Here is a 108,805-nt window from a genome sequence, read left to right as displayed (position 1 = left end):
AAATCGCCGCAACCGCAAGCGGCGTCACGGCCAGCGCGCCGGCGACCCACCCGGCCAGCGGGAAGGCGGCGGGCGTCTCGCTGAACGCGGTCCACGCCGCTTCGCTCCGGCCGGTCGGCAGGCGGGTGAGAAAGCCGAGCGCGCCCCGAACGGCGGTCAGAACCACGAGACCACCTCCGGAGCGAGGGCGCTTGCGCCCCCCGAGAACGCCCCGGCGAAGACGAACGCGAGGACGCCCGCGAGACCGACGACCCGGATTCCGGCCCGCGAGGTTTCGACCGAGGGGAGCGCGGCCTCGGGGTTCAGCACGTAGACGCCCGGCTTTTCGAGGCGGGCGTCGAGGACCGCCGCGAGGGTCGCCATCGGCCACCCGGAGTTAGGCGAGGGCGCGGCGTCGGCCCACCGGCGAGCGGCGGCGAGTGAGGTGGGTCCCGACGCGGCGGCGCGGGCGGTCGGGAGGGCGGCGGCGAGCGCGAGCAACCCCGCGCTCGCGCGTGCGGGAATCCACATGACAAAATCGTCGAGGCGCGCGCTCGCCGTGCCGTGGGACTTCTCGGGGTAGCCCAGCATCGAATCCAGGGTGTTGACCGCCTTCACCCACGCCGCCGCTCCGGTCCCGGCGGCGAGCGAGACCGGGGCGAACAGCGCGAACGCGAGCAGGGCGGCCACCACGCCGTCGGCGAGGTTCTCGGCCGCGCTCTCGACGGCGGCGCTCCGGACCTCGCCCGCCGAGAGGTTCGCGGCGTCGCGGCCAGCCAGCCAGCGCAGTCGCTCGCGCGCGGTCGGCAGGTCGGTCTCGGTCGCGGCGACGACCTCGGCGGTTTTCCCGGTGAGCATCCGGAGACTGGTCGTGGCGAAGACGACGAGTCCGGCCGCGAGCGCGCCAGCGACGGGGGAGGCGCGAGCGGCAATTTCGACCCCAAGCGCGACCAGCGCGGCCGCAAGCAGGGGGAGCGCGACGGCGACACCGAGACCCGCGAGTCGCGGCCGGGACCACTCGCGGTCGAACGGAGCGACCAGCGACCCGAACCACGCGACGGGGTGGAGTCGCCGCGGGAGTTCCGCGACCAGCCCGTCGAGGACCAGCGCGAGCGCAATCGGGACCGCGGGGTTCAACGCCGACCCTCCACCCAGTCGGGGAACGCGGTGAGCGGAACGTCCGACAGGAAGACTGCTTCGCCGCCACAGTCCTCAATACCGCCGTCGGTCCGGGGGTCGTCGCCGACGTGCGCGAGGTCGGCGACGGAAACGCCGAGTTGGTCAGCGCAAGTCTCGAACGCACGGGCGTCGGGCTTTCGCCACCCGCAGGCGACGCTGGTGACGATGGCGTCGAACGACTCGCGGTCGAGGTTCGAGCGAATCAGCGCCTTCCGGGCGAGTTGCGGCACCGCGCAGTTCGAGAGGATAGCGACTGGGCCGCGTTCGCTGGCCGCGCGGACCGCTTCGACCGCGCCCTCGCGGGTCTCCACATCGGGGTCGAACGCCGAGATGACCGCCCGGCGTGCGGCGTTGCTCGGTGCCTCGACGCCTCTGCTCGCCAAGGCGGCGCTGACGTGGGCCATCAGCGGGACCTCCGCGCCCTCGGGCGCATCGACGTGGACCTCGCGGTAGGCCGCGGCCCAGTCGTCCGGGACCGTGACGCCGCGCGCGTCGAGTTCCGCGGCGACGGCGCTCGCGGGGTCGTCCGGTCGGTCCGCGTCCACGAGAGTTCCGAAGAGGTCGAACGATACTGCCACTACGTCGGTGTTAGTGCAAATGGACTTGAATCGCTCGGACTCGGCGAACGTGGCAGTGGTGAATCGGGCGGTTCGGGGAGTCGTCCACGGCGGTGTGAGAGGGGTGAACTCCATCCCGGCGCGTGGGGGCGCGAGGTCTGCGCGAACGGACGTGAGCGCAGGCTCGGAAGACGCCGGTTGTCTTCCGGTGGATGAGGACCGCAGGCCTGTGGCCGAGTAGCGCAGTCGGGTGGGGAGGACATGGCCGTCGCGGTGCGGGTGGCGGTCTGATTTGTTCAAGCCTGAAGCTAGCTCCTTCTCGACTTCAAGAAGTCCCCGAAACGAAATGCCACTAACAGAACTTCTCCAAAAAACCCCCGAAACGCTATTTCTCCAGTCCCGACCGCACTTTCGCGTTCAGCGTCTCAAGCTTCGCCGCGGACCCGCCCGCACGGTCGTCGCGGGGCGGTTTCAGACCGGGTTGGTCGGCCGGGTCGGGGTCACCGACGACGACGGTGCCGACCATGCCCAGCGGTTCGTGGGGCGTGCAGTAGTAGTCGTAGACGCCCGGCGTCTCGAAGGTGTGGGAGGCTGATTCGCCCTTGTCGAGAAGAACACCGGTGTCCCACGACGCGGCGTCCTCGGGAATCCGGCGCGGGAAGTCGTTCTCGGGCGCGTAAGCCGTCGCCGAGTGGTTCCGCGAGGCGTTGGTCCACGTCACGGTGCCGCCGACCTCGATATGGACGATTTCGGGGTCGTTACGGTTCGAGCCGTCCGGTCCCATCTTCACCTCGACGCTCTCGGCGGCCTCGGGGAGCGTGTACTCAATCGGCGTGGTCTGTCCCTCGTCCGAGAGGACGCCCGCACACCCCGCGAGACCGGCGAGGGCGGCAGTCGCGCTGGCGGCGGTCGCGCTCCGGAGGAATCGACGGCGCGTCGAATCGGTCATTAGCGTTGGTTTGGAGAGACGACTTACGTAGTTTGCGTTCGTGGAAGAATGGGGCGCGACGCACGGTGGCGTCGCGCCGTCGGACAACCCGCGTCCGACGAGCCATGCGCTCACGTCTGCTCGCGGTTCCACCGCTCGCTTGTCGCGGCGCGGAGCGCCGCGCACCGTTCGCGCAGACGCCCCCACGCGCCAGAACGTAAATTCGAAAAGCGTACGCAGAAGAGAACTCCGGAAAAGCACGTCGCCTCAGAAAATTCGTCACGAAACGCCGAACGACCTACTCGACGTGAATCGTGTTCGACTCCAAGTCCCGCGGGAAGTAGGTCAACCAGTCTACGCCATCCTCGGTGATGGCGATTGTGTCGGAGTGACGATAACCGTAGGTGTCGGTGTAGATGCCCGGTTCGATGGTGTAGATGTGGCCCGGTTCCATCTCGGCGTCGCCGTCCTCGCGGCCCTCTTGGTCGGCGCAGTGGGTCGTCCACCCGCGGTCGATGTACGGCGGTTCGTGCCCGCCGAGGCCGATATTGTGGCCGACGTGGTGACGTGCGAGGTCCGCGACGCCCTGCTCTTCGAAGTAGTCCCACACCTGCTCGTCAACGTAGGACAATTCGACGCCTGGCCCGAGCGCGTCGATGGCGACAGTCTGGGCCTCCAGCATGACCTCGAAGTAGTGGGCCTGCTCGTCAGTCGGGTCGCCGAGGAACATCGTGCGCTCCAACTCCGAGTGATAGCCGTCCACGTCCGCGCTCGCGCCCGTGACCAGCACGTCGCCCTCCTGCAAGCGCCGGTTGGCGGTGTGGCCGTGGGGCAGGGCGGTCTGCTCGCCGGTGATGAACCCCGCCATCGCCGGACCGTCGCCGCGCGTCCGGGGCACGTACTCGTCGCCGAGCGTGTCGAGCATCGCCCGCGAGGCCTCCAGCGAGGCGCGCTGGCTCACGGTCGCGGGGTGTTCGCCGACCTCGGTGTAGTCCGCGAGGTAGCGATGGGCGAGGTTGCCCCACCGCGCGGACTCGCGGACGAGTTCGACCTCTGCGTCGGATTTGGCCCACCGCATCCTATCGACCCAGCTCTGGCTCTCGACCTCGACGAACTCCGAGAGTGTGGGTCCCTCGTAGCCCATCACGCCCGGCGCGCCGTCGGCGTCGGTGCCGACCGACTCCGCGCCGAGGTCCGAGAGCATCTCGACCGCGGTCTCGATGGGGTTCCCGCCGGGGTAGTCGAAGTAGTGATACACCGCGTCGATGCGCGGGTTCGTCTCGACGCGCTCGACTTCGAGGCGGGGTACCGTCACCGCCACGCTGTCGTCGGTCACCGCGAGGACGACCGGGCGCTCGGTCTGGATGTGGTCGAAACCGGTCAGATACTCGATGCTCGTCGCGCCGAACCAGACGCCCGCGTCCGCGCCGGTCTCGGCGATTCGGTCGCGGACGGCGGCGAGTCGGTCCTGAAACTCGCTGTCGGGTACTCGCGTCGGCATGTACCCCGACTCACGCAACCCGGCAGGTTAAACGTTGACGTGGGGGCAACCTGTCGGCAGGATGTCGGAGCGACGTTCCCCGAACCTCACCTCCGCGGCAGGCGGAATCCAACTCGAAGCAGAATCGCGTAAACGGCGGTTCCCACCCGGAAGCAGACGCCGAACGCCGCGGCGAACAGCAGCGAGAGCGCGACTACGGTCGCAATCACCTCGGCCGCGGGCGACGCCGTTGAGGTCTCGACTGCGACCGTCGCCAGCGCCAGCAGTGTGGCGACGCCGCCCGCGACGTAGGTTCCGAGCGACAACCCGAGACCGAGACGCGGATCGAGGAACTCGGCGGTCGCACCGAGGTCCCGCGCGAGACCGCCGTAGAACCCGACCAGCGTCACGACAACCAGCGCATCGGCGACGAGTGGGGAAATCACGAACCATTGTTACTATTCCGGCCTAGTAAATGGGTTGAAACGCTAGAGCCGTTTATCTAACAAAATTTTAAATCCGTGCGGGATTATATTACGGACGATGGTCAACTGTGGCGGTCCGGCCGTCGGTTCGCAGGCCCCGGCGTTCAACGCGCCGCTAGCGACTCCCGAGGGGTCGGTGTCTGAGGTGTCGCTGTCGTCGCTGCTGTCCGACGGCGCGGTGTTGCTGGTGTTCCAACCGACGGATTTCGATTTGGGATCGCTCGCCGAGCGACACGCGCTCGGCGAGTACGACTGGTTCAGGGCCGACGAGCGACTGCGCGTCGTCGGTGTGAATCGTGCCCGACCGCGAACCAACCGCGAGTTCGCCGACTACCTCGACGTGAGCTATCCGTTCTGCTCGGACCGCGACCTCTCGATAGCCGACGACTACGGCGTGACCTATCGGGCGTTCGGGGTCGCTCGCCGGGCGCGCCCGGCCTGCTTCTTCGTGGACGCCGAGGGTACGATTCGATACCGCTGGGTCGGCGACCGCAACCGGAGCGAGCGCGCCCGCCCGCACGTCCGGGACCTCTACGAGACCGTGATGGACGTTCTGGGCCGCCCCGAGAGCGAGAGTTTCGGACTGGCGTGAGCGCGACATCAACGAGGTCGTTCCCCGCGAGGAGCGCCGGAACTCCGCCATAATATAGAACTATTATTGTATATTAAAATAATTACTGAATGCATGCAAAATACAAGTGGCAAACGAGACCTCGACGGAACGACTACCGGAACCAGCCGACGCGGATTTCTGAAAGCGACGACGACGGCCGCGGTCGGCGCGGCGGGACTGAGCGCGGTCGGCGGGACCGCCGTCGCCGACTCGCCGACGACGGCCGCGACAGCGCCGAGCGACTACCCCCGAATCTCGACGCGCGACCACTTCGACAACAGCGCGAATCTCGTCAGCGGCGAGACGACCGATAGCTACGACCGGAACGGCGACTGGTCGGCGCTCGGCGACGCGCCGCTGACGCTGTTCGTCCACGGGTGGGACGTCAGCGAACAGGGCGCGCTCGACGCGGCCTACGAGTGCCAACTGGCGCTCGAAGGGAACGGCTACGCGAACGACGTGGCGGCGTTCAGTTGGGACGCAGACAAGGGTAGCAGTTGGGACGGCGGCTGGTCCGACGCCAAGACCATCGCCGAGAAGAACGGCGAGAAGTTGGCGAACTTCGTCACCGACTGGAACGCCGACACCGGACGAGACATTCGTCTCATCGGCCACTCGCTCGGCGCGCGGGTCTCCGCCGAGACGCTGGTCTCGCTACTGGCGGACTTCGGCGCGTCGGACGCCGTGACCTCGGTCTCGCTCGTCGGCGGAGCCATCGACGACCAGTCGGTAGCGCAGAGCGGCGCGTACGCCGACGCCGTCCGCGACGGAACGATGGAGTTGCACAACTACTACAGCACCAACGACGGCGTCCTCGGCAACATCTACCAGACCCGCGAGTTCGACACCGCGGTCGGCGAGGAAGGACTCGACGGGACGCCGGTGGCGAACTACACCGACCACGACGTGTCGAGCGTCGTGAGCGCTCACAGCGACTACTACAAGCGCGATGTTGGCTGTGTGCCCCAGATAGTCGCGGAGTTCTGAGCAGTCGAAGCGGCGATTCGGAGGGGTCGCCGCTCACTCCGCCGATTAGTCGGTCGTCGTGTCGATACCTAACAGCACGTTGCCGCCGCAGTGTTGGGCTTGGGCGTTGCGAAGCAGTCCCGCGCCCGCGATGGCGGCCGTCGCCGCCGTCACGCGCTTGTCGTCGAGAAACGCGCTGATGGCGACGGCGACCAGCCAGATGCCGAGGACGCCCCGGACGACTCGGTTGATGCCGCCGGGTAGTGTTCAGATAAGGCTGAAGGATGAGGCGGTTGTGATTCGTGGTGCTCTATGCCCGAATTTAACCGCCTCAACGAATGTAGCGACTGGATCGAATTAGATTTTGTGGAGAGAAGCGACACCGGAGCCGCTGATGAAGCTCAGTATCCATCTTCACGCGGCCGGATTATCACTTTCGGAGACTGTTTCTGTTCTCGACCAGTTCGGTGTCGAACGCTGTCGCTCAACTATTCATAATTGGGTGCAGAAAGCCGATCTACAGCCGACCAGCGACACGGTTCCGAATCAGATCGCGGTGGACGAGACGGTGATTCGGGTCAATGGTGAATGGTGTTGGCTGTACGCCGCGGTCAATCCTGTGACGAACGAATTCCTTCATTCTCGGCTGTTTCAGACGCTAACAACCCAACTCACTCTGCTGTTTCTGAGAGACTTCCGCGAGAAACAGCAGGTTGAGCACGCCACGTTTCTAGTCGATGGGGCGCAACATCTCCAGACTGCACTGACCCGGCTCGGACTCCGATTTCAGTATGTTCGCCACGGAAATCGGAATCGTGTCGATCGTGTGTTCCACGAGGTAAAACGGCGAACGTCTGCATTTTCGAATGCATTCCGCAACGCCAAGCGAGAAACCGCGGAATCGTGGTTGCAAGCCTTCGCTGTCTGGCACAATTCATGCTAAACTTAACACGACCGATTTGTACGCAGAATACTGTTTCGCAGATAGATTTCATCTTTTTCCACAATTGTTAAAGCCGTAAGTAACTAACATCCAACAATGGTGGTTCGTAGAAGGGCTTTGCTATTGGCGATATTTATAGCACTTATAATAATTCCAACTCAATCTGTAGGTGCTATTGCTACAAAGACTGACTCAAAGTACCAGAATGGGGCGGTAGAAGGTTGTTCACAGTCGGTTGTACCCCAATTGTCACAAGCCCGACTATACGCAGCAGAAACACAAATTACAACCGAGGAGCAAGGACGAATTAGTGGAGAATTCCAAGCCCCTGCAAACATAGAATGTCCGATTCGAGTTGTTGTAACTCTCTCTGTACCATCCGGTACTGGAATTTCAGGCTGGGGAAGTGGAGGGTCCGGATTAATACAAACTTCGTTCAATGTAGAACCAGAAGAGGTTCAATCAATCTCGGCGGATGTTTCTCGGTCCCAACCAGGAAAGTTCACTATCACTGGGGATATTACTTATTGGCCTGCTGGCCTTAAAAATCAGTCACGACAAATTGATGGGATATCTCTTACATTCCAATCAACCTCTACGTCCCCTTCTCCAGAAACCCCGACACCTCCTCCAGTAACCCCGACACCTCCTCCAGCAGACCGGACAGATTTTGGAATTGGTTTGTTACTACTCTTTATCACTACCACGATTGTACTTAGAATGGTACTATATTCAGATTCAGATATAAAACTTAAAATAAAAGAAGAAGACATTGATTTAAAAGATTTGATTGCACTTATCGCGGCCATTTTTGGCATATTGGCAACCCTATATACTTTGTTAGTATCTTAGCACATTCTGATGACGTGTATATTCATCCTTTTGGGTTGGTTTATCTGAGTGCTTCCCGTTCTTGCCTCCCTTTCCGTTGTGAGAGCCTCCACAGAGATATTCCCAGATAGCGCACTTTGCAAAGTCTGACCTCGTCAGTCGGAGAAGGCTTGATCCACCAAGTCGTCGGTTTCCCAGTTTTCCTCTCGTGGAATGTGCTGTATCTCGAATTGCTTGAACTCGTCAGCCAACTCCTGCACGCGGTCACGCAATGGACGGAGTGCTGGTCCATTCACCCCATACTCACCACGGACTTGCTTCACGATTACCTCGGAGTCACCTCTCGCCTCAACCTCGGTACATCCCTTCTCAGAGGCGAGTTCCAACCCTTGGATGAGGGCGCGATACTCGGTTCGGTTGTTGGTTGATTTTCCGATGTGTTCGCTCACCCCCTCAGTCCAGCCGTGAATCTCTACGAGGCACCCGATTGCCGAGGGACCGGGGTTATCTGGTCAAGTCCCTCCGTCGGACTTCGCGATAGCAGGTGTGGTCATCTTCACCCACCACCTGTGTTATCTCGCCTGTTGTTCGCTCAATACGTGACTCTCTGCGTTTCTGATTGTATCATCATCGCCCCTCATATAATGGTCTGACAATCAGGTGACTTCCACAGGGTTTTGGCATATAGAGCAACTGGTCGATTCTGGATACTCGAACCACCCTACTCGCATATGGCTGGACGCATATCTGAGATATTTCCAGAGTCGGGGTGGCCTGCTTCTATAGACCTATTTTCACGCGTTCTTAAAAAGAAACACATCACTCAAGTCTTGTGCGACCGACTAACAGCAGTAAGGGACTTCGGGCCGAAAGTTTCTACATTCCCCGATACGTTCGGCTATACGCGAACGCACGACGGCGGTAACCCGAGTTTGATGACCTGTTCAACCCAAACACGTCGAGATGGAATCGCACGATGGCGCGGCTCTTCTCGGCTCTGGTTCGACAGGTAAGAGAATCCGCCCTCCCCGATTTGAACGGGGGGCAAGTCGATCTACAGTCGACTGCTCTACCAGTCTGAGCTAAGGGCGGGCACGCAATTTTACGTAGGTGCCCTGCAAGACTTAAGAGTTATTATTCGGAGACAGCGTGCCACCGGCCAGCGATTCCCACCCAACCACTCTCCTCACCGAACAGCGCCCGTCTCCCGTGTCCGAAGGTTAAAATATACTGACTCTGATAGTGGGAGACGAACCGGCCTATGAGCAAGATTACCTTTCGCGCGGACGAGGAACTGGTCGAACGCATCGAGACCCGCGACGCCTCCAAGAGCGAAATCATGCGCGAGGCGCTTCGGGAGTACCTCGACGCAAACGACCGGCGGCCCGACCGCGACGAGTCGCGTCGAGACGCCGGGAGCGCGGCCAGCCTCGACGCCGTCCTCGCCGAGCGCGTGGACGAACTCGTAGCGGAACGACTCGACGCGTGGGAGACCCGAAAGCGCGACCGTGCCGAGCGCGCACAGGACGTAAACGTCAACGTGGCGCTCGAACGCGACGCGCCCGCGCGAGACGACTCGGACGAAGGACGGCATGTGTCTGACACGTCGTCAGACACCGACGCCGACCGCCGTGAACAGTCCGAAGGTCGCATCGACCACCGTCCCGACGAGCGCGAAACCGCCTGCGGGCAGTGCGGCGAGACGCTGTCGAGCGACCACGTTTACTGTCCCAACTGCGGGGAGAAAGCGTCCCAGCGGGCGTTCTGCGAGTGCGGCGATGAACTGCGCTCCGACTGGGGGTTCTGCCCCGGTTGCGGCCGCCGAACGCCCGCGGCCGACGTTCTCGACAGGTCGTAAGACGACGTTTTACGACGGCCGTTAACTATTTAACTGCTCACTATGTGGGTATGCCCGCGTAAGACGGTCGTCTTACACAAAACCGGAAAACGGGTCTCAAGCCCGTGTTAACCGGTTACGAGGCGTAAGACAGGAGACGAAAGAAACCGCGTGCCGTCTTACTCTACAAAGGGGACTACCAATATGGAGCGTGTGACACTTCGGATTCCGAAACAACAGATCGAGGAGGTCGAACAGATGGTCGAGACCGGGGAGTTCCCGAATCGGAGCGAAGCGATTCGGGCTGCCGTTCGAGACATGTTGAACGAACACGAGGACGGAACGAGCGAGCAGACGACCAACAAGCGCTCGTGGGCCAAGGTGTAGACAATGCAGGATATCGTTCAGGACGCGTTGGAGAACGCCGAAGAGGAGAGTCGCGAGATGGACGCCTCGGTAGACGGCGACGAGTTCGGCGACCCCCGAATCGTCATCGTCGGCTGTGGCGGTGCCGGTAACAACACCGTCAACCGACTCTACAATATCGGCGTCGAAGGTGCCGACACCGTGGCTATCAACACCGACAAACAGCATCTCAAAATGATCGAGGCCGACACGAAGATTCTGGTCGGCAAGAGCCTGACCAACGGTCTCGGCGCTGGCGGCGACCCCTCGATGGGCGAGCGCGCCACCGAGATGGCTCAGGGGACCATCAAGGAGGTACTGGGTGACGCTGACCTCGTGTTCGTCACTGCGGGTATGGGCGGTGGAACCGGGACGGGCGCGGCACCCGTCGTCTCGAAAATTGCCAAAGAGCAGGGCGCAATCGTCGTCGGGATGGTCTCGACGCCGTTCAACGTCGAGCGCGCGCGCACGGTGAAAGCCGAGGAAGGTCTCGAAAAGCTCCGCAACGAAGCGGACTCCATCATCGTGCTGGACAACAACCGACTGCTCGACTACGTCCCGAACCTGCCCATCGGCAAGGCGTTCTCGGTGATGGACCAGATCATCGCCGAGACGGTCAAGGGCATCTCGGAGACGATTACCCAACCGAGCCTCATCAACCTCGACTACGCCGACATGACCTCCATCATGAATCAGGGCGGCGTCGCGGTGATGCTCGTCGGCGAGACTCAGGACAAAAACAAGACCGAGGAAGTCGTCCGCGACGCGATGAACCACCCGCTACTCGACGTGGATTACAGGGGCGCGTCGGGCGGACTGGTCCACATCACGGGTGGCCCGGACCTCACGCTCAAGGAGGCCGAATCCATCGCCTCCAACATCACCGAGCGACTCGAAGCCAGCGCGAACGTCATCTGGGGCGCGCGCATTCAGGACAACTACAAGGGCAAGGTCCGAGTCATGGCCATCATGACCGGCGTCCAGAGCGCGCAGGTCCTCGGTCCGAGTACCCAAAAGCAGGCCAACAAGTCCCGCCAGCAGATGCGCGACGTGGACGCACAGGACTTCGACGCCAGCCAGAACATCGAGGGAATCGACGGTCTGGGCGACTCCGGCGGTAGCAGACAAACGACCAGCCAGTCGTCGGACTCGTGGGGCACGAAGAGCGACGGGGGGCAGAACGAAGTCGAGAAGAGCAACGGTCTCGACGTAATTCGCTGACGGCGCTTCGGTTTTCGCGTTCCTCGTCGGTCGTGGTTTTCGGTCTCTTTCCGACAGATTGCTACGAGTAGTTGCGGGTTCCGTTCTACCCGCCAGTTGGTGACAAAATCCGCCCGAGCGTGGCCGCGGTCGGCGGTCGCCGACCGCGGCCGAAGCGAGAAGGGTCCCGGCGTCAGACTGCGTGAATAGACTCTAACAGCGAACACTTCCGGCAGATGTCCCGCGTCGTGGACGCGCCACACTGCTCGCACTCGCCGAGGTCGGTCGAACCGCCGTCGCGCGCGCCGAACTCGTCGGCGGCCAGCGCCGCGAGTTCCTCGTAGCCAGCCATTATCGAGTGGCGCGTGCCCGGATGGTTCTCTTCGAGTTGGTAGAGCAGTTCCTGAATCTCGCCGCGATAGGCCTCCTCGGCATGGGGACACTCCGTGATGTGCGCCGGGAGGTCTTTCAGGTGGGCGTAGAGCGCGACTTCCTTCTCGGGCACGTCCCGGAGCGGTTTCGCGCGCGGCACGAAGTCGTCCTGTTCGCCGCGCTCTTCGAAGTTGCCTAAACTCGCGTCGAAGTGCTTGGCGACTTGGGCCACGTCGCCCTCCAGAAAGTTCATCAGCGCGGTTTCGGCCTCGTCGTCCAGATTGTGGCCGGTCAGGAGTTTGTCGGCGTCGTACTTCTCGGCGTACTTCGAGAGCAGGTCCCGGCGGAACACCCCGCAGTAGGCGCAGGCGGCCATGCCCTCGGGGTCTTTCTCGACCACGTCGTCCATCCGCACGTCGAACTCCTCCTCGTAGGTGACGAGTTCGTGGCGGATTTCCAACTCTTCGGTCAACTCCTCGCAGGCGTCCACGCTCTCGTCGCGGTAGCCCTCGATGCCCTCGTGAATCGTCAGCGCGACGAGTTCGATTCGGGGGTCTTTCTCGAAGGTCCGGTGGAGGATGTCGGTCAGCACGACGCTGTCTTTCCCGCCCGACAGGCCGACGACCCACGTCTGTGGATTTTCGGGGGTAGCGTCGCTCGGCACGAGGTCGTCCTCGCGGATGCGACGCCGGACGCGCTTGTCCACGGAGGCGACGAAGTGGTCTTCGCAGAGGTGCAACCCCGAGTACGCGGCGTGCATGACCGACTCGCGGCCGCATTTGTCGCAGTCCATCGCGTGTGGCTTTCGGGTCCGGGCGTTTGTCGGTTTCGCCTCGCACTGATAAATCTCTCTTCGATATATCAAATCGCGCTCGGCACGAAAATCGGCGAGCCGATTTCCGGGGCGCGAGCAAGCGCCCGGCGTCGAGCGAAACCACGGCGAAACCCACGAAACGTCTATTTTCCACCCGTACAGCCGTCTCGGTGAACAGTTCTCTGCGCCCGAACAGCCAAGACAACTCGCGTCGTGCAAGAACGCATGCCTGTAGGCGGGTACGACCCCGACGACTTGGACGAGAAACTCTCGCAGTTGATGGACGCGACGGGCCGAGACCCCACGAACTGGCTGACCGCCGAGGAGATAGCCGCGTGGGAGAACGGCGAGAGTCTGGTGGATCTCTTGGACGAGGAGGACATCCGCGAGTTACTTCGAAAAGACGATGAGGCCGCCAGCGACGACGCTGCGAGCTAACCCGACTCGACCGACCAGACGCCCTCGCGCCGGTCCATCCACGTCACGACCGCGGTGTGTGGAAGGGTCAGCACTGCCAGTAGCACCAGATACAGCGCGAGGAGCGACAGGAAACCCTCCTCGGGCGGCGCGAGAACCGCGAGTCCGCCGAGGACGACGAGCGCGCCGACCGTATTTGGGAACGCGTCCCGAGCGAATCCGGCGAGTCCCACATCGAGTCGGCCCGGCGCGAGCGAACTCCCGCCGTCTTCGACTGCGAGAAGCCTGACGACGTGGCGGACCGAGTGCCAGAGACAGAAGTAGAGACCGACCGCGAGGACCGGCGGCACGACGAGGAAGTACGCCCAGAGAAGCGCGGTTTCGAGCGCGTCGATTCGCCAGCCGCGACTGTGCCAGCCGCCGCGGACGCCACCGAGCGCCAGCGCCGCCAGCGAGAGCGCGGCCAGTCCGCCCCCGACCGCGAGCCGCGTTTCGGGCCGAAACGCGGCGTCGAGCGCGGCGACGCCGACGAGACCGGGGTCGAACAGCCGAACCGTCGCGGCGGCGACCGACCGGTAGACCTCGGGGAACGCGACCAGCGGGACCACCATCGGGAGACCGCCCCGGACCGCGAGCGCGAGCAGGCGCTGGCCTCGCGTCCGGAGGTGGTCGCCGACCGCGAGCAGGACGTAGAGGTCGCCCTGCCCCCAGTGGTACCACGTCAGCAGGATGAAGGAGGCGAACCCGAGGAGGGGCGCGACCAGCCAGAGCGCGAGATAGAGTGCGCCGCCGACGAGGTAGGCCACGCCGACCGCGACTAGCGGGTGACGGCCGCCGAGTCGCCCGACTGCGAGGTGGTCGGCCGCGCCGTGAGGCAGGCCGAAGACGACGAGGCTGGCGAGAAACGGGAGGTAGCGAACCGCTATCGGGAGGTCGCCGCCCGCGCCGAGACCGAAGAGCGCGGCGACGAGCGCGAGCGCGACCGACGCGGGTGCGACCGCGAGTCGGACGAGCGCGCGAGCAAGGATGTCCGCTTCACGGTCGCCCCCAGCGGACTCGTCGCGCGAGGCGGATTCGGCCGCGGCCGAATCCGCCGACTCGCTCCCGGATGCGGAGTCCGGCGATGTCGGACCGGAACCGAGGACGCGCCGAGCGAGTCCGTCCGGGAGGAGTCCCGCCACCGCGTACGTCGGGTCGCGCTCGGCCGCGCGGGCGACCACCCAGTCGAACAGCACGAGACCCTGCACGACGAGGAGGTTCGTCAGCAGGAAGAAGACTGCCTCCTCCACCGGGAGACCGAAGGCGAGCAGTCCCGTGCTGTACTCCGGAGCGATGGCCCAAAGGCCGGTCCGGATGGCGTACCAGTCGGCGACCCAGAGGTAGAGGGTCGGAACCGCCACTGCGGCGGCGAGCAGTCGGCGGTCGCGCCGGAGGACCGGGCCGCCAACCGCCCAGAGGAACGCGAGGACGGGCGCGGCCCAGACCAGAATCATCCCGAGGTAGTACGTGCCTGACCCGGCGACTGCGAGAACACCGCCGAGCGCCGCGAGCGCGAGCCATCCGGCCGCCCCCGCGGTCCGCGCGCTCAAGGTCCGAGCGTCGTGCCTTCTGGGGCTATCTCTGCCGGGAAGCGCGGGGTCGATGGCGGGCGCGAGCAGGTGATACCAGAGACCGGTCGCCGTCGTCTGGAGGACGAAGAACAGCCACTCGCCGAGGGGAACGCGGGCGAAGCGGACCGCCACGACGCCCTCGCCGTAGGTCCAGACGCCCCGGCTGATGAGATAACTGTCCCACGGCGCAGTGTAGCTGACCGCGATGCAGACCAGCGCGGTCACGCCCGCGAGGACGCGACGGGGGTTGTCGGTCTCGCTGGCGACTGCGAGCGCCAGTGCCGCAATCGGCACCGCGAGGAAAATTGACAGGAACTCGACGTAGGTGAGCGCGGGCATTAGTGTTGTCTCCCGAGTCGCGGGCGTTCGCGGGGTTTCGAAACCGGCCCTGAAAATCGGTTCGGTGGCGGCAGCCGCGTCCGGGTCGCCTCGCCGTATGGTCGGCTACTCTTCACCGACTCGACCGACGCGAGGCGACTCGTCGGGGCGCTCAGTCGTCGGCCGTGACGCCAGCACCGGTCTCGGTCTCGCGGCGACGCGGTGCGAGACTGGCAACGCTACTCAGTAGGGCGTAGCCGAACACCACTTTCGCGGTGATGTCGAGGACGGCGTAGCCGACCGTCTCGATGCCGAGCGGGACCACGCTGGCACCCTCGGTACCGACCACCCACAGCAAGGGGTAGGCGAACCACAGCACAGCCAACAGGTTCCGGAGGTTGCCGAAACTGCTCGCGCGGTCGGTACCGTAGCTGTTGGCGAACGTCGGGAGTTTGGCGAAGATGACGTAGAGGATGACGACGAACGCGCCCGAACTCACGGCCCACCAGAGATAGCGGTTCGCGGGCTGGGCCGAACTTGCGGCGAAGAACCCGGTGACTATCATGAACACGTCGAGTCCGAGCAACGTCCCGATGGTCTCGCGGTCCGCGCCCGCGAACAGTGCGAGGTCAAGCAACAACAACGGCGTCGTCACGGCCCAGTCAGCGTATCGACCCCAGAATACGAGCTGTTCTTGGCCGCCAGCGAGCGTGATTCGGGAGACGCCGAACCCGAGCGCCATGGCGAGATACATCGTGGCCGCGATGGCCGGGATGAAGATGGATACGACCGCGTGTTCGCGGCCTTCCTCCGTGGATATGTCTCGGCCTTTGACGTAGAGGACGACGGCCCCCACGCCCATCGCGGCCGCGGTTATCCACAGGGTCCAGTACGTCAGTGCGTCGAATTGGTCAGGTGACACCATGCCGGTTCGAGAGTTAGGATTTTCCGGACTTAATACCCGCAGACCGTAAAATATATCCAGAGTATCGCCGGGAAGGGAAACGACCAATAACTCTGTTGGGGAGATGCTACCAGTCGCGTAAATCTGCTGTTAATTCGGGTCGAATCGCCCCCAGCGAGCGCGTCCGCGAGCGGCGAACGGGGTGGCGTTCTCGCGAGTTACAATCGGTGGTTACCGCTCGATGCCGTCCGAACGAGAGGTGGAATTGAGTGCATGCGACGCGTAGTCCCGTCGGATGCACCGCGTTGCTCAGGTCGAGGTCCTCCGAGAGTGGCTTCGAGTCGAGCGGTCTCACCCCGACGCCGAGTGGTTTCCCATCGACTCGCTGTCCGAGCGGGAAGCCCTCGACGAACTGCTCGACAGGAAACCCGGCGCGGCGGCGTTCGTCTGGCGGGACGCCCCGGTGACGTGGTACGAGACGACGCTGGACCGCGCTGACTTCGCGGACCTCCGAGTCGTCGCGGGTCCCGCGAACCTCCGGTGGCGCGACCTCTCGCCGGACGGGACGGTGCGGAGCGCGGCCGACCGAATCGCCAGCGAGGACCCCGAGAAACTGACCGCCGAGACCGGCGTGGACGTGGAGACTGTTCTCGACTTCGTAGACGAGATGCCCCAAGGCCCGCTAGTCGTCTCGACGCGCGAGGGGTGCGTGCCTCGCTACGTCGCCGACGGCAACCACCGCGCGGTGGCGCTGGCGCTCCGGATGCGTTCGGGGGAGTTTGCGCCACAGCGCGCGTACCTCGGCGTCGGCGCAAACCCGGTGGCAAAACCCCTGTTCGAGCGACTCTGCGGCGCGGTCGAAACGGTCCTCGGCGGCTCCGCTCGGTGAGACCGACGGTTTCGGGGGCCGAAGAATCATTAAGCCGCCCTCGCGTACCCCTGTCGGGCGGCCGAGCGCCGTCAGGGGGAATATGCCACGGTCACTCTACTTCACGGAACCGCGGGCGGTGGAGGTGCGCGAACGCGAGAGACGCGACCCCGACGAGGGCGAGGTCCGGGTTCGAACCGAGCGGTCGGCGGTCAGCCCCGGCACGGAACTGCTGGTCTACCGCGGCGAGGTGCCGACCGGGATGGCCGCCGACGCGACCATCGACGCGCTCGCGGGCACCTTCGAGTACCCGCTCCGGTACGGCTACGCCGCCGTCGGCCGGGTCGAGGCCGTCGGACCGGGCGTGGACTCGTCGTGGCTCGACCGGCGCGTGTTCGGGTTCAACCCCCACGAGAGCCACTTCTGTGCGCCCGTCGAAGACGTGCTGGCCGTGCCCGACGACTGCTCGGCGACCGGGACCGCGTTCCTGCCGAACGTCGAGACCGCGGTGAATCTCGTGCAGGACGGCGCGCCCCGACTCGGCGAGCGCGCGGTCGTCTTCGGGCAGGGCGTGGTCGGCCTGCTCACGACGGCGCTTCTCGGGGAGTTCCCGCTCGCGGAACTGGTCGCTCTCGATTGCTACCCCGAGCGGCGCGAGCGCTCGCTCGCCCTCGGTGCCGACGCGGCGTTCGACCCCGAGGGCGACGCCGGAAAGCGCGTTCGGCACCGGTTCGAGAATGGCGGCAGCGAGACCGAAACCCCCGATGACGAAATCGCGGGCGCGGACCTGACATACGAACTCTCGGGCTGTCCCGACGCGCTGGACTCGGCCATCGCGGCGACGGGGTACGACGGCCGGGTCGTCGTCGGGTCGTGGTACGGGACGAAACCCGCCCAGTTGGACCTCGGCGGGCGATTCCACCGGAGTCGCGTCAGCGTCGAGAGCAGTCAGGTCAGCACCATCGACCCGGAACTCCGGGGTCGGTGGTCAAAGGAGCGCCGGATGGACGTTGCGTGGGACCGCCTGCGCGAGAGTGACCCCGAGCGGTTCGTGACTCACGAGTTCGGAATCAGTGAGGCGAGGAAAGCGTACGAACTGCTGGACGAGCGCCCAGGCGAGGCGCTCGGTGTGGTCTTCGAATACTGACTGGGAGAGCGATAGCTACGGGTGGACGGGGAGGGGAAGTGCGCTACTGCCGACACCACTCAAAACTCCCACCGAGTTCGCCCCCGGCTTTCAAGAACGTCGCCGTCGTGGCCTACGTGGTATGTACGCCGTCACGGTCCAGCGCGAGTTCGTGGCACAGCACTTCCTGACGGTCCCCGACCCCGGTCCCGAGGGCGACCTCCACTCTCACCACTACACCGCGACGGTCGAGTTGGCTGGCGAGGAACTGAACGAACACGGCTATCTCGCGGACATCGACGCCGTCGAGGATCGAATCGACGCCACGGTCGCCCGCTACCGGGACGCCACGCTGAACGACCTGCCCGCGTTCGAGGGGTTGAACCCGAGTCTCGAACACTTCGCGCGCGTCTTCGGCGAGCGATTCCGGCGAGGTCTCGACGCGCCGGAAATCGATGCCCTGACCGTCAAACTGCAAGAGGACGACGTGGCGTGGGCCTCCCACCGCCGCGAGGTCTGACGATGCACGTCGGTCTCGTGGTGTACGGCAACCTCGAAACCACGACGGGCGGGTTCCTCTACGACCGGAAACTGGCGGGCGCGCTCCGCGAGGCGGGCCACCGCGTCACCGTCGTCTCCCTGCCGTGGCGCGACTACCCTCGCGCGCTCGCGGACCACCTCGACCCTCGCGTCCGCCGCTCGCTCCGCCGCCGACTCCGGGGGTTCGACCTGCTCGTCGAGGACGAACTCTGTCACCCCTCGCTGGTCGGGCACAATCGCGCCGTCTCGGTCCCAATCGTCGCAGTCGTCCACCACCTCCGCGCGAGCGAGCAGTGGCCCGCGTGGCAGAACGTCGTCTACCGGGCCGTAGAGCGCCTTTACCTCGGCTCGACCGACGCCGCGCTCTACGCCAGCGAGGCGACCCGGCGCGCCGCCGAGCGACTCGCCGGACCTCGCTCCCCGCGCCCCTCGGCCGTCGTCAGACCCGCGGGCGACCGATTCGACCCGGAAATCACTCCGGAGCGAATCGCCGCCCGCGCCGAGCGCGACCCCTTCGAAATCGTCTTCGTCGGGAGCCTTGTCCCGCGGAAGGGTCTCCACGTCCTGCTCGACGGACTGGCCCGCGTCGCAGGCGACTGGCGACTCTCGGTCGTCGGGAGCGCGACCGACGAGGAGTACGCCCGAACGGTCCGAAAGCGGACCGAATCTCTCGAAATCGCCGACGCGGTGCGTTTCGAGGGTCGCCTCTCGGACGCCGCGCTCGCCGACCGCCTCGCCGAAAGCCACCTGCTCGCGGTCCCCTCGCTGTTCGAGGGCTACGGCATCGTCTACTTGGAGGGGATGGGGTTCGGTCTGCCCGCGCTCGCAACGAGCGCGGGCGGTGCGACCGAACTCGTGACCCGCGGCGAGGACGGCTTTCTCGTCGCGCCCGGAGATTCCGCGGCCGTCACCGAGGCTGTCGAAACGCTCTGCGTGGACCGCGAGCGCCTGCGAGAGATGGGGTTGGCCGCCCGGCGACGCTTCGAGCGCCATCCGGGGTGGGACGAGTCGATGACGACGGCCCGGCGCTTCCTCGAAACCGTCGCCGAGGCGTCGAAGTCCGCGCCGAGGGAGACCGCGCCGTGAACTTCCAACGCTATCTCTCCGCCAAGCGAAGCGTGGACGACCGCGCGCTCGACCGCCGCGTCGAGACCCGACTCGCCGAGGAGATTCGCGGCCGGGAAGATGACCGACTTCGCGTGCTGGAGGTCGGGGCGGGAATCGGGTCGAGTGTCACCCGACTGCTCGCTCGACCGTGGCCTCCCGACCGCGTGGAGTACACTGCGCTCGACATCGACCCGGAGAACGTCGCGTTCGCGCGCGAGCGTCTGCCAGCGTGGGCCGCCCCGCGCGGATTCGCGGTCCGGCGCGCGGGGGAGAACGCGGACGACCGAGTCGTCCTCACTCGGGGACAGCGCCGGACCGAGGTCCGCTTTCGGACCGCCGACGCCTTCGAGTTCCTCGATGCGACCGACCGCGAGTTCGACCTCGTGGTGGCTCAGGCCTTCGTAGATCTGGCGGACCCCGCCGACGCGCTCGCGGCGTTCCGGGGCGCGCTCGCGTCCGACGGTCTCGCGTACTGCCCTATCACCTACGACGGCGCGACGAGTTTCGACCCGGTTCACGACCCCGACTTCGAGGAGCGATTCCTCGATTCGTTTCACCGGCATCTGGACGACGGGGGCGACAGTCGGGCCGGACGCCACCTCCTCGCGGAAGCTAGCGAGACCGGCGAGGTCCTCGCGGCGGCCGGGTCCGACTGGGTCGTCCACCCGCGTGAGGGGGGCTATCCCGCCGACGAGGCGTATTTTCTCGACTGCATCGTGGCGATGGTCGCCGGAGCGGTCCGCAAGGAAGGCGGAATCAAGGACGACCGCATCGCGGAGTGGGCAACACGACGCCGCGAGCAAATCGGCGACGCCGAGTTGGTCTACTGCGCGCACCAACTCGACCTGTTGGTTCGTTAGCTCGACTTAGACCCTATTTTCGGGAGGGTCAAGCGTTTCATCGCGTGTTCAGATTCTGTCCGAAGGCAGCGAAGAGTGGAATTCTATATAGCAGAAATTGGTTTATTATAAACTAGTACGAAGCCACGCCGAACCGACCGCGAGCAAGGGTGTTTCGAGCAGAACTCAGACGAGCAACTGGATGTCGGCGTCGGCCATGTGTTCGAGCGCGGTGGCCGCGCCGACGCCGGTCGTCACCTCGTCGTAAAACTCCGCTTCGTCGTAGTCCATCAGTTCCATCGTCATCTGGCAGGCCTGCAAGTCCACGCCGGTATCGAGCGACAGTTCGATGAGTTCGCCGATGGTCGCGGTGCCCTGTTCGTCCAACTTCGACTCCATCATCCTGGTCGCCATCGAGTCCATGAACGGGAGCGCGGCGACAGCGTCGGGCATCGGCATGCTCGGGTTGCCGACCGCACTCAGTTTCAGGTTCTCGGACTTCTCCTCGTGGAGGATATCCAGTCCCCAGAACGTGTGGAAAACCACGACATCCCACCCGAACGCGGCCGCAGTGCTGGCGAGGATGAGCGGCGGGTACGCCATGTCGAAGGTCCCCTTCGTGGCGACGATGGTCATCTTCTTCCGGTCGTCCCCGACCTCGGCTTTCACCTCGCCGAGTTCGGTCTCCAACTCCTCGACGCGAGCGCGGAGCGCCGCCACGTCTTCGGTGTCGCCGGAGGTCTCGGCCGCCGGTTGCGTGTCCGTGCTCATGGATTACTCGGTCTTGCGGACGTAGTGTTTGTACACGTCGTCGCCCTCTCGCTGGTCAACGAGTTCGACGCCGTCGGTCGTGTTCGCCCATCCCTCGATGTCGCTCACACTCCCGGCGTCGGTCGCAATCACTTCCAGCAGGTCGCCGTCGTCGAGTCCGTCGGTCGCCTGCTTGGACTTGACGACGGGCATCGGGCAGGACTGTCCTTTCACGTCGAGCGTCTCAGTAACGTCGTATGCGTCGTTCATTGTATCACCAGTGTTCTGTCTTGTGCGTACTAAGCAATACCGGTGTCGAGGATAAAAAGTTGTTGGTTCTTGGGCTTACTGTCCATTTCTCTTTTCAAGGATATTCCGGTGTGTTCAGTACAGGGCGGAACAAAAGGCGCTTAGAACAGCATTCTAGACGCTTTACGCTGATTCCGTATCAGACGCCACAGCGACACCACGGCAACCGCGAAGCGTGTATTGCAAGTATTGTGCAAAACTATAGAAATGCTTATCAGGGAGCAACCGATTGGATAAGACGTAATGAGCGAACCAGAGTTCCCAACTCCGGACGTGGAGGTCGAAAGCACCGACCCCCAAACCCTGAAAGACCGCATCGAGAGCGGCGAGGAGGTTTTTATCCTCGACACGCGCGTCCCCGACGACGTAGACGAGTGGGCCATCGACGGCGAGAACGTCGAGAGTTCGAACGTCCCCTACTTCGAGTTCCTCGCGGGCGACCCCGACGAGGAGGTCTTCGAGCAACTGCCCGACGACCGCGAGATTACCGTCCTCTGTGGAAAAGGAGAGTCCAGCGAGTACGTCGCTGGCGAACTCGTCGAGCGCGGCTACGACGCCCACACCCTCGCGGACGGCATGCAAGGCTGGGCGCGAATCTTCGAGTCCGTCGAAATCGACGCCGACACCGACGCGACCGTCGCGCAGTACCAGCGCCCGTCCAGCGGTTGCATGAGCTACCTCGTCGTCTCCGGCGACGACGCCGCGGTCATCGACCCCCTGCGAGCGTTCACCGAGAGGTACCGCGAGGACGCCCGCGCGCTCGGAGCGGACCTGACGTACGCAATCGACACGCACGTCCACGCCGACCACGTCTCGGGCGTCCGCGCGCTCGCCGCCGAGGGTATCGAGGGCGTTCTCCCGAGCGTGGCAATCGACCGCGGCGTCACTTACGACGGCGCGGTGACCGACGCCGAGGACGGCGACGTGTTTCAGGTCGGCGATGTGGAGATAGAGACCGTCTTCACGCCCGGCCACACCTCCGGAATGACCTCCTACCTCGTGGACGGCGCGGTCTTGCTGACGGGCGATGGCCTGTTCGCCGAGAGCGTCGCCCGACCCGACTTGGAGAGCGGCGACAAGGGCGCGCCCGACGCGGCCCGCCAGCTCTACGAGTCGCTACAGGAGCGCATCCTCACGCTCGACGACGACGTTATTGTGGGTGGCGCACACTTCAGCGACGCCGCCGACACCCGCGAGGACGGCACCTACACAGAGACTATCGGCAACTTGAAGGAGACGATGGACGCGCTGACGCTGGACGAAGACGAGTTCGTGGAGTTGGTCCTCTCGGACATGCCGCCCCGGCCCGCGAACTACGAGGAGGTCATTGCGACGAACCTCGGGCAGGAAGAACAGAGCGACGAAGAGGCCTTCGAGTTGGAACTCGGCCCGAACAACTGCGCGGCGAGTTCCGACGCGATGACCGACGGCGAAGCGACGCAGGACTGAGACCATGGAACCACTGGTAACGTTCGCGGACCTCTTCCCGAACGGAGTCTGGCGGTACGCCGCGGGCGGCGCGCTCATCGGGTTGGGCACCGCCGTCATCTACCTCGCCACCGCGATTCCCGCGGGCGCGAGCACGTTCCTCGAATCCACGCTGTCGTACATCTCCGAGGCGTCGCGGTTCAACCGCGCGAAGTACATCGCGTCGCGGGACTGGCGAGTCGCGTTCACGCTGAGTATCGTCGCTGGCGCGGCCGTCTACGCGCTGGCGTTCGGCGACTTCGGATGGACGACCGAGGTGTCGTGGTGGCGTCTCCTCGTCGGGGGCGTCCTCGTCGGCGTCGGCACCAGAATCGGAAAGGGGTGTACCTCCGGCCACGGCATCTGCGGCGTCGGGTCGGTGGCTCCCACCTCGCTGGTCAACGTGGCGACGTTCCTCGGCGTCGCCATCGTGACCGCGCAACTCGTGCAGGCCGCGGGGGTGTCGCCGTGAGCGCCCCGAAGAGAGAAGGCGACGGAGACAGCGGGGACGGCGGAGCAACGGGGACCGAGCGGGACCGCCACCCCCTGTTCCTGCCCGTCGTCGTGGTCGGCGGCTTGATATTCGGCTTCGGACTCGGCCTGAGTCGGATGGCCCGTCCCGAAGTCGTGCTGGACTTCCTCCAGTTCGAGGACTTCGGCCTGCTGTTCGTGCTGGGCGTCGGGTCGGTCGTCGCGGGAACCGCGTTCGCAATCGGGGTCAACGTCCTCGACCGCGCGCCGCTGACCGGGCGAGCATACGCTCGACGGTTGAAGTCGTTCGACCGGAACGTCCTCACGGGCGGGGTCATCTTCGGCGTCGGATGGGGCATCTCGGGCATCTGTCCGGGCGCGGCCTACGCCAGCGTCGGCATCGGGAACTACCCCGTCCTGATAGCTATCAGCGGGATGTTCCTCGGCGCGTACGCGCAGGGCATCTGGCGCTCGCGGACCGCCGACGGGAGCGCGGCGTCGGCCGCCAGCGACTGACCCGACGGCCGTACGGCGCAGTGTTGTGCAGACTATGCAAATCCTTTTACGTGTTTGGTCCGTACTGGCCGCTAAGAATGGCAGACTCGATGGCCGAATACCTGCAGAAGGACATGGAGTGTGAGGGCCTGTTGGAGTGCATCCACGGGCTGAAGGAACTCGACCGCGAGTGCTTTCAGGTCCTCGTCGAGAGCGCCGAACCACTGACCATCGACGAGGTGGCCGACCGAGTGGACCGCGAGCGCTCGACGGCCTACCGGGCCATCCAGCGTCTCCTCCAGTCCGGATTCGTCCAGAAGGAACAGGTCAACTACGAACAGGGCGGCTACTACCACGTCTACCGACCGACCGACCCCGACGAGGTGGCCGACGACATGCAACGGATGCTCAACGACTGGTACGCCAAGATGGGCCAGTTGGTTCAGGAGTTCCGCGACAAGTACGACGACCAGCAGGCGGTCGCGGCCGAGAACTGACCCACGACGAGGTCGAGTTTCGATTTCTACGCGGCGATTTCGAGGCGTCGCCGTCGGCCCGCGCTCTCTTCGACTTTCGACGGACGCGCGCCGACCTCGGTTTTTTACTCCGGCGCGTGCTGGTGCGACGGCGCACCTGCGCCGTCGCACCAACCGCGCGAGGTCTGCGCGAACGGACGTGAGCGCAGACTCGGAAGACGTGGTTTGTCTTCCGGTGGATGAGGACCGCAGGCCTGTGGCCGAGGACCGCAGGCGGTTGGGGAGGTGTGAGGTCCGCGGTCGCGGTGCTGTGCGGTGGTCTCCTGTGTTCAAGTCTAAAGCTAGCCCTTCGCCTTTTTCGTCGGAACCTCGAGTCTCGAACCACCGACGAATCCGGACACGCCACCGTTAACCCGACCGACGACCAACACGCTGGCAATGAATCGAGACGAGGCCATCGAGCGCGTCGAGGACATCCTCGACGCCGTCGAGAACGAGACGATGCCGGTGCCGGTCCGTGAACTGTGGGTCTACGGCGACGCGGCGCTCGGACTCGACCCGGTGGAGCGACTGGACGTGTACGTTACCAAGGACCTCCTCCTGCGCGGCGACGACGGTGACGCCGCCGAGCGGTTCCACAAGTCCCACGGCGTCGAGGGCGTCGGCAAGACGGTCCGCGCGGAGTGGGCCGAACAGTTCCCCGAGTTCATCCGGGCCAACGACAACGGACACGTCGCGCCCGAAAAGTGTCTGGCCGCCCACCTCCTGCCCGACGACGAACCGGTCCACCTCGAAGTGTGCAACTCTAGCTTCGAGGACAACGTGACCCAGCGACTGCGGGGAGCCATCCAGCGCGAGAGCTACGAGCAAATTCTGGACCCGCGAGGCGTCTGCCTCTGGGCGGAAGGCCAGCGCAGCGACGACGCCCTCCGCAAACTCCGGGAGAGCGAACTCGCCTTCCCGACGCTCCCCGACGCGCTGGAGATGCTGGGGATGGACGAGGCAAACACCGACGAGGCCGCCGAGGCCGTCGAATCCTACCGGAAGCGCCAACAGGGCGCGACGGTCCGCGGCGACGTGGTATAGCACGACCGTTTTCCTCCGACCTTTTTCCTCCTCGGGTGTCCTCGCTCGCTTCGCTCGCTGCGGGCACCACTCGTCGCAAAAACGTCGATGAAAAAGCCCCGCTCGCTTCGCTCGCGGCGAAACGGCGCTTCGCGCCGTATGCTTGCAGTAGAACTGGGGAGACCGTCTTTCGTCGCGTCGCCTTCGGCGACGCTCCTCGCACAAACGTCGGTGAAAAACTGCGCTACTCCTCGAAACCGTCCTCGAACCGGAACGTACCGTTTCGCTGGACCACGTCGCCGTCTACCTCGATGAACGAGTTCTCGCTCATATCGACTATCATGTCGGTGTGGACCGCGCTCTCGTTGAGCGGTTGGCCCTCAGGAACGGTCTCCTCGATGGCCTTTCCGACTGCCATGTGGACCGTATCGCCCATCTTCTCGTCGAAGAGCATGTTGTAGGTGAATCGGTCAATGTCGCGGTTCATCCCGATGCCGAGTTCGCCGAGTCGTCGCGCGCCCTCGTCCGTGTCGAGGATGCTGGCCAGCAGGTCGGCGTTCTTCAAGGCGTCGTGTTCGACGACCTCGCCGTCCTCGAACCGGAGGTAGGCGTCCTGTATCTCGCGGCCGTGGCGGAGCAGGGGTTTGTCGAACAGCACTTCGCCCGCCACCGAGTCGGGGACCGGCGCGGTGAACACCTCGCCGCCGGGGAGGTTCTTCCTGCCGTCGTCGTTGACCGTCTTCATCCCCGCGACGCTCATCCGGATGTCGGTCGTGTCGCCAGAGACGATACGGACCTCCTCGGCGGGGTCCAGAATCTCGACCATCTGTTGCTGGTGGTCCCGCTGGGCCTCCCAATCCTTGTTGACCGCCTCGTAGACGAACTCCTCGTACTCTTCGGTACTCATCTCGGCCTTCTGGGCGCTGCCGGACGCCGGGAACTGCGTCCCGACCCAGCGCTTGCCCATGCGGGCCTCCTGAATCGGTCGCCGGGCGCGTCGGAACGCCGCGAGTTTCTCCGTCGGAACGTCGCTCAGTTCGGCGGTGTTCAGGTCGCCCGTGACGAGGATGAAGGCGTCGGCGGACTCCATCATCGCCAGCAGATGCTCGGGCGTCTCGAAGTCCTCGGCGTCGCTCGCCTGAAGGTAGGCCCGCGTCGCGCGCTCGCTCTGGAGCGACACTGAGGGGTTTGCGCCTACTTCGCCGACTCGCTCGGCGACGGCGACAGCGAGGTCCTCCGCGACCGGTGGTGCCCGAATCAGCACGTCGTCGCTCGGGTCGAGGTCGGTGCAGTGGTCCACGAGAATATCGGCGTGCGTTCGGATTCGTGAGTCCATACGAGCACCGACGCGGAGGGGACCGATATGTCTTTTCGAGTCGCGCGGCCGTCACTTGTGGCCTACCGGCGCACCGTCAGGACGGGAATCGGCGACGTGCGGACGATGCGCTCGGCGACGCTCCCGAGGAGGATTCGGTCGGTTCCGCCCCGGCCGCGTGTTCCCATGACGAGGAGGTCCGCGTCGGTGTCCGCCGCGTAGTCGAGAATCGCCCGATGGACGCGCCCGCGAAGGACTTTCTCGCGGACGCGCTCGACGCCCGCGTCGGCGGCGGTGGCGGCCACGTCGGCTATCGCGTCCTCGGTGATGGCTTCGAGTTCGTCGCTGACGGACGCCGAGCGCACGTCGAACCCGAGCGATGCCTCTTCGACCACTGAAACGGCGTGAAGGGTGGCGTCCACGGCCGCCGCGAGGTCCGTCGCGCGGTCGGCGGCCGCACTCGCCGCCGCGCTCCCGTCGGTCGGGACGACGACGTTCTCGTAGGGGAACGAGGTGCGGGCCTCCTCGTGAGTTCGAATCGTGAGGACCGGCGTGCCAGCGAGGCGGACGACCTTCTCGGTGACGCTCCCGAGCAAGTAGCGCGAGAGACCCGTCCGGCCCTGCGTCGCCATCACCACGAGGTCCATCCCGCGCGAGTCGGCGTACTCCGCGATGGTCGCCGCGGGGTCGCCCTGCACGACTTCAGAGTCACAATCGACGCCCCGCGCCCGAACGTCGTCGGCCACGGGGTCCACGATGTCTGCGCCCTCGCGCTCCAAGGCGTCCACTACGTCGCCCCCGACCACGGTTACGCTATCGCGGTTCGTGCTGGCAACGAACAGGACGTGGACGCTCGCGTCGAATCGGTCGGCGATGTCTGCGGCGTGCCCGACTGCGGCGTCGGCCCCTAAACTCCCGTCAACCGGGAGGAGGATATCCTCGAACATGACGCTTGGAACGTTAGCGAGAAGAGATAAAGAGGTTGGCACGCGAGCGCGGCGACCCGCTCGAACTCACACCGACCCGGCGGTCACGTAGAAGGGGACGACCTCCGCGCGGCGGTACTCCCCCGCGCGCATCTGCTTGATGACGGCCCGGCCCATCTTGCGCCAGTCGGTCCGCAGGTCGTCGTACTCGGCCGCCGAGAGGTCGCCAGCGAGCAGGGTCGCCCGGTCGTCGGCCAGAGCCTCGCCGCTGGCCTTCCGGCGGGCCGCGCGCAGGTCTCGCTCGGCGTAGGGCGGTTCGACCGTCCGGGCGTGAACGTGGCGGCGGGTCGTCGCGTCGGCGAGTCCGGCCGCCGCGAACGCCTCGCGGGTGCCCTCCCCGCCGAGCGTCACGTCGGTCTCGACGCCCCGGAGGTAGGCCCGGCGCGCGCGCCCCGCAAGGTCGCTCTCGGCCGCGACCGTGGACTCGACGGACACCGCGGCATTGTCGGGTTCGACCGCGGCCACGAGGTCCGAGGAGACCCGCCGGAACTCGGCCACCGCGGCGGCGGGGTCGGGGAGATTGATGAGCAGGGCCTGACAGACCACGAGGTCGAAGGTGTCATCCGGGAAGGGCAGGCGGAGCGCGTCGGCCGCGGCGGTCTCGATTCCGGCCTGCTCGCGGGCGACCGCGAGCAGGTCCGGGTCGGCGTCCGCCCCGATTACCTCGCCGGGCGTCTCCTCGGCGAGGACGCGGGAGAGTTCGCCGGTGCCGCATCCCACGTCGAGGACGCGCTCTCGGGAGTCGAGTCGCAGGTCGGAAAGCGCCGCGCGGTCGTCCCACATCCCGCGGCGCGTGTCTCGGAGGTAGTCGGCGGAGAACTGTCGCACGGCTGATTCTGACTCGGAGTTGGCGGTCGGCGGTGAAAAGCGGGGCGGTCCGGGCGGGCGAGGCAGTCCAAGAGAGCGAGTCGGTCCGACCCCGCGAGTCAATTCGCCTCCGCCTGCGACGACTCCCCGAATACCTCGCCGAAAAACCAAGGCTGATACCCCCGGCAGGACCTACGAACCCACAGTGACATCTCCACGAGAAGATTTTCTCTCTGGCGTTCGGGTCGCCGCGCCGATCATCCTCGGAATCGTCCCCTTCGGCATGGTCGCTGGCGTCGCCGCGGCCGGAGTCGGCATGTCCGCGATACAGGCGCTCGCCATGTCGGTCGTCGTCTTCGCCGGGGCCTCCCAACTCGCTGCGATAGAGCTAATCGGGCGGAACGCACCGGTCGCGGTCGTCGTCCTGACAGTCCTCGTGGTGAATCTCCGCCACGTAATGTACAGCGCGTCCATCGCGCCCCACTTCCGGCGTCAGTCCGCGAAGTGGAAGGCCGCGCTCGCGTACCTGCTGACCGACCAAGCCTACGCCGTCTCGCTGTTGGAGTTCGAGAACGACGAGGAGACGAGTCGGCGCTGGTACTATCTCGGGGTCGCGGTGCCCCTCTGGGTCGCGTGGCAGATTGCCACGATTGTCGGCGTCCTGCTCGGCGCACAGATTCCCTCGGGGTGGCAACTCGAATTCGCGGTCCCGCTGGTCTTCCTCGCGGTCCTCGTGCCCGCGGTGACTGACAGAGCGACCGGCGCGGCCGCGGTCGTCGGCGGGGGCGTCGCCGTCGCGGCGAACGGCCTGCCGTACAACCTCGGACTGATAGTCGCGGCCCTCGTCGGTATCGCGGTCGGACTGGCCGTCGAGTCGGCGTTCTCGGTGAACTCCGACGACGCTGGCGGCGAGGGCGAGGACCGCAGAGAATCAGGCGGCGACCGGGCCGACGACGGGGAGGTGGCGTAGATGGCGACCCCGCTCGAAACTGACGGAGTGTGGCTCGTCATCATTGCGGGAGGAATCGGTACCTATGCGCTCAGACTCTCGTTCGTCGCGCTGTTCGGCCGACTCGACGACGTGCCTGAGGGCGTCGAGCGCGCGCTCCGGTTCGTCCCGGCGGCGGTCCTCTCGGCGCTGGTCGTCCCAAAGCTCGTCTACGCTGACGGCGCGCTCGCGCTCTCGCCCGGCAATCCGCGACTGCTGGCGGGCGCGCTCGCGGTGCTGGTGGCGTGGCGGACCGAGGACATTCTGGCGACGCTAGTCGCCGGGATGTCGGGGTTGTGGCTGTTGACCTTCGCGCTCGGGTAAAAAGGGACGCGTCGCTCAGTCCGCTCGCAGTTCTCTGACGCGCTCGATGTTCCACGCGAAGCCCTTGCCGTCCTCGTGGGGCGTTTCGAGGACGAGGGGCACGTCCGCGAGGTCGGGGTGATTGATAAAGGCGCGCATGCCTTCCTCGCCGATGAGTCCCTCGCCGATGTGGGCGTGTTCGTCTTTGTTCGTGCCACATTCGTGCTTGGAGTCGTTGAGGTGGACGCATTCGAGGTGTTCGAGACCCACCACCTCGTCGAACTCCGCGATGGTGTCGTGGACGGCCTCCTCGCTGGAGAGGTCGTAGCCCGCGGCGAACGCGTGGGCCGTGTCGATGCACACGTCGAGGTCCTGCTCGGAGCGTGAGAGGACTTCCGCGAGATGTTCGAAGTCCCCGCCCAACTTCGTGCCCGACCCGGCGTCGCTCTCGATGAGGACGGTCACGCCCTCAGGGATGTCCAACTCATCGAGCGCACTGGCGGCGTTGTCGAGACCGCCCTCGACGCCCGCGCCGGTGTGGGCACCGAGGTGGACGTTGACGTACGGGATGTCGAGTTTGTCGGCGGCATCGACTTCCTTCTGCATCGAGTCGATGGACTTCGCGCGGAGGTCGTCTTTCGGCGTGCAGAGGTTCACGAGATACGACGAGTGAATGACCCACGGTCCCACGTCGTTGTCGGCCGAGACCGTGCGGAACTGCTCGGCCTCGTCGTCGTCGATGTTCGGGTCCTGCCAGACCTGCGGGGAGTGAGTGAAAATCTGTCCGCAGTTCCCGCCGTCCTCTATCTGGGCGTCTACGGCGTTGTAGACGCCGCCAGCGATGGATTCGTGCGCGCCAACTCTCATGTATCCGGGCAGGTATGGGAGGGTGAAAGGCGCTTCGGAACTGGGGGCGAACTGCCGGAACATCGACGTGTGCGGTGTTCTATCGAACCGCAGTCTTATTGAACCGGAGGTTCTATCGGCGGTGTGCCAATCAGCCGCGAGAGGTTCGAGCAAGGCGGTAAACGCTACTCCATCGAGGAGCGTATCCTGACGTTCCTCCGAGAACACGACCAGCAGGCGTACAACGTCCGGGAGGTCACCGAGGTGGTGATGGAGGCGGGGTGGTCGGAGTCGAACGTCGAGCAACCGTTCGAGGACGAAGAACACGTCGGGTGGGTGCTGGACGTGGCGACCGTGAGTTCGATTCTGGACCGGCTCGTGGACAACGGTGCGCTGGAACGCCGCGTCGTGGACACCGGTACGGGCGAGCGGAGTTACTACCGCACGCGGGCAGTATAGCGGTGTCGCCGCTCGCGCCGCGAGAACGTTCGCCGCCGCCGCCCCGCGAAAACGTTGGCACTCGGTCGGTGGCGGCGTCCGGCTCGCCGACGAAGTGAAACTTAAGTCGCGGGCGCGACAGACACTGCTATGAGCGATTCTACCGGCTTGGCCGTCGGCGAGTCAGTCGAAGACGTGTCCGAGACGCTGGTCTACCCCGACGGAGAGACCACCGAGACAGCACTCTCGGAGTTGCTTACCGAGGCCCCCGTCCTCCTGACGTTCTACACGAACGACTTCAGTCCGGACTGCATCGAGGAGTGGTGTTCGTTCCGCGACTACGACTGGTTCACCAGCAACGACGCTGTGCAGGTCATCGGCGTCAGCAAGTCACGCCCGATCACCCACCGAAAGTTCATCGACCACCTCGGACTCCAGTTTCCCCTCTACGCCGACACCGACCTCGAACTCTCGTCGGCGTTCGACGTGGCGTACCGCGCGTTCAAGATCGCGCCCCGGTCACGTCGGTCGTGTTTTCTGCTGGACTCGGAGGGCGTCGTCCGGTACAAGTGGATCGCCGAGCATCCGCTCGACCCGTCGCGCGACCAGCCCCCGATTTCGGAGATTCACGAGGTCATCGAAAACGAGTTCGACGACGACGGACCGGAGACGTTCGGGTTTTAGTTTTCCGTCGGGTCCTCGCGGTCTCGAACCCACGCCTCGCTCTCGAATTTTGCTTCGGCGCGCTCCTCAGCGCGCCCCAGTTCCTCGTCGGTCCAACTCCCCTCGTCGGCGTCGGCCCACTCGCGGAGGGCCGCTTCGACCGCTTCGACGGCCTCGTTCCGAGTCGCGTCCGCTTCCCGATTTATCGTCGTCACGCGCTCGCGGAACTGCGCGGGCGAGGTGTCGGGGTCGGCGAACGTCGAGAGGTGGCGCTCGGCGTCGAGGTCGAACTTCAGCGACCCGTGCTGGATGACAGCGTCCTTCCGGCGGTACTGGGCGTTACCGGATATCTTTCGGCCGTTTGCCACGATATCGTGTGCAGGGTGGAGTTCCCGCAGGTAGCAGGCCGGTTGGTGGATTTCCGGGAGTTTCTCGTCGGTGAACTGAGCGTCAACGCCGAGTCGTTCGAAGGCGTCGAAGACGGGTTCACAGAGCAGTTCGTAGGTCTCCATCAGGTCGCCCGGCAGTTCGTCGGCGGGCGCGACGATGGAGTAGGAGATGTCGCCGAATCGGTCGTGGTAGATGCCGCCGCCGCCGGTAGGTCGGCGAGTGACGGTGATACCCTCGCGCTCGCAGTAGTCCCACGCCACGGTGTCGGGGTCCTGTCGGTAGCCCAGCGAGAGCGTGCTGGGGTCCCACTGGTAGACCCGGACGGTCCGGAGACCCTCTTGGGCCGCAGTTCGCGCGGCGATCTCGTCCAAGGCCATGTTCAGCGGGCCGCGTCGGGACTCCTCTCGAACCAGTCGCCACTCCCGGTCAGACAGCGCCATGCAGTAGCGTTATCGGGAAGGGACCAAGTGGATTGCGAACCCGCGGTGAGTCGGAACAGGAGGTCGTCAACGACGAGGACGAGCGGAACAGTTAAGTGTTTTAGGGCGGCCTAAACTTTGTATGGATCTGTCCCGACTCGGTACCAAGCGAGCGAAGCGGACCAAGACGTGGGCGGCGGTCTGTGCCGGGCTGTTCGCCACGAGCGAACCCGACGAGTCAGGAAGCGACGACGCTCGGAATCAATAGCCAGAGACCCGAGGGCGGTACGGACAACAACCGAAACAGACCCGACGACTGGTGCGAACCGGACGCCGACACGGACTCACACAGGTCTCCGGTCCCAAGAACTATATCTTCGGTCTGATAATTACCGGGCGAAACACGGTCTAAACAACCATGCAATTCGAAATCACCCACAGACCCTCCTACGCACACCTCGTCGCCGAACTCGGACCCAGCGAGACGATTCGCGCGGAACCGGGAGCGATGGTCAGCCATTCGCCGTCGATTTCCATCGAGACGACGACCAGTCGGGACGGCCTGCTGGACTCCGCGAAGTCGATGCTCGGCGGCGAATCGCTGATGGCGAACGAGTTCACCGCCGAGGGCGAGACCGGAACGGTGACGCTCTCGCCGACGACGCCCGGCGACATCTACCACCACGAACTCAACGGCGACACGCTCTACGCCGTGGACGGCGCGTACCTTGCGTCCGGAACCGAAGTAGACATCGACTCGGAGTTCGGCGGGTTGAAGTCGGTGCTAGCTGGCGCGAGTCTCGTTCCGCTCGCGTTGAACGGCACCGGCGACGTTTTCGTCGAAGCGTTCGGCGGCATCGAGACGGTAGAACTCGACCACGGCGAGTCATACATCGTGGACAACGAGAACGTCGTCGCGTGGGAGGGGTCGGTAGACTTCGACGCCCGACGCGTCGGCGGTCTGAAGAGCACCCTTCTCAGCGGCGAGGGCCTCGTGATGGAGTTCACCGGTCCCGGCACCGTCTGGTACCAGACCCGCGGCTTGGAGACGTTCACCGACGCCATCGCCGGGTCGCTCCCCGGTAGCGGCGACGACGCTGGCGGCATCGACGTGGACATCTGATTTCGCGTTCTCTTTTCGGTCCGGTTCGGTCACCGATGAAGGAGAGATTTCTACCTTCAGCGCGACGCCGCGGGCCGTCAGTGCTATGACGACGGGCGACGAGACGAGACAGTGATTCCCGTGTCGAACCTCTCGTTTCGCACCTCGGCGTTCACTCACGGCGAATCGATTCCCGAAAAATACACCTGCGAGGGCGAGGACCGCTCGCCCCAGTTAACCATCGACGACGCGCCCGACGACGCGGGGGCGCTCGCGGTGGTCGTGGACGACCCCGACGCGCCCGCCGGGACGTTCACCCACTGGTTGCTCTGGAACCTGCCGCCCGACACCGTAGAAATCGAGGAGGGCGTCGCGCCCCGAGAGGAACTGCCGGACCTCGGCGGTGCGCGCCAAGGCGAGAACGACTTCGGCGAGGTTGGGTATCGCGGTCCCTGTCCGCCGGAGGGCGACGACCCCCACGAGTACCGGTTCATGCTGTACGTGTTAGACGAGAAGTTGGACGCCGAACCCGGCGCGCTTCGACCGACAGTAGAGGACGAAATCGGCGCGAAGGCCCGCGATTCCGCCGATTTCACTGGGACGTTCGGGCGGTGAGGGAGCGAGGGAGTGGACGGCGAGAAGCGTCGGAGCTATCTCGCTCGGAAGGATTTTGTATCGCAATATGTGATTTACAACACCACGCAACGGCGACGTTTAAAAGTCGTTCGTCGCGTGGTCGGCGCGCGGGCGCTTCAGTCGCCGGTTTGGACCGCTCCCGGACCGTCCTCGTTTCCGTGACGCGCGGGGCTTTTACCGACCGACCGTTTAGGAAGCGGTAATGGTTCAGAACGTCGCGGGCATGCTGGCAGAGTTGGAACCCGAGGACTTCCACCTGCTGTCGGGCATCGAGCAGGGGATGCGCTTCTCGGAGTGGGTCGCCCGCGAGAAGATTCCCGAGTTCTCGCGGCTGACCGCCGAGGAGGTCGAGTACCGACTCGACCGCTGTCTCGACCGGGAACTGATACAGCGCCAGACGATTCAGTACGAGGGCTACAGTCTCAAGTTCGAGGGCTACGACGCGCTGGCGCTCCACACCTTCGCCGAGCGCGAGAGCGTCGAGGGGTTCGGGTCGCCCCTCGGCGTCGGCAAAGAGAGCGACGTGTACGAGGTCCAGTCGTACAAACCGCTCGCGCTGAAGTACCACCGCGAGGGGTACACCAACTTCCGGGAAGTGATGAAGGAGCGCGACTACACCTCCGACCGCGAACACGTCTCGTGGCTCTACACCGCGCGGAAGGCCGCCGAGCGCGAGTACGAGGCCCTCGAAGCGCTCTACCCCGACGTGAAGGTTCCCCGGCCGGTGGACCACAACCGCCACGCCATCGTGATGGAGAAAATCGACGGCGTGGAACTCTCCCGGACGCGACTCGAAGACGAGCAGGTGGTCCCGATTCTCGACCTCGTCCTCTCGGAGATGGCCGACGCCTACGCCGAGGGCTACGTCCACGCCGACATGAGCGAGTACAACGTCTTCGTCAACGAGGAGGGTATCACCATCTTCGACTGGCCCCAAGCGACCCCGACCGACCACGAGAACGCCGAGGAGTTCCTCGAACGCGACGTAAAAAACGTGGTCGGCTACTTCCGCCGGAAGTACCCCCAACTCGTGCCCGACGACGTGGACGCCGAAGCGCTCGCCGACGCCATCGCGGACGGCGAGTTCGAGTCGGTCCGCGAGTACGCGACCGAGGCGTAAGGCCTCGCGGGCGCGGTCAGATGACCAGCGAGACGACCGCCAGCACGAGGAAGGCGATGACGAGCCACTTGGCGATGTCCATCGACAGTCCCGCGACGCCGCCCGCCCCGAGCGCCCCCGCGATGACCGCGAGGACAAAGAAGGCGAGGGCGAGTTCGAGAATCGCCACGCTATCGTCCCCCGAGATACCGCGTCCGTTTCTCGACGGTTCTCACACGTCGGATAGTTCCGAACATGTCTCCATATCTCTAGCCCACGTGCTTAGTTATCAGGTAGCTAATCCTCGCTGGTTGGCCGAGGACACCGAGTCCCCCGTGAAACGGTCCGAAACGGCAAACGACAACTCGTGATTTATCCAGTCTCGGTGACAGCGTTCGTCGCCGTACCGATGCGAACGCCCGTACGCAAACGGACGCGGTGCGAGCGCAGGATGGTTCGACGCCGGACCCCAAATTAGACGTGTGTCGAGTGGGAGAACGGCTACTGATACAACGAATCACTCACCATCGTTCGCAACGACAGGATAAACGATTCCGAACGGCGGAAAAGCGTGGCGCGGGCGGTGGCGCGTGTCGAGTCCGACCGCGAGTTCACCGAACCTTCCGCATGGTCTAGCGGAGTGACCGAGATGTGGTGGTGAACGCACTGTCCGTCGAGGCGCTTCCGGGCGTTTATGCAGGAACCGCAGCCAATGAGTCGGCAGTTACTCGTGCGGTTAGACCGCCAAAATAAATCGCATTCCGAGACATTGAATATTGGTTCAACTACTGATTAAGACGACTGGTGTTCCGGAAATAGCCCATAGAACCAAGATAGCAGTAATACGTACGGAATCCCATATAATATAATAATTTTAACTAATCTAATCTGGTAAAAATATTTTTTAATTAAGAGATAAAATCGTAGCATGTAGCCATGGATAGAAGAAAACTACTGAAACAAAGTGGAGCAACTATTGCAACGATGTCGGGTGCGACAGCGGTGCTTGGCACAGCTAGCGCAGCATCGTGGGAACGAGTCGGTGAGTGGTCGAAAGATGACTATGGAGATGGACTCATAGGAGCACTGCTCGACGACGCTCAGGACCTCCGATACGGTTACGATATAAGCGGGGACGCCTACCTCAAAATCGACATGAGCGCAGACGACAACACGGACGATGAATTTCGAGTTGACGCGCCTGCTAGCGTTACCAGCTATCCGAGCGATTACGGAAGCGAGATGAGTATCAGCATCTACGATGACTACGATGGTGGTGTCGCTTGGATAGAAGTGAAGAAGTGAATAGGTGAACTCGGTTTTCGCGGGGTCGTCCGTTGTCCGCGAAAGAACACGAAGCACCCACAACGTCCGGAGAGACCACATCGACTGGCCAAAGCCTCGCCATCAAACCGCAATTCGGAACATGGCTCCAAGGCGAAGGCCTTAAACACTAACCCACGCAAAATACGCCTAACTCGCTGGGAGACGGGCACCAGCGGGCACCTGTGGGCCGCGGGCAGTGCGCGAGGCGTTCGCCGCGATTTCGGGCGGCGAACGCCGAGCGGTTCCGCACGCCGTCGGCCGCAGGACGGAATGTGGCCCGCGAGATGCGTCGCATCTCGCGGGCTGAACCACGCAACGCCCGTGGTGATAAACCATGGCAAAGAGCTTCTACTCACACATCAAAGACGCATGGAAGGACCCGGACGACGGCGACCTCGCCGAACTCCAGTGGCAGCGAAAACAGGACTGGCGCGACCAAGGCGCCATCGAGCGCATCGAGCGACCGACCCGCCTCGACAAGGCCCGCGAACTGGGCTACAAGGCCAAGCAGGGCGTCGTCGTCGCTCGCGTCAGCGTTCGCAAAGGCTCGGCCCGCAAGGAGCGGTTCAAGGCCGGTCGCCGAACGAAGCGACAGGGTGTCAACCGAATCTACCGACGCAAGAACCTCCAGCGCATCGGTGAGGAGCGTTCCAGTCGGAAGTTCAAGAACCTGCGCGTGCTCAACTCCTACTGGGTCGGCGAAGACGGCAGTCAGAAGTGGTTCGAAGTGATTCTGCTGGACCCCGAGCATCCCGCCATCGAGAACGACGACGACCTCAACTGGATCTGCGACGACTCCCACAAGGGTCGGGCCTTCCGCGGCCTGACCAGTGCGGGCCAGAGCAACCGCGGACTCCAGCAGCGTGGCAAGGGCACGGAACACACTCGCCCGAGCAACAACAGCGGTCAGGGTCGCGCGAAGTAACACTCGTAGACTGCACGCTTCGCACCCGCCGAACTCGCTTTTTATCGGTCGCCAATTGAACAGCCGACGGCCTGACCAGCGGCGGGTTTTTAGGCCGAGACGGCCAACGGTCGGCCATGAGCCTCTCGCTCGACCCGGAGCAACTCGACCGCTACTCGCGCCACATCATCATGGACGAGGTGGGACCCGACGGCCAGCAGGCCCTGCTCGACGCCGCCGTGCTAGTAATCGGGGCGGGCGGTCTCGGCGCACCGGCCATCCAGTACCTCGCGGCCGCGGGCGTTGGCACCCTCGGCGTCGCCGACGACGACGAGGTGGAGTTGAGCAACCTCCAGCGCCAGATTATCCACGGCAACGACGACGTTGGGCGACCGAAAGTCGAGTCGGCCGCGGACTTCGTGGCCGACCAGAACCCCGACGTGGACGTACAGACTCACGAGGTGCGAGTCGAACCCGAGAGCGTCGAAGAACTCATCGCGGAGTACGATTTCGTGGTGGACGCGACGGACAACTTCCGGACGCGCTACCTCGTCAACGACGCCTGCACGCTCTCGGGGACGCCCTTCTCCCACGGTGCCATCTACAAGTTCGAGGGGCAGGTCACGACGTTCACCACGGAGGGACCGTGCTACCGGTGTCTGTTCCCCGAAGCGCCGCCCGAGGGGATGGTCGCCGACTGCGCGAGTACCGGCGTGTTGGGCGTGCTTCCCGGAACGCTGGGGTGCATTCAGGCCACGGAGACCATCAAGTACCTCCTCTGCGAGAGCGGAGGTCTAGACACGGGCGAACTGCTCGACGGTCGGATGGTGTTCTACGACGCGATGGACATGACCTTCGAGGAGGTCGAGTTCCGCCAGAACCCCGAGTGTCCGGTCTGTGGCGACGACCCCATCGAAACGCTCTCGCAGGTCGAGTACGCCGACGAGTCGTGTCCGGTAAGCGCGGACTGACGCCGCCGGGGCGAGTGTACACGTCAACAAGTCTAACGTATTCGCTGTCGAACTCTTATTCTCGGAACGTGAGAACCGCGGTCCATTTATATACCCTCCCCGGTCGTCCGTTCAACTGTAAGGTGACTCACGATGGCCACTAACGACATCAAAACCCGAGTGAACGAGTTCGAGAGCACGATTGGCGGCATCACGGTCCACGGGAAGGCCCACAGCCTGAGCGCGTGGTTCGTCCTCGCACTGCGGCTAATGATGGGTTATGCCTTCCTCTACTCCGGGTGGGACAAGGTCACGGCGGCCGAACCGTTCAGCGCGACGGGCTACCTGATGAACGCGGTCCCGGCCGAGAGTCCGATGGTGGGCGTGTTCCACTGGATGGGAAGCACGCCGTGGTTCGCCGACTTCCTCAGCATCGCCGTGCCGTGGGGCGAGGTGCTCATCGGTCTCGGCCTGCTCGTGGGCGCGCTGACCCGCCTCGCGGCGTTCTTCGGCGCGTTCATGATGCTGATGTTCTACTTCGGCAACTGGGACGTTGCCCACGGCATCATCAACGGCGACTTCGCGTACATGCTGGTGTTCCTCGCCGTCGCGGCGTTCGGCGCGGGCCGCATCCTCGGCTTGGACGCCATCATCGAGCAGTACGAAATCGGCGGCGAGGTGCTGGTCGAGAAGTACCCGAAACTGGGGTACATTCTCGGCTGAACGCCGTTCTTTCGCGCGTGTGAACCGAACGCTACTTTTTGCAGTTCTCTCGACGCGTGCGACGAGTGCGCTCTACAACTCCACGCTTGACCCGTTTGCCGCGCTCTCGTAGATAGCGTGAAGCGCCTCGATGTCCACGAGACCGTGGCGGCCGTCGGCGTGGAGGTCGCCGCCGGTCCGGACCTGATGGGCGAAGTAGTCGAACTCTTCGAGCATCTGGTCGGCCTGCTCGTACTCCACGTTCGCGCGATTGCCGTCGATTTCGAGCGCGAAGTGGCGGTCCTGTCGGTCGAAGAAGGCGGGTTCGATGCTGATTTCGCCCTCAGTGCCGACGATTTTGAGGTGACTCGAACGGACGGCGTGCTGGCTGGCCGAACAAGCCGCGAGCGTGCCGTCGTCGAACCGAATCTGGAAGGTGGCGGCCTCGTCGGGCACGTCCGCGAACGCCTCGCCCTCCGAGCGCGCGAGCGCCGACACCTCGACGGGGTCGGCGTCGAGGACGAAGCGCGCGGTGTTCAGCGGGTAGATGCCGAGGTCCATCACCGACGCGCCGGGACCCGAGAGGTCGGGGTCGAGTCGCCACTGGTCGGGGTTCGAAAATATCTCCAGCAGGTCTTGGGACATGCTCCCGTGGACGAGCGTCGGGTCGCCGATGGCACCCTCGGCGACCAGTTCGCGCGCCCGCCGGACGACGGGTTCGGTCTGCATCCGGTAGGCGACCATCAGGGGCACCTCGCCCTCGCAGGTCTCGACCATCCGGCGGGCGCGCTCGGGGGTCGCCTCCATCGGTTTCTCGCAGAGGACGGCCTTGCCGAACTCGGCGGCCGACTCGACGAACGCGAGGTGCTTGGCGTTCGGCGTGGCGACGTAGACGGCGTCGTACTCGTCGGTCGCCGCGCCGTCGTGGAACTCGTCGTAGGTCAGCGCGACCTCGGCGTTCCCGGACGCCTCGGCAACGTCTTCGGCCTTGTCGCGGTCGCCGCTGACGACGACGGTGGTCTCGCACCGGTCGCTCTCCTCGGTCGCGGGGATGGCCTCCTCGCGGGTCCACCACCCGAGTCCAATCATCGCAAATCGGAGCGGTTCGATGTCAGTTTCCGTCTCCCAGTCGCGGCGGCCGAACTCCGAGAGGGCGGTTGCGTCCATAGCGGACGGTCGGGGTCCACTGTGACGTAGTTTTCGGCGGGGGAAAACTGGACGCGTCGCCGTCGTGACGCCACCAAAGAGAGACAGTTTCCACGCCGAGGAATCGACCGAGGAACGACGACGCTATTGGCCCGCCTTTCCGAGATAGCACCGAGACACATGGCGGACGACACCTACGACGTGGTCGTCGTCGGCGGCGGCGTCGCGGGCCGCTCGGCGGCCATCTACACCGCGCGGAACGACCTCGAAACACTGATTCTGGACGCTGGCGGCTCCATCCTCCGGCGAAACGCCAGACTGGAGAACTATCCGGGATTCCCGGCGGGCGTGGACGCCCGTCTCCTGCTCGACGCGATGGCCGACCACGCCGAGCGCGCCGGGTGCGAGTCCCGAGAGGCGGAAGTGACGCGAGTGAGCAGGGCCGACGACGGCGGCGACGACGAAGCGACGACCGGTCGTCGCTTCGTCGTCGAGACCGCCGACGGTGACAGCTATCGGTCCCGGTACGTCGTCGCCGCGACGAAGAACGCGACCGACTACCTCGAACCGCTCGGCGCGCTGGAACTGGTCGAGCGCGGCAAGACGTTCGTCTCGACCGACGAGCGGGGACGGAGCAGCGTCGAGGGGCTGTACGCCGCCGGGCGACTCGCGGGCAAGCCTCATCAGGCTATCGTCGCCGCGGGACACGGGGCCGAAGTCGCGGTGACGCTACTAGAAGACGACGACCGACCATTCTACCACGACTGGGTGGCTCCCGAGCGGTACTTCACCGGACGCGGCCGCGACGTGCCGCCGGGATGCGAGGAAATCGACGACGCCGAGCGCGAGCGCCGCGAGGCCGACTCGCTTGCCGTGATGGGTGATTACTTCGCCGACTCCCGCGACGACGACCCGGAGATGCACCCGAGCGTGGCCGACGAGGAGTAGCGTCCGAATCCCGACGAGACCGGGGCACAATCCCGCCTCCGTTCCGACGAGTCCGGCCACTTCGCCGGGATGCAACGACTACATAGCGCTACGAAACCGACGACGAACAATGCATACTCGCCCGATAGCGCGCAGTGGGGCGCTACTCGCCGCGCTCGGGACGGTCCCGGCCGCCTCGGCCCACGGTGTAGAAAGACGACTTCGTTCGTCTCCCCGCGTCTCCGCAACAATCATATACCGTGGAATAGAGAGTGCATTGTACGATGAGCCACGAGATTCAATCGCGTTACCGGGTGAAAGACATCGTCGAAGCCCAAGGTGACGTTTGGCTGGAGGACCTCGACCCCGAACGGTCCGGACTCCTCGTGGCGGTAGAGATGAACGGAGAGTATGACTCCGACACCGAGCGGAAAATCGAGCATCTCACCGAAGGAGACACCATCACGGCGACGCTGGAGAGCCAGAACGAGCGGCACACGGTGTGGCACTTCTCGCGCATTGGAGAGGACTCGAACGACCGGTCGGTGGGAGTTCGCGTCTAAGTCACGTCAAATCCTCGGACTGAGACGTAACGTAGTCGGTAAACAGGTACTCGATAAACTCCTCCTCGTACTTCTCTTTGAGTTCCCAGAAGGAGTAGGAGACGACTCCGGTCACCACCATCAGCGTCCAGACCGGACTCCAGATGTCGATAATAGCCGGAGTCCACGGTCGGAGACCGATAGCGGCCAGCGCATCGTAGAACAGCGAGGGCAAGAAATCAGAGAGCGAAACCCACAGATAGAGAATGGAGGCGTAGAAGCAGGCGATCCACATTCCGCGCTGGAAGTTGCGAATAGCCTGAAACCGAAGCGCACGCGATGTTCCGTGGTTCTCCAAGTCGCTCGACATGAGGTGGAGCAGATCGCCGTAGTTGTCGTAGTTCTTATCGAGCCGGTATTTTTTCTTACAGATCATCCAGACCTTGCTGGCGAGTCGGTTATCTGGCAAAGGTTCGTCTTTCTTAATCTTTACCAGCAACACGGCTTCGACTACCGAACGATAAAGCCGAGCGGGAAGCACCGCGAGTCGCCCCACGATGGAGCCGCGAAAGCGCTTCCGAATCGGGTCGCCGACGCGTTCGTTCCAGCAATAGTACGGAAGGTAGAGGGCCTTCCGTTTACGTCCGTAATCGTCCAGCGCGGTCGAAGGGGAGTAGCTGTACGACCGTGCCGAGAGGATAGTGTTTTTGAACGTTTCGCGCTTCCCCGCGGCCTCGGAGGCGTGCTGTTGGATGACGTGGCCGAGCGCGAACGCGATAATTGCGAGCAGAAATTGGGTTCCGAGCGGTGCGGACGCGATTTGGGTCGCGTTTTCCATCGGAAAGACGGAGACGACGGCCGCCAAAACGATGGTACCAGGGATGAGATTGCCGAAAATGTCGAATAGCGTGAACTGATTAAATATTCGACTGACAGCCATGTAACGAGGACTGTCTCGTACCTGTAAGTAGGCTTTGTATTTCTATTCGCCACCTTCGACCAGTCGCTCGAACTGCTCGGGCGGAATCGCACCGCGCGCCGCGTGGCCCGCGTAGACGAACGTCGGGATTCCCGACACGCCCGCCTGTTGGGCCTGCTCGAAGCGCTCGCGGAGTTCCGCTTCCAGCGTCTCGTCGGTCGTCGCGTCCCGGATTTCCCGGCCGTCGAGACCGACGCTCTCGGCGAGATCGGCCAGCACGTCGGTGTCGCCGATGTCCCGGCCGTCCTGCCAGAGCGCGTCGAAGACGGATTCGTGGAAATCGAGGAAGAGTTCCTTGCCCTCGGTCTGGCGGACGTAGAGGGCGGCCTGCTGGGCGTTCCACGAATCGACGTTCTTCGAGAGGTCGAGGTTCATCTCCACGTCGTAGCGCTCTTTGAGACGATTGATGTTCTCGCGGGCCTGCGCGAAATAGTCGTCGTCCTTGCCGTCGTCTACGTCGTGGTCGATGCTCCCGTCGGGGTTGCGCTTGTACCCTCGGAGGTCGTAGAAGCGCCACTCGACCTCCGGCGCGTCGTCAGTCTCCTCGCGGTACTCTTCCATCGCGGCTTTTCCGAGGTAACAGAACGGACAGACGTAGTCGGAGTAGACCGCCAACGCGTCGGTGGAGTGCTGGCTCATGGATACGGTTAGCGCCGAAGCCTGAAAAGCGGCCCATCGACGGCCGGGATTTCCGGTACTCGCGGGCGGCACCGAAGAGAGACCGGAACCGACGACTCACTCGGTTCGTCCGCGCGACTCCACGAACTCCACGACCGCTTCGGTCCCGCGGAACCCCTCGGCCATCCTGCCGACTAGCTCGCCGTCCTCGAACAGCAGGAGCGTCGGCACGCTCCGCACGTCGTAGGTATCGACCAGTTCGAGGTCGTCGCGGGGGTTGAGCATCCCTACCGCGGCGTCGGTGGCGCGCGCGACGTTGCCCACCACGGGTTCGATGGCCTGACAGAGCGAACAGCCCTTCGTGTAGAAATCGACCAGCGCGAGGTCGTTCTCGGCGACGAAGGCGTCCAGTTCGTCGGCGTCGGCGAGGTGGACGGGTTTGTCGGTGGTGAGAGCGTCAGTCACATCTCAGCGTAGTTGTCGGTGGCGGTTAGCCCTTCCGCCCGCGGCGCGTTTGCGGGGTTTCGGTGGGGACGGTTTCGGTGGGGTCGGCGTGGTTGAACAGTTGTCGAACTGTGTCGGAGTTAGCGACGGAGGATGAAGGCAAGTAGGAGCTGGTGATGGAGGATACAGACGGACAGAAGCTAGCTTCAGGCTTGAGCGATGGAGTCGCCCGCACAGCACCGCACCGCGACAGCCTCACACCTCCCCAACCGCCTGCAGTCCTCGGCCACAGGCCTGCGGTCCTCAGCCTTCGCGCGGTTGGCGCGTCGCCGTCGGCGACGCGCCAGCACGCGCCAAGTGGACGAGTCAGTAGTCGAGAGAGACCAACAAACGACGCCAGCGAGGCGGGGACAGCCAGCATCGAGTCGGTCGCGCGGGACCGTGCCGTCGCCCGGTTCCGAGGGGTATTTCGGGCCGTAGTCCCTGTACCCTACCCATGGACGCGGCGCTGGGGCCTCCCGAGAAGATGGCCGAAAACGAGGACGAGCTGACGCCGATGATGAGCCAGTATTTCGAACTCTGTCGGGAGTACGACGACTCGCTCGTGCTGTTTCAGGTGGGCGATTTCTACGAGACGTTCTGCGAGGCCGCCGAGCGGACCGCTCGACTGCTCGAAATCGCGCTGACCCAGCGCGAGGACTCGACCGGCACCTACCCGATGGCGGGTATCCCCATCGACAGCGCCGAGTCGTACATCGAGACCCTGCTCGACGCGGGCTACCGGGTCGCGGTCGCCGACCAAGTGCAGGACCCCGAGGAGACCACGAGCGTCGTGGACCGGGCGGTGACCCGCATCGTGACGCCGGGCACGCTAACCGAAGACGAACTGCTCGACACCGAGGACAACAACTTCGTGGCCTGTCTGACCGAGGACCCCGACCGCTACGGACTGGCCCTGCTGGACGTTTCGACCGGCGATTTCTACGCGACCAGCGCCGAGCGCGAGGAGACCATCGCCGACGAGGTGAGTCGCTTCGCGCCCGCGGAGGCCATCGTGGAACCCGCCGCGGAAGACGGCGCGGCGTTCTTCGACGCCGACTGCATGGTCACACCCTACGACTCGGCGGCCTTCGACTCGGAGACGGCCCGCGAGCGCGTCGAAGCCTACTTCGGGTCGCCCGACACCCTGCTCGTCGGCGATACCGAAGCGCGAAACGCGTCGAGCAGTACGACGGCCCACGACGCCGAGATTCGTGCCTGCGGTGCCCTGCTGGCGTACGCCGAGTACACCCGCGGCGGAAAACGTGCCAGCGGGCACGCAGGCGAGGACGGCCACCTCGACTATCTCAATCACCTCACGCGCTACGAACCCCGCGAGTACGTCCTGTTGGACCGAGTGGCGCTCTCCAGCCTCGAACTGTTCGAGCGCCGGACGGTCCACGGCGACGCCGACGTGACCCTGCTCGGGGTGCTGGACGAGACCGCCTGCGCGCTCGGGAGCCGGAAGCTCAAAGACTGGCTCCGGCGACCCCTGCTGGAACCCGACCGCATCGAGGCCCGACTCGACGCCGTGGAAGCGTGGACTCACGACGTGCAGACCCGCGAGGAGGCGAGAGACCTGCTCCGGGATGTGTACGACATCGAGCGCCTCGTCGCCCGCATCTCGCGGGGGCGGGCCAACGCCCGCGACCTGCGGTCGCTGAAGACCACCCTCGACGTGGTGCCCGACCTGAAGGCCGCGATGGCCGACTTCGACGCCGAGTTGCTGGTCGAACTCCGCGACGACCTCGACGAACTCGCGGACGTGCGAGAGCTGATAGGCCGCGCTATCCGGGAGGACCCGCCCCGCGAAATCACCGAGGGCGACGTGATTCAGCGGGGCTACGACGAGGAACTGGACGACCTCCGCGAGACCGAGCGCGAGGGGAAAGCGTGGATAGACGACCTCGAACAGCAAGAGCGCGAACGGACCGGTATCGGCTCGCTGAAGGTCGGGCACAACTCGGTCCACGGCTACTACATCGAGGTGACGAACCCGAACCTCGACGCGGTGCCAGACGACTACGAGCGCAGACAGACGCTCAAAAACTCCGAGCGGTTCTACACGCCGGAACTCAAGGAGCGCGAGGACGAGATTCTGCGCGCCGAGAGTCGGGCCGACGACCTCGAACACGAACTGTTCCGAGACGTGCGCTCGACGGTCGCCGCCGAGTCCGAGCGCGTGCAGGCGGTCGCGGACGCGCTCGCCCGACTCGACGTGCTGGCCGCGCTGGCGGAGGTAGCGGCCACGCGCGACTACGCCCGCCCGGAAATCGGCGGCGAGGGAATCCACATCGAGGGCGGCCGCCACCCGGTCGTCGAGCGCACCCAACAGTCGTTCGTGCCCAACGACGCGCACCTCGAACGGGCGGCTTCGCCGCCGAGCGGTGAGCGTGACACTGCGAACGCCGCCGACTCCTTCGCGGTCATCACCGGGCCGAACATGTCGGGGAAATCGACGTACATGCGGCAGGTCGCGCTCATCACCGTCCTCGCCCAGACCGGGAGTTTCGTCCCGGCCGCGAGCGCCCGCATCGCGCCGGTGGACCGAATCTTCACCCGCGTCGGCGCGAGCGACGACATCGCGGGCGGGCGCTCGACGTTCATGGTCGAGATGACCGAACTCGCCGCGATTCTCGAAAGCGCGACCGACGACTCGTTGGTCCTGTTAGACGAGGTTGGACGGGGCACCAGTACGACCGACGGACTGGCCATCGCCCGCGCTGTGACCGAACACGTCCACGACGAGGTGGGCGCGCTCACGCTCTTTGCGACGCACCACCACGAACTGACCGAGACCGCCGAGGAACTGCCGGGCGCGTTCAACCTCCACTTTGCCGCGGAGGGAACCGGCGAGGACGTGACGTTCGACCACGAGGTTCGCCGGGGCGCGGCCACCGCCTCCTACGGCGTGCAGGTCGCCCGCGAGGCAGGGGTTCCCGACGAGGTGGTCGGGCGAGCGCGCGAATTGCTGGCGGAGGCGGAGTCGGCCGACGTGGAACCGGCGGACGAGAGGAGCGCCGACGACTCGAAGGACGAACCTACCGCCGATTCCCCGCCGAAGGCCGTCGCCGACGGTCCCGAGGACGAACTCGCCGCGCGCCTCCGCGAGGTGGACGTGGCGACGATGACGCCGCTGGAGGCGATGAACGAACTGGCCGAGTTGACGCGCGAAGTGGAGTGAATCGATGGTGAATACACGTCCGAGCGAACGCGCCCCAACGTGCAACCACGAGCTTAGGTTCGAGTTCCGGCCCAATTACCGGTCGTCACGAAAAGTACGAGATGACGTCGTCTACCGCACCAGCCTCGCACTCGCTAATCTGTACCGAGTTGGACGACGGATCAGCGTTGGTGGTTCGACACGCCCCCTCTTTCCAGTCGTCGGCTCCGGGTGACGTGCCAATCGTCGTGACGGTCGCGTCGTAGTGCTCCGAAGGGACGACGTTTCCAACGTGGTGAGAGTACGTTGATTCGCCATCGTAGTTACCCGCCCAAATCGGGACAGGAGCACAGAGTTGGTGCCAGATTTCGTGACAGGCCGACCACGAGACGTGCCTCTGCTCGGAATAATCGAAGAGCGTCTTCGGATGCTTGCTCGCATAGGGGTAGGTCTCGGACGTGTCGTAGGCGTTGTTCCAGACGTTGTTGCTGTAGGTCACGCCGTCCATCGAACCGTCGTCGCCGATCCAAAGGTTCGCTCCACCTTCGTCCGTGTGGCCGAACTCATCGATGTACTGTTTGTTGAGGTCGGTCGGATCACCGGAATAGGAATCGAAGAACGCATCGACGTTGGTGTTGTACGCCTCGATCTTCCAGCCGTTGACCTTGTCGGTGGCTTCTTCGAGGTTCTGCATCATGAGTTTCACGCTGTCGAGAACGATGTCTAGGTCGGACGTTTCCCATTTGTTGGTCAGATACAGGCGAATGGGTCCGTTATTGGTGGATGGATGTCCGAAGCCCGGGATGTGAGAATCGTACTCAGTAGCGTAAGCATCCGACGGGTCGGTGTACGCCAAGGCCGACGACGAGAGCAACGATACCCCCGTAATCGCTGCCCCAGTTCCCGCAACCGTCTTGAGGTACGTACGCCGCAGGGAGTTGTTATCGCCTTCCGGCTGATTGTTTGGCTTGGAACACCTATTGGAATTATCTTCCATATTATTTCATTCCTCTGCAAAGTATTATATTTTACTCTCTGAATGTGAAATATAGGATGGGTCCTATGATCGTCGCCGCGAACGTGAATTCAGTGTGGTCGTTCCGTCTGCGACAGACAGAGGGAACGGACGCGTCGAACACGTCTTCGACACTACGTTCCGCGACTAGACCACGAAAGCCACCGAACACAGTCGCCCACCGACACCCCACGTTCTGCGGCCCACCCAGCGTTCGTCTCCACGACGTACCGGCCCGACTCCGACATGGTCTCGTACAGCAGGTGGTATGACAACGGAGAGTCGGCCGCATCCAGCGTCTTGATGCCCGTAACCTCGCCGTCCACGGACACGAACACCACGCCCAGCGGGAAGTCCATGTTCCGCATGGCGATGCCCTTCGACCCGTTCTCGTCGTACGCGAGGAGCAGGCCCTCGCCGGGAGCCAGCGACTCGGTTCGACTCAGGCCCACGTACCGCTCGGCGAACGAGTCCGCGACCGCGGCGTTGAGGTGAACCTTCTCGGTTCCGGCGCAGTCAGTGACCCGGAGGCTTCGGCGGTCGTCGGTCCCGGCGGGCACCGGGAGGAGACCGGCGTGAAACAGGACGTACCCGCCGACGAGGAGCGTGCCGACCCCGAACCAGAACGCGCGCCGATTATCCATACCGGGACCCCTCGGTAGCGCGGCTTATACGCGCCGCCCTCCTCATTCCGGCGGACCAACCGAGACGAACTCCAAGCCCTTCTCTGCTAACAGTCGCCGCCCTCGTTCGGTCACCGACGGCGAGACCAGAATTCCGCGAATCTCGGCGTTCGCGTGCAGGTTTCTCTCCAGCGCCTCGACGTAGCGGTCCAACTGGCCCACCGCGTCCGGGCCGACGCGCTTGCGCTTGAGTTCCACGACGACCGTCGCGCCGTCGCGGTCCTTGCCGTAGATGTCCACCGCTCCGGCGGCCGTTTCGCGCTCGGTTGCCAGCGGTTTGAACCCGGCCTCCACGAGGTCCGGGTCCTCCAGAATCCGCTGGCGGAGGTCCTCCTCGGTTCCCTGCACCGAGAGGTCTCCTCGGTCGGTCACGTCGAACGTCGAGACCTGCTCGACTCGCTCGAAGGCGACCGTTAGCTCTTCGTCCGGCGCGGTGCGGTGGCTCTCGACGCGGACCTCGCCGTCGGCGAGGCGGACCTCGTGGGCGCATCCCGGCGGTTGCCAGTTCACGGGCTGTTGGCCCTCGTCGGTGTGGACCAGCGCGGTCCCGTCAGGTTTGAGGACGACCAGTCGGTCGCCGGGACCGAGGTGGCTGGCGGCCCGGCCGTCGTACGCGACCGTACAGCGTCCGAAGACGGTTATCAACTCGGCGCGGTCGATGGCGGCCGCAATGCGCTCGCGGGCGGTCGCCGGGTCGGGCCGGTGGAGCGTGTCGGCGGTCGGCGCGTCGGCCGCCCGAGAGCCAGCGTCCGAGGCGTCGGTCTCGGCGGAGTCGCCGTCTTCGAGTGTCACTACCGCGGCGTAGGCGGCGAGCGCACTAAAACGGCGCGTGTCGAACGGACGGCACTACCGATGGCGTTCCGGGAGAATCACCTCCCGATTGTCGCCCCACGAGCGAACGCGCGCGGCGAGAAAGTCGCGGGCCATCTCGGGGTCGAGTACGCCGCGGTCCACCATCTCGCCGAGCGTGGCTTTCGTCCCACGGACCCATCCGCGAAGGTAGTTCGAGTTCTCGGGGACCGCCTCAACCAGCGCGCCGTGGCCAACCGTCTCGCTCCGCTCGACGGTCTCGCTGTCGGTTTCGAGACCGAACCAGACCGTGTGGAACGCGGTCGTTCGGTACGCCGCCGAGACGCGGTAGAACGCTTCGTGATGCAGAAAATCGAGGTGGTCGGCCGCGATGGCGGCCAGCGAGAGGTCCGTCGCTATCGGCTCGAGGTCCACGGCGAACTGGGTGTCCGTGGCGTAGGGCGCGTCGGCCGAAAGGTGGTCGAGGAGGGCGAACTCCGCGCCGCCCCAGTGCGAGCGGTGGAGGTCGTAGGTTGCGGTTTCGTCGTCCGAATCACGAGCGTCGGCAGTCGAGCGGTCGGCGTCGTCGCGTCGATACGCGAGGAGTGCGCGGTGTCCCATCGAGCGAGGTTCGTCACGTCTCCGGATTTAAAGGTACGGAGCGGTCGCTCCGTCGGGACACTTCTCGGCTTTTCGGAATCGCCCACAGATTTTTCCAGAAGAAATCGAACCACTCTAGTATGGAAGTCCCAGTGAACCGCCTCGGCGTCCTCGGTATTCTGGGGGTCATCGGCATTTGGACGAACGAACCCGCGCTCTACGCGCTCTTCGCACTCTTCGCACTCTTGGCCAGTGACCGGACGATAACGCTCCCGATTGGTGCAGGAGAGTCGCCACCGGATACCCGCTCCTGAGGTCGAGAGACGCTTTCTTCGCTCGCTGGCGCGCCAGCAGTGTGAGCAGAGTGAACTCCACACCGACCGCGATAAATGATATAGTGCGATAGGAAATCGCGTCGCGTCTACGAAATCGCGTCTTCTTTTTCGGCGGCGGCGGTGAGGTGTTCGGCACCCCAGTCACGCATCTCCTCGATGAGCGATTCGAGCGACGCGCCGCGCTCAGTCAGCGAATACTGCACACGAACCGGCTTCTCGCTCACGATTTCGCGGTTTAAAAGCCCTTTCTCTTCGAGGTCGTCGAGGCTATCCGAGAGAACCTTGCTGGAGATACCGTCCACGTCGTCTTTGAGTTCGTTGAAACCCATCGGGCCGCTGTGGAGGAGTCGATGGATGACCACGGGGTGCCACTTCTTACCGATTAGCGTCGCGGTCGAGGTAATCGGACACCAATCCTTTCCGGCACACCAGACCGAGAGTCTATCGTTGTCACTCATGAGCGCGAGTACGCTTCCCGCCGTGTAAAAGTTACCTCTCCTGAGTTAGTTACCGAGAGTAATTCCAATATCGGGCGATTTGTTCGCCTGTCGGCGAGCGAGGAGTGCGTGGCGGCTTTCAGTCTGGGTCCGACTCACTCCTTGGCTATCCACCCGCCGATTGCTCCGGCGAGCGCGCTCTCCAGTCCCATCACGAACGTGACGAAGAGAACGACGAGGAACGCCCCACCGCCGAGAAGCGACCCGAAGGGACCGAACTCGGCCACGCCGAGGACGCTGACCGCGACCCCGAGGAAGACGGCGACGAAAACGCCCCCGAGCGATCCCGCCAGCAGGCCGTGCCACGCGCCGCGACCGGTCCCGCCCGCCGCCATGTAGCCAGCGAGGAATCCGCCGACCAGTCCCGCGGTGAGTTGGCCGAGTCCCGGAATGGCGATTCCGACGACGCCGACCACCGTCATGACGACGAACCCGATGGCGACTGCGTACCAGTTGGTCATTCCGTATTCTGTACGCTCTACGAGCGGTTAAGCGTTCTCGGCAGGGAACACCACTACTCGGGGTCAGCGGTGGGCGACTCCTCGAAGGTCGAGAGGTCGAAGTGCCGACCGCCGCGGAACCAGTCGAGACCGATGTACGCCAGCGTTAGCCCGCCGACAACACCACCGAACGTGGCCAGGAGGGGTTCGGTCTCGCCGGTTCCGTCGGCCAGCGTCATCGCGGCGCGCGCGACCATCTGGAGACCCAGACAAACGTTTCCGAGACCGACGAGTTGGTACCAGTCGAAATCCCCGATTGAGGCGTCGAGACCACCGAGGACGTACAGTGTCGAGGCTCCAAGCCAGAGCGAGAACGTCGCCAGCGAGGTGGGGTCAGCCAGCGCGTCGGCCCGGAACGCCCCGAGAAACGCGACGCCGACAGCGCCGAACAGACCGCCGAAGAGCGCGAACCAAATTCGTCTCACGGCGGGGACTACGCCCTAATTATTAATAAACCAAGGGGTACCAACGGCCTCCGTCAGTCACTCCAAGCCGACTCGGTCGGCGTACTCCTCGAAGACTTCCCACGAGGGGTCTGCCTCCGGCTTTTCGGCGCGCTCGCCGTCCACGAAGACGCCCTCGCCCGCACTCACTTCGCCGATTTCGGCGGCCGGGATGTCTTCGTCGTCGAGGGCGTCCAGCACGCGCTCGACGCCGCCCGATTCGACGGTCAGCAGGAGCGTCCCCTCGCTGGTCGCGGCCCACGGGTCGATGCCGAAAAACTCGCAGGACTCCGCGACGCCCGGCAGGACGGGCACCGCGTCGGCGTCCACGTCGAGGCGGACGCCGCCCGCTCCCGCGAGTTCGACCAGCGCGCCCCGGAGACCGCCCTCGGTGGCGTCGTGCATCGCGGTGACCGGCCCGGCGGCCGCGGCGGTCAGCGCGTCCCGGACCGGACTCATGTCCCAGAATCGCTCCTTGGCGGTCTCGATAGTCGAGTCGGAGAGGTCCACCGCGTCCTCGAACAGCGTGACCAGAAAGCCAGCGACTTCGACCGCGGGACCCTTCGTCACGAGCAGTCGGTCGCCGGGAGTCGCGCCGTCGGGGCGGACCACCGCGTCGGGGTCGCCGACCGCCAGCGTCGTCGCGCCGCCGACCCACGGGTACTGACACCCGCCGTAGCGCGCGGTGTGGCCCGTGACGATGCTGACGCCCAGTTCGCTGGCTTCGCGGTCGAACGCCTCCCAGACCGCGCCGAACTGCTCGTCGGTCATCTCCGGCGGGAGCGTGAACGTGACCGAGAGGTGCGAGGGCGGGATTCCGGAGACCGCGGCGTCCGAGAGCGCGACGTGGACTGCGAACCATCCCGCCTTCTCGAACCCGAGCGCCGGAACGAGCGAGAGGGGGTCGCTGGCCATCACGACCGCGCGGTCGCCGACCTCCACGACGCCGAAATCAACGCCGTGTTGCGGTCCGAGCGTCACGTCGTCGCGGTCGGTCCCGAGGTTGGGGTAGATGTACCGGTCGAAGAACGAGCGGTCTACCTTGCCGAGGTCGGTCATTGGCGGCGGTTGTGGCGGCGCGGACTAATCGGTGGTGGTTCGGCCGTGGGGTCGCTTCCAGCGGAGCGACGACCGAACGACTTTCCCGGTTGAGTCCGAACGCACGAGCATGGCCGAAATCGACGCCGATACGCTGCTTCCGAACGAGCGAATGCGAAACGGAGCGAAAGACGGCGAAATCACCCAGATTCACCGCGGACGCCAGTACGCCGAGGAGGGCGACCGCTTCGAGGCGGACGGCGACGCCTTCGAGGTCGTCGCAATCCGCGAGCGAACGCTCGGCGACCTGACCGACGAGGACGCCCGGAAAGAGGGTATGCGGGACTTAGAGCAGTACCGCGAGATACTGAACCGGGCGCACGACGAGTTTGAGTGGGACGACGACAGCGAGGTCGTCCTGCACCGGTTCGAGAAAGTAGAGGGGTAGGTCTCCGGACGGTTCTCTTTACGGAGTTGTTTGTGGCATCGAAAGAAGAGGAAGAGAGCTAGCTTCAGGCGTGATCGATGGAGTCAACCGCACCGCCCCACACCGCACAGCACCTCGTCCTCCCCAACCGCCTGCGTTGCTCGCTACGCTGCGCTACTCGGCCCTCGCACGTATCGGCGCGGTCACAAGGACCGCGCCAGCGCGCGCCGACCGCCTGACGGAAATAGAGATTCGAGAGCCACCGACGGAAGAACGAGAAGAGCCAAAAATCGACCAGTTTTCACCGACGCTCGCGCAGTTCCGCGCGCAGGTCGGCGAGGTCCATCTCCTTCATCGACAGCAGGACGAGCAGGTGATAGACGATGTCGGCGCTCTCGTGGGCGATTTCCTCGTGGTCGTCGTCCTTCGCGGCCAGCAGGAGTTCGGTGGTCTCTTCGCCCAGTTTCTCCAGCACGGCGTTCTCGCCCTTCTCGTGGGTGAACAGCGACGCGGTGTAGGACTCGTCGGGCAGGGTCTCTTTGCGGTCCTCCACGACCGCGAATAGTTCGTCCAGAATCGCCGCGGTATCTTCGGGCGCGGCGGCGTCCTCGCGGTCGGCCACCTCACCGCTCTGGTCGCCGGTCATGGTCCCAACTCCGCGACCTCTTGGATGTCCTGTAGCTCGTCGAACTCCTCGCGGTCGCGCCGCCCGGACGCGAACACGTCGTCGGCCACCTCTATCGGCGCGTTGGTCCGGGCCGCGAGCGCCAGCGAGTCGCTGGGTCGGGCGTCCACTTCGGCCTCGCCCCGCGGCGTGTCGATGTGAAGGTCGGCGATATAGGTGCTGTCTTCCAGCGCCGAAACCACGACGCGGGTGACGCGCCCGCCGAGTTCCTCCACGAGGTCGAGCGTGAGGTCGTGAGTCAGCGGGCGGCCGATGTCCTCGGCCTCCATGCCGCGAGCGATGCTGACGGCTTCCTCGAAGCCAATGAATATCGGGAGCACCCCGTCGTCGTCGGGTGCGAGGACGACGACCGGCACCGGCCCCTCGTCGGTCATCGCAACTCGCACTGCGTCGATATCGACCTCCATGCCCGCATCGAGGAGGGCCAGCAAGAAAAGTCTGCCCTACTGGTCGGAAGCCGTAGCCTCGGGGAGGGTCACGCCGTCGTTCTCGAAGAACGCCAGTCCGTGAACCCGCGAGTCGGGCGTCAGTTCCGGATGGAACGAGGTGGCGACGACCGGGCCGTCCCGAATCGCCACCGGGCGGCCGTCCCACTCCGCCAGCACCTCGACGCTCTCGCCCACGTCCGCGATGACCGGCGCGCGGATAAAGACGGCCGGGAACGAGTCGTCGAGACCTGCGACTTCGAGGGGTGCCTCGAAACTGTCTTTCTGTCGCCCGAAGGCGTTGCGCTCGACGGTCGCGTCCACGAGGTCCAGCGATTGTACGCGGTCGTCGCCCGCGTCGGTCGAAGCCACGATGAGGCCCGCGCAGGTCGCCAGCACGGGCTTGCCAGCCTCGACGTGGGCGACGATTTCCTCGGCGATACCCTCGTCGTGAAGCAACCGCGAGATGGTGGTCGATTCCCCGCCGGGCAAGAGCAGCAGGTCGCAGTCGGGGACGACGCCGCTGTTCCGGATTTCGACGACCTCGGTCTCGCGTCCGTGGGCCTCGCCAGCGCGCCGGACGGCCTCGGCGTGTTCGCTCACGTCGCCCTGCACGGCGACGACGCCCGCTTTGAGAGTCATATCCGCGAGTAGGGAGTCGGTCGTCAAAAGTTGCGCGCCTCGGCGGTCGGGTCGTCCCGATTGAAGAGCGCGCCCGCCGCGCCGAAGATCTCGCCGACGGCACGCTCTCGGACTGGAAGAAACATCTCACGCCGAGCACGACAACGGGGGCGATAGAACTAGCCGCCGGAGAAACGGTGTCGCTACAGTCCGAGGATGTTCAGAACCTCGATGAAGACGCCGAAGAGAACGCCGAACGCGACGATGGTCTTGGGGTCGATGCGGATGGCGTTGCGGTCCTCGGCGTCGAAGTATCGGACGAGTCCGGCGCTGGACATCAGTCCGCCGGAGTTCTCACCACTGCTCATACACAGTGGTCCGGTCGCCCCTCGCCTAAACCTTTCGGAGCGCCGCCGAGTGTGGCGACAAATCGAACGCGGCAAAGCCGGGGTGGTGGGAAACCCTTATGCGGGCGGCGAAGATAATTCCGCCAGACCACCAATGACTGTCACGCTGAAGGACTTTTACGCGGACTGGTGTGGACCCTGCAAGACCCAAGACCCGATTCTCGAAGAGATGGAGGGTGACTGGGGCGAAGTCGAGTTCGAGAAGATCGACGTAGACGAGCATCAGGACGTTGCCAACGAGTATCAGGTCCGTTCCATCCCGACCATCGTGGTCGAGAACGACGACGGCGTCGTCGAGCGGTTCGTCGGCGTCACCCAGCGCGACGAACTCGAAGACGCGCTCGAACAGGCCGGAGCGTAATCGACGACGCCGCTCTTTCGGGAGCGTTCGCGGCGACCGAACGAATCGACCTTCTCGCCGGAAAACCAACGCGATTTTTCTCGAGACGGAGAACCCCGCCGAGACGACTCTACAGGCCGTATATCTCGCCGAACTTCTCCTCGGCGTAGTCGAGGAAGTAGTCGGCGGTCAGGTCCTCGCCGGTAGCCTCCCGAATCAGTTCGTCGGTCGTGTAGCGCTGGCCGTGGCGGTGGATATTCTCGGTCAGCCAGTCGCGGATGGGCTGGAAGTCGCCCGCCCGAATCAGGTCGCGCGGGTCGTCTAACTCGTCCTCGATGGTCGCCCAGAGCTGGGCCGCGAGGACGCTCCCGACCGTGTAGTTCTGGAAGCTGGCGAACCCGCCGGTCCAGTGGATGTCCTGTAGACAGCCCTCCGCGTCGGTGTCGGGTCGGACGCCCAGATATTCCTCCATCTTGTCGTCCCACGCGGTCGGAATCTCGCTCACCGCGAGGTCGCCGGAGACGAACTCGCGCTCTATCTCCGACCGGAGGATGATGTGCATGTGGTAGGTGAGTTCGTCGGCCTCGGTCCGAATCAGGTTGTCCGACTCGATGCGGTTGGCAGTCCGGTAAGCCTCTTCCGGCGTCACGTCCGAGACCTGCGGGAAGCGCTCTTTCACGGTCGGCAAGACGAGTTCCCAGAACTCCTTCGTGCGCCCGACGTGGTTCTCCCAGAAGCGCGACTGGGACTCGTGGACGCCACTGGAGCGCGCTTCTCCGAGGGGCGTGCCGTAGGCGTCGTCCCGAAGCCCGAGCGCGTAGGTCGCGTGGCCGAACTCGTGGACAGTCGAACTGACCGCGCCCAGCAAGTCCGTCTCGTCGAATCTGGTCGTGATGCGGGCGTCGAACTGCGTGCCCGACATGAACGGGTGGGCGGAGGTGTCGAGGCGGCCCCTGTCCCAGTCGTAGTCCAACAGGTCAAGCACGTCCCGCGAGAGGGCTTCCTGCGTCTCGGTGTCGAACTCACCCTCGAAGGCGTCGGGGACCGCCTCGCTGGCCCGGATGTCCTCGATGAGCGGGACGAGACCGTCTTTCAGTTCCTCGAAAATTCGCTCCACAGTGTCGAGTTCGAGATACGGTTCGCGGTCCTCGAACATCACCTCGTAGGGGTCTCGGTCGGGGGCGATGTGTTCGGCCTTCTCGACCCGAAGGTCGAGCAGGTCCGAGAGAATCGGCTCGAACGCCGAGAAGTCGTCGTTGGCTTTCGCCTCGCGCCAGTCGTCTTGGGCCTCCGACTGGAGGCGACTGTGCTGTTCGACCAACTCCTCGGGGACTTTCGCCTTCCGGTCGTACTCGCGGCGAATCTCGCGGACGACCGCCTCCTGTTCGTCGGACAGGTCCTCGCTCTCGGCGGCGTCGAGCAGTCGGCCGGTCTCGTCAGCGGTCAATTGCTCGTGAGCGACCGCCGAGAGCGCAGACAGTTGCTCGGCGCGGGCGGGCGTGCCGCCCTCGGGCATCATCACCTGCTGGTCCCAGTAGAGGACGCCGCCGCCGTCGTTCAGTGCGGTGATTCGCTTACATCGGTCGAGTAAGTCGTCGTAAGCTTCGGCCATGTGTTCTCCTCGCTTTCCCGACGTATCAAAATGAGGGTGGCGGCGAGGAGCGTGGGGTTCGCCAGCAGACGACGCACCGAACCGAACGCTCAGAATGGGGATTCGAAAGGAGCTAAACGGCGACGGAGAACGGCCGCGGTGCTACTGGTACTCGTCCAGTTCGTACAACTCGCCGTACTTGTCCTTCACGTAGTCGAGGAAGTAGTCGGCGGTGTACTCTTCGCCGGTAGCCTGCCGGACGAGTTCGTCGGTGGTGTAACGCGACCCGTGCTGGTGGACGTTCTCGGTCAGCCAGTCGTGGAGCGGTTCGAAGTCGCCCTCGGCGACGTTCTCGTCCAGATTCTCGATGTCGTCCTCGGCGCTATCGAACAGTTGGGCCGCGAGGACGCTCCCGAGCGAGTAGGTCGGGAAGTAGCCGAAGTCGCCGTGGCTCCAGTGGATGTCCTGTAGACAGCCCTCGGCGTCGGAGTCGGGCCGGACGCCCAGATACTCCTCGTACTTGTCGTTCCAGACCTCGGGTACGTCCTCCACGTCGAGGTCGCCCCGGATGAGGTCGCGCTCGATTTCGAACCGGACCACGATGTGCATGTGGTAGGTGAGTTCGTCGGCTTCGACCCGAATGAGGTTGTCCTCGTAGACCTCGTTGGCGGCCTCGTACACGTCGTCAACGCTGGCGTCGGCCAGCTTCTCGGGGAAGCGGTCTTTCACCTTCGGCAGGAAACGCTCCCAGAACGCCCGCGAGCGCCCGACGTGGTTCTCCCAGAGGCGCGACTGGGACTCGTGGACCGTCATGTCACGGGACTCGCCCAGCGGCGTGCCGTACTCCTCGCGGGGGAGTCCGAGCGTGTAGGTCGCGTGGCCGAATTCGTGGACCGTCGCCATCAGCGCGCCAACCGGCTCGTCGGGCGAAAAGCGGGTCGTGACGCGGGCGTCGAACTGGTTGCCCGACGAGAACGGGTGGGGCGCGGTGTCGAGGCGGCCGTGGTCCCAGTCGTAGCCCAACGTGTCCAGCACGTCGCGGGTGAGGTCTTCCTGCGTGTCGGTGTCGAACTCGCCGGAGAACGTATCGGTGGCGAGGTTGGCGTCCGACTCCCGAATCGCGTCCACGAGCGGGACGAGTTCGTCGCGCAGGCGCTGAAGGACCTCTTCGGCGGTCTCGACGCCGAGATACGGTTCGTACTCCTCGAACAGGACCTCGTAGGGGTCGCGGTCCGGGTCGATGTGTTCGGCGTACTCGCGCTTGAGTTCGACCAGTTTTTCGAGCGTCGGCGCGAACGTCGAGAAGTCGTCTTGTTCTTTGGCCTTCTGCCAGACCGGCATCGCCTCCGACGAGACCTCCGAAATCTCTTCCACGAGGTCTTGGGGGACGCTGGCGGCGCGGTCGTGCTGGCGTCGAATCTCGCGGACGACCGACGCGCGCTCGTCGTCGAGGTCCCGCGATTCGAGTTCGTCGAGCATCTCGGCCATCTCGTCGGACGTGAGCATCTCGTGGGCCACGGTCGAGAGCGCCGAGCGCTGTTTCGACCGGGCGGGCGTGCCGCCCTCGGGCATCATGACCTCTTGGTCCCAACTGAGTACCATTCCGGCCTGCTTGACGTTCGACAGTCGCTGTACCTGCTGTACGAACTTCGAATAGGTGTCGGACGCCTCGTCGGCGGCGGCTTCGCTTGCCATCGACTCTTCGTAGGGTGTCACCCATTATCAAAAGTCGGGTTTCGACTCGAAAGGGACGACCCATCACGGCGACCCGACCGCGGGCGACTCAGAACCGCTCGGCCACGCCGCGGTAAATCCCCTCACAACGTTCTAGCACCGCGATGCTTGCACTCTCAGCGTCGGTGTGGGCCTCGCCGGGTTCGGCCGCACCACAGACCACGCAGGTCGTTCCGGTCTCGGCCAACCATCCCGCGTCGGTCGCATGGGGTTTCGAGACGAGTTCGGGGTTGCCCGCTCGTCCCTCCTGTTCCTCGCTCGCGGCCGCCAGCACGGTCTGGGCGAACGCTTCGTCGTCACAGCGCATCGCCGGGAGGTCTTGGTCAACAGTCCACTCGACGCCCTCGCTCTCGACGCGCTCAAGCGGCGCGCGCTCGCCGGGAACCGTGCGCTCGTCCACCGTCACCTCACACGTTTCGGGAATCACGTTCCACGCGCTCCCGCCCTCGATTTCCGTGACGGCGACGCTTCCCCGGACCTCCTCGCCAAACACCTCGACCGCGGGGAAGTCGAGGTCCCGAATCACGTCCACCGCATCGCAGGCCCGGTAGACCGCGTTCTCGCCGGATTCGGGGTTGCTGGCGTGGGCCGCCGTGCCGCGGGCAGTGACGGTACTCCCCCGGCGGCCCTTGTGCGCGACTGCCACGTCGGTCACGCCCGGCGCGGAGTAGCCCGTCGAGCCTTCGCCGACGACGGCGTAGTCGGGCGCGAACCCTCGTTCGATGGCGGCGCGAGCGCCGACGCCGCCTTGCTCCTCGCCGACGAAACTGGCGAAGACGAGTTCCGGAGCGGTCTCGCCTGAGAGGTCGGCGTCGCGGAACGCCAGCATCGCGGCCGCCACCGCGCCCTTCATATCGGCGGTGCCCCTGCCGTAGAGGCGGCCGTCGCGCTCCTCGACGACGTATCCTCCGTCGGCGTCGGTCTGGGAGTCGGCCGGTGGCACCACGTCGTGGTGGCCGACGAGCGCGAGCGATTCGCCCTCGTCGGGACCGCGGCGGGCGATGACGTTCCCGGTCTCGTCGCGGGTCACGTCGCCGTCGGTCTCCTCGCGGAGCCAGTTCTCGATGTAGTCGCCCGCCTCGGTCTCGTCCTCGTGGGACGGGATGGAGACGAGTTCGCGGGTGAGTTCGAGTAGTTCGGTCATGGCTGACCCGTGGGCCGCGAGTCGCTTGAAGCCGGGGGTGGCGGAACGCCGGGTCGTGGGTTCGTCGCGGCGGTCCTCGACTCGGACGAGACGGGGCCTCCCCAGAGTCGCTCGCTCGTAAAGGGTATGAACGCGCCGCCCGAAAAGAGGGACATGAACGTTCTACCGGACACCAGCGTCGTCATCGACGGCCGGATTTCCGAGCGCGTCGAGGGCGAGTTCGCTGGCGCGACCGTCCTGATTCCGGAGGCAGTCGTCGCCGAACTCGAAGCGCAGGCCAACCGCGGCCAAGAGAGCGGTTGGAACGGTCTCTCGGAACTCCAGCGACTCGCTGACCTCGCCGACGAGGGCGACATCGACCTCGAATACGTCGGCGAGCGTCCGGACCCCGAGGCCGCGGGCCGTGCCCACGAAGGCGAAATCGACGCCTACATCCGGGAACTGGCCGCCGACCACGACGCCGCGTTCGTCACCAGCGACAGCGTGCAGGCCGAGGTAGCGAAGGCGAAAGGATTGGACGTGGAGTACATCGCGCCCAAGACCGACGACGGCGACATCGGTCGCCTCGCCATCGAGGAGTTCTTCGACGAGCAGACGATGAGCCTCCACCTCCGGGCGGGAGTCGCGCCGATGGCTAAGCGCGGCGACATCGGCGACATGCACTACGAGCAGATACGCGACGAGGTTTCGACCGAGGAACAACTCAAGGAGTACGCCAGCGAGATTATCGACTCCGCCAAGCGGAGCAACGAGGGGTTCATCGAACTCTCCGAGCAGGGGATGACCATCGTCCAGTTCCGCGACTACCGAATCGCCGTCGCGGAGCCGCCGTTCGCCGACGCGTGGGAGATTACCGCGGTTCGGCCCATCGTCAAGACCGACATGGAGGACTACGAGTTCGCCGGTGAACTCAAAGAGCGACTGCTCGAACAGCAACGCGGCGTTCTCATCTCCGGGTCGCCCGGTGCCGGGAAGTCCACCTTCGCGCAGGCCGTCGGCGAATTCCTCGCGGACAACGACTTCGCGGTCAAGACGATGGAAAAGCCCCGAGACCTGCAAGTCGGCCCGGAAATCACGCAGTACACCGAACTGAGCGGCGAGATGGAGAAGACCGCCGACTCGCTGTTGATGGTCCGGCCCGACTACACCATCTACGACGAGGTCCGGAAGACCGACGACTTCGAGGTGTTTGCCGACATGCGACTCGCGGGCGTCGGCATGATCGGCGTCGTTCACGCGACGCGGGCCATCGACGCGCTCCAGCGCCTCGTCGGCCGGGTCGAACTCGGCATGATTCCCCAAATCGTGGACACCGTTGTCTACATCGAGGCCGGGAAGGTCGAGAAGGTCTACGACGTGACGACGCAGGTGAAGGTGCCCGAGGGCCTGATGGAGGAGGACCTCGCTCGCCCGGTCATCATGATTCAGGACTTCGAGACCGGCCGCCCCGAGTACGAAATCTACACCTTCAACCGACAGGTCGTCACCGTCCCCCTCGACGAGAGCGAGCGCGAGGAGAGCGGCGTCTCGAAACTGGCGAAACAGGAAATCGAGCGAGAGATTCAATCGGTCGCCCGCGGTGCGGTGGACGTGGACGTGCAGGGCCAGAACCGCGCCACCGTCTACGTCACCGAGGACGACATCTCCTACGTCATCGGGAAGGGCGGCGGCCGAATCGACGAAATCGAGAACCGCCTCGGCATCGACATCGACGTGCGGACCCACGACGAGAAACCCCAATCGGCGTCCGGAGCGAGCGCAGGCGGTGCGGGCGGCGCAGGCGGAGCAGGAGCCACGCCCGGCCAAGTCGTGACGCCGGAAATCACCTCCCGGCACATCGTCCTGCCGACCGACGGCCACGCGGGCGAGACCGTCGAGGTGCAGGCCGACAGCGAGTACCTGTTCACGGCGACGGTTGGACGGGGCGGCGATATTCAGGTCTCGCGGGGCAGTGCGATTGCGGAGGAACTGGAGCGAGCAATCGACCGCGAGCAGGCGATTACGGTCGTCGGGGCGTAGGTCGGTCCGGGCCGTAAGTCGGAGTCTCGGTCCCTCTCGACGCGTCCCCGTTCAGAGTCGGTCCCGAACGCGCTCGACGTAGCTGTTTCCGTCCCAACTTCTGACGACTTGTTTGGAACTACGCCTCAACCCGTTGGAAGACCGCCTCCGAGACCGGCTCTGAGCGACGGTTCCCCTCTCCGCGACGAGGAGCGGCCAAGAGTCGTCGCTCAGGACTGTACGGACGCTGTGTTTTCAGTTCCTTGGAATGGAGGACCAGTTATATAGATCCGGTAGAACAAGGAAAAGATAGGACGATGTTCACCGACGACGTAGTTGAGACGAACGACGAAGGCGTGTCGGGCGGAGAACGCTCGGACGTGAAAATGAACTCCGACGCCGCGAGCGCCTTTCTCGAACGAAAAGGGTGGGGATGTCTGACGCTCGCGGAGGGTGGGAACGCCTACTCGCTCCCGATGTCGTTCGGGTACGACGGCGAGGGGACCGCCTACTTCCATCTCCAGACCGACGAGCGCGGCGAGAAGATGGCCTATCTCGACGCCACCGAGAGCGCCACGCTACTCGTTCCCGAGGTCAGACCGCCCGACTGGACCAGCGTCATGGTTCGGGGACCCATCGAGCGCGTTCCGGAAGCGGAGGTCGAAGACGCGTACGCGGCGTTCGCGGGAAACGCGTGGTTTCCGGCCAGTCCGTGGACCGACGACCGCGACCCGACCGAACTCGGCTTCTACAAGTTGGAGGCCGAGACGGTGACCGGGCGGACCTCGCTCGTGAGCGAATAGGACCGCAGCCGCGCCGTCCGAGTTAATCGCCGGTCGCGCCGACCGTCGTTCCGCCGACTGCGGCGTCGGTGCCGAGATAGCGCCACCAGAGGACGAGCAGACTCGGCAGAACGACCACGCTCGACACGAACGCGAACACGATTGTCGTTCCCGTCACCAGTCCGAACCGCTGGAGCGATGGCACCAGCGCGAACAGCAGGACGCCGAACCCGCCCGCGGTCGTGACCGCGCTGGCCAGTAGCGCGCCGCCGGTCCCCGCCAGCGTGGTCTCTAACGCCGCCGCGGCGTCGGCGCTGGCGGACACTTCCTCGACGAACCGCTCGCTGATGTGGATAGCGTAGTCAACGCCGATACCGATGGCGATGCTGGCGATGATGGCCGTCTCGGTGTTGAACGGAATCTCCAGCAGGTACATCGCGCCCAGAATCCAACTCAGTGCGAAGACAACCGGAACCATCGTGACCGCGCCCAGCGAGAGGGTGCCGTAGCGCCGGTAGAAGATCCCCGTCAGGAACGCCACGATGACCCCGAGCGTGATGAGGAACGTCTGGACCAGCGTGGTGAGCAGACCCTGCTGGACGATTTCGTTGATAATCGGCTGGCCGGTGGCGGTCGCGGTCAGATCGCCATCGGTTTCGATACCGTCGGCGACCGCTCGCATCTCGCTGGTGACCGCGCCGGTGTCCGACCCACCGCGGATTGCGACCGCGAGGCGGAGCGCGCGGTACTCGCCGTCGTCGGTGCGGGAGACGACCGCCGCCGCCTCGTCTGGGGCCGCCGCGTAGAGGGCGTCGTAGACTGCTCCGAGGTCGCGGTCGGGCACGCCGTCGCCGTCGGTGTCGCGCTCGGCGACGACCCGCGCGAACGTCTCGTTGCGGGCCGAAACGCGCTCGATGGTCGAGAGCGGCCCGTCAACGCTCGGTCGCCCGCTGGCGAGTGTGATGGCGGTCGAGGAACCATTTATTTCCTCGCGGGCGGTGGCGAGTCGGTCGAGAGTGTCGGACGACGTGATCGGTCCCTCAACGAGTATCTGGGCCTGCGAGCGGTCGCGCGACTGGACGAACTTGTCGTTGAGGAAGACGACGTTCTCCCGGAGGTCGTAGTCGCCGGGCCGGAGCGGTTCGGGGAGCGAGTCCATCCAGTCGGGCGAGTCCCGCGGCAGGAAATCGACCTGATTGATCGAGGTGTCGATGTCCGTCGCGGCGTACGCCCCGCCCGCGCTCGCAACCAGCGCGACGAGGACGACGGCGACGGGCAGTTTGCGGGCCGCAGTCGCCCCGACCCCGAGCAGGCGGTTGACCGCGCTCGCGCCGGTTCCGAACGCGCGCTTCCGGCGGTCGAAGCCGACCTGTTCGAGCAGGCCGTCGAGTTCGAGTTTGAGCGCAGGCAGGAGACCGGCGAAGACGACGAACGCCGAGACGATGCCGAACGCACTCACGAGACCGAACTGGCGGATGGTCTCGATAGGGCTGACGAGGTTCGAGGTGAACCCGACCGCGGTGGTGAAGGTGGTCGCCGCCAAGGCGACCGTCACGCCCGCGAGACCGGCGCGCATTGCTTCACGCGGGTCGCTGTCGGGATTCTCGGCGCGGGCCTCGCGGTAGCGCATGACGACGTGAAGCGCGTAGTCGATGGAGAGACCGATGAGCAGGAACGGCACCGCGATGAGTATCTGGGTGACGCCGATGCCCGCCCATCCCATGAACCCGCCCATCCAGACGAGGACCAGCAGGGTTCCGAGGAGTCCGAGCGCCACATCCAGCAGGTCGCGGTAGGCGACAAACAGGACGCCGACGACCAACAGGAACGCGAAGGGGGTGATGACCGCGAAGCTCTCTCCGGTCGCTTGCCCGGACTCCTCATCGACGATGCCCGCGCCGAAAGTGAACACATCGGTGGATTCGACCGTCCGGTCGGCGATGGCCTGCGCGGCCAGTTGGCCCGCCACCATGTCCTCGGGCAGGGAGTCGCCGGAGGTGTCGGCCTGCTGGAAGACGAATGTCACGCGGGCCGAGGCCGTCGTCGTCCCCGGTTCGTAGTCGGTCGCCAACAGGGTGAAGGGGTCAACCGGACCGGCCGCGGTCCGGTCGGGGTCGAGGACAGTCAGCAGAACGTCGTCGATTTCGGACTGGGACATCGACTCCAGTTGGGCTATCTGGTCGTCGAGGCTCGGTTGCCCGGCGGGCGGTGCGCCGGAGTCACTCGGCCCGCCTGCGCTGGCGTTTCTATCGCTCGCGTTCGCTCCGGTGCCCGTTGACCGCTCCTGTCGAATCGCGGCGGTCGCCACGAGGTTCGAGAGACCCGCAGTCGATTCGCCGTCGCGGAGCGTCGCGTTCACCGTCTCGTTCTCGCGGAGTCGCTGTTGGAGGCGGAGCGTTTCGAGCAGTGACTCTTTGGTCAGCACGTCGTCGCCGCGGACGACGACCTGCGTGACCGAGGTGTTCTCGTCGCCGGTCGTGAAGTTCGACTGGAGGGAGTCGAGTTTCTGGGCTTCGGTCGAGTCGCTACCGAAACTGGCGATAGTCAGTCCGGCGTCGATGTTCGCGGCACCGTACCCGACCGCCGCGGTCGAGACGAGCAGGAGCGCGAGAATCACCTTGCTGTACGTCGTCAGCGCGTCGGCGTATCGGTCGGCGAAGCCCATTGGTTGTCGAGTCGTTCGACCGCCTAGTATAAATGGTTGTAGATTTCTACAATAAATTGATGAGCGCACACGAGGCGGTCGAGGCCTTACGGGAACTGGGCCTGTCGAATTACGAGGCGCAGGTGTTCGTCGCGCTCCAGCGACTCGGCACCGGGAGCGCCCAAGCGGTCAGTCGGGTCTCGGACGTGCCGCGGTCGCAGGTGTACGGCGCGGCCGACGACTTGGCGAGTCGTGGACTCGTGGAGGTCGTCGAGTCCTCGCCCAAGGAGTACCGGCCGGTGAGTCTCGCGGCCGCCCGCGAGCAGTTGCGCGAGGCCGTCGAGCGCCAGCACGAACGGGCCTTCCGAAATCTCGAAGCGGTCCGGAACGAACACGCCGACCGCGGCGACGAGCGCGAGGTGGCGACGCTCCACGGTCTCCACGCGATTCACGAGCGCGTCACGAACCTCGTCGAAAACTCCATCGAGCGCGTGATTCTGGTCGCGGGGAGCGACGGCCTGCTCCCGGAGACCGTCGAGGAGTCGCTCCGAGAGCGCGCCATAGCGGGCGTTTCGGTCGTCGTCGTCACCGAGGACGAGGCGGTCGCCGAGCGGTTCGCCGACGCGCCGGTTCGGGTCGTGGTCGCCACCCGCGAGCAGACCGGCGGGTTCACCGGGCGGACGCTACTGGTAGACGACGCGACGGTGTTGCTGTCGGTCCGGACCGACGACGACCCGGAACCGTTCGAGGAGACCGCGCTCTGGACCGCCGACACCCGAATCGGCGACATCTTGGCGGCGTACGTCCACGCGGGGATGCAGTCGGGGTTCGAAGAGGAGTAATCGAGAAAACAGTCCGGTCGGCGAGGCGAGACGCGCCTCAATCGGCGCAGTTCTGAGCGTCGGTGCAGTCGGCCGACGTGTCACACGATACGTCGATTTCGTAGAGGTTCTGGCGGGCGTCGGCGAAGTACACGTCCTCTTGGACCACCTCTAGCTCTTCGAGTCGTTCGAGGGCGTATCGGACCGTGCGGGCCGACAACATCGATTCCTCGACTATCTCTTTCTGAGTGAGCGCACCCTTGTATTCGAGCACTTTGAAGACCAACTTCGCGCTCGGCGGCAGGTCGTCAATGTCCTCTAACTCGGACTGAGTTGCCATCGTTACGAATCGAAACACGCGACCAGCATAAAAGTATTGAGAACGTCTGGCACTCTCCGGCCGCGGCGTCGGTCCGCGCCGAGCGAGACGACCGACCCGCGCCGACGCCCGTGCGTAACAAAAAGGCCTTCAACTCGGGTCCCTGAAGGACACTCATGGCGACCGAACAGGTATCCGAGCGGCGGTCTTCCCACGTCCGGGGCGTGACGGTGACGGCAATCGCCACGCTTGCGGGCGTCGCGGCGGCGTTAGTCTCCGCGGCGTTTCTCGGGACCGCGGCGAAAGACCAATTAGGGCTGGCCATCGTGGCCGGATTCGTCTTCGTCCAGTTGCCGGTCCTACAAGTGATGGGCATCGACGTGGAGGACTTCTCCACGAAAGACCACCTCTACGTGCTGTTCATGACGTTCTCGATGTGGTTCGTGACGTGGACGATTCTGCTGACGAACGGAGTCACCTTCTAAATCATGGCGGACGACAGTATCGCGGTCGTGGACTTAGAGCGGTGTCAACCGGACCGGTGCGGGTACGAGTGTAAGAACTACTGCCCGCCCAACCGGACCGGCAAGGAGTGTATCACGCTCCGGGGCGACGACGCCGACGAGGGCGACCCAGACCAAGTACACATCAGCGAGGAGATTTGCCTCGGCGAGACCTGCGGCATCTGCGTCGAGAAGTGTCCGTTCGACGCCATCGAGATAATCAATCTCCCCCAAGAGCTGGAGGACGAACCAGTCCACCGCTACGGCGAGAACGCCTTCTCGCTGTACGGTCTGCCGGTTCCGCTTGAGGGGCAGGTCACAGGAATCCTCGGGCCGAACGGCATCGGGAAGACCACCGCGGTCAAGATTCTGGCGGGCGAACTCGCGCCGAACCTCGGCCAGCACGCCGACCCGCCGGGATGGGACGCGGTGCTGGACGCCTATCGCGGGACGGAGTTGCAGGACTACCTCGCGGACGTGCGCGACGGCGAGGTCAGCGTCGCGCGCAAGCCCCAGTATGTCGATAAGATTCCGGACCGATTCAGCGGTCCGACCTCGGAACTACTGGAGAAGACCGACGAGCGGGGCGTCTTGGACGACCTACTCGAACGACTCGACATCGAACACGTCCTCGACCAAGACATCGACAGCCTCTCGGGCGGCGAACTCCAGCGAGTCGCGCTGGTGGCGTGTCTCGCCCGCGACGTTGACTTCTACTTCATCGACGAGATTACGCCGTATCTCGACATCAGCCAGCGCGTGAAGGCCGCGCGCCTGATTCAGGAGATGGCCGAGGAACACGGCAAGTCGATGCTGGTGGTCGAACACGACCTCGCAATTCTGGACCTCGTGGCGGACAACCTCCACGTCGCGTACGGTGAACCCGGCGCGTACGGTGTCATCACCTCGCCCAAGTCGGTCCGGAACGGCATCAACGAGTACCTGAAAGGGTATCTCCAGAACGAGAACATGCGCATCCGGCCCAACGCCATCGAGTTCGAGGAACACGCGCCGCGGCAGGTGACGCGGGCCGACACGCTGGTCGAGTATCCCGATATCTCGAAGTCCTACGGCGAGGGCGAGTTCGCTCTCGACGTGGAGGGCGGCACGATTCGGGAGAACGAAGTGCTGGGCATCGTCGGCCCGAACGGCATCGGGAAATCGACGTTCGCCCAACTGCTGGCGGGCCGCCTCGAACCCGACGAGGGCGAGGCCGACTTCGATCTGGACATCGCCTACAAGCCCCAGTACATCGAAATCGACCAGCCGATGCGGACCGACACGTTCCTGCGGTCGATTACCGACCGCGTGGGGTCGTCGTACTGGAACACCGAAATCGGCCAACCGCTCCAACTCGACCGCATCATGGAGCAACAACTCACCGACCTCTCGGGCGGCGAGCGCCAGCGAGTCGCCATCGCGGCCTGCCTCTCGGAGTCGGCGGACCTCTACCTGCTGGACGAACCGTCGGCGTACCTCGACGTGGAACAGCGCGTCCGCGCGACCAACGCCATCCGCCGGTTCGCCGAACAGCAGGACGCGACGGTCATGGTCATCGACCACGACATCTACATGATCGACCTGCTGGCCGACCGCCTGATGGTGTTCGACGGCGAACCCGCGGTTCAGGGTCGCGCCAGCGAACCCAAGGGGATGCGCGACGGGATGAACGACTTCCTCGCCAACCTCGACATCACCTTCCGGCGCGACGAGAACGTCGGCCGACCCCGCATCAACAAGCCGGGGAGCCAACTCGACCGCGAGCAAAAGAAGGAAGGCGAATACTACTACGCGCCCTGACGGGATTCGGCCCGCTGCTCTCCGCTGAAGATTCTTTGTCCCGTCCCGAGCGCAGAACCGAACGGTTTTCGTCAACGCACACATAGCCCCCGTCAGTGACACGTCTTCCCGACTGGCTCGGAACTGGCTCCGAGCGCCGTGCGAAACTGTTCGCGTGTCTCGCGGTTCTCAGCCTCGCAGTCACGACGGTCGGCGTTCTCGCCGCCCCCGACCAACCGCGCGTGACCGTCAACGAGGAATCGCCCGAGAACAACACCCTCGTCGCGCTACAGGGGTACAAACACGAGGGCAAAGCGGTCGAACTCAACCCCCAAGGCGACATCGTCTGGGAGTACGACGACCCCCACGACGTGTTCGACGTGGAGGCGCTGGGTCCCGACCGCGTGCAGGTGTCCTCAGCGACCGAGATTTCGGACGCGAACTGCCCCGAGCAGTACCGAAACGACGGGTTCTCGAACTGCGTTCGGAACAGTCTCGCCATCCTCAACCAGACGAACAACGAGGTCGTCTGGGAGTACGCGTGGTTCGACGCCGAACTTCACGAACACGAACTCCACGACTCGGACCACTACACCGTCGCGGGCGAGGACCGCTGGGTGATGGTCGATATGGGCAACGACCGCGTGTTCGCGGTGAACCGCGACAAGGAGATTCAGTGGCAGTGGAACGCCACCGACACCTACGACCGGCCCGACCGAATGGGTCCCGAAAGCGACTGGACCCACATGAACGACGTGGACCGCCTCCGGCCGGGCGTCTTCCAAGTCAGCCTCCGGAACTTCGACACCGTGGTCGAACTCCACGTCGAGAACGGGTCCGGGCCGATCGACCGGGGCGTCAGCGTCGAACCGGTCGTCGGACCGAACCAGTTCGATGGGAACAGCGACATGCTGTACGAACAGCACAACCCCGACCGCATCGCCGACGACCACCTAATCGTCGCCGACAGCGAACACGACCGCGTCGTCGAACTGAACGCGTCGGGCGACGTGGTCTGGGAGTTCGGCGGCGGTGCCACGCTCAAGTGGCCCCGAGACGCCGACCGGCAACCGAACGGCCACACGCTCGTCGCCGACTCGTACAACGACCGCGTCGTTGAGGTGAGCGACGACGGCGAAATCGTCTGGGCAGTCGAGACCGGTGCGCTCCCCTACGAGGCTGACCGACTCCCGGCCGAGTGGAGCGACGGTGCTCACGCCGAGGGAAGTAGCGACCGCCCGACCGCGACCGAGGCGAACATCCCCGACGGCGGGCAGGACTCGCTCCTCCATCGATACTTCGGCTTCGCCGTCGCCATCTCGAAGTACGTCCTGCCCGCGTGGGTTGGCAATCAGGTCCCGTGGCTCGCGGTCGCAGTCGTCTCGTTGCTGGGGGCGCTAATCGAAGGCGTCAGGTGGCGAGGGCTTCCGATTCCGAGACGCGGGTAATTTTTCGCGGAGAACGCTCGATAGGTCTTTTTTCGGAGAAATCAGCAGTAGTCGCGGTCGCAGAACGGAGTGTCGTCAGCCTACAGCACTTCCCGCTGGCACGACCCACAGAGGTTCTCCTCTTTCACGTCCACCTCGCGGACGGTCGGCGAGAAGTTCATCACGCACCGCTTGTTGTCGCAGTGTTCGAGACCGAGCGTGTGGCCGATTTCGTGGACGACCTCTTTGCGCACCCGGTCGGAGAAGATTTCGCCCGCGCTCCGGTTGGAGAACCCGCCGTCGCTGGAAGTCTGAAGCCGATACGTCGAGATGACACTCCCGTTGCCGTCGAGGTAGGCGAGACCGAAGACGTAGTTTCGGCGGCGGTAAAAGAGGTCCTTGGGCGTGATGGCGATGTTCTTCTCCCCCGACCCGATTCGTCCAGCGAGTTCGATGAACTCCTCGGCGCGGTACTGGTCGCGCTTCTCGTCGTGTGACCCGGTCGGAATGGGCTGAGAGTCGTGGATAGTAACGTCGCAGTCGTAGACGGAACGCAGGGCGGTCGAAGCCTGCCGCTTGACTTTCGCGGAGAGGTTCCCGACCGGAACAACGTCAACGAGCATGGCAAACACTATGCGGGACCGACCCATAAACTTCCCGCCGTGCGCCCCCGAACCCGTCGTGCTATCGTCGCCCGATTGTCCGACTTCGAACGCCTCGTAGAGGTTGGTATCGGCGAGCGGACCGACGTGGCCGCCGCGCTCGCCGACGCCGGAAAAACCGTGACCGCGACCGACATCTATCCCCGCGAGGTTCCCGCGAACGTCGCGTTCGCGGAGGACGACGTTCTCGACCCCGACCCCGCGCTCTACCGCGACGCCGACGCCGTCTACGCGCTGAATCTCCCGCCCGAGTTGCACCGGCCGGTCCTCGACGCGGCCCGCCGCCACGACGCCGCGTTCCTGTTCACGACGTTGGGCGGCGACCCGCCCGCGGTCCCAGTCGAGCGCGAGACGGTGCCCGGCGAGACCATCTTCGTGGCGCGGGATTAAATGCAAAAGAATAAGTTTTGAAAATAATAATGCTTCGGACGCAATGTTCAACGATAGCGGAGCAGAGACTCGACGTACCGTCCTTCGAAGTATCGGCGGCGCGCTCGGCGTCGCTTCGCTCGCGGGGTCGGCGAGCGCCGTGACGACCGACGGCGTCTCCAGCGGCCAATGTGTCTACGCCGACGGGAGCAACGGCGCGGCACTCGTGTTCAGCGAGTGCGGCGGCACGGAGGAGGACCTCGTGGGGAAAGTCCAGAACTACGAGAAGGGCCGCGTCGATAAGGTCTGCCAGACCCTCGACGGGACGGTGTGGGCCTACGTCATCTGGAACGACGCCTCCCCGAGCGGATGGGTCGTCGAGGAGCAACTGACGGCGTGCGTCACGACATAGTGACGACGAGAGCGTCTGACCAGCGATACGGTGGGTCTCCCCTCGAGAGGTTCTACTGCCACGAGGTTTAACGTCGCACCGACCGACCATTTTCTGTGACCGTCGCGCCCGACCCCGAGGAAATCTTCGAGCGAGCGGTCGCAGAGGGCGAGCGCCGACTCGACCAATCGACGCTCGAACTCGTCTCGACCAGTTTTATCGCGGGGTCACCGTCGTCTTCGGCATCGTCGCGTTCGGCGTCTTCTTGGGCGCGAACATCGGTCTCGGGACGCTGGCTGCGACGACGCTCGTCGTCACGGCCGAAAATATCGCGGGCAGTCTCGGGTTGGTGACGCTCACGCACGTCGCCCAGTGGAAGGGCGCGCGCGAATCCGACTGAGCGCGGCCGAGGCGCGTTCCCGTCAATCTCCGTCGAAAGCCCCTTCAACGCCGGTTCACTACCCCAACGCATGCAAGCAGACGCGGTCGTGCTGGACATCGACGGCGTGGTCGTGGACGTGGCCGACTCCTACCGACGGGCCATCGTGGAGTCCATCGAGCGCGTTCACAGCGACACCATCGAGAAGGCCGAGATTCAGGCGTTCAAGGACGCTGGCGGGTTCAACAACGACTGGGAACTGACCGACGCCGCCGCGCTGTTCGTCCTCGCGCGCCGGGAAGGACTCGCCCTCAAGGTGGACGCCTTCACCGACCGAATCGCCGAGCGCCGGGCCGAGAGCGACGACGCCGAGTCCGCCGACGGTCTCGATGCCGCCGAAGCGGTCGTGGACGACGCGCTCGACGCGGCGGCCCGCGAGCGCGCACGGGGCGACTGGGACCCCGAGCGCCTGCGCGAGGTGTTCCAGCAACTCTACCTCGGCGCGGACCTCTACGCCGACATCGAGGGGAGCGACCCGGACCTCGACGAACCGGGGTTCATCCACGACGAACCGGTCATCCTCGACGCCGAGACGCTGGACGCGCTCGCGGACTACCCTCTCGGAATCGTCACCGGCCGCCCGGCCGACGAGGCCGACATCGCCCAGCGCCGGGCGGGTCTCGACGTGCCCGACGACCGGCGGTTCACGATGGACGACTGGGAGGAGGGCAAGCCTCATCCCCGCGCGCTGGTCACGCTGGCCGAGCGATTCAACGCCGAAGCGCACGGCGCTTCGAGCAATCAGACGCACTCTGATGATGTCGATTCAGTCGTCTTCGTCGGCGACACCCTAGACGACGTGAAGACCGCGCGAAACGCCGCCGAGGCCGACCCCGACCGCGAGTACGTCGGCGTCGGAGTCCTGACGGGCGGCCTGACCGGAGAGTCGGGCCGCCGGAAGTACGAGGAAGCGGGCGCGGACGCGGTCATCGACTCCGTGAACGACCTGCCGGACCTGCTGGCGTAGCGGGAACTTTATTTCCGCGTCGTCGGTTGTTCGGATATGGATTGGTCTCGACTCGGGGCGACGGCCGCGGACGCGCTCGTCGTCTCGTTCATCTCCGGCGCGCTTCTCTCTCCGCCCGACCCGTTCACGCAGGTGTTGTACGTCGTCCCGACGTTCCTCGTCGCGGTGTCGGCGCTCTGGCTGTACGGCGACCAGTCGGTCAGTCCGTGGTGGCGTCGCTACCTCCGGTTCGTCGGCAGTTTAGTTACCCTCAGTCTCGCGTGGCAAGCAGTCTCGTTCGCCGTCGGTCTCGAAACCACCTCCGGCGGTCGTACCGCGCTCACGCTGGCAGGCGTCGCGTTCGCCGTGTGGGTGGCGTACTTCGGCGGACTGGCGCGACTCCGCAGGACTGGGGACGCGAGCGACTCGTGACCCTCCAAACCGTCGAGCGATGGGTCTGGACGGTCGCCGTTGGCGGGTTCCTCGCGTATCTCCTCGGGGCACTCCTCGCGCCGAACCCGACCCGGATACACCCCTACGTCGTCGGCGCGTCGGTCGCTGGACTCCCGATAGCTCACTGGTACGTGGGCGGGGAAGTGGCCGGGTTCCCGAGCGACGGCGCGGGTCGCCTGACGCTGTTTTTCCTGACGATGTTCGTCGTCGCCTACCTCGGGATGGAGGCGGTCGGCGTCGTCGCCGGGCCGGACTCGGCCGCCGGGACGGTCGGGCGGGCCGGGTCGGTACTGGTCGGCATCCGTCTGGGTCGGCGGGCGGCCGACCGGGCCGGGTACGACCGGATTCGGGCCACGCTCGGAGGCGAGAGCGGGCGGAGTGGGAACGTTTAATCGGTCCCCGACCCGACAATACGGTATGCGAATCGCACTGCTCGGCGGGACCGGCGACATCGGACAGGCCCTCGCGCTCCGGTGGGCGCGAGACACCAATCACGAGATTCTACTCGGCTCGCGCGACCCCGAGAAGGCCCGCGGGAAGGCCGAAGAGTACGAGACCGAACTCGCCAGCGTCGGCGTCGAACGCGAGGTCAAGGGGTTCGCCAACGAGATGGCGGCCGACCGCGCGGACGTAGTGGTGCTGGCGGTGCCCGCGTTCCACGCCCGCGACCTCGTGGCGGAGGTCGCCGACCGCATCGAGGACGCCGACGTACTGGTCTCGCCCGCGGTCGGGATGGACCGCGACGACGAGGGCTTTCACTACAAGCCCCCGAAGGCCGGGAGCGTCACGCGACTGGTCGCCGACGCCGCGCCCGAGGGCGTCCCCGTGGTCGGGGCCTTCCACAATCTCTCGGCGGACCGCCTCGCTAACCTCGACGTAGAACTGGACCTCGACACGCTGGTCGTTGGCGACGACGATGACGCAATCGAGACGGTCGTCCAACTGGCCGACCAAATAGAGGGCCTGCGCGCGCTGAAGGCGGGCGGAATCGCCAACGCGACCGAGGTCGAGAGTCTGACGCCCTTGCTCATCAACCTCGCAATGGAGAACGAAGGGATGCACGACGTGGGCGTCAAATTCGAGTAGTCGTCGCCGTCACTCTCCCCAGTTCGCGCTGTTTCTCCCGGTTTTGGCGGTTAAGCTCGGCCTACTCGACGTGAGAGGGTTCGCTACGCGGGAAGTACGCCGTTTCGAAACGTTGGTACGCTAACTGTTACACCGACACGGTTTTATACTGGTGTGCATTATCATACCATGTATGGCGACCGCACCGACCGGCGACGACGACGTTTTCGACGAATTCCTGTCCGAGCGTGGCCACGAAACGGAGACAGTCGGGTGGCAGGAGAACTATAACAAGAAACAGTGTCCGGAGTGTAGCGGGCTTCACGATACGTCCGCGAGCGAGTGTTCGGTGTGCGGTTGGCGACCGTGAACCGCCTCGGGGTCAAGCCCCGAGGCACTTGGCCTGCCCCGCCTGTAGACTCGCCGTCTCCCTGATCGGTGCAGCGTGTCGTTCCCGACGACTAACTCTTTTTTCGGCGCGCGACCCGGCGAAGACCGTGACAATCGCTTTCCGACTCCGAGTCGTGGCGAGCGCATGGTCCGAATTTCGACGCTCGTCGTCCTCGCGGGAGTCGTCCTGCTGTTCGTGCCCGTCCCGCCGATTGCGACGGTTCTGGGCCTGCTTACCATCGGCGTCGGCGTCCTAATGAGACTGCTCGGGTAATGCCTATTGTGCGAGACGCCGAGCGATAGCGTCGTCGTGAGTGATAGCGCCGTTGTCGGTGCCAGAAAATCCGATGCACAAAGGGTCGCCAGCGTCCAACGAGTCGGAACAACCGAAGTATAAAATTACTGTACGACTAGCTGAGAACCGACGTTTGGCGGTAAGAGCCGCTTAGTCGGAGCAACGGGATGTCGCGTTCGGTGTCGATAGAAATATAGTGTAAGATTTCAGTAGTGGAAGAAGAGAAATGCCTGAGTGCCAGAACTGCGGTTCGTTCGTGACCGAAGCGTACGCGCGAGTGTTCACACCGCGCGAGGTAGACGACCCGCGAGTCTGCCCCGAGTGCGAGGACAAGATTCGGGACGGCAGCGAAGTGCGCGAGGCACGGTCGCCGCGCAACACCTCCTAACTCGTTTTCGTCGCTCTCCTCCGTCGAACGACGCCCAACAGTAGCGACGCTGGAGGCGGGTTCGGCGGCCGAACCGATTCACGTCCCTTTATGAGTACGGGGGACATGGGATTGTGGTAATGAGTCAAGAAACGGAGGAGCGAGTGACCCGTCTGTTCGGTGGGCCGGGTAGTGGGAAGACCACCGAACTGCTCGACAGGGTCGAAGCGCTCCTCGACCAAGACGGCGTCGGCGTCAACGATATTCTGCTGGTCTCGTACACGCGCGCGGCCGCCAACGAGGTTCGAGAGCGTCTCGCCGAGCGCCGCGACCTCAACCCCCGTTCGCTTCAGGGGTCGGTCTGCACGATGCACGCGAAAGCCTACGAACTGCTGGACCTCTCCCGAAACGACGTGGTCGGCGAGTCCGACAAAAAGGAGTTCTGTGAGGACTTCGGCATCGAGTTCGAAGACGAGTACAGCGGCGCGGGCCGTCGAACCGCGCGCTCGACCACGCTCGGCAACAAGATTATCGCCACGAGCCAGTGGCTTCAGCGGACCCGCCGCGACGTGTCCGACTGGTACGACGTGCCCTTCCAGTGGAACGACGAGGAGGTCCGCCTGCCGCCAGAGATAGACGAGAACGCCCAAGAGGGGAACAAGTACACGCCGACGTGGCCCAGCGACGACGACCGACTCGACGTTCCCGAGGCCATCCGCGGGTGGCGAAATCACAAGGGCGAGAACGACCTGGTCGGGTTCGCAGACATGCTTCAGCGCGTGCGCCAGCGGTCGCTCCTCCCGAACGTCGAGTATCTGGTCATCGACGAGTTTCAGGACATCACCAGCCTCCAGTACGACGTGTACGAGGAGTGGAAACCCCACATGGAGCAGGTCCTCATCGCGGGCGACGACGATCAGGTCGTCTACGCGTGGCAGGGTGCCGACCCCGGCCTGCTCCTCGAAGAGGGCGGTAACGACGTGATTTTGGACACCTCCCACCGACTCCCCTCCGAGATTCTACGCGTCGTCCAACAGGAGGTCCACCACATCGACAAGCGCCAAGAGAAGAACCTCTCGCCGCGCAAGCAGGGTGGCACCGTCGAGCAGGTCGATAGCCCCTCGATGCTCGAACTCGTCCGGAACGTCCGGTACACCATCGAGGAACACGACGGCACCCTCATGTTGCTGTTCCGGGCGCGCTACCAGATGTTCCGGTTCATCGACGAGTTCATCGACGAGGGCATCCCGTTCAAGTGCCTGACCGACCAGCGGATGTGGACCGACCGCCTCCAGCAGTACGTGGGCGCGGTCGAAAACATCGACGCCGAGAAGCCGATTACGGGCCTGCAGGCCCGACGACTGGCCGACATGCTTCAGGACTCGGCGTTCGGCACCAACGAGCGCGACGACCTCTTCGACGCCATCGACGAGCGCAAGGAGGAGGCCGACACCGACGACCTCGCGGAGATAGAGGTCGAACCCGAGTTCGTGACCGACTTCGCGCCGTTCATGCCCGGCCCGGCCTCCGCGGCCGACATGGTCCGGAAGGTCACGAGTTTCCAGAAGAACTCGATGCGGGCCTACTTCGGCGGCGACTACGAGGACATGCCTGCCGACCGCGTCCGCATCGGCACTATCCACTCCGCGAAGGGCCGCGAGGCCGACCACGTCTTCGTCGGCACGGACCTGACCGAGAAGGTGGTCGAGCAGATGGCCGCAACCGTGGACGGTCCCGTTGACGGCGAGGAGTTCACTTCCACGACCGACCCTGTGCCGACCCTGACCGACAACGAGCGCCGCGTCTTCTACGTCGGCATGTCCCGCGCCCGCGAGCGACTGGTCGTCATGGAGAATCTGGTCGGCGGCGCGCCGACGCTTCCCATCGACGTGTTGCTCTACAACGAGCGCAACGACAAGGGCATCCCGGACGTACTCGAAGAGGTCGAAGAGCCGCCCGCACAGTGAGAGAGGTCCGAACTAACGGGGGGATTCGGGCAACTTCGAGAAGGACTGCCAGTTTTATTCGGGGAGATACTCGCGCAGACACTCCGACGAACAGAAGATATGCTGTGGGATGGGGTCGGAACCGGACTGATGGTGGTGAACCTCGAAGTGTTCGGTCGTTCTATCGACTCGGCGTTGACAGTGAACACAGCGGATAATACGTGGTAGCAAGCCAACAGAATAACCGCCGTGAGCGAAATCGCGCTCCGAGTGCTCCCCGAAGCCGCGCGCCGCGGCGTCTCACTCCTCGTCGTCGGGCGTCTTTGCGACTTTGCCGAGGGTCTTCTGGGCGACGGTGCCCGGAACGTCGGTCGGTGTCGTCAGATACTCCTCCAGCACGACCATCATGACCGCCACGACGACGAACCCGCCGCCGAGGAGCGTATCGCCGTCGAGCAGGAACTGGACGCCGAGCAGGCCGACCGGAAGCGCGAACACGAGGGTCGCGGCGAGTTGGAGCGTGCCGATGATGCCCGGTTTGTTCATCACGTAGCGCTTTCGCGCGCGCCGTCAAAAAGCCCGCGGGGACGCTGCGACAAACGGCACCGCGAGAATATCGAGGCGCGATACTCTCGACTCCGGAATCCTTTTCATCCGACCGGACCCACAAATTCGATATGTTTACCGGAATCGTTGAGGAAGCTGGCGAAATCGAGGACGTGACAGTGACCGACGAGGGGCGTCGGCTTCGCATCGCGGGCGAGGAAGTGACGGGCGACCTCGACCGAGGCCAGAGCGTCAGCGTCAGCGGGGTCTGTCTCACCGTCGAGGAGTTCGGCGACGACTGGTTCGAGGTGTTCCTCGCCAGCGAAACCGTCAACAAGACCTACCTCGGCAAAGTCGAGGCGGGCGACCCCGTGAACCTCGAACGCGCGATGCCCGCCGACGGGCGCTTCGACGGCCACGTCGTGCAGGGCCACGTCGATACGACCGCGGAAGTCGTGGACGTGCGCGAAGTGGGCGAGGATTGGGAGTACGAGTTCGCCATTCCCGAAGGCTTCGGCAAGTACGTCGTGGACAAGGGGTCGGTCACGGTGGACGGCATCAGCCTCACTGTCGCCGAGCGCGGCGAAAACAGCTTCTCGGTCGCAATCATCCCCGAGACCCGGACGATTACGAACCTCTCGGCGAAGTCCGTGGGCGACTCGGTTCACCTCGAAGTGGACGTGATTGCGAAGTACGCCGAGCGCCTACTCGACGACGCCGGGTTCGAGACGCGAGAGACCGATATTCTCGGCGCGACGGAGCGCTAAAAATCGGAATCGAGAGGCGTTCAGCAGGAGTTTCGCGGATACGTTGGGCAGGATTTTCGCGGATACGTTGGGCAGGAGTTTCGCGGATGCGTTGGGCAGAACTCTCGCGGCGTCGGATTTCTGGCGCGCGAGGAACTACTTCGACTCGTCTTCTGCGGGCCACGACTCGGGGCTATTCCGGTCGGGTCGCTGGCTCTCGGCGAGTTCGCTTTCGGTGCGGTCGTCACTGTCCGGGCCGTCCCTGTCCGAGTCGGCTTCGGCAGGGGCGTCGCCGACTCGCTCGCGGTCGGCACGCCGACGCTCGGAGGCCGCTTGGGAGGTTTCGAAGTCGCCGACGCCGTCGGTCGATTCCTCGAAGTCGGCGCGCTCCCGGCCGACGCGGTCGTTCTCGAAGGTGACGCTCGTGCCCATATCGACCTGCCGGTAGGCGTTGCGGTAGCGCGAAATCTTCCGGTAGAGCAGGTAGCCGAACACGCCGTCGTAGACCGCGACGAACCCGAGGAACGCGACGCCCGGCCCGATAGAGAGACCGGCGAACTGGATGATGTCGGAGAGATACGTCACCAGCGAGTTGTACGTCGCGTGGATGAACCCCGCGATGAGTAGGCCCTTGACCACGATGGGACCCGCGTTCTCGCGGTTGAACTTCGCCAGTCCGAGGTAGTAGCCCGCAAACGCCGAGTAGATGACGTGGCCCGGTCCCGCGAGCAGGCGGGCCGCGGCGGTCTGGCCTGCCGTGGCGATTTGCTGAGAGCCGATAGTGGCGGTTTCGGTGATGCCCTGCGTGATGTAGATGGCGTTCTCGATGGTGGCGAACCCGAGACCAGCCATCGCGCCGTACACCGCGCCGTCGATGACCGCGTCGAAGCGGTCGCTCCGGAAGGCGTAGAGGCGGATGGCGAGCCACTTTACCAGTTCCTCGACGGGCGCGACGACCAGATAGAAAAACGCCAGCATGGTGACGGCGGGCGCTATCGGAAGCTGATTGAGCGCGAGACTCGCGCCCGTGTTGACAATGCCAGCGAAGCCAGCGAACAGCACGCCGAGCAGGAACGTGCCGACCAGCAGCGAGAGCGGTTCGGAGGTCGTCACGTCGGCGTACCAGATGTACGCGGCCAGACCGAACGCCGGGACGACCGACATGAGGACGAAGGCACCGATAATGGGGTCGCCGATAGCCGCCAGTCCGGTCAGTGCGAACTGGACGGCGAGGATGGCGAGCGCGAGGACGACGACGAAAGCCTGCCCGAGCCGCCGCGTCGCGGTGTAGATGCCACCCGAGAGCTTGTCCAGCCAACTTCTCCGTTCCCACGTAGCGATGTCGTAGAGATCTGCCGAATCGGTCGAACCTTCCTCTATCGGGTCGCGTGGAGCGTCCATCGCCGGGACCTACGAACCCCACTCTCAATTATCTGGCTCCGCCGCGACCTTTCACACCTTAATCGTGATTATATAACATTAACACTCGCAGGAGAAACCTTATGAATGAGAATCGGCCTTTGATTTCAACACGATGAGCTACCGAAGTAACAGCCGAGGTATCATGTACACAGCCCCGCCAAGCGGAGACAACGACGACCAGAGCGAGGAGACGACCGAGACCGAAGCTCCCGACGCGGAGCGCGAGACCCAGAGTCTCGAATCGACGGCCGCGACGACCGACGCCAACTGGACCGGCACCGTCCCGGCCGACGACTGAGACCAACCCGCGAACCACCGCCGCCCGTCACCCGCCGACCACTGCCGCCCGCAACTGGTCGCTTGCCGACCACTGCCGCGTACACTACCGACCACTGCCGCGCACACTACCGACCACCGCTCACCCCGGCGCTCGCTCGAATCGCTAAACCGAAGGGTCCGCCGCCCGAGCCTTCGGCCATGAACGTAGCGCGCGCCGCCGACCGACCCCCGATTCTTCCGCCCCACGAATCATTATGAGTAGGCTTCGGATTCGCGGTATCTACACCACCGCACTGACCGAACGCTTCCGCGAGGAGTTCGATGTCGTACAGGCCTCGCCGCCCATCCGGCGGCGCTTCGACGCCGAGTTTGCCGCCAAGGAGTACGACGCCAGCGTCGAGACCACCGACGACCGACAGGGCGCGGGCGTCGTTGGCGACCCCGAGACAGTTGAGCGAGTCGCCGACGACCTCGCGTCGCTCGGCGTGGATACCTTCCGGTGGACCGACCCCGCCCCGCGCGGGACCGTCTTCGACGCCGTCGTGACCGACACGCTCGGCGGCGGCGCGGTCGTGGACCTCGGCGACCGGGAGGGCTACCTTTCGTTCGGGAGAGTGGACCGCCGAATCGATGAGGGCGACCGCGTCCGGGTGCAGGTTCACGACCCCGCGCCGCCGTGGGCCGACCACCGGCCGGTTCTCGGCGCGGAGTTACAGGCGTTCGGCGGCGTCGTCAGCCTCTCGACCGGCGTCGATAAAATCGTCGCCTCGGGCGACGAGGCGACCCGGACGGAACTCGCGCGGACGACCGAGATGCTTCCGACCGAGGTGCCCGACGACTGGGGCGTCCGCTGGGAGTACGCCGCCGAGGACGCCGGGATGGACGCGATGAGCGACGCGCTCGGTCGGGCCGTCGAGCGCGCCGAGACCATCGACGCCGGACTCGCTGACGCGCCCGACTCGACGTCGGACGGGAGTCGCGCCGACCTCCCCAGAAAACTCGCCGCGCCCGAGGCGACGACGTGGTGTTGGTTCGGCCGAGAGTCCCGGTTCGCGCTCGACGCCGAGCGCCGCGACGTGACGACCACGATGCCGGGCCACCACCGCGTGAAGGCCGCCCGCGAGTCGGCCAGCGCCGCCGTGGACTTCGTGGAGGACCTCTGGACGGAGACCGACGCACTTGGCGACGACGACGAGTTCCCCACGGGCGCGGCGCTCCGACAGTTCGGTCCCGCCGCGGGCGACCGAATCGAGATTCGACACGGCAAGCCCGACGGCCGATGCTTCTCGCTCGGTCGCGGGGAAGTCACGGCCTGCTCTCCGGACGAGGGGAAGGTCACGGTGCGCAGGAAGATGACGGGCGGGGGCACCTACGACGCGCTCGGCACGTCCCGCGAGTCGGGCGACGCGGCGATCACGAAGTTCCGAGAGGGTCGCTGGTGGTACCCGACGGTCTACCGGAGCGAGGAGGGCGAGTCGAAGGGCACCTACGTCAACGTCTGCACGCCCGTCGAGTTGTTCCCCGAGGCCGCGCGCTACGTGGACCTCCACGTAGACGTGGTGAAGTTCCCGGACGGGACCGTCGAGCGCGTGGACGACGACGAACTGGACGCCGCGGTCGAGACCGGAGAGATCGCCGCTCCGCTCGCCGAAAAAGCCCGGAGCGTCGCCGGAAGCGTCGAACGCGCGCTGAAGTAGACGGAGAAATTGGGGCGAGACCTTAGCGGGTCAGTTTCTCCCGACTGACCTTCACGCCGGTCGGGGTCACGAGAATCTGGTCGTCGCCCTTCTGGACGATGTCGCCGTCCACCTCGCGGGCGACCTGCTGGAGTTCGTTCGTGATGCGCTCTACGGTGGTGTCCTCGGTCCGAAGTCGGGTGATGTCCGCGACCACGAGGTCGCCGTCGTAGATGGCGTCCTTGATAGCGATTACGTCCTGTTGGCCCTGAATCTCGGCGATGTGGACCTGCATCGCGGCGTCGCCGGACGCAGTGTCGAAATCGTCGAGATTGAGTTCCACGTAGTCCTCGGCCGTATGTGCGTCCCTGTCGCCGAGGATTTTGCTCATGAAGCCCATAGGGGTATGGGCCGAGCGAAACCGTATAGTTCTTACGTCAGACAAACCCTCAACTTCGACGTATTAATCTATTGAAACCGATGGCCCAAATAAGTTATTTTATTAACAGAAAGTATTAAATTACGTGCTTGGTATTGTGTACCAGATGGCTGATACTGACAATGGTGTTTCGCGGCGAAACGTACTGAAAATCGCGGGCGGGTCGATGGCGGCGACCGGACTAGCCGGACTCGCAGGAGCGAAGGGGCAGGTCGAGGTCAACGTCGGGTTCAAGTCCGAGCGCGGGCGACAGGTCGCGCTCAGTCAGGCCGACGAGACCGTACGGAACTTCAACTCGCTCAGCATCGTGACCGCCAAGATGCCCGCACAGGCGGCCAAGGGTCTCCGGAAGAACCCGAACATCCGCTACGTGGAGATGAACGGTACGGTCCACGCCCACGCCCAGACTCTCCCGTGGGGTATCGACCGCGTGGACGCCGACGTAGCTCACAGCAACGGCGAGACCGGCAACGGTGCTGACATCGCCATCCTCGACACTGGTATCGACTCCGACCACCCCGACCTGCAAGCGAATCTCGGCGCGGGCAAAGACTTCAGCGGGAAGGGAACGTGGGAGGATGGCGACGGTCACGGCACCCACTGCGCCGGTATCGCCAACGCCGTTAACAACTCCGAAGGCGTCGTCGGCGTCTCCACCGAAGCCACGCTCCACGCTGGCAAGGTGCTGGGCGACGACGGAAGCGGTTCGTTCGCCGACGTTGCGGCGGGCATCGAGTGGGCCGCAGACCAAGGCTACGACGTTGCCAGCCTCAGCCTCGGCGCGAGTTCGGGCACGACCGCACTGAAGGACGCGATTGACTACGCGCACAACAACGGCGTCCTCGTGGTCTCGTCGGCCGGAAACTCCGGACCCTGTACCGATTGTGTGGGCTACCCCGCGGCGTACAGCAACGCGCTGGCGGTCTCCTCGACCGACGAGGACGACTCGCTGTCGAGTTTCTCCTCCACGGGGTCGGAAATCGAACTCGCCGCGCCCGGCGGAAGCATCTACTCGACGTACACGGGCGGCGGCTACAGCACGCTCTCGGGCACGTCGATGTCCTGCCCACACGTCTCAGGCGCGGCCGCCCAGTTGATGGCGAACGGTGCAAGCAACACCGAGGCCCGACAGACGCTCAAGAACACCGCCGAAGATATCGGTCTCGGTAGTAACGAACAGGGTGCCGGTCTCCTCGACGTGGAAGCGGCACTCGGTGGTGGCGGTGGCGGCAGCGACCCGAGTCTCGCGGTCTCGACGGGGAGCGCCTCGAACGTCGGCACGTCGTCCGCCACGCTGAGCGGCGACCTCACTGACCTCGGCGGGGCGTCCTCCGTTGACGTGTACTTCGAGTACGGCGAGAGCGGGACGACCCTCGACAGCACGACCGCCACCCAGACGCTCTCGACGGCCGGGAGCTTCAGCGCGGACGTGTCGAATCTGAACGGCAACACGGACTACGACTTCCGCGCGGTCGCCGAGGCCAGCGACGGAGATACCGACGCCGGGAGTGCCGTCACCTTCACGACGAGCGGGTCCGGCGGAACCACCGGACCGGCCGTTGACTCGCTCAGCGTCAACAACCGGAGCAACGGCGGCTGGGCGCGCTTCGAGGTTAGCTGGAGCGTCTCGGACGCCGACGGCGACCTCTCGTCGGTTGCCCTCGCACTCGCCCAGTCCTCGACCGTTGACTCCTCGACCACGTCGGTCAGCGGGTCCAGCGCGTCCGGGTCCGACCGGCTACAGGAGAAGAAGGGAAGCGGAAGCTACGACGTGACGGTCACCGTCACCGACTCGAACGGCAACACTGCCAGCCAGACGACGACCGTCTCGGCCTGAGAGAGAGAGAGAGAGTTGCCGAGCCGTTTTCGTTGGTGCGGGTCGTTTCGGCGACGTGGACACGCGTCGATTTTTCCCCAGTTGTAGCAAATCGTCAGTGGCGAGTGGTAGCGGTATATTTAGAGTGGTTAGACTCTAGATTTATTTTATTTTCTATAGAAATTATTAAATGGTTTCACCACAGTTAATTTAGTGCATGTCAAACAATGACAATGGTGTGTCGAGGCGTAACGTGCTCAAGGTAGCTGGCGGGTCGCTGGCCGCGACCGGAGTGGCCGGACTAGCGGGTGCGAAAGGGACCGTCGAGGTCAACGTCGGTTTCCGCGGCGGTCAGGGCCGCAGTGCCGTCGCAACCGCCGCGAGCAACGTCGTTCGGAAGTTCAACTCGCTCGACATCATGACGGTCAAGATGAACGCGAAGGCCGCGAAGGCACTGGCGCGTCGCCAGAACATCCGCTACGTGGAGAAGAACGGTACAGTCCACGCTCACGCCCAGACTCTCCCGTGGGGTATCGACCGCGTGGACGCCGACGTAGCTCACAGCAACGGCGAGACCGGCAACGGTGCCGACATCGCCATCCTCGACACCGGTATCGACTCCGACCATCCCGACCTACAAGCGAACCTCGGCACCGGCAAGGACTTCTCGGGCAAGGGAACGTGGGAGGACGGTGACGGACACGGGACTCACTGTGCCGGTATCGCCAACGCCGTCAACAACTCCGAAGGCGTCGTCGGCGTCTCCACCGAAGCCACGCTCCACGCTGGCAAGGTGCTGGGCGACGACGGAAGCGGTTCGTTCGCCGACGTTGCGGCGGGCATCGAGTGGGCCGCCGACCAAGGCTACGACGTTGCCAGCCTCAGTCTCGGCGCGAGTTCCGGAACCTCCACGCTGAAGGACGCGATTGACTACGCGCACAACAACGGCGTTCTCGTGGTCTCGTCAGCCGGGAACTCCGGCCCGTGTTCGGACTGTGTGGGCTACCCCGCGGCGTACAGCAACGCGCTGGCGGTCTCTTCGACCGATGAGGACGACTCGTTGTCGAGTTTCTCCTCGACAGGGTCGCAGATCGAACTCGCCGCACCCGGCGGGAGCGTCTACTCGACGTACACCAACGGTGGCTACAGCACGCTCTCGGGCACGTCGATGTCTTGCCCGCACGTCTCGGGCGCGGCCGCACAACTGATGGCCAACGGCGCGAGCAACACCGAGGCCCGGCAGACGCTCAAAAACACCGCCGAAGATATCGGTCTCACCAGCAACGAGCAGGGTGCCGGTCTCCTCGACGTTGAGGCCGCGCTCAACGGCGACGGCGGCGGTGGCGGTGGTGGCGGCGACTGCCTCGACGCCACGCTGTGGCCATCGGGAACCGGCTCCAGCGGTGCCGAGAACATCGACAACGTCGCCCTCGGCGGACAGGTCTCGAAGAGTTCGGCCGCCAACGCCTACGAGGACTTCACCTGCTCGGGTCCCCTCACGGTCAGCGCGGGCGACTCGTTCGAGATTTCGTTCGACTACTCGGACGGAGGCTTCGACAGCCACTACGCCAACGTCTACGTGGACTGGGACCAGAACAACGACTGGTCGAGCGCGAGCGAGACAATCATCATGGAGAACGTCAGCGACGACACCAGCACGTACACCGCGACGGTCAACGTGCCCAGCGACGCCGCGACCGGCGAGACCCTCGTTCGGGTCCGCCTCGGCTGGAACGACTTCGACACCGCGGACGCCACGGGCGCGTACGGTGAAGTCAACGACTTCGCCGTCGAAGTCCAGTAACGCGGCGACTTCCCAATCGAACACCAGTCGCGCGACGACCGAGACGCCTCACTTTTTGCCGCGTCGGTCCTTGGTTGGAGTATGACCTTCAGCATCTGCGTCCGCGAGGAGTACGAGGACAGCGACGGCGACCCCCAGACCAGATTCGGCGTCGCGGTGACGACGCGCCTGCCGGGAGTCGGGACGCTCTGTCCGTTCGCCAGCGAGAACGGTGCAGTGGCGACCCAGAGCCTCGTCAACGTCGAGTTGGGCCGCAAGGGAATCGAGTATCTTGACGACGGTCTCGCGGTTGAGGACGCACTGCAAGCCCTGCTCGACGCCGACGACGGCGCGGCCCAGCGCCAACTCCACGGCGTCGATTCGGACGGCACCTTCGCGTTCTCGGGCGCGGAGTGCAAGGACTGGTACGGCCACGTCGAGGGCGAGGGCTACACGGTCGCCGGAAACCTACTGACCGGCGAGTCGGTCGTAGAGGCGACCGCCGACGCCTACGAGGCCGCTCGCGGCGAGGACCGACCGCTCGCCGAGCGACTGATAGACGCGCTCGAAGCGGGCCACGCGGAGGGCGGCGACAAGCGCGAGGAGTTGCACGTCCAGAGCGCGGCGCTCCTCGTGGAATCGACCGAGGACCGCGAGATGGAACCGTACTACGACGACCTGCGCGTGGACGCGACCGAGACGCCCATCGCGGACCTCCGGGAGACCTACGAACTGGCCGAAGAGGGCTTCGAGATGGCCGTCGAGCGATACGAAGAGACCTACGAGGACGACGAGATGGAGTCGGCGAGCGACGGCGACGGGATGGACAAATCGGCCGACGACGGCGAGAGCGGCGAGTGACTCCCTGACGCGGTTCGTCGTTCGGCGTTTCGGTCGATTTTTTCACGGACGGAAATTCGGCGCCGACGAATTCCCGAGCGCCGGAAACGGTCGTATTAGACGATGAACTCGTACAGTTCGTCGCCGACGTGGTGGACCGACGAGACGACCTTCCCCTCGTCGCCCACCATGTCGTCGCCGTCGGTCTGGGCGCGGCCGATTGCCAGCACCTTGCCGTGAGACTCCTCGGCGATGGCAACGAGGTCGCCCGCGGCAACTTCGTCGTCGGTCTCCACGATGCCGGGCCGCATCACGTCCGCGCCGTCGCTAACGAACGAGACCGCGCCCGCGTCCACGGTGACGACGCGAGTCTGTGGCTCGTAGCTGTTGGCCCCGCGGACGGTCAGGAACGGTTCGTCCTCGAAGTAGAGGACGGCGGGTTCGCCGTCCACGAGGACGAGGTCGAACTCCGAGTCCTCCAGTTCCACGAGTTCGTAGCTGTCGGCGTTCAACTCGACGCCGAGTCGGTCTGCGAGTCGCTGTTCTATCTCCCGCACCTCGTCGCTCCGGAGGTGGTGGCGAGACTTGATTTCCATACACCACCCTGCGTCGCTTCGGGGCTTAATACTCCCGCCTTCAGTCGAACGACCGACGACGGGTTCGACGCTCCGCGGCGGGTCGGACGGTCCCGGCGAGTCGGACGAGCGCGCAACTCGACCCGGTTTTCAGATAAAGGTAAAAACCCTCCGGTCATACTGTCGCGTATGAAGGCAAAGCGGGAGTACCGAAACCGCGAGGAGGTCGAGGTTGCGGTACTCGACGCGCTCGTTGACCGGAACGACGACGGGATGACGGTCTTCGAAATCCGCTCGCACGTCGAGACCGACATCGACGACTTGGAGACCGCGCTCGCCAACCTCAAGGAGGACGGTCTCATTGCGGCCAACGAGGGCGACCACCGGACGCTCATCACGCCCGACGACCGAGTGATTCCGGACCCCGAAGAGGATGCGGAGGAGCCGTCGTTCGTGGACCAGATTATCGAGCGTTTGCCGCTTTGAAGCGCGTTCATCGGCGAGTCCGGACGCGAGTCACGGCGTTCCCAACCCGTCCAGCATCCGTTACCGCGGGCCTCACGTCTCCATCCCGAATTCCGACCCTTTAATCCCGTTCGTCACCGACTCCGACGTAGAGATGACTGTCATCGAGGACGAGCAGGCCGACCTCGGGGCGGAGTGGACCGCGGTGGGCGACCGGGAGATTCCCGCCGACTACGGGCGACCCGACCGCGCGCACGCCGCGGTCCGGAACGTCGTCGGCGTCACCGAGATGCCCTACGGCGTGGTCACGGTCGGCGGCGACGACCGCGTGGAGTACGTCGATAACGTGGTGTCGAACGACGTGCCGACCGAGAACGGACAGGGAGTGTACGCGCTCTTGCTCGACCCGCAGGGCGGCATCGAGTTGGACATGTACGTCTACAACGCGGGCGAGCAACTCCTGCTGTTCGTTCCGCCGGGCGTGGCCGCGGCCCTCGCCGACGAGTGGCGCGAGAAGGTGTTCATTCAGGACGTAGAGATTTCGGTCGCCAGCGACGACTTCGCGGTGTTCGGCGTCCACGGCCCGAAGGCCACCGAGAAGATAGCGAGCGTCCTCAACGGCGCATCCTCGCCCGCGGGACATCTCTCGTTCGTCCGCGGGCGAATCGCCTCGGTCGGCGTCACCGTGATTCGGACCGACGCGCTGACCGGCGACGAGGGCTTCGAGGTGGTCTGTACCACCGGTGCGACCGTCAATGAGACCGGCGACGAGCGCGAGAACGCCGAACTCGTCTTCGACACGCTCCTGAACCAAGGGCTGAACGCCGCGCCGTTCGGCAGGAAGACGTGGGAGTCGCTGACGCTGGAGGCCGGGACGCCGTTGTTCGAGTCGGAACTCGATGGTCGCATCCCGAACGTCGTCGGTCTCCGGAACGCGGTGGACTTCGACAAAGGATGTTTCGTCGGCCAAGAGGTCGTCTCGCGCGTCGAGAACCGCGGCCGACCGAGCCAGCGACTTGTCGGCCTGCGCCCCGAGGTAGTTCCCGACTCGGGCGCGGCCGTCTTTTCGGGCGACGAAGCGGTCGGTGAGGTGACGCGAGCGGTCGAGAGTCCGACCGCCGGGGAACCCATCGCGTTCGCCGTGGTGGACTTCGAGGTCGGAGAAGTAGACGATGGGGAACCGGGCGACGACCTGACGGTTCGGGTCGAGGGCGAGGAAGTCCCGGCGGAAATCGCCGACCTGCCGTTCGTCGAGGGAAGCGACCGCTCGGCGCGAGCGCCGGAGTATTGACTCGGTGAGGAGCCGTCAGTTCCCTTCGATGGCGTCCACGACCATCGCGGCCGCAACGACGGCCTCCTTGGGCACGTCGCTGTCGTCATCGATGGTCACGTCGTAGGTGTCCTTGAGCGAGAACTTGCCGTCTATCGTGCCAACGTGGTCGCCGTCGGCGTCAGTGATTTCGTAGGCGTGAGGAATGAGTCCCGCGACGCCGATGAAGTGACGGAGAACTGAGACGAGGGTACTCTGAGACTCGATTTCGGCGATGAGCGCCTCCGTGTCGGGGTCCCGAATCTTCCACTGGTCGGTGAAGATGGAGTAGTTTTCGTCAAGGACGACGACCGGTTCGTCGGTCTTGTCGTCGGTCAGCGTGTAGTCGCCCGCGATGTCGAGGATACCGCCAGCTTTGACCGTGAAGGCGGGGTTTCCGTCGCCATCGGTGAACGGGAACTCCTCTTTCATCTTGAGCATCTTCTGTTTGCCGCGCAGGACGACGTTCCCGTCGGCGTCGGTCGCTTTGTACTTGTTGCGAATCAGCGACTGAACGACGGTGTACTCGTCGTCGGTCAAATCGAGGGCGGCGATGTCCGTCACCATAGCCCGGATTTGTCGGTTCTTATTTAAATAATTACGTGAAGTTGTCGCAGAGATACGGACTCCGAGTCGAAAGTTTCGACCGGCCGCGGGCGTCGGTCCGCCGAGCGACTGCCGAACGGTTACTTCTGGACGGGTTTCGACGGCGGGGACATCCGCTCACACGTACTCGTCGGCGACTACGGCGACGATGGTCTTTGTGAACCCCAACACGATGGGACCGACGAAGATGCCCGTGAACCCGAAAACGACCAGTCCGCCGAAGATGCCGATGACGAGGATGGCGGGGTTCAGGTCGGCGCTCCGACCGCCGAGGACCGGCCGGAGATAGTTGTCGGTGAGGTTGATGACGCCGAATCCGTAGACGAGCAGGGCCGCGCCGCCGAGCGGTCGCCCGGTTACGAGCAACAGGAGCGCGGCCGGAATCCAGATGAACATTGACCCGACGAACGGGAGCAAGCCGAGGACGACCGCGAACACCGTCCAAAAGAGGACGTTCGAGAAACCGAGGACCAGCAGGCCGAGTCCGGTTAGAATCGCTTGCACGAGTGCAATGACTCCCTGCGTGATGAGGACCGCGTAGGTCAGGCGGTCGAGGTCAGCCAGAAGCGTCTCCTGTACGTCCCTCGGGAGCGGCGTCACCTCCCGGAACCACGCGACCACTTCCTCGCCGCCGACCAGCAGGTAGTAGAGCAGAAAGCCAAGAATCGTCACGCCGACCGCGGCGGTCGAGGCCCCGCCGACCACGCCGACCGACTGCTCGAACACCCGGCCCGCGCCCGACTGCACCGCCGAAACGATGTCCTGCCCGAGGTCGCTGGCCAGAAACTCCTCCAGCAGTCCCACGTCAATTTCGCCGGACTGGACGCGCTCTGCAACCTCGACGGCCTGCTGAACGACCACCTGCGCCATCAGCACGAACGGCAGGACGAACAGCACGGTAGCCCCGGCCATCAGGACGACCGCGGCTTTCCGCGGGCCGATACGGGGCGCGAGTCGGCGCTGAAGGGGGAAGAGTGCGTAGGCCAGAAACACCGCGAGCGCGACGTAGGTGAAAAACGGCCAGACCACGAGTAGCGAAGCGTAGAGCGCGACCGCGAGCAGGGCGAGCGCAAACGCCTTTTCGCCGTCCATGAAGACGTGTGCGAGAGCCGAGACGAAAAGCGCCCCGGCGGGGAGCGGCCCTCAGTCGGGTCGGTCGCTCACTCGTCGCCGTCGGCGACGCGGTCGCTCGTCGGGGTCTCGAAGGCTTCGACGGTTCCGTCCGGAACCGACTCCGGCGCGAACAGCGTGACCACGTCACCCGCTTCGACCACCGTGTCGCCCCGCGGGGTCAGCACGGCGTCGCCGCGCTCGATGCTGATGACCAGCGAGTCGCCATCGATGACGCCCGATTCGTTGGCGGCTTCGAGCGTCTGGCCGGTGATGGCGGCGTCTTCGGGGACCGTGAACTCGATGACCTCGGCCCCTCCGGCCAAGTTCTGCACGTCCGCGAACGACTTGCTCGGTTCGTCCTCCGCACCGAAGGGGTGGTAGGGGTGAAACAGTTCCTCCTGAACGATGTCTTCGCGTTCAAGATCGAGACCGAGGTTCGAGAGTTCCCGCGCGATGCGGGTCACGTCGTCGGTGTTCGTGCCGACCGCGGTCACGACGAGGTTTTCGCGCCCGGCCATCAGTTTCCGGACGTTCACCACGCCAGAGACCTGTAGCGCGGCCTGCGCGAGTCGATGGCGGTCGGCGACCGGCGCAGTGCAAGTGAACTGGTTGACGATGCGCCCATCGGTCCGCTCGTAGTCGATATCGGCGTGATAGCCCTCGATAATCCCGGCGTCCTCCATCTGCCGGATGCGGTGGCGAATCGTTGCGGAGGTCACGTCCACCTTCTCGGCGATGGTGGGTGCCGAGGTGTTCCGCGCGTCGGCCGCCAGATGGTAGAGGATGCGCTTGTCTATCTCGTCGATTCGATAACTCATACCCGTCTGTACTCTCGGAATCGATAAAAACTCCGTCTTTCCGCATCATTTCGGGCGCCGGGGAGAGGCAGAAGTGGCAAAAAATGAAAACCACTTCTGATACGAAAGCAGAATTCGGTTTTAGATACCGAAAGCGAAATTCTAAGCATTAGATTTATTTGCTCCCGACTCATTTGTCTTTTCCATGTCGCACCGAAACGACGTTGGTTCGACGGCATTCGACCGAATGGCATCCCACATGGACCGCGAAGACCTCGACTGTCCGAAGTGTGGCCACGAGGACGAGGGCGGACACTGGCGAGTTCGAACCTCCGGCCGACAGGTCCGCTACACCCACGTCTGTCCGAGTTGCGGGGCCATCAGGAAGCGGACGTACAATCTCGACGACGAGTGACCGGACTCTCAGTCCATGACGGGACCCATGAGGTCCCAGCGCAACGTCGGTTCCGCGTCCGGTTCGACCGGCGGGCGCACGCGAACTCGATAGAGATACGGCCCGTGCGGGCAGTTTTCGCACCCCTCCGCGCAGGGTTGTTCCTTGACGACCTCCGTGTAGCCATCAACCTCGCGCACGTCAAGAATCCGCTCGCCCGGTCTTGCCTCAACTAAACTCGCGGCCGTCGGGGACCTCCGAAGGCGGGTCCGGCCGGTTCTCCTCGGAACTGTCGTCTCCTCGTACTGTGTTAGCTATTCGAAAATATTTGCGACTATATCTATCGATTCGAAAGATATAAATTTATATTTTAGCGTTTATTGAATCTGTTATGCACATCATCGTCGTCGGAGCCAGTGACATCGGCTCGCAACTGCTTGACCACACGACGCAGGAAGGCCACAACGTCGTCGTGGTGGAGAAAGACGACGCCACCACGGAGCGGGCGGCCCAGAACCACGACTGTCTCGTCATGACCGCCGACGCCACCGTAATGGAGACGCTTGAGGAGACGGGTGCCGCGCAGGCCGACGCCATCGTCAGTACCACCGAGTCGGACGCGACCAACGTGATGTGATGTTGCTCGCCGAGCAGTTCGAAATTCCCTCGCAGGTGTCGGTCGTCCACAATCCCGAACACAAGCGACTGTTCCGCGAGTTGAGCGTCAATGTCCTCGAAAATCCCGAAAACCTCATTGCCGAGTACCTCTATCGGGCGGTCCAGCGGCCCTCTATCGAGGACTTCATGCATCTGGCAGACGGCGCGGAGATATTCGAGATTACGGTCGGACGGGACACTCCCATCGCGGGCCGGACGCTCGCCGGAGCGACCGACGCTGACGTACTTCCCGAAGGGGTACTGACCGTCTTCTCGAAGCGCGGGTTCGACCCGAGCGTCGTGGAGGTGTTCTCGGAGGAAGCGACTCGACGGCCGTGAGTCAGAAGCGCACCGACGCCGACTTTCCGATTACAGTCCGGTTAAGTGCCCGCAATCCCTGTTACCTGTTGATGAACGAGACGGCACAGCGCACGGAAAAACAGTCTCTCGGGACGCGAAAACGATGAGCAAAGAGTACATCGACGTGAAGGGCGCGGAGGAACACAACCTCAAGGACCTCGACATCTCCATTCCGCGCGAGCAGTTCAACGTGGTGACGGGGCTGTCGGGTTCGGGGAAGTCGTCGCTCGCGTTCGAGACGGTCTACGCCGAGGGCCAGCGCCGGTACATCGAGAGCCTGTCGGCGTACGCCCGCAACTTCCTCGGGCAGATGGACAAGCCGCAGGTCGAGAACGTCGAAGGACTCTCGCCAGCCATCTCCATCGACCAGAAGAACGCCGCGAACAACCCCCGCTCGACGGTCGGGACCGTCACGGAACTCCACGACTACTTCCGCCTGCTGTACGCCCGCATCGGGACGCCCCACTGCCCGGAGTGTGGCCGCGAGGTGGGCGAGCAGAGCGCCCAGAACATGGTCCGGCGCGTCCTCGAACTCCCCGAGGGCACCAAGGCGAAAATCGCGGCCCCCGTGGTCCGCGACCAGAAGGGTGCCTTCGAGGACCTGTTCGACGAGTTGGTCTCGGAGGGGTACTCGCGGGTCGAGGTGGACGGCGAAGAGTTCGATCTCACACTCGACCGACCGGACCTCGACAAGAACTACGACCACGACATCGACGTTATCGTGGACCGAGTGACCGTCTCGCCGGAAGCGCGGAGTCGAATCACCGACAGCGTCGAGACCGCCTTGGAGGAGACCGACGGCGCTCTCAAGGTCGTCCTCCCGGACCCGCCCGCGGAGGCCGCCGAAGACCTCGGCGGTGCCACCGCGCGCTCGACCGGGGACTTGGCGGGAGAGACCGACGACCGCCTCGTCGTGGAGTTCTCCGAGGAGTTGGCCTGCACGCACTGTGGCATCGACTTCCGGGAAATCGAGACGCGAAGCTTCTCGTTCAACAGTCCCCACGGCGCGTGCCCGGAGTGTGAGGGCATCGGCGAAACCAAGGAGGTAGACGAGGAGTTGGTGGTCCAAGACGCCTCGAAACCGCTCAAGAACGTCTTCGAGCCGTGGAGCTACAACCGGACGTACTACCGGCGACAGCTCGACAACGTGGCCGACCACTTCGGCGTGAGCGTGAACACGCCCTTCGAGGACCTGCCCGAGGACGTGCAAGAGGCGTTCGTCTGGGGGACTGACGAGACGGTCCACTTCGAGTGGACGACCAAGAACGGCACCCGCGAGAAGGACGAGCGCTTCGAGGGCGTCATCCCGAACCTCGAACGCCGCTACGTCGAGACCGATTCCGATAGCACCCGCGACCACATCGAGGAGTACATGGCGGTCACGGAGTGCCCCGAGTGTGAGGGGACCCGACTCAACGACCAGAGCCGGTCGGTGTACGTGGACGGCACCTCCATCACGGCGGTCAACGAGATGTCCATCGGCGACGCGCTGGTCCACTTCGAGGGACTGGAGGCGGAACTCAACGAGCGCGAGACCAAGATTGCCGAGGAGATTCTGAAGGAGATTCGCGCCCGTCTGGGCTTCATGGAGGAAGTCGGGTTGGAGTACCTGACGCTGGACCGCGAGGCATCGACGCTCTCGGGCGGCGAGAGCCAGCGGATTCGACTCGCCACCCAAATCGGCTCGGGACTCGTCGGCGTCCTCTACGTGCTTGACGAACCGTCCATCGGACTCCACCAGCGCGACAACGACCGACTGCTCAACACGCTCAAGGAACTGCGCGACTTGGGGAACACGCTCCTCGTGGTCGAACACGACGAGGAGACGATGCGCCAAGCCGACAACGTCATCGACATGGGTCCCGGTCCGGGCAAGCGCGGCGGCGAAGTCGTCGCGCAGGGCACCACCGAGGAGATAGAGACCTGCGAGGAGTCCGTCACGGGCGACTACCTCGCCGGGCGCAAGCGGATTCCCGTGCCCGACGAGCGCCGCGAGAGCGACGACTCACTGACCGTCGTGGGCGCGCGCCAGCACAACCTCAAGGACCTCGACGTAGCACTCCCGGTCGGCCAGTTCACCGCGATTACCGGCGTTTCGGGGTCCGGCAAGTCCACCCTGATGCACGACATCCTCTACAAGGGGCTGGCCCGCGAGATGAACGACAACACCTCCGTGGACCCCGGCGACCACGACGCCATCGAGGGGATAGAGAATGTCGAGAAGGTGCGACTCATCGACCAGTCGCCCATCGGGCGGACCCCGCGGTCGAACCCCGCGACCTATACCGGCGTCTTCGACTACATCCGCGAACTGTTCGCCGAGACGAAGCTCTCGAAACAGCGCGGCTACGAGAAAGGACGGTTCTCGTTCAACGTGAAGGGCGGCCGGTGCGAGGAGTGTGGCGGACAGGGCACCGTGAAAATCGAGATGAACTTCCTCTCGGACGTGTACGTCCCCTGCGAAGAGTGCGACGGCGCGCGCTACAACGACGAGACGCTGGACGTGACTTACAAGGGCGCAACCATCGCGGACGTGCTGGAGATGTCCGTCGAGGAGGCCTACGACTTCTTCGAACACGACCAGCGCATCGCGCGCAGACTCGGCCTGCTGAAAGACGTTGGTCTCGACTACATGAACCTCGGTCAGCCCTCCACGACGCTCTCGGGCGGGGAAGCCCAGCGCGTCAAGTTGTCCGAGGAGTTAGGGAAGAAAGACACCGGCGACACGCTCTACCTGCTTGACGAACCGACCACGGGTCTCCACAAGGCCGACGAGCGAAAGCTCATCGAGGTCCTGCAACGACTCACCGACAAGGGCAACACCGTCGCCGTCATCGAACACGAACTCGACCTCGTGAAGAACGCCGACCACGTCGTGGACCTCGGTCCGGAGGGCGGCGAGAACGGCGGCGAGGTCGTCGCTTCCGGAACTCCCGAGGAAGTGGCCCGCAACGACGACTCACACACCGGACGCTACCTCCGGGACCTGCTTCCCGACGTTGACATCGACGGCCCGCGGGCCGACCGCCGCGCCGCACCGGCGACCGACGACTGAATACTCTTCAGTATTTCCCGTTACTGGTCGGATAGTACCACATTAACTCGGGGAATAGACGTATTACCGCGGATTCCTGACAATTATATTATGTGCGTGGAGGGCTAAGGACTGGATAACAAAGTGTGGTCCGGGTGAAACTGGCGTACCGTGATGGGATGGGTGGCGGTGGCACCGGCGCAACAAGCGATTGAGCGATTTCCGTAGCATGAGCTCGGCTGACAACTCACCGGAACAAGAAACACTGTCCGAAGACCTCATCTTCGACGTGTTGAAGAACCGGCGGCGACGGTACACGCTTCATTACCTCAAGCAGCAGGACCGTCCGGTCGAGCTGAGCGAACTCGCCGAGCAGGTCGCGGCGTGGGAGAACGACACGACCGTCGAGGGCCTGTCGGCCAACGAGCGCAAGTCCGTCTACACGTCGCTGTACCAGACGCATCTCCCGAAACTTGCGGACGCTGGCATCGTCGATTACAACCAGAACCGCGGGGTCGTCGAACTGTCGGGGAACGCGGCCCAGTTGGAGGGATACCTCCGACCGCAGGACGAGTTTCCGTGGATTCGGTACTACCTCGGACTCGCGGTCGTGAGCGCGATTCTCGTTCTCGGAGACTTGCTGGGACTCCCGCCGTTCGAGGCGATTCCCGACGAAATCTGGGGCGTCCTCATCGTCGCGGCGTTCGCGCTCTCGGCGGCGACCCATTACGTGCGACGGCGGCAACTCGCTCAGCAGGAGGCACCGCCGAACGTCGAGGGGTAGGTGGCGCGCTCGACCGTAGACGGCGTGCCGAGGGGCGGCGGAGCGCCGAACGGGAGTAACGCGTCAAGCGGAAAGCGGAACGCCGGGTGCCACGGACGAACCGCGCGTAGAGCGGTGAATACTTGGGCCACAGGGTAGTACGCCCGAGCGATGTACGACTTCGTAGTCGTCGGGGCGGGTCCGGCCGGGTCCCGATTCTCCCGGCGCGCGGCCGAACGAGGGTACGACGTGCTGGCGCTCGAACGCGGAGCGGTGGGCGAACCGCTGGCCTGTTCGGGCCACGTCAGCACCGACATCTGGGAGTTCGCGCCCGAAGGCGCGCGCGAAGAACTTCTCCAGAACGAGGTGTACGGCGCGCGCTTTCACGTCGGCGGTCCCGGAAGCGACGACTACCCCTTCTACAAGCGCGAGGTCGTCTCGAACGTCATCGACCGCGTGGGTCTCGACCGACTGCTCGCGGAGGCCGCCCGCGATGCGGGTGCGGACCTCCGGGAGAACCACAGCGTCTCGGCCGTCGAGGAACACCGCGACCACGTCGAGGTCACGGCCAGCACGCCCGACGGCACCGAGACGTTCGAGGCCCGGATGGTCGCCGGATGCGACGGGCCGGTCTCGCGCGTGCGCTCGGAACTCGGCCTGCCCGAACCGGGCGAAAAGTTACAAGGAGTCCTCGCGTTCTCCGAGGAGGACGACCCCGGCGACTACGTTGACGTTCACCTGACCGCGCCGCGATTCTTTGCGTGGCGCATCCCGCGGGGCGACGCGGGCGTCGAGTACGGACTGGCGGCCCCGCCGGGGTCCGAACCGTCGGCCAACGACCTCTTCGAGGAGTTCACCGCGGACTACAACGTGGAGACCGCGGAGTTCTGCGCGGGCATGATTCCGGTCGGTCCCCCGGAGAGGGTGACGAGTCGCCGCGGGTTCCTCGTCGGCGACGCGGCGGCCCAGACCAAGCCGTTCACCGGCGGCGGCATCCTCTACGGGATGACCGCCGCGAGTCACGCCGCGAAGGTCATCGACCCCGAGCGACCGGGGACTCTCGCGGACTACGAGGACGCGTGGCGCGAGGACTTGAGCAGAGAAATCGAGTTGGGCCACTGGATTCGGAAGTGTTACTCGTTCCCCGAGCGCGTCCAGAAGGTCGGACTGTCGGCGTTTTCGGGCGAAATCGGCGTCCACATGGACAAGCCGACCTCGTTCTTCTCGACGGAGCATCTGAAGACGTTGCTGTCGAGTTCGTAGACGCGGCGCGTTCGGACCCAAACAAAGTCGTACCTTCCGCCTCATCGTTCGGTATGCTCGTTCGAGACGCCATGACGACCGACGTAGTCACCGTCGCGGCCGACGCCTCGCTCCACGAGGCGGTCGGCCGGATGCTCCACGAAGGCGTCGGAAGCGCCGTCGTCACGCGCGAAGGGACTCCGGCAGGCATCGTGACCGAGACCGACGCACTGAAAGCGGGGTATCTCGCAGAGCGGCCGTTTGCCGAGATTCCGGTCTCGAAGGTCGCCAGCGGGTCGCTCGTCACCGTCTCGCCTGACGCGACGGTTCGCAAGGCGGTCCAGAAGATGCACGACGCCGACGTGAAGAAACTCCCCGTCGTCGATTCAATGGAGATGGTCGGCATCCTCACGATGACCGACGTGGTGCGCGAGCAGGAGGCGCTGATAGACGAGGCTCACCGACTGGAGGAGGGTCGGCAGGGGTGGTCCGCCGAGGGGGAGTCGTGGTCCGCAGAACGCTGAACTCCCGGACAGTCACACTTCCTCGGGTAACCACCCACCATCCACCTCGATATTTTCGCCGCTGATGTAGTCGCTGTCTTCCTCCAAGAAGAACAGCATCGACTGCTCGATATCCTCGAAGTCGGCGGGGCGTCCCCGCGGCAGGTCCTCGGGGAACTCGTCGGAGTTCTCGACCACGTAGGGCGACACCGCGTTCACCGTGATTCCCTCGTGCTGGGTGTCGTTGGCGAGCATCCGGGTGAACATCAACACGCCCTGCTTGGCGATGAAGTACGGCGCGTTCTTCGGGTTGATCATCCCCTTCTCGGAACTGGCGTAGCCGACGTTCACGATGCGGCCCCACGACGACTCGCGCATCGCGGGGAGCGCGCGCTTACAGCAGAGGTACGTCCCGTTGACGTTGGCCTGTAGCACGGTGTTCCATTTCTCGAAGGAGATGTCCTCCCAGTGGTCGGGCGCGAACGGACCGACGTTGTTCACCAGCACGTCCACACCGTCGAGGCGGTCCTCGATTGCGTCGAACATCGCGTCCACGTCGTCGGGGTCAGCCACGTCTGCCTGTACAGTCGTCGCGTCCGGGGCACCGCGCTCGCGCGCGGCGTCGGCCACTTCCTCTGCGGCCGCCGCGCTGGAGCGGTAGTGGACCGCCACCGACGCGCCGCAGTCCGCCAAGGCGAGCAGTAGCTCTCGGCCGACGCCCTTCGCGCTTCCCGTCACGAGCGCGGTCCGTCCGGTCAGGTCGGGTCGAATCACGGACGGACGTTCGGCGTCGTCGTATTTCCGTGTTGAGGCTTCGCGTCGAGTTGCGCCCGACCGCTCGCGCGACCCCCGGAGGGACCGAGACGACGCGAAAACGGCCACGGACACACATCATTAATATCCGGAAGGTAGACCTGCCGGTATGGCACTACGCAGTATCCTACTGGCGGTCGGACCGGGCGACGCCGACCGCACCGAGGAACTGGCCCGAGCGGTCGCCGACATCGCGGCACCGACCGGCGCGCAGGTCGTGTTGGGACACGTCTTCACCGACGAGGAGTTCGACGGCGTCGTGAGCCAACTCGACTACGACCCGTCGGGCGAAATCGACCCCGACGAAGTGGCCGCGCGGCACGCGACCGTCCGGGACCTCACCGACGCCTTCGACGAGGCAGGCGTCGAGTACAGCGTCCGCGGGCGAATCGGCGCGCACGGCGAGACTATCGTGGACCTCGCCAACGAGGTCAACGCCGACCGCGTGGTCGTCGGCGGCCGCAAGCGCTCGCCCACCGGGAAGGCCGTCTTCGGTAGTACGGCCCAAGAGGTCATGCTCAGCGCGCCGTGTCCGGTGACGTTCGTCCGCGGGGGCTGAGTTCGCTGATTCGGTTCCGAGGACCGCCACGCTCACTTTTCAGCGCGCCCCTTCCACTCGCGTTCCTGTCGGCGCTCGGCGACGTGGCGCTCACCGTCGGCGACCGACTCGCGGGCGTCCGCGCCGAACGACTCGCTGTCGGCCAGCGGGCCGTCCTGAAACGTCTCCAGTAGGTCGTAGGTCCACCTGTCGCCGACCGCGCCGCGGGGGAGCAGGTCGTCCCGCAGACGGTCGGCGAAGTCGTCGTAGCCCGCCTCGCGCAGGCCCTCTTCGGCGTCCGCGAAGTGGTCCATCGCGTGGCCCGTCGCGTGGTGGAACTGGACGAGGTGGCCGTGCGCGCGGTGCAACCACTCGACGCCGAGTTCGACCTCGTGGAGCGCATCGACTTCCGCGTCCGAGAGGTCTCCGCCCGGCCGGTCGTCGCCGTCGGAATCCATGACAACTAGTAGCACGCGTCGGGAGTTAGGTCTGTCGCCCGGACATCCGGAATGCGCCACGAGATGACATACTCGTCGGCGAGTAAATGCTTGTAGTTAAGTGCGGCCGGACCGTCCTACCGGGGTGAATGGCGCACTATGCGGGCGTTGACCTCGGTGCGACGAACGTCAGGGCGGCAGTCGCCGACGACGAGGGGGACGTGGTGAGCGTCCACCGCGCGAACACCCCCAACGGTCCCACGGGCATCGCGGTCACGGAGGCCGTCTTGGAGTGTCTCCGTGAAGCCTGCGAGGCCGCCGGTATCGACCCGTCCGAGCTTCTGGCCGCGGGCATCGGTTCCATCGGACCGCTGGATCTGGCGGAGGGTGCAATCGATAATCCGGCGAACCTCCCGGACACTATCGACCGCATCCCGCTGACCGGTCCCGTCGGACAACTCATCGACAGCGACAGCGTCTACCTCCACAACGACACCATCGCGGGCGTCATCGGAGAGCGATACTACAGCGACCGCAACCCCGACGACATGGTGTATCTGACCATCTCGTCGGGCATCGGCGCGGGAATCTGCGTGGACGGGGAAGTCCTCTCGGGGTGGGACGGCAACGCGGGCGAGGTCGGCCACATGGTCGTGGACCCGCGGGGCCGACGCACCTGCGGGTGCGGCCGCGAGGGTCACTGGGAGGCGTACTGCTCGGGCAACAACATCCCCGAGTACGCCAAACTGCTCGCGGAGGACACGGGCAGTCTCGACACGGACCTACCACTCTCGGACCCCGACTTCTCGGCGGTGGACGTGTTCGCGGCGGCGGGCGAGGACGAGTTCGCCGACCACGTCATCGACCAAGTGGCCCACTGGAACGCCATCGGCGTGGCCAACGTCGTGCAGGCGTACGCGCCGCTGGCAGTCTACGTCGGCGGCGCGGTCGCGCTGAAAAACGAGTCGCTGGTCGTTGACCCCATCCGCGAGCGAATCGGCGACCTCGTGTTCAACAACGTCCCCGACGTGCAGTTGACGAACCTCGGCGACGACGTGGTGCTGAAGGGAGCCATCGCTAGCGCGCTGACAGGTGGGACGGGCGATAAGACGAGTTCGGTCGCGTAGGCCGCGTTCGCCCTCCCTTTTATCCTTCTGTAGACCTATCTTCTCTCCATGCATCGCCGCGAGTTTCTGCGGAGGGTTTCGGGGGCAGTCGCACTCGCTTCGGTGGGAGTCGGATCGGCGGCCGCGACGGCGACGGCGCATCCGGGACCGTACCGGCCGCTGGGTCGCATTTCGATACCGAACGCGAAGGAGGCAGTTCCCGGCCCGGCGGGAGATTACACCTACGTCGCCACCACGGACGGGTTCGCGGTCGTAGACGTACAGATTCCGAGCGACCCGCGGGTGGTCGCGGAGCGAACGGACCTGCTGGCCGACCGCGAGACCGGGCCGCTCCGGAAGATTCAGGACCTGAAACTCGACGGCGACCGACTGGTCGTCGCGGGTCCAGCCGACCCCCTTCGAGGCGACGTGTTGCAGGGGTTCGCGCTCTACGACGTGAGCGACCCGACGAGTCCGGCGCAGGTCGCGTTCTACGAGACTCAGTTTCCGATACACAACTGCTGTTTCCGGGACGGCATCGTCTATCTCACCGGCAACGGTGCCGAGACCAACGCGCTCGTGACGGTGGACGCGAGCGACGACGACCTCGAAGAGGTCGGTCGCTGGTCGATAACCGACCAGAACGCGGCGTGGTCGGAAGTGCCCTCAAGCCTCTGGACGCTTCACGACGTGTGGGTACAGGACAGCCGGGCGTACCTCTCCCACTGGGACGCCGGAACGTACGTCGTGGACGTGAGCGACCCCGCGAACCCGGCGTTCGTCTCGCGGATCGGCGGGAGACCGGCCGAGGAACTTCGAAACCTCCCGGCCGAACAGTCCCGACAGGTCCTTCGACTGCCGGGCAACGCCCACTACGCGATGACCAACGAGAACGGAAGCCTGCTCGGCATCAACAAGGAGGCGTGGCAGTTCGACGGCGAGGGCCAACCGGGCGCTATCGAACTTTGGGACATCTCGGACGCGACGAACCCGGAGCGACTCTCGACCATCGACCCGCCGCGGTCGCCCGGCGCGTTCTCCGGGACGTGGACGACCTCGCACAACTTCGACATCGCGGGCGACCGACTGTTCTCGTCGTGGTATCAGGGCGGCGTGAAGATTCACGACATCTCGGACCCCACCAATCCCCGAGAGATAGCGTGGTGGCGACAACCCGAAGAGGCCTCGTTCTGGACCGCCAAGCGCGCGACCTCCGGGTTCTTCGTCGCCAGTAGCATGGGTCGGCAGTCCAACGAGATGGGCGGTCTCTACACCTTCCAGATAGAGGACGCGACCGACAAACCACAGAAGGACCCGCCGTCGCTGACCACGACCGCGAGCGGAACCGCCAGCGGCGGTTCCGGGACGACCACCGAGCAAGCCGCCTTCGAGGGCGAACGCACGACGAGCGCGTCCGACGACTCGTCTTCCGGCGAGGTCCCCGGTTTCGGCGTCCCTGCCGGAATCACGGCGCTTCTGGGCGCGGGCGCGTGGCGGAAGTTTAGGGAGTGAACCCAAAGTCCTACCACCCCTGCGACCCTACGCGTACGCCATGACCGACGACGATTCCCTGAAGGCCCGCGTCGAGAAGTGGCTGACCGGGCAGATGCCCATCATCAGCATGCACGGCGGCGAGAGCGCCGTCCAGAAGGCCGACCCCGAGAGCGGCGAGGTCGTCGTCGAGTTGGGCGGGGCCTGTTCGGGATGTGCCATCAGCCCCCGAACTGCCCAGAACATCAAAATCGACCTCGCCAAGGACTTCGAGGCGGTCGAAGACGTGACCGTCCGAGTCGCCGAAGACGGCACGAGCGGGTGGGACGTGGACCAGCCCGAGAGCGTGATGGGAATCGACCGCAACGAGGGCGGCCGCGGCGGGCGCGGCGAAGGCTCGCCAAACAGCGACCACTTCTGAAACTCGACTTCCCGAACCGCGTTCCGCGGGACCGTCGCTGGCCGACTCGGGAGAAGAGAAAAATAAAACGCGGCGACCGGATTATGAGACGCCGTCGGGTTTTTCGGCGTCGTCCTCGACCTGTCGCTTCAGCGAGTCGCGGCGGGCCTTGGCGTCGCGGCCCGTCGCTTCGAGCAGGAAGTCGTTTTTCTTGTCAACGGCGTCGGCCGCGGCGTCGGCGTTGCCCTCGGCGATTACCTCCTCGGCGTCGCGCTCCTCGAAGTGGACCGCGAGTTTGTCCTTCTTGCCGCTGTATTCGGCCGCGCCTGCGAGAATGCGGTCGAAGACCGGGTTGTCGGGGTCCGAGACGACGTAGAGTTCGTGGCCGTTGTGTTCCTCGGTTCCGGTAATCTCGCCGAAGTAATCCTCGACTTTCGCCTTCATATCCGGGATACGGTCCTCCAGATGTTCGCCGCGTCGCATCTTGTACTCTTTCATGGTAATCTCCCTTTGGATAGGGTGTGGTAAACCCTTTTCGCGTCGTTCTTCCTCTTGAATCCGACGTTTTCCTCGGTTCGCTCGGCTCCGCTTGCCCGGTTCGTTCGACCGCGCTACTCCTGTGCGAGATACCCGCGCGCACACTCGGGACAGATATCGCCCGCCCGGAGCGACGACCCGGCGACGGCCTGCCTGTAGTCGCATTCAGGGCAGACGAACTCAGCATCCACGTCGGGGTCGTCGGCCGGTCCCGACAGCGAGGGCGCGTCCGCGCCAGCAGAGATGCCCGAGGAGAGTTCCGTCCCGTCTCGTCGGGCGTCTTTCGACTGGAGCGCGTCGCCCTCGGCGTTGACGAACTCGACTTCCCCCGTTTCGTCGTCGTCAACTTCGGGCGCGGACTCGGGGGTCAGTCCGCCGCCGAACTGCACGTCGGCGTCCTCGGAGTCGCCGGGGTCCGCGTCGTACCCCTCGTCGGCGTCCTTGCGGCCGACCGCGGGCCAGTCACCGGGACCGTCGTCGGCCTCGGCGGGATGGGTCGTCTCTGACTCGGGCCACTCGCCGGGTGTCCGACCCTCGGCGTCGCTGGCCTCGCCGTCGTCGTCCAAGATGACGCCATCGTCGTCGGCCGCCGACGCCTCCTCGACGCTCTCGGCGGCGTCCGTGGTCTCGTCTCCTTCAACGTCTGCGCTCGGGCCGCCGGACGAGGACCCGCCCGACCCGGATGCGCCGTCGGACGGCGACCTGCCGGGGGAACCACCGGACGCCCCGGAGTCGGAGGAGTCGGTGAGGATTTCGGCGTCGTCCTCGCCAGCGGCCGCGGTGACCTCGGCGTCGGTGGCCGCGCCGATTTCGGACCCCACGGACGAATCGGCCGCGCCCGCGTTCGGGCCGCTCTCGACGCTCGGTCCCGTCCCCGCACCGGGACCGCCAGTCGGACGGGATTCGCCGGTCGCGCCGGACCCGCGCGACGCGTCGGACGGCGACTCCGCGTCGGCGTCGGACTCGGCGGCTTTGAGGTCGGGCGCGGGCGACTGGAGCGCGGTGACCTCCTTGTTCTCGGTGACTATTTTACGCTCGCCACAGCGCTCGCACTCTTCGAACTCCCGAACGGTGACGACGACTTCGCTTCCCTGCTCCTCGCGTTCCCGCTCGATTTCTGTCTCCCCGTAGCTGTGGCCGAGGAGCGAACACCGAATAGCCATTGTGCGTTTCCTTACGTTCATCCGTGGTAAACCCTGTGTTTCGGCGTATGACGGGCGTCAGACGGATTCAAACGACGGGGAGACGCGCCGAACAAAAGCGTCGGCCGAGGACCGGCTATCGGTCGATGTATCGATACGTTCGCAGACGACTCCATGCTCCGCTCGTCATCGTTGCGCCGCGAAAATGTAGTGGACTCACGGGGACTGAGCAAACGCGGTTTGTTTGCGAGGGTCGGCGAGTCCGCTGGCTGAGGCGAACGAAGTGAGCCGAGAGAAGTGGACTCGCGGGGATTTGAACCCCGGGCCTCTTCCTTGCGAAGGAAGCGATCTACCGCTGATCTACGAGCCCTCGTACGCAATAGTTCGTAACGCGCCCACTTATTAGAACCTTATGTTTCGGTGCGGGCGTGTTGTCGGGTATCCCGCCAACTGTTCACAGTCCGGCGCGAGCCACGACCTCACACGTTCAGCAGTCGCGCACGCCCGGCCACCGCGCCGAGGGCGAACCCGACGAAGTGCGCGACTAGCGCGACGCCGGGCGACGCCGTAAACAGAGTCACGACCCCGGCCAGCGCGAGCAAAAGCGCGACGCGCGCCCGAGGACTCAGCGGGAGGCGACCGAGAACCGCGTCGGTGACGGGGTTCCCCGCGAGCAGATAGCCGAGCAGGCCGAAGACGGCACCGCTCGCGCCGAGAACGACGGCTCCCGGACCGAGGACGCCAGCGACTGCCACCTGCGCGAGACCGGCAAGCATGCCCACGGACGCGAAGAACAGGTGGAACCGCACCGTCGTCGTCACGCGCTCGACGGCGAGACCAACCAACACGAGGACGACGGCGTTCGAGACGAGGTGGCCGACGCTCGCGTGGGCGTAGACGCTCACGAGGAGCGTCCACGGCCGGGCCGAGACCGAGGGACCGAGCGCGAACAGACCGAGTGCGAGACTCCGAGAGACGAGACCGACAACCGACTGGACCGCGAAGACGACGAGGAACACCGCGAGCGTCTGGACAGTCGGACTTCCGGCGAGCCACCCAGCGGAGTCGCGCTCGGGCGACTGTGGGTCATACCGGTGGCTCACGACCGACACCCTCAGCAGGAGCGAGACCGGTCGCTGGTCGGTACTGCGACATCGTTCCGGAGCGCACGTATCCGCCGTCGCACGGATGGGACTACGTCGGGCGCGGTCAAAAAGATCGGGGAGCGTCGCGCGTGCGCGGCTATGCGGAGCGAAGAAATGGAGAAATTTCCGCCGGTGATCGGCGGGGTCGAACTCCCTCGAACTGACAGGACCGGGAATCCGGCCCTCAGTCCTCGAGGACGATCTCGATGCTCACGTCGTTCGGAACCTGAATCCGCATGAGCTGACGGAGCGCACGTTCGTCGGCGTCGATGTCGATGAGACGCTTGTGGACGCGCATCTCCCAGTGCTCCCACGTCGCGGTCCCCTCACCGTCGGGGGACTTTCGGGTGGGCACTTCCAGCGTCTTGGTCGGAAGCGGGATGGGTCCCGAGAGCGAAACGCCGGTCTTGTTGGCGATTTCGCGGACATCGTCGCAGATGTCGTCGAGGTCTTCGGGACTGGTTCCCGCCAGTCGGACGCGTGCTTGCTGCATGCGTTATGGCTCGTTGACGCTGAGGACCTTACCAGCCGCGATGGTCTGACCCATGTCACGGATGGCGAAGCTGCCGAGTTCCGGAATCTCCGAAGACGGCTCGATGCTGAGGGGCTTTTGCGGTCGGACCGTGACGACCGCGGCGTCGCCGGACTGGATGAAGTCGGGGTTCTCCTCCGCGACCTCACCGCTGGACGGGTCCATCTTCTTGTCGATGGATTCGATGGTACACGCGACCTGCGCCGTGTGGGCGTGGAAGACCGGCGTGTAACCGTCGGTGATGACGCTCGGGTGCTGCATCACGACGATCTGGGCCTGGAACGTCTCGGCGACCGACGGCGGGTCGTCGGCGGGACCACAAACGTCACCGCGACGGATGTCGTCCTTGCCGATGCCGCGGACGTTGAATCCGACGTTGTCACCGGGTTCGGCCTTGGGCACCTCTTCGTGGTGCATCTCGATGGTCTTGACCTCTCCACCAACGTCGCTGGGCTGGAACGACACGTTGTCGCCCGTGTTCAGCAGACCGGTCTCGATACGTCCGACGGGGACGGTACCGATACCCGAGATGGTGTAAACGTCCTGAATCGGAAGCCGGAGCGGCGCGTCCGTCGGCGGTTCCGGAGGCTTAAGGTCGTTGAGTGCCTCGAGAAGCGTCTCGTCGTCGTACCAAGCCGTGTTGTCGGACGCTTCGGCGATGTTGTCGCCCTCGAAGGCGGAAATCGGGATGAAGCTCGCGTCGTCGGTGTTGAACTGAACCTGCTTGAGCAGGTCCTGAACCTCGGAGACGACCTCCTTGTACGAGGACTCCTCGTAGTCAACGAGGTCCATCTTGTTGATGCCGACGATGAGTTCGTCGATACCGAGGGTACGGGCCAGGAAGACGTGCTCCTGAGTCTGGGGCGCGACACCGTCGTCGGCGGCGACGACGAGGACCGCGTTGTCAGCCTGAGACGCGCCCGTGATCATGTTCTTCACGAAGTCGCGGTGGCCGGGACAGTCCACGATGGTGAAGTCGTAGGCGTCCGTGCTGAACTCCTGATGGGCGATGTCGATGGTGACACCGCGCTCTCGCTCTTCGGCGAGGTTGTCCATGACGTAGGCGAACTCGAAGCCGCCCTTGCCCTTCTCCTCGGCCTCTTCTTTGTGCTGTTCGATGACGTGCTCGGGTACGCTCCCTGTCTCGTAGAGGAGTCGCCCCACGAGCGTGCTCTTTCCGTGGTCGACGTGGCCGATGATGGCCAGATTCTGGTGTTGTTCGTCGCTCATTTGTATCTCACGCGCAGACGCGCTCTGTCGGTATCTTTTGGCAGAAGCAGTTAAAACCATTTCGATACGCTACGCTGGCGGTCCCGTCGCCGTCTCGCGTTTAGTGCTAGACAACC

127 protein-coding genes, 2 tRNA genes and 2 pseudogenes (1 of these 131 cut by a window edge) are annotated in these 108,805 nt (G+C 64.8%); 73 read left to right on the top strand and 58 right to left on the bottom strand.

Annotated features, from left to right (window positions below; all coding sequences use genetic code 11):
* From cobS to EP007_RS09800, 6 genes are all read right to left on the bottom strand, one after another.
* Positions 1-166, bottom strand: the 5' end (the start) of a protein-coding gene (gene cobS / locus EP007_RS09825; RefSeq protein ID WP_128477488.1) for an adenosylcobinamide-GDP ribazoletransferase. It extends 611 nt beyond the left edge of the window; only the first 166 of its 777 coding nucleotides appear in the window; the start codon lies at positions 164-166; its stop codon lies beyond the left edge, outside the window.
* Positions 157-1,116, bottom strand: a complete 960-nt coding sequence (gene cbiB, locus EP007_RS09820) for an adenosylcobinamide-phosphate synthase CbiB (protein ID WP_128477487.1) — start codon at positions 1,114-1,116, stop codon at positions 157-159. Before cbiB ends, cobS begins: the two co-directional genes overlap by 10 nt.
* Positions 1,113-1,736: an HAD family hydrolase gene (locus EP007_RS09815; protein WP_128477486.1), complete on the bottom strand. Its 624-nt coding sequence runs from the start codon at positions 1,734-1,736 to the stop codon at positions 1,113-1,115. Before EP007_RS09815 ends, cbiB begins: the two co-directional genes overlap by 4 nt.
* 364 nt (positions 1,737-2,100) lie before the next feature.
* Positions 2,101-2,664, bottom strand: coding sequence for a plastocyanin/azurin family copper-binding protein (locus tag EP007_RS09810; protein WP_128477485.1), 564 nt, complete (start codon positions 2,662-2,664; stop codon positions 2,101-2,103).
* Positions 2,665-2,941: 277 nt separating this feature from the next.
* The gene (locus EP007_RS09805) at positions 2,942-4,144 is read right to left on the bottom strand and encodes a M24 family metallopeptidase (protein ID WP_128477484.1); all 1,203 of its coding nucleotides are present in this window, start codon (positions 4,142-4,144) and stop codon (positions 2,942-2,944) included.
* A gap of 86 nt (positions 4,145-4,230) precedes the next feature.
* Positions 4,231-4,569: a hypothetical protein gene (locus EP007_RS09800; RefSeq protein WP_128477483.1), complete on the bottom strand. Its 339-nt coding sequence runs from the start codon at positions 4,567-4,569 to the stop codon at positions 4,231-4,233.
* Positions 4,570-4,666: 97 nt separating this feature from the next.
* Between EP007_RS09800 and EP007_RS09795 the strand changes: the two genes are divergently transcribed.
* Together EP007_RS09795 and EP007_RS09790 are read left to right on the top strand one after the other, a co-directional pair.
* Positions 4,667-5,200, top strand: a complete 534-nt coding sequence (locus EP007_RS09795) for a peroxiredoxin family protein (RefSeq protein ID WP_128477482.1) — start codon at positions 4,667-4,669, stop codon at positions 5,198-5,200.
* 93 nt (positions 5,201-5,293) lie between these two features.
* Entirely contained in the window at positions 5,294-6,208 is a 915-nt protein-coding gene (locus EP007_RS09790) for a DUF726 domain-containing protein (RefSeq protein ID WP_128477481.1), read from the top strand.
* Between the two features lie 45 nt (positions 6,209-6,253).
* On the opposite strand, the gene EP007_RS09785 is transcribed toward EP007_RS09790, so the two are convergent.
* Entirely contained in the window at positions 6,254-6,439 is a 186-nt protein-coding gene (locus EP007_RS09785) for a DUF2892 domain-containing protein (RefSeq protein WP_128477480.1), read from the bottom strand.
* A gap of 60 nt (positions 6,440-6,499) precedes the next feature.
* Between EP007_RS09785 and EP007_RS09780 the strand changes: the two are divergent.
* Positions 6,500-7,130 (top strand): annotated as a pseudogene (locus EP007_RS09780) (IS6 family transposase).
* 96 nt (positions 7,131-7,226) lie between these two features.
* Complete coding sequence (locus EP007_RS09775; protein WP_128477478.1) at positions 7,227-7,982, top strand: hypothetical protein; 756 nt, start codon at positions 7,227-7,229, stop codon at positions 7,980-7,982.
* Between the two features lie 134 nt (positions 7,983-8,116).
* On the opposite strand, the gene EP007_RS09770 is transcribed toward EP007_RS09775, so the two are convergent.
* On the bottom strand, positions 8,117-8,410 hold the full coding sequence (locus tag EP007_RS09770; protein ID WP_166035522.1) for a ribonuclease HI family protein: 294 nt from the start codon (positions 8,408-8,410) through the stop codon (positions 8,117-8,119).
* Between the two features lie 569 nt (positions 8,411-8,979).
* Positions 8,980-9,053 (bottom strand) — tRNA-Tyr (locus EP007_RS09765).
* A 169-nt stretch (positions 9,054-9,222) separates the two neighbouring features.
* Here EP007_RS09765 and EP007_RS09760 point away from each other — a divergent pair.
* The 3 genes from EP007_RS09760 (at position 9,223) to ftsZ (ending at position 11,424) form a co-directional block, all read left to right on the top strand.
* Positions 9,223-9,819 carry a ribbon-helix-helix protein, CopG family gene (locus EP007_RS09760; protein WP_128477476.1) on the top strand — a complete coding sequence of 199 codons (597 nt, stop codon included), beginning with the start codon at positions 9,223-9,225 and terminating at the stop codon, positions 9,817-9,819.
* 183 nt (positions 9,820-10,002) lie between these two features.
* A complete protein-coding gene (locus tag EP007_RS09755) occupies positions 10,003-10,185 on the top strand; it encodes a ribbon-helix-helix domain-containing protein (protein ID WP_128477475.1) in 183 nt (60 codons plus the stop codon).
* A 3-nt stretch (positions 10,186-10,188) separates the two neighbouring features.
* On the top strand, positions 10,189-11,424 hold the full coding sequence (gene ftsZ, locus EP007_RS09750; protein ID WP_128477474.1) for a cell division protein FtsZ: 1,236 nt from the start codon (positions 10,189-10,191) through the stop codon (positions 11,422-11,424).
* Positions 11,425-11,596: 172 nt separating this feature from the next.
* Here the strand turns inward: ftsZ and ncsA are convergent, their stop codons facing one another.
* Positions 11,597-12,568 carry a tRNA 2-thiolation protein NcsA gene (ncsA, locus tag EP007_RS09745; RefSeq protein ID WP_128477473.1) on the bottom strand — a complete coding sequence of 324 codons (972 nt, stop codon included), beginning with the start codon at positions 12,566-12,568 and terminating at the stop codon, positions 11,597-11,599.
* Between the two features lie 246 nt (positions 12,569-12,814).
* Here ncsA and EP007_RS09740 point away from each other — a divergent pair, with 246 nt between their 5' ends.
* Positions 12,815-13,027, top strand: coding sequence for a hypothetical protein (locus EP007_RS09740; protein ID WP_128477472.1), 213 nt, complete (start codon positions 12,815-12,817; stop codon positions 13,025-13,027).
* Here EP007_RS09740 and EP007_RS18260 read toward each other — a convergent pair.
* Entirely contained in the window at positions 13,024-14,955 is a 1,932-nt protein-coding gene (locus EP007_RS18260; RefSeq protein ID WP_128477471.1) for a beta-carotene 15,15'-dioxygenase, Brp/Blh family, read from the bottom strand. The two genes, EP007_RS09740 and EP007_RS18260, sit on opposite strands and share 4 nt — an antisense overlap.
* Before the next feature lie 151 nt (positions 14,956-15,106).
* Entirely contained in the window at positions 15,107-15,856 is a 750-nt protein-coding gene (locus EP007_RS09730; protein ID WP_243700360.1) for a bacteriorhodopsin, read from the bottom strand.
* 277 nt (positions 15,857-16,133) lie between these two features.
* On the opposite strand from EP007_RS09730, the gene EP007_RS09725 reads away from it, so the two are divergent.
* The 5 genes from EP007_RS09725 to EP007_RS09705 all read left to right on the top strand — a co-directional run bounded on the left by EP007_RS09725 (position 16,134) and on the right by EP007_RS09705 (position 20,339).
* The gene (locus tag EP007_RS09725) at positions 16,134-16,727 is read left to right on the top strand and encodes a hypothetical protein (RefSeq protein WP_128477469.1); all 594 of its coding nucleotides are present in this window, start codon (positions 16,134-16,136) and stop codon (positions 16,725-16,727) included.
* An 82-nt stretch (positions 16,728-16,809) separates the two neighbouring features.
* Positions 16,810-17,853, top strand: coding sequence for a zinc-dependent alcohol dehydrogenase (locus EP007_RS09720; protein WP_128477468.1), 1,044 nt, complete (start codon positions 16,810-16,812; stop codon positions 17,851-17,853).
* A gap of 121 nt (positions 17,854-17,974) precedes the next feature.
* Entirely contained in the window at positions 17,975-18,352 is a 378-nt protein-coding gene (locus tag EP007_RS09715; protein WP_128477467.1) for a 6-pyruvoyl trahydropterin synthase family protein, read from the top strand.
* Positions 18,353-18,354: 2 nt separating this feature from the next.
* The gene (locus tag EP007_RS09710; protein ID WP_128477466.1) at positions 18,355-19,458 is read left to right on the top strand and encodes a glycosyltransferase family 4 protein; all 1,104 of its coding nucleotides are present in this window, start codon (positions 18,355-18,357) and stop codon (positions 19,456-19,458) included.
* Positions 19,455-20,339, top strand: coding sequence for a class I SAM-dependent methyltransferase (locus EP007_RS09705; protein WP_128477465.1), 885 nt, complete (start codon positions 19,455-19,457; stop codon positions 20,337-20,339). The genes EP007_RS09710 and EP007_RS09705 overlap by 4 nt, the downstream gene beginning before the upstream one ends.
* A 165-nt stretch (positions 20,340-20,504) precedes the next feature.
* On the opposite strand, the gene EP007_RS09700 is transcribed toward EP007_RS09705, so the two are convergent.
* Both EP007_RS09700 and EP007_RS09695 read right to left on the bottom strand, forming a co-directional pair.
* Positions 20,505-21,089 carry a DsrE/DsrF/DrsH-like family protein gene (locus EP007_RS09700; protein WP_128477464.1) on the bottom strand — a complete coding sequence of 195 codons (585 nt, stop codon included), beginning with the start codon at positions 21,087-21,089 and terminating at the stop codon, positions 20,505-20,507.
* 3 nt (positions 21,090-21,092) lie between these two features.
* The gene (locus EP007_RS09695; protein WP_128477463.1) at positions 21,093-21,338 is read right to left on the bottom strand and encodes a sulfurtransferase TusA family protein; all 246 of its coding nucleotides are present in this window, start codon (positions 21,336-21,338) and stop codon (positions 21,093-21,095) included.
* Positions 21,339-21,620: 282 nt separating this feature from the next.
* On the opposite strand from EP007_RS09695, the gene EP007_RS09690 reads away from it, so the two are divergent.
* The 5 genes from EP007_RS09690 to EP007_RS09670 all read left to right on the top strand — a co-directional run bounded on the left by EP007_RS09690 (position 21,621) and on the right by EP007_RS09670 (position 25,372).
* Complete coding sequence (locus EP007_RS09690) at positions 21,621-22,826, top strand: MBL fold metallo-hydrolase (protein ID WP_128477462.1); 1,206 nt, start codon at positions 21,621-21,623, stop codon at positions 22,824-22,826.
* A 4-nt stretch (positions 22,827-22,830) separates the two neighbouring features.
* On the top strand, positions 22,831-23,316 hold the full coding sequence (locus tag EP007_RS09685) for a YeeE/YedE family protein (RefSeq protein WP_128477461.1): 486 nt from the start codon (positions 22,831-22,833) through the stop codon (positions 23,314-23,316).
* Positions 23,317-23,390: 74 nt separating this feature from the next.
* Entirely contained in the window at positions 23,391-23,831 is a 441-nt protein-coding gene (locus EP007_RS09680; RefSeq protein ID WP_243700483.1) for a YeeE/YedE family protein, read from the top strand.
* Positions 23,832-23,908: 77 nt separating this feature from the next.
* On the top strand, positions 23,909-24,307 hold the full coding sequence (locus EP007_RS09675; RefSeq protein WP_128477460.1) for a helix-turn-helix domain-containing protein: 399 nt from the start codon (positions 23,909-23,911) through the stop codon (positions 24,305-24,307).
* Positions 24,308-24,724: 417 nt separating this feature from the next.
* Positions 24,725-25,372 (top strand): DUF7095 family protein, encoded by a 648-nt coding sequence (locus EP007_RS09670; RefSeq protein WP_128477459.1) that lies wholly within the window; start codon positions 24,725-24,727, stop codon positions 25,370-25,372.
* 223 nt (positions 25,373-25,595) lie between these two features.
* Here EP007_RS09670 and EP007_RS09665 read toward each other — a convergent pair whose 3' ends face one another.
* From EP007_RS09665 to EP007_RS09655, 3 genes are all read right to left on the bottom strand, one after another.
* Positions 25,596-26,687, bottom strand: coding sequence for an aminopeptidase (locus tag EP007_RS09665; protein WP_128477458.1), 1,092 nt, complete (start codon positions 26,685-26,687; stop codon positions 25,596-25,598).
* Positions 26,688-26,749: 62 nt separating this feature from the next.
* Positions 26,750-27,613, bottom strand: coding sequence for a universal stress protein (locus EP007_RS09660; protein ID WP_128477457.1), 864 nt, complete (start codon positions 27,611-27,613; stop codon positions 26,750-26,752).
* 66 nt (positions 27,614-27,679) lie between these two features.
* A complete protein-coding gene (locus tag EP007_RS09655; RefSeq protein ID WP_128477456.1) occupies positions 27,680-28,480 on the bottom strand; it encodes a class I SAM-dependent methyltransferase in 801 nt (266 codons plus the stop codon).
* Positions 28,481-28,664: 184 nt separating this feature from the next.
* Between EP007_RS09655 and EP007_RS09650 the strand changes: the two genes are divergently transcribed.
* Together EP007_RS09650 and EP007_RS09645 are read left to right on the top strand one after the other, a co-directional pair.
* On the top strand, positions 28,665-29,429 hold the full coding sequence (locus EP007_RS09650) for an AzlC family ABC transporter permease (RefSeq protein ID WP_243700359.1): 765 nt from the start codon (positions 28,665-28,667) through the stop codon (positions 29,427-29,429).
* On the top strand, positions 29,430-29,771 hold the full coding sequence (locus EP007_RS09645) for an AzlD domain-containing protein (RefSeq protein WP_128477455.1): 342 nt from the start codon (positions 29,430-29,432) through the stop codon (positions 29,769-29,771).
* 15 nt (positions 29,772-29,786) lie between these two features.
* Here EP007_RS09645 and EP007_RS09640 read toward each other — a convergent pair whose 3' ends face one another.
* Complete coding sequence (locus EP007_RS09640; RefSeq protein WP_128477454.1) at positions 29,787-30,617, bottom strand: deoxyribonuclease IV; 831 nt, start codon at positions 30,615-30,617, stop codon at positions 29,787-29,789.
* 123 nt (positions 30,618-30,740) lie between these two features.
* Between EP007_RS09640 and EP007_RS09635 the strand changes: the two genes are divergently transcribed.
* A complete protein-coding gene (locus tag EP007_RS09635) occupies positions 30,741-31,055 on the top strand; it encodes a hypothetical protein (protein WP_128477453.1) in 315 nt (104 codons plus the stop codon).
* Positions 31,056-31,184: 129 nt separating this feature from the next.
* Complete coding sequence (locus EP007_RS09630; RefSeq protein ID WP_128477452.1) at positions 31,185-31,718, top strand: redoxin domain-containing protein; 534 nt, start codon at positions 31,185-31,187, stop codon at positions 31,716-31,718.
* On the opposite strand, the gene EP007_RS09625 is transcribed toward EP007_RS09630, so the two are convergent.
* Positions 31,715-32,527, bottom strand: coding sequence for a lipoate--protein ligase family protein (locus tag EP007_RS09625; RefSeq protein ID WP_128477451.1), 813 nt, complete (start codon positions 32,525-32,527; stop codon positions 31,715-31,717). The genes EP007_RS09630 and EP007_RS09625 overlap by 4 nt on opposite strands.
* A gap of 121 nt (positions 32,528-32,648) precedes the next feature.
* Between EP007_RS09625 and EP007_RS18195 the strand changes: the two genes are divergently transcribed.
* The 4 genes from EP007_RS18195 to EP007_RS09610 all read left to right on the top strand — a co-directional run bounded on the left by EP007_RS18195 (position 32,649) and on the right by EP007_RS09610 (position 35,364).
* Positions 32,649-32,774 carry a hypothetical protein gene (locus EP007_RS18195; RefSeq protein ID WP_281062923.1) on the top strand — a complete coding sequence of 42 codons (126 nt, stop codon included), beginning with the start codon at positions 32,649-32,651 and terminating at the stop codon, positions 32,772-32,774.
* Between the two features lie 150 nt (positions 32,775-32,924).
* Positions 32,925-33,629, top strand: coding sequence for a TIGR00266 family protein (locus tag EP007_RS09620; RefSeq protein WP_128477450.1), 705 nt, complete (start codon positions 32,925-32,927; stop codon positions 33,627-33,629).
* 111 nt (positions 33,630-33,740) lie between these two features.
* The gene (locus EP007_RS09615; RefSeq protein ID WP_243700358.1) at positions 33,741-34,223 is read left to right on the top strand and encodes a YbhB/YbcL family Raf kinase inhibitor-like protein; all 483 of its coding nucleotides are present in this window, start codon (positions 33,741-33,743) and stop codon (positions 34,221-34,223) included.
* A 223-nt stretch (positions 34,224-34,446) separates the two neighbouring features.
* Positions 34,447-35,364: a serine/threonine-protein kinase RIO2 gene (locus tag EP007_RS09610; protein ID WP_128477449.1), complete on the top strand. Its 918-nt coding sequence runs from the start codon at positions 34,447-34,449 to the stop codon at positions 35,362-35,364.
* A gap of 16 nt (positions 35,365-35,380) precedes the next feature.
* On the opposite strand, the gene EP007_RS09605 is transcribed toward EP007_RS09610, so the two are convergent.
* Positions 35,381-35,527, bottom strand: coding sequence for a DUF1328 family protein (locus EP007_RS09605; RefSeq protein ID WP_128478552.1), 147 nt, complete (start codon positions 35,525-35,527; stop codon positions 35,381-35,383).
* A 752-nt stretch (positions 35,528-36,279) separates the two neighbouring features.
* Here EP007_RS09605 and EP007_RS09600 point away from each other — a divergent pair.
* The 4 genes from EP007_RS09600 to EP007_RS09585 all read left to right on the top strand — a co-directional run bounded on the left by EP007_RS09600 (position 36,280) and on the right by EP007_RS09585 (position 39,246).
* Positions 36,280-36,648: a hypothetical protein gene (locus EP007_RS09600; protein WP_128477448.1), complete on the top strand. Its 369-nt coding sequence runs from the start codon at positions 36,280-36,282 to the stop codon at positions 36,646-36,648.
* Positions 36,649-37,003: 355 nt separating this feature from the next.
* Positions 37,004-37,594: a 50S ribosomal protein L15e gene (locus EP007_RS09595; protein ID WP_128477447.1), complete on the top strand. Its 591-nt coding sequence runs from the start codon at positions 37,004-37,006 to the stop codon at positions 37,592-37,594.
* A gap of 116 nt (positions 37,595-37,710) precedes the next feature.
* A complete protein-coding gene (gene ubaA / locus EP007_RS09590; RefSeq protein WP_128477446.1) occupies positions 37,711-38,544 on the top strand; it encodes an SAMP-activating enzyme E1 in 834 nt (277 codons plus the stop codon).
* Between the two features lie 132 nt (positions 38,545-38,676).
* Complete coding sequence (locus tag EP007_RS09585; protein WP_128477445.1) at positions 38,677-39,246, top strand: DoxX family protein; 570 nt, start codon at positions 38,677-38,679, stop codon at positions 39,244-39,246.
* A gap of 72 nt (positions 39,247-39,318) precedes the next feature.
* On the opposite strand, the gene gfo6 is transcribed toward EP007_RS09585, so the two are convergent.
* A complete protein-coding gene (gfo6, locus tag EP007_RS09580; protein WP_128477444.1) occupies positions 39,319-40,392 on the bottom strand; it encodes a D-xylose 1-dehydrogenase Gfo6 in 1,074 nt (357 codons plus the stop codon).
* 159 nt (positions 40,393-40,551) lie between these two features.
* Between gfo6 and EP007_RS09575 the strand changes: the two genes are divergently transcribed.
* Positions 40,552-41,319 carry an NAD(P)/FAD-dependent oxidoreductase gene (locus EP007_RS09575; protein WP_128477443.1) on the top strand — a complete coding sequence of 256 codons (768 nt, stop codon included), beginning with the start codon at positions 40,552-40,554 and terminating at the stop codon, positions 41,317-41,319.
* Positions 41,320-41,582: 263 nt separating this feature from the next.
* The gene (locus EP007_RS09570) at positions 41,583-41,861 is read left to right on the top strand and encodes a hypothetical protein (RefSeq protein WP_128477442.1); all 279 of its coding nucleotides are present in this window, start codon (positions 41,583-41,585) and stop codon (positions 41,859-41,861) included.
* Between the two features lies 1 nt (position 41,862).
* Here the strand turns inward: EP007_RS09570 and EP007_RS09565 are convergent, their stop codons facing one another.
* The 3 genes from EP007_RS09565 to EP007_RS09555 all read right to left on the bottom strand — a co-directional run bounded on the left by EP007_RS09565 (position 41,863) and on the right by EP007_RS09555 (position 43,902).
* The gene (locus EP007_RS09565) at positions 41,863-42,780 is read right to left on the bottom strand and encodes a hypothetical protein (RefSeq protein ID WP_128477441.1); all 918 of its coding nucleotides are present in this window, start codon (positions 42,778-42,780) and stop codon (positions 41,863-41,865) included.
* Positions 42,781-42,822: 42 nt separating this feature from the next.
* Positions 42,823-43,458, bottom strand: a complete 636-nt coding sequence (locus EP007_RS09560) for a DsbA family oxidoreductase (RefSeq protein WP_128477440.1) — start codon at positions 43,456-43,458, stop codon at positions 42,823-42,825.
* Positions 43,459-43,554: 96 nt separating this feature from the next.
* Positions 43,555-43,902: a thioredoxin family protein gene (locus tag EP007_RS09555; RefSeq protein WP_128477439.1), complete on the bottom strand. Its 348-nt coding sequence runs from the start codon at positions 43,900-43,902 to the stop codon at positions 43,555-43,557.
* Between the two features lie 475 nt (positions 43,903-44,377).
* Between EP007_RS09555 and mutS the strand changes: the two genes are divergently transcribed.
* Positions 44,378-47,104, top strand: a complete 2,727-nt coding sequence (gene mutS, locus EP007_RS09550; protein WP_128477438.1) for a DNA mismatch repair protein MutS — start codon at positions 44,378-44,380, stop codon at positions 47,102-47,104.
* Positions 47,105-47,189: 85 nt separating this feature from the next.
* Here mutS and EP007_RS09545 read toward each other — a convergent pair whose 3' ends face one another.
* From EP007_RS09545 to EP007_RS09530, 4 genes are all read right to left on the bottom strand, one after another.
* A complete protein-coding gene (locus EP007_RS09545; protein ID WP_128477437.1) occupies positions 47,190-48,080 on the bottom strand; it encodes a hypothetical protein in 891 nt (296 codons plus the stop codon).
* 152 nt (positions 48,081-48,232) lie between these two features.
* On the bottom strand, positions 48,233-48,742 hold the full coding sequence (locus EP007_RS09540; protein WP_128477436.1) for a DUF192 domain-containing protein: 510 nt from the start codon (positions 48,740-48,742) through the stop codon (positions 48,233-48,235).
* 42 nt (positions 48,743-48,784) lie between these two features.
* Positions 48,785-49,573: an endonuclease NucS gene (gene nucS, locus EP007_RS09535; protein WP_128477435.1), complete on the bottom strand. Its 789-nt coding sequence runs from the start codon at positions 49,571-49,573 to the stop codon at positions 48,785-48,787.
* A 54-nt stretch (positions 49,574-49,627) separates the two neighbouring features.
* A complete protein-coding gene (locus EP007_RS09530) occupies positions 49,628-50,191 on the bottom strand; it encodes a DUF6735 family protein (protein ID WP_128477434.1) in 564 nt (187 codons plus the stop codon).
* 119 nt (positions 50,192-50,310) lie between these two features.
* Here EP007_RS09530 and EP007_RS17450 point away from each other — a divergent pair, with 119 nt between their 5' ends.
* Positions 50,311-50,484: a hypothetical protein gene (locus EP007_RS17450; RefSeq protein WP_166035520.1), complete on the top strand. Its 174-nt coding sequence runs from the start codon at positions 50,311-50,313 to the stop codon at positions 50,482-50,484.
* A gap of 107 nt (positions 50,485-50,591) precedes the next feature.
* Here EP007_RS17450 and EP007_RS09525 read toward each other — a convergent pair whose 3' ends face one another.
* The 4 genes from EP007_RS09525 to EP007_RS09510 form a co-directional block, all read right to left on the bottom strand.
* Positions 50,592-50,963 (bottom strand): winged helix-turn-helix transcriptional regulator, encoded by a 372-nt coding sequence (locus EP007_RS09525; RefSeq protein WP_128477433.1) that lies wholly within the window; start codon positions 50,961-50,963, stop codon positions 50,592-50,594.
* Between the two features lie 134 nt (positions 50,964-51,097).
* A complete protein-coding gene (locus EP007_RS09520; protein ID WP_128477432.1) occupies positions 51,098-51,463 on the bottom strand; it encodes a DUF5518 domain-containing protein in 366 nt (121 codons plus the stop codon).
* Between the two features lie 53 nt (positions 51,464-51,516).
* Entirely contained in the window at positions 51,517-51,927 is a 411-nt protein-coding gene (locus EP007_RS09515; protein ID WP_128477431.1) for a hypothetical protein, read from the bottom strand.
* A gap of 57 nt (positions 51,928-51,984) precedes the next feature.
* A complete protein-coding gene (locus EP007_RS09510) occupies positions 51,985-53,004 on the bottom strand; it encodes an AIR synthase family protein (protein ID WP_128477430.1) in 1,020 nt (339 codons plus the stop codon).
* A 109-nt stretch (positions 53,005-53,113) separates the two neighbouring features.
* On the opposite strand from EP007_RS09510, the gene EP007_RS09505 reads away from it, so the two are divergent.
* Positions 53,114-53,431: an ASCH domain-containing protein gene (locus EP007_RS09505; RefSeq protein WP_128477429.1), complete on the top strand. Its 318-nt coding sequence runs from the start codon at positions 53,114-53,116 to the stop codon at positions 53,429-53,431.
* Positions 53,432-53,711: 280 nt separating this feature from the next.
* On the opposite strand, the gene hisE is transcribed toward EP007_RS09505, so the two are convergent.
* From hisE to EP007_RS09485, 4 genes are all read right to left on the bottom strand, one after another.
* Positions 53,712-54,056, bottom strand: a complete 345-nt coding sequence (gene hisE / locus EP007_RS09500) for a phosphoribosyl-ATP diphosphatase (RefSeq protein WP_128477428.1) — start codon at positions 54,054-54,056, stop codon at positions 53,712-53,714.
* Positions 54,053-54,502: a bifunctional nuclease family protein gene (locus EP007_RS09495; protein WP_128477427.1), complete on the bottom strand. Its 450-nt coding sequence runs from the start codon at positions 54,500-54,502 to the stop codon at positions 54,053-54,055. The genes hisE and EP007_RS09495 overlap by 4 nt, the downstream gene beginning before the upstream one ends.
* A 36-nt stretch (positions 54,503-54,538) precedes the next feature.
* The gene (gene pdxT, locus EP007_RS09490) at positions 54,539-55,162 is read right to left on the bottom strand and encodes a pyridoxal 5'-phosphate synthase glutaminase subunit PdxT (RefSeq protein WP_128477426.1); all 624 of its coding nucleotides are present in this window, start codon (positions 55,160-55,162) and stop codon (positions 54,539-54,541) included.
* Between the two features lie 182 nt (positions 55,163-55,344).
* Positions 55,345-55,509: a preprotein translocase subunit Sec61beta gene (locus EP007_RS09485; protein ID WP_128477425.1), complete on the bottom strand. Its 165-nt coding sequence runs from the start codon at positions 55,507-55,509 to the stop codon at positions 55,345-55,347.
* 133 nt (positions 55,510-55,642) lie between these two features.
* On the opposite strand from EP007_RS09485, the gene EP007_RS09480 reads away from it, so the two are divergent.
* Positions 55,643-55,909 (top strand): thioredoxin family protein, encoded by a 267-nt coding sequence (locus EP007_RS09480; protein WP_128477424.1) that lies wholly within the window; start codon positions 55,643-55,645, stop codon positions 55,907-55,909.
* Between the two features lie 109 nt (positions 55,910-56,018).
* On the opposite strand, the gene EP007_RS09475 is transcribed toward EP007_RS09480, so the two are convergent.
* From EP007_RS09475 to EP007_RS09465, 3 genes are all read right to left on the bottom strand, one after another.
* On the bottom strand, positions 56,019-57,500 hold the full coding sequence (locus EP007_RS09475) for a carboxypeptidase M32 (RefSeq protein WP_128477423.1): 1,482 nt from the start codon (positions 57,498-57,500) through the stop codon (positions 56,019-56,021).
* A 141-nt stretch (positions 57,501-57,641) separates the two neighbouring features.
* Positions 57,642-59,174: a carboxypeptidase M32 gene (locus EP007_RS09470; protein ID WP_128477422.1), complete on the bottom strand. Its 1,533-nt coding sequence runs from the start codon at positions 59,172-59,174 to the stop codon at positions 57,642-57,644.
* Between the two features lie 88 nt (positions 59,175-59,262).
* Positions 59,263-60,357, bottom strand: coding sequence for a M20 family metallopeptidase (locus EP007_RS09465; protein ID WP_128477421.1), 1,095 nt, complete (start codon positions 60,355-60,357; stop codon positions 59,263-59,265).
* A 153-nt stretch (positions 60,358-60,510) separates the two neighbouring features.
* On the opposite strand from EP007_RS09465, the gene EP007_RS09460 reads away from it, so the two are divergent.
* Entirely contained in the window at positions 60,511-62,376 is a 1,866-nt protein-coding gene (locus tag EP007_RS09460; RefSeq protein WP_128477420.1) for a PINc/VapC family ATPase, read from the top strand.
* Positions 62,377-62,672: 296 nt separating this feature from the next.
* Positions 62,673-63,158, top strand: coding sequence for a pyridoxamine 5'-phosphate oxidase family protein (locus tag EP007_RS09455; RefSeq protein WP_128477419.1), 486 nt, complete (start codon positions 62,673-62,675; stop codon positions 63,156-63,158).
* A 22-nt stretch (positions 63,159-63,180) separates the two neighbouring features.
* Here the strand turns inward: EP007_RS09455 and EP007_RS09450 are convergent, their stop codons facing one another.
* Positions 63,181-65,802, bottom strand: a complete 2,622-nt coding sequence (locus EP007_RS09450) for an efflux RND transporter permease subunit (RefSeq protein WP_128477418.1) — start codon at positions 65,800-65,802, stop codon at positions 63,181-63,183.
* Positions 65,803-65,861: 59 nt separating this feature from the next.
* Between EP007_RS09450 and EP007_RS09445 the strand changes: the two genes are divergently transcribed.
* Positions 65,862-66,623, top strand: a complete 762-nt coding sequence (locus tag EP007_RS09445) for a TrmB family transcriptional regulator (RefSeq protein ID WP_128477417.1) — start codon at positions 65,862-65,864, stop codon at positions 66,621-66,623.
* Between the two features lie 37 nt (positions 66,624-66,660).
* On the opposite strand, the gene EP007_RS09440 is transcribed toward EP007_RS09445, so the two are convergent.
* Positions 66,661-66,942, bottom strand: coding sequence for a helix-turn-helix transcriptional regulator (locus EP007_RS09440; protein WP_128477416.1), 282 nt, complete (start codon positions 66,940-66,942; stop codon positions 66,661-66,663).
* Positions 66,943-67,097: 155 nt separating this feature from the next.
* Between EP007_RS09440 and EP007_RS09435 the strand changes: the two genes are divergently transcribed.
* The 3 genes from EP007_RS09435 to EP007_RS09425 all read left to right on the top strand — a co-directional run bounded on the left by EP007_RS09435 (position 67,098) and on the right by EP007_RS09425 (position 70,651).
* Entirely contained in the window at positions 67,098-67,406 is a 309-nt protein-coding gene (locus tag EP007_RS09435; protein ID WP_128477415.1) for an EMC6-like membrane protein, read from the top strand.
* A 3-nt stretch (positions 67,407-67,409) separates the two neighbouring features.
* A complete protein-coding gene (locus tag EP007_RS09430; protein ID WP_128477414.1) occupies positions 67,410-69,224 on the top strand; it encodes a ribosome biogenesis/translation initiation ATPase RLI in 1,815 nt (604 codons plus the stop codon).
* A 95-nt stretch (positions 69,225-69,319) separates the two neighbouring features.
* Positions 69,320-70,651, top strand: coding sequence for a hypothetical protein (locus EP007_RS09425; RefSeq protein WP_128477413.1), 1,332 nt, complete (start codon positions 69,320-69,322; stop codon positions 70,649-70,651).
* Positions 70,652-70,731: 80 nt separating this feature from the next.
* Here the strand turns inward: EP007_RS09425 and EP007_RS09420 are convergent, their stop codons facing one another.
* Positions 70,732-71,253, bottom strand: coding sequence for an archaemetzincin family Zn-dependent metalloprotease (locus EP007_RS09420; protein ID WP_128477412.1), 522 nt, complete (start codon positions 71,251-71,253; stop codon positions 70,732-70,734).
* Positions 71,254-71,328: 75 nt separating this feature from the next.
* Between EP007_RS09420 and EP007_RS09415 the strand changes: the two genes are divergently transcribed.
* The 12 genes and pseudogenes from EP007_RS09415 to EP007_RS09375 all read left to right on the top strand — a co-directional run bounded on the left by EP007_RS09415 (position 71,329) and on the right by EP007_RS09375 (position 77,974).
* Positions 71,329-71,682: a UPF0146 family protein gene (locus EP007_RS09415; protein WP_243700357.1), complete on the top strand. Its 354-nt coding sequence runs from the start codon at positions 71,329-71,331 to the stop codon at positions 71,680-71,682.
* Positions 71,683-71,725: 43 nt separating this feature from the next.
* A complete protein-coding gene (locus EP007_RS09410) occupies positions 71,726-72,073 on the top strand; it encodes a hypothetical protein (protein WP_128477411.1) in 348 nt (115 codons plus the stop codon).
* A gap of 95 nt (positions 72,074-72,168) precedes the next feature.
* A pseudogene (locus EP007_RS18255) lies at positions 72,169-72,314 on the top strand (formate/nitrite transporter family protein); the annotation flags it as partial.
* 3 nt (positions 72,315-72,317) lie between these two features.
* A complete protein-coding gene (locus EP007_RS18190; RefSeq protein ID WP_281062922.1) occupies positions 72,318-72,452 on the top strand; it encodes a hypothetical protein in 135 nt (44 codons plus the stop codon).
* Between the two features lie 70 nt (positions 72,453-72,522).
* Positions 72,523-73,458, top strand: a complete 936-nt coding sequence (locus tag EP007_RS09400; RefSeq protein ID WP_128477410.1) for a TIGR01548 family HAD-type hydrolase — start codon at positions 72,523-72,525, stop codon at positions 73,456-73,458.
* A 36-nt stretch (positions 73,459-73,494) separates the two neighbouring features.
* A complete protein-coding gene (locus tag EP007_RS09395) occupies positions 73,495-73,869 on the top strand; it encodes a DUF7534 family protein (protein WP_128477409.1) in 375 nt (124 codons plus the stop codon).
* The gene (locus EP007_RS09390; protein ID WP_128477408.1) at positions 73,866-74,282 is read left to right on the top strand and encodes a hypothetical protein; all 417 of its coding nucleotides are present in this window, start codon (positions 73,866-73,868) and stop codon (positions 74,280-74,282) included. The genes EP007_RS09395 and EP007_RS09390 overlap by 4 nt, the downstream gene beginning before the upstream one ends.
* A gap of 25 nt (positions 74,283-74,307) precedes the next feature.
* The gene (npdG, locus tag EP007_RS09385) at positions 74,308-74,976 is read left to right on the top strand and encodes an NADPH-dependent F420 reductase (protein ID WP_128477407.1); all 669 of its coding nucleotides are present in this window, start codon (positions 74,308-74,310) and stop codon (positions 74,974-74,976) included.
* 172 nt (positions 74,977-75,148) lie between these two features.
* Positions 75,149-75,325, top strand: coding sequence for an HVO_0416 family zinc finger protein (locus EP007_RS17445; RefSeq protein WP_166035518.1), 177 nt, complete (start codon positions 75,149-75,151; stop codon positions 75,323-75,325).
* 165 nt (positions 75,326-75,490) lie between these two features.
* The gene (locus EP007_RS09380) at positions 75,491-75,619 is read left to right on the top strand and encodes a transporter (protein WP_128477406.1); all 129 of its coding nucleotides are present in this window, start codon (positions 75,491-75,493) and stop codon (positions 75,617-75,619) included.
* A 247-nt stretch (positions 75,620-75,866) separates the two neighbouring features.
* Positions 75,867-76,028, top strand: coding sequence for a DUF7563 family protein (locus EP007_RS17440; RefSeq protein ID WP_166035516.1), 162 nt, complete (start codon positions 75,867-75,869; stop codon positions 76,026-76,028).
* A 119-nt stretch (positions 76,029-76,147) separates the two neighbouring features.
* On the top strand, positions 76,148-77,974 hold the full coding sequence (locus EP007_RS09375) for a UvrD-helicase domain-containing protein (RefSeq protein WP_128477405.1): 1,827 nt from the start codon (positions 76,148-76,150) through the stop codon (positions 77,972-77,974).
* Between the two features lie 279 nt (positions 77,975-78,253).
* Here EP007_RS09375 and EP007_RS09370 read toward each other — a convergent pair whose 3' ends face one another.
* Positions 78,254-78,499 (bottom strand): DUF7533 family protein, encoded by a 246-nt coding sequence (locus tag EP007_RS09370; protein WP_128477404.1) that lies wholly within the window; start codon positions 78,497-78,499, stop codon positions 78,254-78,256.
* Positions 78,500-78,630: 131 nt separating this feature from the next.
* Between EP007_RS09370 and EP007_RS09365 the strand changes: the two genes are divergently transcribed.
* Positions 78,631-79,266, top strand: coding sequence for a riboflavin synthase (locus tag EP007_RS09365; RefSeq protein WP_128477403.1), 636 nt, complete (start codon positions 78,631-78,633; stop codon positions 79,264-79,266).
* Positions 79,267-79,401: 135 nt separating this feature from the next.
* Here EP007_RS09365 and EP007_RS09360 read toward each other — a convergent pair whose 3' ends face one another.
* On the bottom strand, positions 79,402-80,646 hold the full coding sequence (locus tag EP007_RS09360) for a PrsW family intramembrane metalloprotease (RefSeq protein ID WP_128477402.1): 1,245 nt from the start codon (positions 80,644-80,646) through the stop codon (positions 79,402-79,404).
* Between the two features lie 163 nt (positions 80,647-80,809).
* Between EP007_RS09360 and EP007_RS17435 the strand changes: the two genes are divergently transcribed.
* The gene (locus EP007_RS17435) at positions 80,810-80,965 is read left to right on the top strand and encodes a hypothetical protein (RefSeq protein ID WP_166035514.1); all 156 of its coding nucleotides are present in this window, start codon (positions 80,810-80,812) and stop codon (positions 80,963-80,965) included.
* Between the two features lie 235 nt (positions 80,966-81,200).
* Positions 81,201-82,643 carry a DUF402 domain-containing protein gene (locus tag EP007_RS09355; RefSeq protein WP_128477401.1) on the top strand — a complete coding sequence of 481 codons (1,443 nt, stop codon included), beginning with the start codon at positions 81,201-81,203 and terminating at the stop codon, positions 82,641-82,643.
* 22 nt (positions 82,644-82,665) lie between these two features.
* Here the strand turns inward: EP007_RS09355 and EP007_RS09350 are convergent, their stop codons facing one another.
* Positions 82,666-83,022 (bottom strand): cell division protein SepF, encoded by a 357-nt coding sequence (locus EP007_RS09350; RefSeq protein WP_128477400.1) that lies wholly within the window; start codon positions 83,020-83,022, stop codon positions 82,666-82,668.
* 145 nt (positions 83,023-83,167) lie between these two features.
* Between EP007_RS09350 and EP007_RS09345 the strand changes: the two genes are divergently transcribed.
* From EP007_RS09345 to EP007_RS09335, 3 genes are all read left to right on the top strand, one after another.
* Entirely contained in the window at positions 83,168-84,898 is a 1,731-nt protein-coding gene (locus EP007_RS09345; protein WP_128477399.1) for a S8 family peptidase, read from the top strand.
* Between the two features lie 232 nt (positions 84,899-85,130).
* On the top strand, positions 85,131-86,681 hold the full coding sequence (locus tag EP007_RS09340; RefSeq protein WP_243700356.1) for a S8 family peptidase: 1,551 nt from the start codon (positions 85,131-85,133) through the stop codon (positions 86,679-86,681).
* A gap of 81 nt (positions 86,682-86,762) precedes the next feature.
* Positions 86,763-87,521, top strand: coding sequence for a DUF1028 domain-containing protein (locus EP007_RS09335; RefSeq protein WP_128477397.1), 759 nt, complete (start codon positions 86,763-86,765; stop codon positions 87,519-87,521).
* A gap of 95 nt (positions 87,522-87,616) precedes the next feature.
* Here EP007_RS09335 and EP007_RS09330 read toward each other — a convergent pair whose 3' ends face one another.
* Entirely contained in the window at positions 87,617-88,096 is a 480-nt protein-coding gene (locus EP007_RS09330) for an RNA-binding protein (RefSeq protein WP_128477396.1), read from the bottom strand.
* Between the two features lie 168 nt (positions 88,097-88,264).
* On the opposite strand from EP007_RS09330, the gene EP007_RS09325 reads away from it, so the two are divergent.
* A complete protein-coding gene (locus EP007_RS09325; protein WP_128477395.1) occupies positions 88,265-88,561 on the top strand; it encodes a DUF6432 family protein in 297 nt (98 codons plus the stop codon).
* Positions 88,562-88,694: 133 nt separating this feature from the next.
* Positions 88,695-89,831 (top strand): CAF17-like 4Fe-4S cluster assembly/insertion protein YgfZ, encoded by a 1,137-nt coding sequence (ygfZ, locus tag EP007_RS09320; RefSeq protein WP_128477394.1) that lies wholly within the window; start codon positions 88,695-88,697, stop codon positions 89,829-89,831.
* A 15-nt stretch (positions 89,832-89,846) separates the two neighbouring features.
* Here the strand turns inward: ygfZ and EP007_RS09315 are convergent, their stop codons facing one another.
* The 3 genes from EP007_RS09315 to EP007_RS09305 all read right to left on the bottom strand — a co-directional run bounded on the left by EP007_RS09315 (position 89,847) and on the right by EP007_RS09305 (position 92,386).
* The gene (locus EP007_RS09315; RefSeq protein ID WP_128477393.1) at positions 89,847-90,416 is read right to left on the bottom strand and encodes an LURP-one-related/scramblase family protein; all 570 of its coding nucleotides are present in this window, start codon (positions 90,414-90,416) and stop codon (positions 89,847-89,849) included.
* Between the two features lie 156 nt (positions 90,417-90,572).
* Positions 90,573-91,547: an AI-2E family transporter gene (locus EP007_RS09310; RefSeq protein ID WP_128477392.1), complete on the bottom strand. Its 975-nt coding sequence runs from the start codon at positions 91,545-91,547 to the stop codon at positions 90,573-90,575.
* Positions 91,548-91,615: 68 nt separating this feature from the next.
* Positions 91,616-92,386: an Lrp/AsnC family transcriptional regulator gene (locus EP007_RS09305; RefSeq protein ID WP_128477391.1), complete on the bottom strand. Its 771-nt coding sequence runs from the start codon at positions 92,384-92,386 to the stop codon at positions 91,616-91,618.
* Positions 92,387-92,570: 184 nt separating this feature from the next.
* Between EP007_RS09305 and EP007_RS09300 the strand changes: the two genes are divergently transcribed.
* Positions 92,571-92,780, top strand: a complete 210-nt coding sequence (locus EP007_RS09300; protein ID WP_128477390.1) for an HVO_0649 family zinc finger protein — start codon at positions 92,571-92,573, stop codon at positions 92,778-92,780.
* A gap of 8 nt (positions 92,781-92,788) precedes the next feature.
* Here the strand turns inward: EP007_RS09300 and EP007_RS17430 are convergent, their stop codons facing one another.
* Positions 92,789-92,959: a hypothetical protein gene (locus tag EP007_RS17430; protein WP_166035512.1), complete on the bottom strand. Its 171-nt coding sequence runs from the start codon at positions 92,957-92,959 to the stop codon at positions 92,789-92,791.
* A 191-nt stretch (positions 92,960-93,150) separates the two neighbouring features.
* Between EP007_RS17430 and EP007_RS18250 the strand changes: the two genes are divergently transcribed.
* The 6 genes from EP007_RS18250 (at position 93,151) to EP007_RS09275 (ending at position 99,339) form a co-directional block, all read left to right on the top strand.
* On the top strand, positions 93,151-93,396 hold the full coding sequence (locus tag EP007_RS18250) for an NAD-binding protein (RefSeq protein WP_368408072.1): 246 nt from the start codon (positions 93,151-93,153) through the stop codon (positions 93,394-93,396).
* A complete protein-coding gene (locus EP007_RS18245; RefSeq protein ID WP_368408071.1) occupies positions 93,393-93,755 on the top strand; it encodes a hypothetical protein in 363 nt (120 codons plus the stop codon). Before EP007_RS18250 ends, EP007_RS18245 begins: the two co-directional genes overlap by 4 nt.
* Positions 93,756-93,879: 124 nt before the next feature.
* Complete coding sequence (gene uvrA / locus EP007_RS09290; protein ID WP_128477389.1) at positions 93,880-96,831, top strand: excinuclease ABC subunit UvrA; 2,952 nt, start codon at positions 93,880-93,882, stop codon at positions 96,829-96,831.
* A 208-nt stretch (positions 96,832-97,039) separates the two neighbouring features.
* Positions 97,040-97,594 carry a DUF7344 domain-containing protein gene (locus EP007_RS09285; protein WP_128477388.1) on the top strand — a complete coding sequence of 185 codons (555 nt, stop codon included), beginning with the start codon at positions 97,040-97,042 and terminating at the stop codon, positions 97,592-97,594.
* A 150-nt stretch (positions 97,595-97,744) separates the two neighbouring features.
* Entirely contained in the window at positions 97,745-98,836 is a 1,092-nt protein-coding gene (locus EP007_RS09280; protein WP_128477387.1) for a geranylgeranyl reductase family protein, read from the top strand.
* Between the two features lie 71 nt (positions 98,837-98,907).
* The gene (locus tag EP007_RS09275) at positions 98,908-99,339 is read left to right on the top strand and encodes a CBS domain-containing protein (RefSeq protein WP_128478550.1); all 432 of its coding nucleotides are present in this window, start codon (positions 98,908-98,910) and stop codon (positions 99,337-99,339) included.
* 12 nt (positions 99,340-99,351) lie between these two features.
* Here the strand turns inward: EP007_RS09275 and EP007_RS09270 are convergent, their stop codons facing one another.
* On the bottom strand, positions 99,352-100,092 hold the full coding sequence (locus EP007_RS09270; protein ID WP_128477386.1) for an SDR family NAD(P)-dependent oxidoreductase: 741 nt from the start codon (positions 100,090-100,092) through the stop codon (positions 99,352-99,354).
* 148 nt (positions 100,093-100,240) lie between these two features.
* Between EP007_RS09270 and EP007_RS09265 the strand changes: the two genes are divergently transcribed.
* The gene (locus EP007_RS09265; RefSeq protein WP_128477385.1) at positions 100,241-100,690 is read left to right on the top strand and encodes a universal stress protein; all 450 of its coding nucleotides are present in this window, start codon (positions 100,241-100,243) and stop codon (positions 100,688-100,690) included.
* A 32-nt stretch (positions 100,691-100,722) separates the two neighbouring features.
* Here EP007_RS09265 and EP007_RS09260 read toward each other — a convergent pair whose 3' ends face one another.
* Entirely contained in the window at positions 100,723-101,127 is a 405-nt protein-coding gene (locus EP007_RS09260; RefSeq protein WP_128477384.1) for a hypothetical protein, read from the bottom strand.
* Positions 101,128-101,255: 128 nt separating this feature from the next.
* On the opposite strand from EP007_RS09260, the gene EP007_RS09255 reads away from it, so the two are divergent.
* From EP007_RS09255 to EP007_RS09245, 3 genes are read left to right on the top strand one after another with little or no spacing between them, the layout of a single operon-like run.
* Positions 101,256-102,233, top strand: coding sequence for an ROK family protein (locus tag EP007_RS09255; RefSeq protein ID WP_128477383.1), 978 nt, complete (start codon positions 101,256-101,258; stop codon positions 102,231-102,233).
* Positions 102,234-102,281: 48 nt separating this feature from the next.
* Positions 102,282-103,724: an LVIVD repeat-containing protein gene (locus EP007_RS09250; protein WP_128477382.1), complete on the top strand. Its 1,443-nt coding sequence runs from the start codon at positions 102,282-102,284 to the stop codon at positions 103,722-103,724.
* Between the two features lie 40 nt (positions 103,725-103,764).
* Positions 103,765-104,124 carry a NifU family protein gene (locus EP007_RS09245; protein ID WP_128477381.1) on the top strand — a complete coding sequence of 120 codons (360 nt, stop codon included), beginning with the start codon at positions 103,765-103,767 and terminating at the stop codon, positions 104,122-104,124.
* Between the two features lie 81 nt (positions 104,125-104,205).
* Here EP007_RS09245 and EP007_RS09240 read toward each other — a convergent pair whose 3' ends face one another.
* From EP007_RS09240 to tuf, 6 genes are all read right to left on the bottom strand, one after another.
* Entirely contained in the window at positions 104,206-104,601 is a 396-nt protein-coding gene (locus tag EP007_RS09240) for a DUF5611 family protein (protein WP_128477380.1), read from the bottom strand.
* A 113-nt stretch (positions 104,602-104,714) separates the two neighbouring features.
* A complete protein-coding gene (locus EP007_RS09235) occupies positions 104,715-105,803 on the bottom strand; it encodes a DUF7093 family protein (RefSeq protein WP_128477379.1) in 1,089 nt (362 codons plus the stop codon).
* 277 nt (positions 105,804-106,080) lie between these two features.
* Positions 106,081-106,152, bottom strand: a tRNA-Ala gene (locus EP007_RS09230).
* Positions 106,153-106,261: 109 nt separating this feature from the next.
* Positions 106,262-106,885 (bottom strand): rhomboid family intramembrane serine protease, encoded by a 624-nt coding sequence (locus EP007_RS09225; RefSeq protein WP_128477378.1) that lies wholly within the window; start codon positions 106,883-106,885, stop codon positions 106,262-106,264.
* 226 nt (positions 106,886-107,111) lie between these two features.
* A complete protein-coding gene (rpsJ, locus tag EP007_RS09220) occupies positions 107,112-107,420 on the bottom strand; it encodes a 30S ribosomal protein S10 (protein ID WP_115864703.1) in 309 nt (102 codons plus the stop codon).
* A gap of 3 nt (positions 107,421-107,423) precedes the next feature.
* Entirely contained in the window at positions 107,424-108,689 is a 1,266-nt protein-coding gene (gene tuf, locus EP007_RS09215) for a translation elongation factor EF-1 subunit alpha (RefSeq protein WP_128477377.1), read from the bottom strand.
* Between the last annotated feature and the right edge of the window lie 116 nt (positions 108,690-108,805).

This window comes from Halorussus pelagicus, from assembly GCF_004087835.1.
Taxonomy (GTDB): Archaea; Halobacteriota; Halobacteria; order Halobacteriales; family Haladaptataceae; genus Halorussus; species Halorussus pelagicus.
This window is presented reverse-complemented; position numbering and strand designations above follow the sequence as displayed.

Excerpts from the sequence above, each read along its gene's own strand:
- EP007_RS09810 (WP_128477485.1), bottom strand. The coding sequence starts at position 2,664 with ATGACCGATTCGACGCGCCGTCGATTCCTCCGGAGCGCGACCGCCGCC.
- EP007_RS09805 (WP_128477484.1), bottom strand. The coding sequence starts at position 4,144 with ATGCCGACGCGAGTACCCGACAGCGAGTTTCAGGACCGACTCGCCGCC.
- EP007_RS09795 (WP_128477482.1), top strand. The coding sequence starts at position 4,667 with ATGGTCAACTGTGGCGGTCCGGCCGTCGGTTCGCAGGCCCCGGCGTTC.
- EP007_RS09790 (WP_128477481.1), top strand. The coding sequence starts at position 5,294 with ATGCAAAATACAAGTGGCAAACGAGACCTCGACGGAACGACTACCGGA.
- EP007_RS09775 (WP_128477478.1), top strand. The coding sequence starts at position 7,227 with ATGGTGGTTCGTAGAAGGGCTTTGCTATTGGCGATATTTATAGCACTT.
- EP007_RS09760 (WP_128477476.1), top strand. The coding sequence starts at position 9,223 with ATGAGCAAGATTACCTTTCGCGCGGACGAGGAACTGGTCGAACGCATC.
- EP007_RS09755 (WP_128477475.1), top strand. The coding sequence starts at position 10,003 with ATGGAGCGTGTGACACTTCGGATTCCGAAACAACAGATCGAGGAGGTC.
- ftsZ (WP_128477474.1), top strand. The coding sequence starts at position 10,189 with ATGCAGGATATCGTTCAGGACGCGTTGGAGAACGCCGAAGAGGAGAGT.
- ncsA (WP_128477473.1), bottom strand. The coding sequence starts at position 12,568 with ATGGACTGCGACAAATGCGGCCGCGAGTCGGTCATGCACGCCGCGTAC.
- EP007_RS09740 (WP_128477472.1), top strand. The coding sequence starts at position 12,815 with ATGCCTGTAGGCGGGTACGACCCCGACGACTTGGACGAGAAACTCTCG.
- EP007_RS18260 (WP_128477471.1), bottom strand. The coding sequence starts at position 14,955 with ATGCCCGCGCTCACCTACGTCGAGTTCCTGTCAATTTTCCTCGCGGTG.
- EP007_RS09725 (WP_128477469.1), top strand. The coding sequence starts at position 16,134 with ATGCACCGCGTTGCTCAGGTCGAGGTCCTCCGAGAGTGGCTTCGAGTC.
- EP007_RS09720 (WP_128477468.1), top strand. The coding sequence starts at position 16,810 with ATGCCACGGTCACTCTACTTCACGGAACCGCGGGCGGTGGAGGTGCGC.
- EP007_RS09715 (WP_128477467.1), top strand. The coding sequence starts at position 17,975 with ATGTACGCCGTCACGGTCCAGCGCGAGTTCGTGGCACAGCACTTCCTG.
- EP007_RS09710 (WP_128477466.1), top strand. The coding sequence starts at position 18,355 with ATGCACGTCGGTCTCGTGGTGTACGGCAACCTCGAAACCACGACGGGC.
- EP007_RS09700 (WP_128477464.1), bottom strand. The coding sequence starts at position 21,089 with ATGAGCACGGACACGCAACCGGCGGCCGAGACCTCCGGCGACACCGAA.
- EP007_RS09695 (WP_128477463.1), bottom strand. The coding sequence starts at position 21,338 with ATGAACGACGCATACGACGTTACTGAGACGCTCGACGTGAAAGGACAG.
- EP007_RS09690 (WP_128477462.1), top strand. The coding sequence starts at position 21,621 with ATGAGCGAACCAGAGTTCCCAACTCCGGACGTGGAGGTCGAAAGCACC.
- EP007_RS09685 (WP_128477461.1), top strand. The coding sequence starts at position 22,831 with ATGGAACCACTGGTAACGTTCGCGGACCTCTTCCCGAACGGAGTCTGG.
- EP007_RS09675 (WP_128477460.1), top strand. The coding sequence starts at position 23,909 with ATGGCAGACTCGATGGCCGAATACCTGCAGAAGGACATGGAGTGTGAG.
- EP007_RS09670 (WP_128477459.1), top strand. The coding sequence starts at position 24,725 with ATGAATCGAGACGAGGCCATCGAGCGCGTCGAGGACATCCTCGACGCC.
- EP007_RS09665 (WP_128477458.1), bottom strand. The coding sequence starts at position 26,687 with ATGGACTCACGAATCCGAACGCACGCCGATATTCTCGTGGACCACTGC.
- EP007_RS09660 (WP_128477457.1), bottom strand. The coding sequence starts at position 27,613 with ATGTTCGAGGATATCCTCCTCCCGGTTGACGGGAGTTTAGGGGCCGAC.
- EP007_RS09645 (WP_128477455.1), top strand. The coding sequence starts at position 29,430 with ATGGCGACCCCGCTCGAAACTGACGGAGTGTGGCTCGTCATCATTGCG.
- EP007_RS09640 (WP_128477454.1), bottom strand. The coding sequence starts at position 30,617 with ATGAGAGTTGGCGCGCACGAATCCATCGCTGGCGGCGTCTACAACGCC.
- EP007_RS09630 (WP_128477452.1), top strand. The coding sequence starts at position 31,185 with ATGAGCGATTCTACCGGCTTGGCCGTCGGCGAGTCAGTCGAAGACGTG.
- EP007_RS09625 (WP_128477451.1), bottom strand. The coding sequence starts at position 32,527 with ATGGCGCTGTCTGACCGGGAGTGGCGACTGGTTCGAGAGGAGTCCCGA.
- EP007_RS18195 (WP_281062923.1), top strand. The coding sequence starts at position 32,649 with ATGGATCTGTCCCGACTCGGTACCAAGCGAGCGAAGCGGACCAAGACG.
- EP007_RS09620 (WP_128477450.1), top strand. The coding sequence starts at position 32,925 with ATGCAATTCGAAATCACCCACAGACCCTCCTACGCACACCTCGTCGCC.
- EP007_RS09610 (WP_128477449.1), top strand. The coding sequence starts at position 34,447 with ATGGTTCAGAACGTCGCGGGCATGCTGGCAGAGTTGGAACCCGAGGAC.
- EP007_RS09600 (WP_128477448.1), top strand. The coding sequence starts at position 36,280 with ATGGATAGAAGAAAACTACTGAAACAAAGTGGAGCAACTATTGCAACG.
- EP007_RS09595 (WP_128477447.1), top strand. The coding sequence starts at position 37,004 with ATGGCAAAGAGCTTCTACTCACACATCAAAGACGCATGGAAGGACCCG.
- ubaA (WP_128477446.1), top strand. The coding sequence starts at position 37,711 with ATGAGCCTCTCGCTCGACCCGGAGCAACTCGACCGCTACTCGCGCCAC.
- EP007_RS09585 (WP_128477445.1), top strand. The coding sequence starts at position 38,677 with ATGGCCACTAACGACATCAAAACCCGAGTGAACGAGTTCGAGAGCACG.
- gfo6 (WP_128477444.1), bottom strand. The coding sequence starts at position 40,392 with ATGGACGCAACCGCCCTCTCGGAGTTCGGCCGCCGCGACTGGGAGACG.
- EP007_RS09575 (WP_128477443.1), top strand. The coding sequence starts at position 40,552 with ATGGCGGACGACACCTACGACGTGGTCGTCGTCGGCGGCGGCGTCGCG.
- EP007_RS09570 (WP_128477442.1), top strand. The coding sequence starts at position 41,583 with ATGAGCCACGAGATTCAATCGCGTTACCGGGTGAAAGACATCGTCGAA.
- EP007_RS09565 (WP_128477441.1), bottom strand. The coding sequence starts at position 42,780 with ATGGCTGTCAGTCGAATATTTAATCAGTTCACGCTATTCGACATTTTC.
- EP007_RS09560 (WP_128477440.1), bottom strand. The coding sequence starts at position 43,458 with ATGAGCCAGCACTCCACCGACGCGTTGGCGGTCTACTCCGACTACGTC.
- mutS (WP_128477438.1), top strand. The coding sequence starts at position 44,378 with ATGGACGCGGCGCTGGGGCCTCCCGAGAAGATGGCCGAAAACGAGGAC.
- EP007_RS09545 (WP_128477437.1), bottom strand. The coding sequence starts at position 48,080 with ATGGAAGATAATTCCAATAGGTGTTCCAAGCCAAACAATCAGCCGGAA.
- EP007_RS09540 (WP_128477436.1), bottom strand. The coding sequence starts at position 48,742 with ATGGATAATCGGCGCGCGTTCTGGTTCGGGGTCGGCACGCTCCTCGTC.
- EP007_RS09530 (WP_128477434.1), bottom strand. The coding sequence starts at position 50,191 with ATGGGACACCGCGCACTCCTCGCGTATCGACGCGACGACGCCGACCGC.
- EP007_RS17450 (WP_166035520.1), top strand. The coding sequence starts at position 50,311 with ATGGAAGTCCCAGTGAACCGCCTCGGCGTCCTCGGTATTCTGGGGGTC.
- EP007_RS09525 (WP_128477433.1), bottom strand. The coding sequence starts at position 50,963 with ATGAGTGACAACGATAGACTCTCGGTCTGGTGTGCCGGAAAGGATTGG.
- EP007_RS09520 (WP_128477432.1), bottom strand. The coding sequence starts at position 51,463 with ATGACCAACTGGTACGCAGTCGCCATCGGGTTCGTCGTCATGACGGTG.
- EP007_RS09510 (WP_128477430.1), bottom strand. The coding sequence starts at position 53,004 with ATGACCGACCTCGGCAAGGTAGACCGCTCGTTCTTCGACCGGTACATC.
- EP007_RS09505 (WP_128477429.1), top strand. The coding sequence starts at position 53,114 with ATGGCCGAAATCGACGCCGATACGCTGCTTCCGAACGAGCGAATGCGA.
- hisE (WP_128477428.1), bottom strand. The coding sequence starts at position 54,056 with ATGACCGGCGACCAGAGCGGTGAGGTGGCCGACCGCGAGGACGCCGCC.
- EP007_RS09495 (WP_128477427.1), bottom strand. The coding sequence starts at position 54,502 with ATGGAGGTCGATATCGACGCAGTGCGAGTTGCGATGACCGACGAGGGG.
- pdxT (WP_128477426.1), bottom strand. The coding sequence starts at position 55,162 with ATGACTCTCAAAGCGGGCGTCGTCGCCGTGCAGGGCGACGTGAGCGAA.
- EP007_RS09485 (WP_128477425.1), bottom strand. The coding sequence starts at position 55,509 with ATGAGCAGTGGTGAGAACTCCGGCGGACTGATGTCCAGCGCCGGACTC.
- EP007_RS09480 (WP_128477424.1), top strand. The coding sequence starts at position 55,643 with ATGACTGTCACGCTGAAGGACTTTTACGCGGACTGGTGTGGACCCTGC.
- EP007_RS09475 (WP_128477423.1), bottom strand. The coding sequence starts at position 57,500 with ATGGCCGAAGCTTACGACGACTTACTCGACCGATGTAAGCGAATCACC.
- EP007_RS09470 (WP_128477422.1), bottom strand. The coding sequence starts at position 59,174 with ATGGCAAGCGAAGCCGCCGCCGACGAGGCGTCCGACACCTATTCGAAG.
- EP007_RS09465 (WP_128477421.1), bottom strand. The coding sequence starts at position 60,357 with ATGACCGAACTACTCGAACTCACCCGCGAACTCGTCTCCATCCCGTCC.
- EP007_RS09460 (WP_128477420.1), top strand. The coding sequence starts at position 60,511 with ATGAACGTTCTACCGGACACCAGCGTCGTCATCGACGGCCGGATTTCC.
- EP007_RS09455 (WP_128477419.1), top strand. The coding sequence starts at position 62,673 with ATGTTCACCGACGACGTAGTTGAGACGAACGACGAAGGCGTGTCGGGC.
- EP007_RS09450 (WP_128477418.1), bottom strand. The coding sequence starts at position 65,802 with ATGGGCTTCGCCGACCGATACGCCGACGCGCTGACGACGTACAGCAAG.
- EP007_RS09445 (WP_128477417.1), top strand. The coding sequence starts at position 65,862 with ATGAGCGCACACGAGGCGGTCGAGGCCTTACGGGAACTGGGCCTGTCG.
- EP007_RS09440 (WP_128477416.1), bottom strand. The coding sequence starts at position 66,942 with ATGGCAACTCAGTCCGAGTTAGAGGACATTGACGACCTGCCGCCGAGC.
- EP007_RS09435 (WP_128477415.1), top strand. The coding sequence starts at position 67,098 with ATGGCGACCGAACAGGTATCCGAGCGGCGGTCTTCCCACGTCCGGGGC.
- EP007_RS09430 (WP_128477414.1), top strand. The coding sequence starts at position 67,410 with ATGGCGGACGACAGTATCGCGGTCGTGGACTTAGAGCGGTGTCAACCG.
- EP007_RS09420 (WP_128477412.1), bottom strand. The coding sequence starts at position 71,253 with ATGCTCGTTGACGTTGTTCCGGTCGGGAACCTCTCCGCGAAAGTCAAG.
- EP007_RS09410 (WP_128477411.1), top strand. The coding sequence starts at position 71,726 with ATGTTCAACGATAGCGGAGCAGAGACTCGACGTACCGTCCTTCGAAGT.
- EP007_RS09400 (WP_128477410.1), top strand. The coding sequence starts at position 72,523 with ATGCAAGCAGACGCGGTCGTGCTGGACATCGACGGCGTGGTCGTGGAC.
- EP007_RS09395 (WP_128477409.1), top strand. The coding sequence starts at position 73,495 with ATGGATTGGTCTCGACTCGGGGCGACGGCCGCGGACGCGCTCGTCGTC.
- npdG (WP_128477407.1), top strand. The coding sequence starts at position 74,308 with ATGCGAATCGCACTGCTCGGCGGGACCGGCGACATCGGACAGGCCCTC.
- EP007_RS17445 (WP_166035518.1), top strand. The coding sequence starts at position 75,149 with ATGGCGACCGCACCGACCGGCGACGACGACGTTTTCGACGAATTCCTG.
- EP007_RS09380 (WP_128477406.1), top strand. The coding sequence starts at position 75,491 with ATGGTCCGAATTTCGACGCTCGTCGTCCTCGCGGGAGTCGTCCTGCTG.
- EP007_RS17440 (WP_166035516.1), top strand. The coding sequence starts at position 75,867 with ATGCCTGAGTGCCAGAACTGCGGTTCGTTCGTGACCGAAGCGTACGCG.
- EP007_RS09375 (WP_128477405.1), top strand. The coding sequence starts at position 76,148 with ATGAGTCAAGAAACGGAGGAGCGAGTGACCCGTCTGTTCGGTGGGCCG.
- EP007_RS09370 (WP_128477404.1), bottom strand. The coding sequence starts at position 78,499 with ATGAACAAACCGGGCATCATCGGCACGCTCCAACTCGCCGCGACCCTC.
- EP007_RS09365 (WP_128477403.1), top strand. The coding sequence starts at position 78,631 with ATGTTTACCGGAATCGTTGAGGAAGCTGGCGAAATCGAGGACGTGACA.
- EP007_RS09360 (WP_128477402.1), bottom strand. The coding sequence starts at position 80,646 with ATGGACGCTCCACGCGACCCGATAGAGGAAGGTTCGACCGATTCGGCA.
- EP007_RS17435 (WP_166035514.1), top strand. The coding sequence starts at position 80,810 with ATGTACACAGCCCCGCCAAGCGGAGACAACGACGACCAGAGCGAGGAG.
- EP007_RS09355 (WP_128477401.1), top strand. The coding sequence starts at position 81,201 with ATGAGTAGGCTTCGGATTCGCGGTATCTACACCACCGCACTGACCGAA.
- EP007_RS09350 (WP_128477400.1), bottom strand. The coding sequence starts at position 83,022 with ATGGGCTTCATGAGCAAAATCCTCGGCGACAGGGACGCACATACGGCC.
- EP007_RS09345 (WP_128477399.1), top strand. The coding sequence starts at position 83,168 with ATGGCTGATACTGACAATGGTGTTTCGCGGCGAAACGTACTGAAAATC.
- EP007_RS09335 (WP_128477397.1), top strand. The coding sequence starts at position 86,763 with ATGACCTTCAGCATCTGCGTCCGCGAGGAGTACGAGGACAGCGACGGC.
- EP007_RS09330 (WP_128477396.1), bottom strand. The coding sequence starts at position 88,096 with ATGGAAATCAAGTCTCGCCACCACCTCCGGAGCGACGAGGTGCGGGAG.
- EP007_RS09325 (WP_128477395.1), top strand. The coding sequence starts at position 88,265 with ATGAAGGCAAAGCGGGAGTACCGAAACCGCGAGGAGGTCGAGGTTGCG.
- ygfZ (WP_128477394.1), top strand. The coding sequence starts at position 88,695 with ATGACTGTCATCGAGGACGAGCAGGCCGACCTCGGGGCGGAGTGGACC.
- EP007_RS09315 (WP_128477393.1), bottom strand. The coding sequence starts at position 90,416 with ATGGTGACGGACATCGCCGCCCTCGATTTGACCGACGACGAGTACACC.
- EP007_RS09310 (WP_128477392.1), bottom strand. The coding sequence starts at position 91,547 with ATGGACGGCGAAAAGGCGTTTGCGCTCGCCCTGCTCGCGGTCGCGCTC.
- EP007_RS09305 (WP_128477391.1), bottom strand. The coding sequence starts at position 92,386 with ATGAGTTATCGAATCGACGAGATAGACAAGCGCATCCTCTACCATCTG.
- EP007_RS09300 (WP_128477390.1), top strand. The coding sequence starts at position 92,571 with ATGTCGCACCGAAACGACGTTGGTTCGACGGCATTCGACCGAATGGCA.
- EP007_RS18250 (WP_368408072.1), top strand. The coding sequence starts at position 93,151 with ATGCACATCATCGTCGTCGGAGCCAGTGACATCGGCTCGCAACTGCTT.
- uvrA (WP_128477389.1), top strand. The coding sequence starts at position 93,880 with ATGAGCAAAGAGTACATCGACGTGAAGGGCGCGGAGGAACACAACCTC.
- EP007_RS09285 (WP_128477388.1), top strand. The coding sequence starts at position 97,040 with ATGAGCTCGGCTGACAACTCACCGGAACAAGAAACACTGTCCGAAGAC.
- EP007_RS09280 (WP_128477387.1), top strand. The coding sequence starts at position 97,745 with ATGTACGACTTCGTAGTCGTCGGGGCGGGTCCGGCCGGGTCCCGATTC.
- EP007_RS09275 (WP_128478550.1), top strand. The coding sequence starts at position 98,908 with ATGACGACCGACGTAGTCACCGTCGCGGCCGACGCCTCGCTCCACGAG.
- EP007_RS09265 (WP_128477385.1), top strand. The coding sequence starts at position 100,241 with ATGGCACTACGCAGTATCCTACTGGCGGTCGGACCGGGCGACGCCGAC.
- EP007_RS09260 (WP_128477384.1), bottom strand. The coding sequence starts at position 101,127 with ATGGATTCCGACGGCGACGACCGGCCGGGCGGAGACCTCTCGGACGCG.
- EP007_RS09255 (WP_128477383.1), top strand. The coding sequence starts at position 101,256 with ATGGCGCACTATGCGGGCGTTGACCTCGGTGCGACGAACGTCAGGGCG.
- EP007_RS09250 (WP_128477382.1), top strand. The coding sequence starts at position 102,282 with ATGCATCGCCGCGAGTTTCTGCGGAGGGTTTCGGGGGCAGTCGCACTC.
- EP007_RS09245 (WP_128477381.1), top strand. The coding sequence starts at position 103,765 with ATGACCGACGACGATTCCCTGAAGGCCCGCGTCGAGAAGTGGCTGACC.
- EP007_RS09240 (WP_128477380.1), bottom strand. The coding sequence starts at position 104,601 with ATGAAAGAGTACAAGATGCGACGCGGCGAACATCTGGAGGACCGTATC.
- EP007_RS09235 (WP_128477379.1), bottom strand. The coding sequence starts at position 105,803 with ATGGCTATTCGGTGTTCGCTCCTCGGCCACAGCTACGGGGAGACAGAA.
- rpsJ (WP_115864703.1), bottom strand. The coding sequence starts at position 107,420 with ATGCAGCAAGCACGCGTCCGACTGGCGGGAACCAGTCCCGAAGACCTC.
- tuf (WP_128477377.1), bottom strand. The coding sequence starts at position 108,689 with ATGAGCGACGAACAACACCAGAATCTGGCCATCATCGGCCACGTCGAC.